This is a genomic window from Serinicoccus chungangensis, from assembly GCF_001483745.1.
GTDB lineage: Bacteria > Actinomycetota > Actinomycetes > Actinomycetales > Dermatophilaceae > Ornithinicoccus > Ornithinicoccus chungangensis_A.
In genome coordinates this window covers 57,672-169,925 of the sequence record NZ_LQBL01000027.1, presented here as the reverse complement: position 1 = coordinate 169,925, position 112,254 = coordinate 57,672, and the positions used below count along the sequence as shown (strand labels likewise).

General features: G+C 72.9%; 107 protein-coding genes and 2 tRNA genes (3 of these 109 only partly in view). 30 read left to right on the top strand and 79 right to left on the bottom strand.

Annotation, left to right across the window (positions count from 1 at the left end; translation table 11 throughout):
- Positions 1-36: the final stretch of an HAD family hydrolase gene (locus AVL62_RS07885; protein WP_058891235.1), read on the top strand. The gene continues 705 nt to the left of window position 1, outside the view; the window shows 36 of its 741 coding nt (coding positions 706-741); its start codon lies beyond the left edge, outside the window; the stop codon is at positions 34-36.
- On the opposite strand, the gene mshC is transcribed toward AVL62_RS07885, so the two are convergent.
- From mshC to AVL62_RS17045, 6 genes are all read right to left on the bottom strand, one after another.
- Positions 1-1,263, bottom strand: the 5' portion of a protein-coding gene (gene mshC / locus AVL62_RS07880) for a cysteine--1-D-myo-inosityl 2-amino-2-deoxy-alpha-D-glucopyranoside ligase (RefSeq protein ID WP_058891089.1). Its footprint begins 15 nt before the window's first position; 1,263 of the gene's 1,278 nt are visible here — the first part of the coding sequence; it begins with the start codon at positions 1,261-1,263; its stop codon lies off the left edge, out of view. The two genes, AVL62_RS07885 and mshC, sit on opposite strands and share 51 nt — an antisense overlap.
- A gap of 62 nt (positions 1,264-1,325) precedes the next feature.
- The gene (locus AVL62_RS07875) at positions 1,326-2,150 is read right to left on the bottom strand and encodes an SCO1664 family protein (RefSeq protein WP_058891088.1); all 825 of its coding nucleotides are present in this window, start codon (positions 2,148-2,150) and stop codon (positions 1,326-1,328) included.
- Position 2,151: 1 nt separating this feature from the next.
- On the bottom strand, positions 2,152-2,712 hold the full coding sequence (locus AVL62_RS07870) for a DUF3090 family protein (RefSeq protein WP_058891087.1): 561 nt from the start codon (positions 2,710-2,712) through the stop codon (positions 2,152-2,154).
- Positions 2,713-2,717: 5 nt separating this feature from the next.
- Positions 2,718-3,455 carry an MSMEG_4193 family putative phosphomutase gene (locus AVL62_RS07865; protein ID WP_058891086.1) on the bottom strand — a complete coding sequence of 246 codons (738 nt, stop codon included), beginning with the start codon at positions 3,453-3,455 and terminating at the stop codon, positions 2,718-2,720.
- Positions 3,455-4,504 carry an LLM class F420-dependent oxidoreductase gene (locus AVL62_RS07860; RefSeq protein ID WP_058891085.1) on the bottom strand — a complete coding sequence of 350 codons (1,050 nt, stop codon included), beginning with the start codon at positions 4,502-4,504 and terminating at the stop codon, positions 3,455-3,457. The genes AVL62_RS07865 and AVL62_RS07860 overlap by 1 nt, the downstream gene beginning before the upstream one ends.
- A gap of 3 nt (positions 4,505-4,507) precedes the next feature.
- Entirely contained in the window at positions 4,508-4,882 is a 375-nt protein-coding gene (locus AVL62_RS17045) for a hypothetical protein (protein WP_058891084.1), read from the bottom strand.
- 80 nt (positions 4,883-4,962) lie between these two features.
- Between AVL62_RS17045 and AVL62_RS07850 the strand changes: the two genes are divergently transcribed.
- A complete protein-coding gene (locus tag AVL62_RS07850; RefSeq protein ID WP_058891083.1) occupies positions 4,963-5,148 on the top strand; it encodes a DUF5703 family protein in 186 nt (61 codons plus the stop codon).
- A gap of 25 nt (positions 5,149-5,173) precedes the next feature.
- On the opposite strand, the gene AVL62_RS07845 is transcribed toward AVL62_RS07850, so the two are convergent.
- The 10 genes from AVL62_RS07845 to AVL62_RS07800 form a co-directional block, all read right to left on the bottom strand.
- The gene (locus AVL62_RS07845; RefSeq protein ID WP_058891082.1) at positions 5,174-6,526 is read right to left on the bottom strand and encodes a M20/M25/M40 family metallo-hydrolase; all 1,353 of its coding nucleotides are present in this window, start codon (positions 6,524-6,526) and stop codon (positions 5,174-5,176) included.
- Positions 6,523-6,756, bottom strand: coding sequence for a hypothetical protein (locus tag AVL62_RS07840; RefSeq protein ID WP_058891081.1), 234 nt, complete (start codon positions 6,754-6,756; stop codon positions 6,523-6,525). Before AVL62_RS07840 ends, AVL62_RS07845 begins: the two co-directional genes overlap by 4 nt.
- The gene (locus AVL62_RS07835) at positions 6,753-7,064 is read right to left on the bottom strand and encodes a hypothetical protein (protein ID WP_201023231.1); all 312 of its coding nucleotides are present in this window, start codon (positions 7,062-7,064) and stop codon (positions 6,753-6,755) included. Before AVL62_RS07835 ends, AVL62_RS07840 begins: the two co-directional genes overlap by 4 nt.
- 18 nt (positions 7,065-7,082) lie before the next feature.
- On the bottom strand, positions 7,083-7,532 hold the full coding sequence (locus AVL62_RS07830) for an SRPBCC family protein (RefSeq protein ID WP_058891080.1): 450 nt from the start codon (positions 7,530-7,532) through the stop codon (positions 7,083-7,085).
- Positions 7,533-7,536: 4 nt separating this feature from the next.
- Positions 7,537-8,391 (bottom strand): FAD binding domain-containing protein, encoded by an 855-nt coding sequence (locus AVL62_RS07825; RefSeq protein WP_058891079.1) that lies wholly within the window; start codon positions 8,389-8,391, stop codon positions 7,537-7,539.
- A complete protein-coding gene (locus AVL62_RS07820; RefSeq protein ID WP_058891078.1) occupies positions 8,388-10,904 on the bottom strand; it encodes a xanthine dehydrogenase family protein molybdopterin-binding subunit in 2,517 nt (838 codons plus the stop codon). The genes AVL62_RS07825 and AVL62_RS07820 overlap by 4 nt, the downstream gene beginning before the upstream one ends.
- The gene (locus AVL62_RS07815; RefSeq protein ID WP_058891077.1) at positions 10,901-11,383 is read right to left on the bottom strand and encodes a (2Fe-2S)-binding protein; all 483 of its coding nucleotides are present in this window, start codon (positions 11,381-11,383) and stop codon (positions 10,901-10,903) included. The genes AVL62_RS07820 and AVL62_RS07815 overlap by 4 nt, the downstream gene beginning before the upstream one ends.
- A gap of 116 nt (positions 11,384-11,499) precedes the next feature.
- On the bottom strand, positions 11,500-12,636 hold the full coding sequence (locus AVL62_RS07810) for an XdhC family protein (protein ID WP_058891076.1): 1,137 nt from the start codon (positions 12,634-12,636) through the stop codon (positions 11,500-11,502).
- 129 nt (positions 12,637-12,765) lie between these two features.
- On the bottom strand, positions 12,766-13,908 hold the full coding sequence (locus AVL62_RS07805; RefSeq protein WP_327281854.1) for a vWA domain-containing protein: 1,143 nt from the start codon (positions 13,906-13,908) through the stop codon (positions 12,766-12,768).
- A gap of 8 nt (positions 13,909-13,916) precedes the next feature.
- On the bottom strand, positions 13,917-14,813 hold the full coding sequence (locus AVL62_RS07800; RefSeq protein WP_058891075.1) for an AAA family ATPase: 897 nt from the start codon (positions 14,811-14,813) through the stop codon (positions 13,917-13,919).
- Between the two features lie 68 nt (positions 14,814-14,881).
- Between AVL62_RS07800 and AVL62_RS07795 the strand changes: the two genes are divergently transcribed.
- Complete coding sequence (locus tag AVL62_RS07795; protein ID WP_058891074.1) at positions 14,882-15,235, top strand: GntR family transcriptional regulator; 354 nt, start codon at positions 14,882-14,884, stop codon at positions 15,233-15,235.
- A gap of 64 nt (positions 15,236-15,299) precedes the next feature.
- Here AVL62_RS07795 and AVL62_RS07790 read toward each other — a convergent pair whose 3' ends face one another.
- Positions 15,300-15,908 (bottom strand): nucleotidyltransferase family protein, encoded by a 609-nt coding sequence (locus AVL62_RS07790; RefSeq protein ID WP_058891073.1) that lies wholly within the window; start codon positions 15,906-15,908, stop codon positions 15,300-15,302.
- Positions 15,909-15,947: 39 nt separating this feature from the next.
- Between AVL62_RS07790 and AVL62_RS07785 the strand changes: the two genes are divergently transcribed.
- The 3 genes from AVL62_RS07785 (at position 15,948) to AVL62_RS07775 (ending at position 17,774) form a co-directional block, all read left to right on the top strand.
- Complete coding sequence (locus AVL62_RS07785) at positions 15,948-16,316, top strand: hypothetical protein (protein WP_058891072.1); 369 nt, start codon at positions 15,948-15,950, stop codon at positions 16,314-16,316.
- A complete protein-coding gene (locus AVL62_RS07780; RefSeq protein WP_083518795.1) occupies positions 16,313-16,918 on the top strand; it encodes a pentapeptide repeat-containing protein in 606 nt (201 codons plus the stop codon). Before AVL62_RS07785 ends, AVL62_RS07780 begins: the two co-directional genes overlap by 4 nt.
- Positions 16,919-16,991: 73 nt before the next feature.
- Complete coding sequence (locus AVL62_RS07775; RefSeq protein ID WP_058891071.1) at positions 16,992-17,774, top strand: alpha/beta hydrolase; 783 nt, start codon at positions 16,992-16,994, stop codon at positions 17,772-17,774.
- Positions 17,775-17,847: 73 nt separating this feature from the next.
- Here AVL62_RS07775 and AVL62_RS07770 read toward each other — a convergent pair whose 3' ends face one another.
- From AVL62_RS07770 to AVL62_RS07760, 3 genes are all read right to left on the bottom strand, one after another.
- A complete protein-coding gene (locus tag AVL62_RS07770) occupies positions 17,848-19,542 on the bottom strand; it encodes an ABC1 kinase family protein (RefSeq protein ID WP_058891070.1) in 1,695 nt (564 codons plus the stop codon).
- Positions 19,543-19,716: 174 nt separating this feature from the next.
- Positions 19,717-19,803, bottom strand: a tRNA-Leu gene (locus AVL62_RS07765).
- Positions 19,804-19,942: 139 nt separating this feature from the next.
- Complete coding sequence (locus tag AVL62_RS07760; protein ID WP_058891069.1) at positions 19,943-21,397, bottom strand: DNA polymerase IV; 1,455 nt, start codon at positions 21,395-21,397, stop codon at positions 19,943-19,945.
- A gap of 78 nt (positions 21,398-21,475) precedes the next feature.
- On the opposite strand from AVL62_RS07760, the gene AVL62_RS07755 reads away from it, so the two are divergent.
- Genes AVL62_RS07755 through AVL62_RS07745 form a run of 3 tightly spaced genes read left to right on the top strand, consistent with a single transcriptional unit; the run spans position 21,476 to position 23,524 of the window.
- The gene (locus AVL62_RS07755; RefSeq protein ID WP_058891068.1) at positions 21,476-22,006 is read left to right on the top strand and encodes a YbhB/YbcL family Raf kinase inhibitor-like protein; all 531 of its coding nucleotides are present in this window, start codon (positions 21,476-21,478) and stop codon (positions 22,004-22,006) included.
- Positions 22,003-22,551, top strand: a complete 549-nt coding sequence (locus AVL62_RS07750; RefSeq protein WP_058891067.1) for a YbaK/EbsC family protein — start codon at positions 22,003-22,005, stop codon at positions 22,549-22,551. Before AVL62_RS07755 ends, AVL62_RS07750 begins: the two co-directional genes overlap by 4 nt.
- 4 nt (positions 22,552-22,555) lie before the next feature.
- Positions 22,556-23,524 carry a bile acid:sodium symporter family protein gene (locus tag AVL62_RS07745; RefSeq protein WP_153011715.1) on the top strand — a complete coding sequence of 323 codons (969 nt, stop codon included), beginning with the start codon at positions 22,556-22,558 and terminating at the stop codon, positions 23,522-23,524.
- A gap of 239 nt (positions 23,525-23,763) precedes the next feature.
- Here the strand turns inward: AVL62_RS07745 and AVL62_RS07740 are convergent, their stop codons facing one another.
- Genes AVL62_RS07740 through AVL62_RS07730 form a run of 3 tightly spaced genes read right to left on the bottom strand, consistent with a single transcriptional unit; the run spans position 23,764 to position 26,191 of the window.
- A complete protein-coding gene (locus AVL62_RS07740; protein WP_058891066.1) occupies positions 23,764-24,603 on the bottom strand; it encodes a TrmH family RNA methyltransferase in 840 nt (279 codons plus the stop codon).
- The gene (locus AVL62_RS07735; RefSeq protein WP_058891065.1) at positions 24,600-25,364 is read right to left on the bottom strand and encodes a sulfite exporter TauE/SafE family protein; all 765 of its coding nucleotides are present in this window, start codon (positions 25,362-25,364) and stop codon (positions 24,600-24,602) included. The genes AVL62_RS07740 and AVL62_RS07735 overlap by 4 nt, the downstream gene beginning before the upstream one ends.
- Positions 25,361-26,191: an ABC transporter ATP-binding protein gene (locus AVL62_RS07730; RefSeq protein ID WP_058891064.1), complete on the bottom strand. Its 831-nt coding sequence runs from the start codon at positions 26,189-26,191 to the stop codon at positions 25,361-25,363. Before AVL62_RS07730 ends, AVL62_RS07735 begins: the two co-directional genes overlap by 4 nt.
- 44 nt (positions 26,192-26,235) lie before the next feature.
- On the opposite strand from AVL62_RS07730, the gene AVL62_RS07725 reads away from it, so the two are divergent.
- Positions 26,236-27,000 carry a hypothetical protein gene (locus tag AVL62_RS07725; RefSeq protein ID WP_083518794.1) on the top strand — a complete coding sequence of 255 codons (765 nt, stop codon included), beginning with the start codon at positions 26,236-26,238 and terminating at the stop codon, positions 26,998-27,000.
- A 22-nt stretch (positions 27,001-27,022) separates the two neighbouring features.
- On the opposite strand, the gene AVL62_RS07720 is transcribed toward AVL62_RS07725, so the two are convergent.
- Together AVL62_RS07720 and glgA are read right to left on the bottom strand one after the other, a co-directional pair.
- Positions 27,023-27,409, bottom strand: a complete 387-nt coding sequence (locus tag AVL62_RS07720; protein WP_235585591.1) for a four-helix bundle copper-binding protein — start codon at positions 27,407-27,409, stop codon at positions 27,023-27,025.
- 51 nt (positions 27,410-27,460) lie between these two features.
- Positions 27,461-28,708 carry a glycogen synthase gene (gene glgA, locus AVL62_RS07715; protein ID WP_058891062.1) on the bottom strand — a complete coding sequence of 416 codons (1,248 nt, stop codon included), beginning with the start codon at positions 28,706-28,708 and terminating at the stop codon, positions 27,461-27,463.
- 64 nt (positions 28,709-28,772) lie between these two features.
- Between glgA and glgC the strand changes: the two genes are divergently transcribed.
- A complete protein-coding gene (glgC, locus tag AVL62_RS07710) occupies positions 28,773-30,029 on the top strand; it encodes a glucose-1-phosphate adenylyltransferase (RefSeq protein WP_083518793.1) in 1,257 nt (418 codons plus the stop codon).
- 36 nt (positions 30,030-30,065) lie between these two features.
- Here the strand turns inward: glgC and fabI are convergent, their stop codons facing one another.
- Both fabI and fabG read right to left on the bottom strand, forming a co-directional pair.
- Entirely contained in the window at positions 30,066-30,821 is a 756-nt protein-coding gene (gene fabI, locus AVL62_RS07705; protein WP_058891061.1) for an enoyl-ACP reductase FabI, read from the bottom strand.
- Positions 30,822-30,887: 66 nt separating this feature from the next.
- Entirely contained in the window at positions 30,888-31,619 is a 732-nt protein-coding gene (gene fabG / locus AVL62_RS07700; RefSeq protein ID WP_058891060.1) for a beta-ketoacyl-ACP reductase, read from the bottom strand.
- A gap of 29 nt (positions 31,620-31,648) precedes the next feature.
- On the opposite strand from fabG, the gene AVL62_RS07695 reads away from it, so the two are divergent.
- The 3 genes from AVL62_RS07695 to AVL62_RS07685 all read left to right on the top strand — a co-directional run bounded on the left by AVL62_RS07695 (position 31,649) and on the right by AVL62_RS07685 (position 33,148).
- Positions 31,649-32,062 (top strand): DUF3099 domain-containing protein, encoded by a 414-nt coding sequence (locus AVL62_RS07695; protein ID WP_153011714.1) that lies wholly within the window; start codon positions 31,649-31,651, stop codon positions 32,060-32,062.
- A gap of 65 nt (positions 32,063-32,127) precedes the next feature.
- Entirely contained in the window at positions 32,128-32,280 is a 153-nt protein-coding gene (locus tag AVL62_RS07690; RefSeq protein WP_327281843.1) for a hypothetical protein, read from the top strand.
- Position 32,281: 1 nt separating this feature from the next.
- The gene (locus tag AVL62_RS07685) at positions 32,282-33,148 is read left to right on the top strand and encodes an SURF1 family protein (protein WP_058891057.1); all 867 of its coding nucleotides are present in this window, start codon (positions 32,282-32,284) and stop codon (positions 33,146-33,148) included.
- Positions 33,149-33,164: 16 nt separating this feature from the next.
- Here AVL62_RS07685 and AVL62_RS07680 read toward each other — a convergent pair whose 3' ends face one another.
- Positions 33,165-35,012: an ABC transporter ATP-binding protein gene (locus AVL62_RS07680; RefSeq protein WP_058891228.1), complete on the bottom strand. Its 1,848-nt coding sequence runs from the start codon at positions 35,010-35,012 to the stop codon at positions 33,165-33,167.
- 33 nt (positions 35,013-35,045) lie between these two features.
- A complete protein-coding gene (gene abc-f, locus AVL62_RS07675; protein WP_058891056.1) occupies positions 35,046-36,644 on the bottom strand; it encodes a ribosomal protection-like ABC-F family protein in 1,599 nt (532 codons plus the stop codon).
- 164 nt (positions 36,645-36,808) lie between these two features.
- Between abc-f and AVL62_RS07670 the strand changes: the two genes are divergently transcribed.
- Both AVL62_RS07670 and AVL62_RS07665 read left to right on the top strand, forming a co-directional pair.
- On the top strand, positions 36,809-37,687 hold the full coding sequence (locus tag AVL62_RS07670; protein WP_058891055.1) for a neutral zinc metallopeptidase: 879 nt from the start codon (positions 36,809-36,811) through the stop codon (positions 37,685-37,687).
- Positions 37,688-37,781: 94 nt separating this feature from the next.
- Positions 37,782-39,137, top strand: coding sequence for a dicarboxylate/amino acid:cation symporter (locus AVL62_RS07665; protein WP_058891054.1), 1,356 nt, complete (start codon positions 37,782-37,784; stop codon positions 39,135-39,137).
- A 183-nt stretch (positions 39,138-39,320) separates the two neighbouring features.
- Here the strand turns inward: AVL62_RS07665 and AVL62_RS07660 are convergent, their stop codons facing one another.
- The 13 genes from AVL62_RS07660 to AVL62_RS07600 form a co-directional block, all read right to left on the bottom strand.
- Positions 39,321-39,977: an acVLRF1 family peptidyl-tRNA hydrolase gene (locus AVL62_RS07660; protein WP_058891053.1), complete on the bottom strand. Its 657-nt coding sequence runs from the start codon at positions 39,975-39,977 to the stop codon at positions 39,321-39,323.
- 16 nt (positions 39,978-39,993) lie between these two features.
- Positions 39,994-40,317 carry a metal-sulfur cluster assembly factor gene (locus AVL62_RS07655; protein ID WP_058891052.1) on the bottom strand — a complete coding sequence of 108 codons (324 nt, stop codon included), beginning with the start codon at positions 40,315-40,317 and terminating at the stop codon, positions 39,994-39,996.
- A gap of 38 nt (positions 40,318-40,355) precedes the next feature.
- Positions 40,356-40,844 carry a Fe-S cluster assembly sulfur transfer protein SufU gene (gene sufU, locus AVL62_RS07650; RefSeq protein WP_058891051.1) on the bottom strand — a complete coding sequence of 163 codons (489 nt, stop codon included), beginning with the start codon at positions 40,842-40,844 and terminating at the stop codon, positions 40,356-40,358.
- A 16-nt stretch (positions 40,845-40,860) separates the two neighbouring features.
- On the bottom strand, positions 40,861-42,198 hold the full coding sequence (locus tag AVL62_RS07645; protein WP_058891050.1) for a SufS family cysteine desulfurase: 1,338 nt from the start codon (positions 42,196-42,198) through the stop codon (positions 40,861-40,863).
- Positions 42,199-42,217: 19 nt separating this feature from the next.
- Complete coding sequence (sufC, locus tag AVL62_RS07640; RefSeq protein WP_058891049.1) at positions 42,218-42,976, bottom strand: Fe-S cluster assembly ATPase SufC; 759 nt, start codon at positions 42,974-42,976, stop codon at positions 42,218-42,220.
- A 49-nt stretch (positions 42,977-43,025) separates the two neighbouring features.
- On the bottom strand, positions 43,026-43,364 hold the full coding sequence (locus tag AVL62_RS07635; RefSeq protein WP_058891048.1) for a non-heme iron oxygenase ferredoxin subunit: 339 nt from the start codon (positions 43,362-43,364) through the stop codon (positions 43,026-43,028).
- Positions 43,361-44,581: a Fe-S cluster assembly protein SufD gene (gene sufD / locus AVL62_RS07630; protein ID WP_058891047.1), complete on the bottom strand. Its 1,221-nt coding sequence runs from the start codon at positions 44,579-44,581 to the stop codon at positions 43,361-43,363. Before sufD ends, AVL62_RS07635 begins: the two co-directional genes overlap by 4 nt.
- The gene (sufB, locus tag AVL62_RS07625) at positions 44,581-46,002 is read right to left on the bottom strand and encodes a Fe-S cluster assembly protein SufB (protein WP_058891046.1); all 1,422 of its coding nucleotides are present in this window, start codon (positions 46,000-46,002) and stop codon (positions 44,581-44,583) included. The genes sufD and sufB overlap by 1 nt, the downstream gene beginning before the upstream one ends.
- A gap of 1 nt (position 46,003) precedes the next feature.
- A complete protein-coding gene (locus tag AVL62_RS07620; RefSeq protein ID WP_235585590.1) occupies positions 46,004-46,825 on the bottom strand; it encodes a helix-turn-helix transcriptional regulator in 822 nt (273 codons plus the stop codon).
- 68 nt (positions 46,826-46,893) lie between these two features.
- Positions 46,894-47,673, bottom strand: a complete 780-nt coding sequence (locus tag AVL62_RS07615; protein WP_058891044.1) for an ABC transporter permease — start codon at positions 47,671-47,673, stop codon at positions 46,894-46,896.
- The gene (locus AVL62_RS07610) at positions 47,670-48,407 is read right to left on the bottom strand and encodes an ABC transporter ATP-binding protein (RefSeq protein WP_058891043.1); all 738 of its coding nucleotides are present in this window, start codon (positions 48,405-48,407) and stop codon (positions 47,670-47,672) included. Before AVL62_RS07610 ends, AVL62_RS07615 begins: the two co-directional genes overlap by 4 nt.
- A complete protein-coding gene (locus AVL62_RS07605) occupies positions 48,404-49,447 on the bottom strand; it encodes a COX15/CtaA family protein (protein WP_083518791.1) in 1,044 nt (347 codons plus the stop codon). Before AVL62_RS07605 ends, AVL62_RS07610 begins: the two co-directional genes overlap by 4 nt.
- Entirely contained in the window at positions 49,444-50,418 is a 975-nt protein-coding gene (locus AVL62_RS07600; RefSeq protein WP_083518790.1) for a heme o synthase, read from the bottom strand. The genes AVL62_RS07605 and AVL62_RS07600 overlap by 4 nt, the downstream gene beginning before the upstream one ends.
- A gap of 220 nt (positions 50,419-50,638) precedes the next feature.
- On the opposite strand from AVL62_RS07600, the gene tkt reads away from it, so the two are divergent.
- From tkt to AVL62_RS07575, 5 genes are read left to right on the top strand one after another with little or no spacing between them, the layout of a single operon-like run.
- Positions 50,639-52,840: a transketolase gene (gene tkt, locus AVL62_RS07595; protein WP_058891042.1), complete on the top strand. Its 2,202-nt coding sequence runs from the start codon at positions 50,639-50,641 to the stop codon at positions 52,838-52,840.
- Between the two features lie 38 nt (positions 52,841-52,878).
- Entirely contained in the window at positions 52,879-54,030 is a 1,152-nt protein-coding gene (gene tal / locus AVL62_RS07590) for a transaldolase (RefSeq protein WP_058891041.1), read from the top strand.
- Positions 54,027-55,661, top strand: a complete 1,635-nt coding sequence (locus AVL62_RS07585; protein ID WP_058891040.1) for a glucose-6-phosphate isomerase — start codon at positions 54,027-54,029, stop codon at positions 55,659-55,661. The genes tal and AVL62_RS07585 overlap by 4 nt, the downstream gene beginning before the upstream one ends.
- Positions 55,658-57,211 carry a glucose-6-phosphate dehydrogenase gene (zwf, locus tag AVL62_RS07580; RefSeq protein ID WP_058891039.1) on the top strand — a complete coding sequence of 518 codons (1,554 nt, stop codon included), beginning with the start codon at positions 55,658-55,660 and terminating at the stop codon, positions 57,209-57,211. The genes AVL62_RS07585 and zwf overlap by 4 nt, the downstream gene beginning before the upstream one ends.
- Positions 57,208-58,338: a glucose-6-phosphate dehydrogenase assembly protein OpcA gene (locus tag AVL62_RS07575; RefSeq protein ID WP_058891038.1), complete on the top strand. Its 1,131-nt coding sequence runs from the start codon at positions 57,208-57,210 to the stop codon at positions 58,336-58,338. Before zwf ends, AVL62_RS07575 begins: the two co-directional genes overlap by 4 nt.
- Positions 58,339-58,366: 28 nt before the next feature.
- On the opposite strand, the gene AVL62_RS07570 is transcribed toward AVL62_RS07575, so the two are convergent.
- The 11 genes from AVL62_RS07570 to uvrA all read right to left on the bottom strand — a co-directional run bounded on the left by AVL62_RS07570 (position 58,367) and on the right by uvrA (position 70,644).
- Positions 58,367-58,729 (bottom strand): RNA polymerase-binding protein RbpA, encoded by a 363-nt coding sequence (locus tag AVL62_RS07570; RefSeq protein WP_058891037.1) that lies wholly within the window; start codon positions 58,727-58,729, stop codon positions 58,367-58,369.
- Positions 58,730-58,778: 49 nt separating this feature from the next.
- On the bottom strand, positions 58,779-59,021 hold the full coding sequence (gene secG / locus AVL62_RS07565) for a preprotein translocase subunit SecG (protein ID WP_058891036.1): 243 nt from the start codon (positions 59,019-59,021) through the stop codon (positions 58,779-58,781).
- 113 nt (positions 59,022-59,134) lie between these two features.
- Positions 59,135-59,947 carry a triose-phosphate isomerase gene (tpiA, locus tag AVL62_RS07560; RefSeq protein ID WP_058891035.1) on the bottom strand — a complete coding sequence of 271 codons (813 nt, stop codon included), beginning with the start codon at positions 59,945-59,947 and terminating at the stop codon, positions 59,135-59,137.
- On the bottom strand, positions 59,947-61,170 hold the full coding sequence (locus tag AVL62_RS07555; protein ID WP_058891034.1) for a phosphoglycerate kinase: 1,224 nt from the start codon (positions 61,168-61,170) through the stop codon (positions 59,947-59,949). Before AVL62_RS07555 ends, tpiA begins: the two co-directional genes overlap by 1 nt.
- A complete protein-coding gene (gene gap / locus AVL62_RS07550) occupies positions 61,170-62,174 on the bottom strand; it encodes a type I glyceraldehyde-3-phosphate dehydrogenase (protein WP_058891033.1) in 1,005 nt (334 codons plus the stop codon). The genes AVL62_RS07555 and gap overlap by 1 nt, the downstream gene beginning before the upstream one ends.
- Positions 62,175-62,302: 128 nt before the next feature.
- Complete coding sequence (gene whiA, locus AVL62_RS07545; protein ID WP_058891032.1) at positions 62,303-63,283, bottom strand: DNA-binding protein WhiA; 981 nt, start codon at positions 63,281-63,283, stop codon at positions 62,303-62,305.
- Positions 63,284-63,375: 92 nt separating this feature from the next.
- Positions 63,376-64,338, bottom strand: coding sequence for a gluconeogenesis factor YvcK family protein (locus AVL62_RS07540; protein WP_058891031.1), 963 nt, complete (start codon positions 64,336-64,338; stop codon positions 63,376-63,378).
- The gene (rapZ, locus tag AVL62_RS07535) at positions 64,335-65,258 is read right to left on the bottom strand and encodes an RNase adapter RapZ (protein WP_083518789.1); all 924 of its coding nucleotides are present in this window, start codon (positions 65,256-65,258) and stop codon (positions 64,335-64,337) included. The genes AVL62_RS07540 and rapZ overlap by 4 nt, the downstream gene beginning before the upstream one ends.
- A 52-nt stretch (positions 65,259-65,310) precedes the next feature.
- Positions 65,311-67,224: an excinuclease ABC subunit UvrC gene (gene uvrC, locus AVL62_RS07530; protein WP_058891030.1), complete on the bottom strand. Its 1,914-nt coding sequence runs from the start codon at positions 67,222-67,224 to the stop codon at positions 65,311-65,313.
- On the bottom strand, positions 67,217-67,696 hold the full coding sequence (locus tag AVL62_RS07525; RefSeq protein ID WP_083518788.1) for a Rieske (2Fe-2S) protein: 480 nt from the start codon (positions 67,694-67,696) through the stop codon (positions 67,217-67,219). The genes uvrC and AVL62_RS07525 overlap by 8 nt, the downstream gene beginning before the upstream one ends.
- On the bottom strand, positions 67,693-70,644 hold the full coding sequence (gene uvrA, locus AVL62_RS07520; RefSeq protein ID WP_058891029.1) for an excinuclease ABC subunit UvrA: 2,952 nt from the start codon (positions 70,642-70,644) through the stop codon (positions 67,693-67,695). Before uvrA ends, AVL62_RS07525 begins: the two co-directional genes overlap by 4 nt.
- 207 nt (positions 70,645-70,851) lie before the next feature.
- Here uvrA and gltB point away from each other — a divergent pair, with 207 nt between their 5' ends.
- The 4 genes from gltB to AVL62_RS07500 are packed head-to-tail and all read left to right on the top strand — an operon-like array spanning position 70,852 to position 78,494.
- Entirely contained in the window at positions 70,852-75,438 is a 4,587-nt protein-coding gene (gltB, locus tag AVL62_RS07515) for a glutamate synthase large subunit (protein ID WP_201023228.1), read from the top strand.
- Positions 75,431-76,891 carry a glutamate synthase subunit beta gene (locus AVL62_RS07510; protein WP_058891028.1) on the top strand — a complete coding sequence of 487 codons (1,461 nt, stop codon included), beginning with the start codon at positions 75,431-75,433 and terminating at the stop codon, positions 76,889-76,891. The genes gltB and AVL62_RS07510 overlap by 8 nt, the downstream gene beginning before the upstream one ends.
- A gap of 23 nt (positions 76,892-76,914) precedes the next feature.
- Positions 76,915-77,601 (top strand): MBL fold metallo-hydrolase, encoded by a 687-nt coding sequence (locus tag AVL62_RS07505; protein ID WP_058891027.1) that lies wholly within the window; start codon positions 76,915-76,917, stop codon positions 77,599-77,601.
- The gene (locus AVL62_RS07500; protein WP_235585589.1) at positions 77,595-78,494 is read left to right on the top strand and encodes an EamA family transporter; all 900 of its coding nucleotides are present in this window, start codon (positions 77,595-77,597) and stop codon (positions 78,492-78,494) included. Before AVL62_RS07505 ends, AVL62_RS07500 begins: the two co-directional genes overlap by 7 nt.
- 31 nt (positions 78,495-78,525) lie before the next feature.
- Here the strand turns inward: AVL62_RS07500 and AVL62_RS07495 are convergent, their stop codons facing one another.
- The 4 genes from AVL62_RS07495 to rpsA form a co-directional block, all read right to left on the bottom strand.
- A complete protein-coding gene (locus tag AVL62_RS07495; protein WP_058891025.1) occupies positions 78,526-79,515 on the bottom strand; it encodes a TerC family protein in 990 nt (329 codons plus the stop codon).
- 159 nt (positions 79,516-79,674) lie between these two features.
- Positions 79,675-81,786 carry an excinuclease ABC subunit UvrB gene (gene uvrB / locus AVL62_RS07490; RefSeq protein ID WP_058891024.1) on the bottom strand — a complete coding sequence of 704 codons (2,112 nt, stop codon included), beginning with the start codon at positions 81,784-81,786 and terminating at the stop codon, positions 79,675-79,677.
- A 92-nt stretch (positions 81,787-81,878) separates the two neighbouring features.
- The gene (locus AVL62_RS07485; protein ID WP_058891023.1) at positions 81,879-83,669 is read right to left on the bottom strand and encodes a BCCT family transporter; all 1,791 of its coding nucleotides are present in this window, start codon (positions 83,667-83,669) and stop codon (positions 81,879-81,881) included.
- Between the two features lie 153 nt (positions 83,670-83,822).
- A complete protein-coding gene (gene rpsA, locus AVL62_RS07480; protein WP_058891022.1) occupies positions 83,823-85,286 on the bottom strand; it encodes a 30S ribosomal protein S1 in 1,464 nt (487 codons plus the stop codon).
- A gap of 170 nt (positions 85,287-85,456) precedes the next feature.
- Between rpsA and AVL62_RS07475 the strand changes: the two genes are divergently transcribed.
- Positions 85,457-86,281, top strand: a complete 825-nt coding sequence (locus AVL62_RS07475; protein WP_058891021.1) for a class I SAM-dependent methyltransferase — start codon at positions 85,457-85,459, stop codon at positions 86,279-86,281.
- A gap of 106 nt (positions 86,282-86,387) precedes the next feature.
- Positions 86,388-87,740, top strand: coding sequence for an ABC transporter substrate-binding protein (locus tag AVL62_RS07470; protein ID WP_058891020.1), 1,353 nt, complete (start codon positions 86,388-86,390; stop codon positions 87,738-87,740).
- A gap of 76 nt (positions 87,741-87,816) precedes the next feature.
- Here AVL62_RS07470 and AVL62_RS07465 read toward each other — a convergent pair whose 3' ends face one another.
- The 5 genes from AVL62_RS07465 to polA form a co-directional block, all read right to left on the bottom strand.
- Positions 87,817-88,533 (bottom strand): ABC transporter ATP-binding protein, encoded by a 717-nt coding sequence (locus AVL62_RS07465; RefSeq protein ID WP_083518808.1) that lies wholly within the window; start codon positions 88,531-88,533, stop codon positions 87,817-87,819.
- Between the two features lie 86 nt (positions 88,534-88,619).
- Positions 88,620-89,549: an ABC transporter ATP-binding protein gene (locus AVL62_RS07460; protein ID WP_153011713.1), complete on the bottom strand. Its 930-nt coding sequence runs from the start codon at positions 89,547-89,549 to the stop codon at positions 88,620-88,622.
- Positions 89,539-90,528 (bottom strand): branched-chain amino acid ABC transporter permease, encoded by a 990-nt coding sequence (locus tag AVL62_RS07455; protein ID WP_058891019.1) that lies wholly within the window; start codon positions 90,526-90,528, stop codon positions 89,539-89,541. Before AVL62_RS07455 ends, AVL62_RS07460 begins: the two co-directional genes overlap by 11 nt.
- An 11-nt stretch (positions 90,529-90,539) precedes the next feature.
- Entirely contained in the window at positions 90,540-91,859 is a 1,320-nt protein-coding gene (locus AVL62_RS07450) for a branched-chain amino acid ABC transporter permease (RefSeq protein ID WP_083518787.1), read from the bottom strand.
- 109 nt (positions 91,860-91,968) lie between these two features.
- Positions 91,969-94,689, bottom strand: coding sequence for a DNA polymerase I (polA, locus tag AVL62_RS07445; protein WP_058891018.1), 2,721 nt, complete (start codon positions 94,687-94,689; stop codon positions 91,969-91,971).
- A gap of 18 nt (positions 94,690-94,707) precedes the next feature.
- Between polA and AVL62_RS07440 the strand changes: the two genes are divergently transcribed.
- Complete coding sequence (locus tag AVL62_RS07440; RefSeq protein WP_058891017.1) at positions 94,708-95,139, top strand: PaaI family thioesterase; 432 nt, start codon at positions 94,708-94,710, stop codon at positions 95,137-95,139.
- 6 nt (positions 95,140-95,145) lie between these two features.
- Here the strand turns inward: AVL62_RS07440 and AVL62_RS07435 are convergent, their stop codons facing one another.
- The 12 genes from AVL62_RS07435 to AVL62_RS07380 form a co-directional block, all read right to left on the bottom strand.
- Positions 95,146-95,751, bottom strand: a complete 606-nt coding sequence (locus AVL62_RS07435) for an ANTAR domain-containing response regulator (protein WP_058891220.1) — start codon at positions 95,749-95,751, stop codon at positions 95,146-95,148.
- 164 nt (positions 95,752-95,915) lie between these two features.
- Positions 95,916-96,001, bottom strand: a tRNA-Leu gene (locus AVL62_RS07430).
- A 67-nt stretch (positions 96,002-96,068) separates the two neighbouring features.
- Complete coding sequence (gene pyk / locus AVL62_RS07425) at positions 96,069-97,529, bottom strand: pyruvate kinase (RefSeq protein ID WP_058891219.1); 1,461 nt, start codon at positions 97,527-97,529, stop codon at positions 96,069-96,071.
- Positions 97,530-97,582: 53 nt separating this feature from the next.
- Complete coding sequence (locus AVL62_RS07420; RefSeq protein WP_083518785.1) at positions 97,583-98,311, bottom strand: DsbA family protein; 729 nt, start codon at positions 98,309-98,311, stop codon at positions 97,583-97,585.
- Position 98,312: 1 nt separating this feature from the next.
- Positions 98,313-98,819 carry a MauE/DoxX family redox-associated membrane protein gene (locus AVL62_RS07415; RefSeq protein ID WP_083518784.1) on the bottom strand — a complete coding sequence of 169 codons (507 nt, stop codon included), beginning with the start codon at positions 98,817-98,819 and terminating at the stop codon, positions 98,313-98,315.
- Positions 98,816-99,601 (bottom strand): tryptophan synthase subunit alpha, encoded by a 786-nt coding sequence (gene trpA, locus AVL62_RS07410; protein WP_058891015.1) that lies wholly within the window; start codon positions 99,599-99,601, stop codon positions 98,816-98,818. The genes AVL62_RS07415 and trpA overlap by 4 nt, the downstream gene beginning before the upstream one ends.
- Positions 99,598-100,854: a tryptophan synthase subunit beta gene (trpB, locus tag AVL62_RS07405; RefSeq protein ID WP_058891014.1), complete on the bottom strand. Its 1,257-nt coding sequence runs from the start codon at positions 100,852-100,854 to the stop codon at positions 99,598-99,600. The genes trpA and trpB overlap by 4 nt, the downstream gene beginning before the upstream one ends.
- Entirely contained in the window at positions 100,851-101,684 is an 834-nt protein-coding gene (trpC, locus tag AVL62_RS07400) for an indole-3-glycerol phosphate synthase TrpC (RefSeq protein WP_201023227.1), read from the bottom strand. The genes trpB and trpC overlap by 4 nt, the downstream gene beginning before the upstream one ends.
- Before the next feature lie 77 nt (positions 101,685-101,761).
- Positions 101,762-101,974: an HGxxPAAW family protein gene (locus AVL62_RS07395; protein WP_058891013.1), complete on the bottom strand. Its 213-nt coding sequence runs from the start codon at positions 101,972-101,974 to the stop codon at positions 101,762-101,764.
- Positions 101,975-101,992: 18 nt separating this feature from the next.
- Complete coding sequence (locus AVL62_RS07390) at positions 101,993-102,649, bottom strand: hypothetical protein (protein WP_058891012.1); 657 nt, start codon at positions 102,647-102,649, stop codon at positions 101,993-101,995.
- Complete coding sequence (locus AVL62_RS07385; RefSeq protein WP_058891011.1) at positions 102,646-104,451, bottom strand: ABC transporter ATP-binding protein; 1,806 nt, start codon at positions 104,449-104,451, stop codon at positions 102,646-102,648. The genes AVL62_RS07390 and AVL62_RS07385 overlap by 4 nt, the downstream gene beginning before the upstream one ends.
- A complete protein-coding gene (locus tag AVL62_RS07380; RefSeq protein ID WP_058891010.1) occupies positions 104,448-106,283 on the bottom strand; it encodes an ABC transporter ATP-binding protein in 1,836 nt (611 codons plus the stop codon). The genes AVL62_RS07385 and AVL62_RS07380 overlap by 4 nt, the downstream gene beginning before the upstream one ends.
- Positions 106,284-106,377: 94 nt before the next feature.
- On the opposite strand from AVL62_RS07380, the gene AVL62_RS07375 reads away from it, so the two are divergent.
- Complete coding sequence (locus AVL62_RS07375; protein ID WP_058891009.1) at positions 106,378-107,025, top strand: TIGR03085 family metal-binding protein; 648 nt, start codon at positions 106,378-106,380, stop codon at positions 107,023-107,025.
- Between the two features lie 54 nt (positions 107,026-107,079).
- Positions 107,080-108,237 (top strand): FUSC family protein, encoded by a 1,158-nt coding sequence (locus tag AVL62_RS07370; protein WP_058891008.1) that lies wholly within the window; start codon positions 107,080-107,082, stop codon positions 108,235-108,237.
- Between the two features lie 59 nt (positions 108,238-108,296).
- Here AVL62_RS07370 and AVL62_RS07365 read toward each other — a convergent pair whose 3' ends face one another.
- The 5 genes in view from AVL62_RS07365 to fmt are tightly spaced (at most 15 nt apart) and all read right to left on the bottom strand, a layout consistent with a single transcriptional unit that may run on beyond the window.
- Complete coding sequence (locus AVL62_RS07365; protein ID WP_058891007.1) at positions 108,297-108,746, bottom strand: PH domain-containing protein; 450 nt, start codon at positions 108,744-108,746, stop codon at positions 108,297-108,299.
- Positions 108,743-109,504 carry a nicotinamide riboside transporter PnuC gene (pnuC, locus tag AVL62_RS07360; protein WP_083518782.1) on the bottom strand — a complete coding sequence of 254 codons (762 nt, stop codon included), beginning with the start codon at positions 109,502-109,504 and terminating at the stop codon, positions 108,743-108,745. Before pnuC ends, AVL62_RS07365 begins: the two co-directional genes overlap by 4 nt.
- Before the next feature lie 15 nt (positions 109,505-109,519).
- Entirely contained in the window at positions 109,520-110,215 is a 696-nt protein-coding gene (gene rpe, locus AVL62_RS07355) for a ribulose-phosphate 3-epimerase (protein ID WP_235585587.1), read from the bottom strand.
- Between the two features lie 4 nt (positions 110,216-110,219).
- Positions 110,220-111,725 (bottom strand): RsmB/NOP family class I SAM-dependent RNA methyltransferase, encoded by a 1,506-nt coding sequence (locus AVL62_RS07350; protein WP_058891006.1) that lies wholly within the window; start codon positions 111,723-111,725, stop codon positions 110,220-110,222.
- On the bottom strand, positions 111,718-112,254 hold the 3' portion of the coding sequence (gene fmt, locus AVL62_RS07345; protein WP_058891005.1) for a methionyl-tRNA formyltransferase. Its footprint extends 405 nt past the window's final position; 537 of the gene's 942 nt are visible here — the last part of the coding sequence; its start codon lies beyond the right edge, outside the window; its stop codon occupies positions 111,718-111,720. Before fmt ends, AVL62_RS07350 begins: the two co-directional genes overlap by 8 nt.

Here is a 112,254-nt window from a genome sequence, read left to right as displayed (position 1 = left end):
GAGCAGCGCGTCGACCGCGTCCACGACCAGGCGTGAGACGGGCTCTCCGGCGACCACGGTCGTGGCCCAGTCGTCGACGGCGTCCAGGGCTCCGGGCGTGTCGAGATCGTCGGCCAGCCGCTCGCGCAGGCGGCGCACGGTCGTGACCCCCAGCTCGGTGACCGACTCGTGGGCGGCCATGTCGCCGGCCCGGCGCCACAGGTCGAGGCGCTCGCCCGCCTCCCGCAGGATCTGGTCGGTCCACCCCCACTCCGTGCGGTAGTGCTGGCCCAGCAGCGCCAGCCGGATCGCCATCGGGTCGACCCCGGAGGCGCGCAGCGCCGAGACCAGGACGAGGTTGCCCCGGCTCTTGCTCATCTTCTCCCCGTCCAGGCCGACCATGGCCTGGTGCACGTAGGCGCGGGCGAAGCAGTCGTCGCCGCACAGGGCCGCCGCCTGCACGGCGCTCATCTCGTGGTGCGGGAAGACGAGGTCGGTGCCACCGCCCTGGACGTCGAAGCCCGGACCGAGGTAGCGCTGGGCGATGGTGGAGCACTCGATGTGCCAGCCCGGGCGCCCCCGCCCGAGCGAGGCGCCGTCCCAGTGCGGCTCGCCCTGCCGGCCCGAGCGCCACAGCAGGGGGTCGAGCGGGTCGCGCTTGCCCACCCGGTCCGGGTCACCCCCGCGGTCGGCGAAGACCTCCATCATCTGCTCCCGGGACCACCCGGAGACGGCGCCGAAGCTGGGCTGGGTGGACAGGTCGAGGTAGACGTCGGCCCCGCGGGCCCCCTCGGCCAGCGCCTGGTCCTGCGGCACCGGCACCTCGTAGGCGGTGCCCTCGCCGAGCAGCCGCTCGACGGCGCGCACGTCGTCCGGGATCCCCTCGACGGCCCCGACGTAGTGGTCCGGGGGCAGCACCCGCAGCGCCTCCATGTCGGTGAAGAAGAGGTCGATCTCGCGGCGCGCCAGCTCCTGCCACTCCACCCCGTCGCGCTCGGCCCGCTCCAGCAGCGGCTCGTCGACGTCGGTGACGTTCTGGACGTAGGTCACCTCCAGCCCGGCGTCCCGCCAGGCACGCTGCAGGACGTCGAAGGTCACGTAGGTCGCGGCGTGGCCGAGGTGGGTGGCGTCGTAGGGGGTGATGCCGCACACGTAGAGCCGCGCCCGCCCGTCGGAGCCGGCGACCTCGACGCGTCGGTCGCCCGCGGTGTCGTGCACGCGCACGGGGGTCCCGTCGTGCTCGATCGGCAGCCGGGGCAGGGCGGTGGTCGACCAGGTCTTCACCTGCGGGAGCCTAACCGTCGGCACCGACGTCGCCGCCACCGGCCGGGGTCGTGCGCGGTGGGCTACCAGAGGGGCCAGGGGAGCGGGTAGCGGTCGGTGGGTGCCGGGGGGAAGGTGGCCTCCTCGCGCACCCGGCTGACCCGGGCGGCCAGCGCCTCCCGCTCGACCTCGGACAGCAGGGTGGTGAGCCGGGTGGCGAGGGTGCCGTCCGCGTCGGCCAGCGCGTGGCTCAGCACGTCGAGCCGCTCGAGGTCCGGCGCCGGGAGCGGTTCCTCGGCGAAACCCCAGAGGACGGTGCGCAGCTTGTCCTCCTCGTGCAGGCTGACCCCGTGGTCGAAGCCGCGCAGCCGGCCCTGGGTGTCCCGCGTGAGGTGGGCGGCCTTGCGGTCGGCGTTGTTGAGCACGAGGTCCAGCACCGCCATCGACCGCAGCCCCGGGTCGTCGGCGTGCGCGACGACGAGGGCCCGTCCGTGCTCGTCCTCGGCCTGGACGACCGGGCACCATCCCTCCGGGAGGTCCTCGGGGACGACGACGTCGACGAGACCGGCCGCCGGGTCGGCGAGCCGCTGCGGGTCCTGCTCGACCCACCACTGCACCGAGCCCGGACCCAGCGGACCCTCCCGCAGCACGGTCGGCGGGACCAGGTCGAAGCCCCCCGCCCGGGAGATGAGGTAGGCCGCCACCTCGCGCCGCCCCAGCGACGCGGGCGGGAAGTCGTGCAGGGGCCGCTCACCCTTGACCGGCTTGTAGACGGCCCGGTGGCCGCTGGGCTCCCCTTGGGCGTCGGTGAGGTCGACCAGCAGGGTGAGGTTCGACGCCTGGGTGAGCACCCCGACCGGCTCGACGGTCAAGGTATGCAGCAGCTCCAGGGCCGCGTCGTCGTCCACGTCAGCGGCGGTAGCCGTTGGCGCGGGGGCAGATGTGGCCGGTGGGGTCCAGGGGCTGGCCGCAGAACGGGCAGGAGGGTCGCCCACCCTCGATGGAGGCCGTGCAGCGCATCGCGAAGGCCCGGGCGCGGCCGGGCTCGAGCACGACCTTGATGGACTGCGGGGGCAGCCCGGCCCAGGGCAGGTCCGCACCCTCCTCGTCGTCCTCGAGCTCGGCGACGTCCTCGGCGCTGGGCCGGTCGTAGGCCTCGAGGACCACCCTGCGCTGCCCCGCCTCCCAGGCGACCGAGAGCCGCTGGACGCGGAAGTCGTCCTCGATGGGGGTGTCCAGGGGGGCGTTGTCGACGAACGCCCGCCCGGCCTCCTCGGTGCCCTCCGGCCCGGCCACGTCGTCGAGCATCTCCGCCAGCGACTCCCCCAGCAGCCGGACCTGCTCCTTCTCGAGGGAGACGGTCATGACCCGCTGGGAGTCGCTGGCCTGCAGGAAGAAGGTGCGCCCTCCGGGCGGTCCGACGCTGCCGGCGACGCAGCGCTCAGGCGGGTCGAAGACGTGCTCAGCCATGGGGGTCAGCCTACGTCCTTGCTCCCGGCGCCCCCACCCACCTCGGCGTCACCGGTCGCGCCGTCCGTGGCCAGGCGTGCCACCAGACCGGACAGGTCCACCGGGTCGCTGCCGGTGTCGTTGGTGCGCAGGACGAACGGGCGTCCCGGCGTGCGGTGCACGAGGCTCAGCGAGGCCGGGTCGACGACGATGCGCTGGAAGTCGTCCAGCGCGGTCGCCAGCGCGTCGGCGAGGATCGCCTTGATGACGTCGCCGTGGCTCACGGCCACCCACACCGCGCCAGGGCCGTGGTCGGCCTCGACCCGGGCGTCCCACTCGGTGACGGCCTCGACGGCGCGCGCCGCCATCTGCGCCATGGACTCGTGGGCGAACGCCTCGTCTGCGGGGAAGGTCACGGTGGAGGGCTGGTCCTGCACCTTCCGCCACAGCGGCTCCTCGGCCAGCTCCGTCAACGGTCGGCCGGTCCACGCGCCGTACCGCGCCTCGCCCAGCCGGTCCTCGGTGTGCCGCTGCACCGGGCGGTCCGCGGGTTGCGCGGCCAGCACGGCCGCTGCCGTCTCCTGGCAGCGTTGCAGGGGGCTGGCGACGACCGCCGCCAGCGGGGTGGCGGCCAGCCGTGAACCGGCGCCCCGGGCCTGGCCGGCCCCGGTCTCGTCCAGCCCGAGGCCCGGCGTCCAGCCGGCGAGGATGCCGTCGGCGTTGGCCTGGGTGCGGCCGTGCCGGAGCAGGATGCAGATAGCCATCAGAGCTCGGCCTCCAGACGGGCGTGGGCCTCCACCGCAGCCTCGAGGCCGTCCATCCTGGCCCGCAGGTCGGCGCCCCAGGGGGCGACGGTCAGCGTCGTGATCCCGGCGCGCTGGTAGCGGCGCATGCGCTCGGTGATCCGGTCGACGTCCCCGAGCAGGCTGGTGTCGTCGACGAACCGGGCCGGCAGGGCTCGGGCGGCCTCGCCGTAGCGGCGCGCGAGGTAGAGCTCCTGCACCCGGTCGGCCTCGGCTTCGTAGCCCATACGGCAGGCGAGCTGGTGGTAGAAGTTCTGCTCCCGGCTGCCCATCCCCCCGACGTAGAGCGCCGGGTAGGGGCTGACGGTGCGGGCGCAGGCCTCGAGGTCGTCGCCGACGGCCAGCGCGACCGTGGCGTCGGTCTGGAAGGGGTGCTCGGGCGGGGTGTTCCGTCGGTCGAGGCCGGCCTGCAGCTGGGCCCGCTGCTCGGGGAAGAACTCCGGGGCGACGAACACGCCGAGCCATCCGTCGGCGATCTCGCCCGCCAGCTCGAGGTTCTTCGGCCCGACGGCCGCGAGGTAGAGGGGGATGCTCGGCCGGTGCAGGTGCGTCAGCCGCAGCGCCTTGCCCGGACCGTCCGGCAGCGGCAGGGTGAAGAACTCGCCGTCGTGGGTCACCGTGCGGTGCGCCAGCGCAGTCCGGACGATCTCGACGTACTCCCGCGTCCGAGCGAGCGGCTTGGCGAAGCGGACGCCGTGCCAGCCCTCCGAGACCTGCGGCCCGCTGACCCCCAGCCCGAGGCGGAAGCGCCCCCCGGAGAGGCTGTCCAGGCTCACCGCCGCCATGGCGGTGGCCGCAGGGGTGCGGGCAGGGATCTGCATCACCCCGGCGCCCAGCCCGATCCGTGAGGTGCGGGCGGCCAGGAAGGACAGGATGCTCACGGCGTCCGGTCCGTAGACCTCCGCCACCCAGGCGACGTCCACCCCCAGCTCGTCGGCCCGCTGCACCAGCGCGAGGTGGTCCTCGTCGCGACCCTGCCCCCAGAACCCGCAGCTCAGCCCGAGACGCACCCGTCAGCCCCGCGACGTCTCGTCGTCGTCCTCGTCGACGAGCCCGACGTACTCCTCGTCGTCGTCGTCCCCGGGCTCCTCGAGCTCGTCATCCTCGTCGTCATCATCCTCCTCGTCGTCGTCGAAGTCGCCGTCGTCTTCCTCGTCGTCGTCCTCGTCGTCGTCGCCGGCGAGGTCGTCGTCGTAGACCTCGAGCGGCGTGACCTCGCCGTAGGCGTCCATCAGGGCGTCGTCGTAGGCGGTGAACGCCTCGGCCACCCGCTCGTAGGCCTCGACCACCGCCGGGTCGTCGTCACCGCGGCTGACGGCCGCGGTCTCCAGGTGCGTCTCGAGGGCGGCGACGAGGGCGGTCAGGGCGGCGCGCGGGTCAGCGGTCATGGGGTGACCGTAGCGCGAAATGACCGGTGACGGGCGGGTATGCGGTCCGCCCCGGCCCGGGGTGCCTATGCTGGGGGGCGATGGTCGAGTACGAGTACCGAGAGCTCACCTTCCACCGTGACCAGGGCCGCGGTGAGGTGCGGCAGACGCTGACCGAGCACGCGGAGTACGGCGCGTGGGAGCTGGCGCGGGTACGCGTCTACCTCGGGGGTGCGCGGCGCGTGCTGCTGCGGCGCAAGATCATCCGCGTGCGCCGCACCGCCTGAACCCCAGCCGGTGCCTCCCGGCGGCTCAGCAGTCGGCGACGAGCTGGCCCAGCACCCGGGTGCCGAAGCGGAGCGCGTCCACGGGCACCCGCTCGTCGACACCGTGGAACATGCCGACGAAGTCCAGCTCCTCCGGCAGCCGCAGCGGCGCGAAGCCGTAGCCGGTGATCCCCAGGCGGGACAGGTGCTTGTTGTCGGTGCCTCCGGACAGGCAGTAGGGCAGGACGTGGGCCCCGGGGTCCTCCTTGAGCAGGGCCCGCTTCATCGAGTCGACGAGCTCACCGCTGCTGGGCGCCTCGAGGGCGACGTCCTTGTGCTCGATCTCCACCTCGACGTGCTCGCCCGCGAGCTCCCGGATGGTGTCGAGCAGCTCGTCCTCGTGCCCCGGCAGGAAGCGGCAGTCCAGCGAGGCCGAGGCGCTCTGGGGGATGACGTTCATCTTGTAGCCCGAGGCGAGCATGGAGAAGTTCGAGGTGTCCTGCAGGGTGCCCTCCACGAAGCGCCGCGCCCCGCCGAGCCGGGCCAGCATGTCCTCGACGCCCTCCTCGTCCCAGGACTCCCCCGTGACCCGGGAGACCCCGTCGAAGAGCTCGCGGACCGAGGCGATGTAGGTCCGCGGCCAGGGGTGGGCGTCGATCCGGGCGATGGCCTCGGCGAGCCGGACGATCGCGTTCTCCTCGTTCGGCACCGAGCCGTGCCCGGCCCGGCCACGGGCGTGCAGGCGCAGCCAGGCGATGCCCTTCTCCGCGGTCTGCAGCAGGTAGGCACGGGTGGGCGCCCCGGTCGCCTTGTCGGGGAGGGTGATGGAGAACCCGCCGACCTCGCTGATCGCCTCCGTGCAGCCCTCGAACCACTCGGGGTGCTCGGCCACGACGTGCCCGGCGCCCTGGGTGCCCCCGGCCTCCTCGTCGGCGAAGAACGCCCAGACGATGTCGCGCGGCGGCTTCTCGCCGGAGCGGGCGAGCTGGCGCAGCGTCGCCAGGAGCATGGCGTCCATGTCCTTCATGTCGACCGCACCGCGGCCCCAGATCATGCCGTCCTTCTCCTCGGCGGCGAACGGGTCGACGCTCCAGTCCGCGGCCTCGGCGGGGACGACGTCGAGGTGGCCGTGCAGCACCAGCCCCGGGCGCGAGCTGTCCCGGCCCGGGGTGCGGACCACCACGCTCGTCCGCTCCGGCTGGTCCGCCGGAGCCGTGACCTGCGGGTCGAGCCCGACCTCCCGGAGCAGCTCCACGACATACTCCGCGGCGGCCCGCTCCCCCGGCCCGCTGCCGTCACCGTAGTTGCTGGTGTCGATCCGGATGAGCTCCTTGCAGATCCGGACCGCCTCCTCCTCGGCGGTGCTGGACGGGGTCAGGTGGTCAGCGGTGGACGTCATACCGCCACCCTAGCCACGGGCCCGGCGTAGACGAACGCGTCCTCCGGCACGGGGGCGCGGTTCAGCCCGAGGTTGACCTCGACGCCGTCCATCGTGCCACCGACCCGCCGCGTGCCCTCCGCGTCGGCCTGCTCGGCCAGCGCGGCAGGCAGGCGGACGACGGTGTAGGTGGTGCCGCCCCACACGAGCTCCTCGGCCGCAGCCGTGAAGCGGTGCGGGGAGGAGGTCACTCGTGCTCCTCCGCGAAGAGCTCGAGGTGGCGGCACTCGCGGCACCGGAACGCGCGCACGAGGTAGCGGTCGGCGCCCCACGAGCTCAGACCGCCGAAGAGGCTGGTGTCGCGAGTCCCCATCACCCAGCGCACGAACCCCTTGGCGCCCTCCCCCGTGTCGGTCAGCCAGCCCTCGTCCAGCAGGCCCCGGCCGCCGCACGCGGTGCAGGTCGACCGGGCCTGGTGCCACCGGTCGCCGGGGGTGGACCCGCCGAGCCGGTGCATGCCGTCGGCACGCACCGGCTCCGACCCTGGCTCCGTGCTCACCGACAGCTCACCGACGGGTCACGAGGTGAGCTTGCCCTCGATGCACTCGACGAACTGGCCGAGCAGCTTGTCCGACACCGTCTGCATGACGCCGCGACCGAACTGCGCCGGCTTGCCGGTGATGTTGAGCGACGTCGCCACGTCCGCCTTGGTGCCGTCGCCGTCCGGCTCGAGCTGCAGGACGACCTTGGCCGAGGCGTTGCCGAGCCCGCGCAGGCCCTTGCCGAGCCCCTCGATGACGGCGCGGTGGGCCTCGTCGTCGCGCTCGACGAACCTGCCCTCGCCCTGGTAGGTCACCCCGATCGGGCCGAGCTTGACCTTGACGTTGCCGGTGAACTCCGCGTCGGTGGCCGAGGTGACGGTGGCGCCCGGGAAGCAGCCGCCGACCTGCTCGAGGTCGGTGAGCAGCGCCCACGTGGCCTCCGGCGGGGCGTCGACGGTGAAGGTGTGGTGCAGCTCCATCGCCATCGGGTCAGGCTCCCACCGCCGCGAGCACGGCGCGACGGGTGAGGACCCCGGCCACGTGCTTGCGGTAGTCCGCCTGCCCGTTGAGGTCCGAGGGCGGGTCGGTGCCCTCGGCGACCTGGGCGCACGCCTGCGCGACGGCCTCCTCGGTGGCCTCCTGGCCCACCAGCGCCTCCTCGACGGCACGCGCCCGCAGCGGGGTCGAGCCCATGTTGGTCAGGCCCACCCGGGCCTCGGCGATGGTGCCGCCCTCCGTACGCACCGCGGCAGCGATGCCGATGATCGCCCACTGGTGGGACACCCGCACGAACTTCTCGTAGTGCGCGCCCCAGCCGGTGTGCTTGGGGATCTCCACGGCGGTGAGCAGCTCGCCCTCGCCGACGGCGGTCTCGAAGAGGTCGACGAAGAAGTCCGCGCCGTCCACCGTCCGCTCGCCGTCCGGGCCCTGGATGACCATGCGGCCCTCCAGCGCCAGCACCGGGGCGCCCACGTCGCCGGCAGGGTCGGCGTGCGCCAGGGCCCCGCAGACGGTGCCCCGGTGCCGGATCTGCTCGTCGGCGACCTCCTTGAGCGCGGTGTGCAGCAGCGCCAGGTGCTCCCGGACGAGCGCCGAGTCGAGGACGTCCTGGTAGGTGGCGCCCGCGCCGATGCGGATCGCGTCACCGACCTCGGTGATGCCCTTGAGCTCCTCGATGCGGGAGATGTCGACGATGATGCCGGGCGCGTTGAGCCGCATCCGCAGGACCGGCAGCAGCGACTGCCCACCGGAGAGGACCTTGGCCTCGTCGCCGTGCTCGGCGAGCAGCTCCAGCGCCTCGGCCACCGTGGCCGGCGCGGCGTAGTCGAACTCCGGGGGGATCATGCCTGGCCGCCTTCCTGGGTCGTGCCGGCGGCGGGTGCCGACCCGGCTCCGGGTGGGTCCTGGTTGGGCTCACCCTCGGCGAAGTGGCCAGCGGCCGCCCCCGCCGTCTCGCTCATGGCTCCGGCCGTGCCGTCCTGGATGGCCCGCCACACCCGTTCCGGGGTGCAGGGCATGACGATGTCCTTGACGCCGAACTGCCGGATGGCGTCGAGGACCGCGTTGACGACGGCCGGGGTGGACGCGATGCAGCCGGCCTCACCGACCCCCTTGACCCCGAGATCGTTGGAGGTGGCCGGCGAGGTGGTCCGGTCGGTGACGAAGGTGATGGTGTCCGCGGTGGTCGGGAGCGTGTAGTCCACGAACGAGCCGGAGACCAGCGTGCCCTGGTCGTCGTAGACCGCCTCCTCCCACAGCGCCTGGGCGATGCCCTGGACCAGCCCGCCGTGCACCTGTCCCTCGACGATGAGCGGGTTGACGACGTTGCCGATGTCGTCGACGCAGACGTAGGAGCGCATCGTCGTGGCGCCCGTCTCGGTGTCGACCTCCATCGCGCACAGGTGGGTGCCGTGCGGGAAGGAGAAGTTCACCGGGTCGAAGGTCGCGTCGGCGTCCAGGCTCGGCTCCATCCCCTCCGGCAGGTCGTGGGCGGCGAAGACCGCGAGCGCCAGACCGGCGAGCCCGACACCCTCCTGGTCGGCACCGGCGCCCTTGACGGTGAACTTCCCGTCGCGGAACTCCAGGTCGTCCGGGTTGGCCTCGAGCTGGTAGGCCGCGAGCGGCCTGGCCTTCTCGATGACCTTCTTGGCGGCGTTGATGACCGCCTGGCCGCCGACGACCAGCGAGCGCGAGCCGTAGGTGTCCAGGCCCTTGTGGCTGATCTGGGTGTCGCCGTGGAGCACCTCGACGTCCTCGAAGGGCACGCCCAGCTGGTCGGCCACGATCTGGCTCCAGGCCGTCTCGTGGCCCTGGCCGTGCGCCGAGGAGCCGGTGATGACCTCGACCTTGCCGGTGGGCAGCATCCGGACCGAGGCGTGCTCCCAGCCGCCCGCGCCGTAGTTGAGCGAGCCCAGCACCCGCGAGGGCGCGAGCCCGCACATCTCGGTGAACGTGGAGATGCCCAGCCCCAGCTGCACCCGGTCGCCGCTCTCCCGGCGCCGTCGCTGCTCGGCCCGCAGCTCGTCATACCCGAAGAGCTCCTTGGCCCGCTCGGTGGCGGCCTCGTAGTTGCCCGAGTCGTACTCCAGCCCGCACACCGTGGTGAAGGGGAACTCCTCGTGGGTGATCCAGTTCTGCTCACGCACCTCCATCGGGTCGCGTCCCAGCTCGAGGGCGAGCTCGTCCATGATCCGCTCGATCGCGAAGGTCGCCTCGGGTCGTCCGGCGCCGCGGTAGGCGTCGGTCCACGTCTTGTTGGTGAAGACGTTGGTGCACGAGAAGTGGTAGGCCGGGAACTTGTAGATGGAGTTGAACATGAAGGCGCCCAGGATCGGCACGCCCGGCGTGACCAGCCCGAGATAGGCGCCCATGTCGGCGAGCAGCTCGACCTTGAGGCCGGTGACGGTGCCGTCGGCCTTGGCCGCCAGCGTGAGCTTCTGCCACTGGTCGCGGCCGTGGTGCGCCGAGAGCAGGGACTCGCTGCGGGTCTCGGTCCACTTGCACGGCTTGCCGGTGTGCCGCGCCACCAGGAAGGTGATGATCTCCTCGGGGGTGACCTGCAGCTTGCCGCCGAAGCCACCACCGACGTCCGGCGCGATGACGCGCACCTTGCCCTCGTCGACGCCCAGGGTCATGGCGAGCATCAGCCGCAGGATGTGCGGCACCTGGGTGGCCGACCACATGACGAACTGCTCGCCGGTCGGGTCCACCACGGTGGAGCGCGGCTCCATGAACGCCGGGATGAGGCGCTGCTGGCGGAACTCCCGCTCGACGACCACGTCGGCCTCGGCGATCGCGTCCTCGACGCTGGACCCGGTGCCCGCCTCGGCGGAGTCGAAGACCCACGTGGCCGAGCGGTTGGTGCCGAGGTCGGGGTGGGCGAGGGTGTCGTCCTGCGCGGCGGACCGCAGGTCGAGGGCGGCGGGCAGGTCCTCGTAGTCGACGTCGACCAGCTCGGCGGCGTCCCGGGCCGCGGCGGAGGAGCGCGCGGCGACGACCGCGACGACCTCGCCGGAGAAGGCGACGCGGTCGACGGCGATGGCCGGGTGCGGCGGCGCCTTCTGGTCCTCGGTGATGGGCCAGGCGCAGGGCAGCGAGCCCTGCAGGTCCTTGACGTCCTCGCCGGTGAGGACCGCGATGACCCCGGGCGCCTGCCGGGCGGCGGTGGTGTCGATGCCCGTGATGCGGGCGTGCGCCAGCGGGCTGCGCACCATGGCCAGGTGCAGCATGCCCGGCAGCACGAGGTTGTCGGTCCACCTGGTGCGGCCCGTGATGAGGCGCTGGTCCTCCTTGCGCCGCCGGTCACGGCCGACCTCGTGCGTGGACGCTGCCTGTGGCCGGTCGTCGACGGCGGTCACGCCTGCTCACCTCCGCTCGTGGCGGACTGGCCCGAGGCCTGCAGGACCGCCTTGACGATGTTGTGGTAGCCCGTGCACCGGCAGAGGTTGCCCTCCATGCCGTGGCGGACCTCGTCCTCGGTGGGACTCGGGTTGCTGCTGAGCAGGTCGGTGGCCTGCATGATCATGCCCGGGGTGCAGAAGCCGCACTGCAGGGCGTGGCAGTCGCGGAAGGCCTCCTGCACCGGGGTGAGGGTCTCGCCGTCGGCGAGGCCCTCGATGGTGGTCACCTCGTGACCGTCGGCCTGGACGGCCAGCACGTTGCAGGACTTCACGCTGCGCCCGTCCAGGAGCACCGTGCAGGCGCCGCAGTTGCTGGTGTCGCAGCCGACGACGGTGCCGGTCTTCCCGAGCGTCTCGCGCAGGTGGTAGACGAGCAGGGTGCGGGGCTCGACCTCGTCGGTGTACGTGGTGCCGTCCACGGTCACGGTGATCTTCATACGGCTCTCCCGTCCGGAGGATGAGGGGACATCGTTGTCCCTGCTGATCCTGCCCCTCCGGGGGGTGCCGCGCAACCGATACGGCGAGGTCAGACGGTCTGCCGTCGCCTCGCGCCTCAGCCCTGGTGCCGGTGGATCGCGCCCTCGGTCTCGCGCAACGGCTCGCCGCCGCCGCCCCAGCGCAGGGCGATGATCTCGCTGGCGATGCTCACCGCCGTCTCCTCCGGGGTGCGAGCGCCCAGGTCCAGGCCGATCGGGCTGCGCAGGCGGGCGAGCTGGTCCTCCCCGAGCCCGGCCTCCCGCAGCCGGGCCAGCCGGTCCTCGTGGGTGCGGCGCGACCCCATGGCACCGATGTAGGCGAGGTCCGGCGCGTCCTCGCCCAGCAGGACCTCGAGCAGGGGCACGTCGAACTTCGGGTCGTGGGTGAGGACGCAGGCGACCGTGCGCGCGTCGAGCGCGTCCTGCGCGACCTGTGCCTCGACATACCGGTGCGGCCACGACACGACCACCTCGTCGGCGTCCGGGAAGCGGCTGCGGGTCGCGAAGACCGGCCGGGCGTCGCAGACCGTCACCCGGTAGCCGAGGAAGCTGCCCATCCGGGCCACCGCGGAGGCGAAGTCGATGGCGCCGAAGACGAGCATCCGGGGCCGTGGGGCGTAGGAGGCGACGAAGACCCGCATGCCCTCGCCCCGGCGTTCCCCGTCGGGGCCGTACTCCAAGGTCGCCGTCCGGCCCTGCGCGAGCATGCCGCGGGCGTCGTCGACGACGGCGGCGTCGGCCCGCGGGCTGCCCAGGCTGCCCACGGCCGGCTGCGGCTCGGGGCGCACCACGATCCGCCGGCCGAGGTGCGCCGCGTCGGGGTGGGCGACGACGGTGGCCACCGCCACCGGACGGCCGGCCGTGATGTCGGCCGCGATGTCGCCCAGCTCGGGGAAGTCGACGCGGGAGACCCGCTCGACGTAGATGTCGAGGATCCCGCCGCAGGTGAGCCCGACCCCCATCGCCTCGTCGTCGGAGACGCCGTAGCGTTGCAGCACGGGCGCCCCGGTGGCGATGACCTCCTGGCCCAGCTCGTAGACCGCACCCTCGACGCACCCGCCGGACACGGAGCCGACGGCCTCCCCGTCCACCCCGACGAGCATGGCCGCACCCGGCTGGCGGGGCGCCGACTTCCAGGTGCCCACCACGGTCGCGAGCGCGACCTGGTGGTCGCCCTCCCACCACGGGAGCAGCCGGTCCAGGACGTCACGCATGTGCTGATCGTGCCACGAACCGGGCCACCGGAGGCGTGATAGAGCCGCGCGGGCCGTCCCGGTCCCGTGGGAGTCGGCACCCTTCCCGACTCCCACGGGACGTCGTCGCGGGCGCCGACTCGGTGGCCGTCAGGCCCTCGCCAGCAGGTCCAGCAGCTCCTGGAAGGTCGCGAGCGAGTGGCCGGCGACCAGGTCGTCGACGTGCGGCAGGGCGGCGACGATGCCCGCCTGCACCGGGGCATACCCCTCCTTGCCGCGGTGCGGGTTGACCCAGACCACCCGGTGCGCCAGGGAGCGCAGCCGGCGCAGCTGCTCGCCGAGGAGCTCGGGCGACTGCCGCTCCCACCCGTCGCTCAGGACGACGACGACGGCACCCCGGGCCATCCCGCGACGGCCCCACCGGCGCAGGAAGACGTCGACCGCCTCGCCGAGGCGGGTGCCACCCGACCAGTCCGGCACCGCCTCCCCCGCGGCGAGCAGGGCCCGGTCGGGGTCCCGCTCGCGCAGCGCCCGCGTCACGTGGGTGAGGCGCGTCCCGACGGTGAACACCTCGGTGGTGTGCGGGGAGGCCTGGACCACCCGGTGGGCGAGCCGCAGCAGGCTGTCGGCGTAGGAGGTCATCGACCCCGACACGTCGACGAGCAGGATGACCCGACGACGACGGATCGTCCTGTCGCGCAGGCGGATCCGGGTCGGCTCGCCGAGGTTGCGCAGGTGCGCCCGCACGGTCGCCCGCCCGTCGACCTCCCCCCGGCTCGACCGGGTGTGCCGCCGCGCCGGCCGGGTGGGCGGGCGCACCGTCAGCGTCGCGAACTGCCGGCGCACGGCGGCCCGGTCCGCCGGTGACAGCCCGGCGACGTCCCGGTGGCGCAGGACCTCCTGGGCCGAGGCGGTGACCCGCACGACGTCGTCCTGCGTCTCCCCCTCACCCTCGGCCGCCGGCTCCTCGAGCGAGGCCTGCACCGTGGTGGGTGCGGGCGGCTCGTCGCGGCTGACCGCGTGCATGGGCCGACCGCCGAACCAGCCGGTGAAGACCCGGTCGTAGGGCTCGAGGTCGGCCGGGGACGCGGTGAGGGTCGCCCGCCCGGCCCAGTAGACCCCCGCGCGGTCCCGCAGGCCGGTCGCGGCGCAGGCGCGCAGGAAGGTCCGCTCCCGGTCGGCGGTGACCGGGAGGCCGGCCGCCCGGCAGGCCCGGGCGAACCCGCCCAACGTCTGCCCGGCTCCCCACCCCTCGACCCGCGGCCCCGCGCCCCGACCCTCCACGTGCGTCACGGCATACCTCAGCGGGTGAGCATGCGGTCCAGGGCGACGCGGACCCGTTCGGCGTCCTCGCGGTACTTCACCGCGGCCCCCATCGTCGCGGCGGCCACCTCGGGGTCCAGTCGGCTCTGGCCGAGCGCGGTCAGGGCCCTCGCCCAGTCCAGCGTCTCGGCGACGCCGGGCGGCTTGACCATGGTGTCGTCGGCGCGCAGCTGCTGGACCAGCGTCACCACCTCGCGCGCCAGCGTCTGCTCCACCTCCGGGAGGCGGGCCCGGACGATCTCCAGCTCACGGTCCAGCCCGGGGTGCTCGATCCAGTGGTAGAGGCAGCGACGCTTGAGCGCGTCGTGCAGCTCGCGGGTGCGGTTGGACGTGAGGACGACGAAGGGCGGGGTGTCCGCCGCCACCACCCCCAGCTCGGGGATGCTCACCGACCAGGTCGAGAGCACCTCGAGCAGGAACGCCTCGAACTCGTCGTCCGCCCGGTCGATCTCGTCGACGAGGAGCACGCACGGGGCCGCCCGCAGCGCCTGCAGGACGGGCCGGGCCTGCAGGAAGCGCTCGTCGAACAGCTCGGCCTCCAGCTCGCCCACCCCGGACCCGTCCGAGGCGTCCCGCGCCAGGGCCTCGACCGCGCGCAGGTGCAGGATCTGCCGCGGGAAGTCCCAGTCGTAGAGCGCCTGGCTGGCCTCGATCCCCTCGTAGCACTGCAGCCGGATCAGGGGCACGCCCTGCAGCTGCGCCACCGCCTCGGCCAGTGCCGTCTTCCCGGTCCCGGGCTCCCCCTCGAGGAGCAGCGGCCGCTGCAGGGTGTGCGCGAGCCAGGTCACCGTCGCCAGCCCGTCGTCGGCGAGGTATGCCGTCTCCGCCAGGGCGGCGCGCAGGGTGTCCGGGCTGGCCAGGGCGGGGTTCGGCATACCGGCAGCATCGCCGACGGGCTCCGGGTTGTCCACGGCGGGGCCTCGCCGCGGCGTACCCTGCAGGCGTGAGCCTCAGCATCGCGGTCGACCCCGGCTCCCCCACCCCGGTCTTCGAGCAGGTCGTGGAGCGGGTCGTGGAGGCGGTCCGGGAGGGGGCCCTGGTGCCCGGGGACCGGCTGCCCCCGGTGCGGCGGCTGGCCGCCGATCTGGGCATCGCGACCAACACGGTGGCCAAGGCCTACCGGCAGCTCGAGGAGGAGGGGCACGTCGAGACCCGGGGACGCGGCGGCACCGTCGTGCGGGACGACCTGGCGCCCGTCCAGCCCGCCCGCGTGGCCGCCGAGGAGCTCGTCCGCGCCGCCCGCGCCTCCGGCCTCGACCTGTCCCAGACGGTCGGTCTGCTGCGCCGCAGCTGGTAGCGCCCTCAGCGGTCGGGCAGGTCCACCCTCGCGCGGTGGCGGAGGTCCGTCGGCAGCCACCCCTTCACGCCCGCTCCTCCTGCCGGTCCACGTCGCCGCCGCGGGCGAGGTCGCCGCACTCGACCAGCTCGGGCCGCGCGCGGCGCAGGTAGGCCCGGGCACCCTGGTCGCCGCGGGCCCCGGAGAGCACCCCCTGCCAGTGGTCCTGCCCGAGCAGCACCGGGTGACCGGCCACCCCGCGGTACGCCGCCCGGGCCAGGCCCGCGGGCCCCGCTGCCGACCGGTCCAGGAGGCGGGCGACGACGTCCGCCCCGACGTCCGGCAGGTCGACGAGGTGGGCGACCGCGACCAGCGGCACCGTGCGGCCCCGGGCCACCAGCGACATGAGGCCGGCGCGCAGCGACTCCCCCATGCCCTCCTCCCAGGTGCCGCAGAAGGTGGTCCCCACCCTCGGGTCCCCCGGGAACGCCTCCGCGAGCCGGTCCTCGACCTGCGGCGCCTGCGCGCCCGTCACCACGAGGACGTCGCCGCACCCGCCGTCGAGCAGCACGCGCGCCGAGCTCACCACCCACGGCACCCCCTCGGTGGTGGCCAGCGCCTTGGGGCCGCCGAACCTGCGCCCGGCGCCCGCCGCGAGCAGCAGACCGGTGATGCGGGCCGACGTCGTGCTCATGGGCCACAGTGTGTCAGGGGAGGCGGGCATGATGGGTCCATGAGCATCGTGGTCGACCTGGCCGAGCTGGAGCAGGCCCTGACGCGGCACCCGACGGCCTACCTGCTGCTGCCCGGCGACGAGCGGCCCCACGTCGGCGAGGTGGAGCTGTTCATGCGCGGAGGCGTGCTGGTCCTCGCCGCCCCGGGGCGCACGGCGCGGCGCGTGGTCCCCGAGCGCCCCGCCGTCACGCTGCTCCTGCCCCCCGCCGAGCCGGGAGGCTACGCGCTGGTCGTGGACGGCGAGGCCACGCTCGTCGGCGAGGAGCTGCACGTCGAGCCCGGCCACGCGGTGCTGCACCGGCGCCCGCGCGCAGACTCCCCGCCCTCGGCGACGGGGTGCGACAACGACTGCCAGCCGCTGTCGTGAGCACCGGGACCCCGGAGGTCGTGGGCGAGACCGTCCTCGACGAGGACTGGTATGCCGTCGAGCTCACCGGGCGGGCGTGGACGGACTGCCTCCTGCGCGAGGTCGACCTGACCGAGGCGGTGACCTCCGGCTGCCGCTTCGTCGGCTGCACCTTCGACCGGTGCCGGCTCAACGCCTCGGTCCATCGACGGACGGCGTTCACCGCCTGCACCTTCACCGACACCTCTTTCTTCGACGCCACGCTGGAGGGCTGCCGGTTCGACGGCAGCACCTTCTCCGGCTGCGACCTGCGTCCGATCACCGTCACCGGCGGGTCGTGGTGGGGCGTGTCCCTGCGGGGGGCCGACCTGCGTGACCAGGACCTCTCGGGACTGCGCCTGACCGAGGCCGACCTGGCCGGCGCCGACCTGCGCAAGGCCTCGCTGGAGGGCGCCGACCTCTCCGGCGCGGTCCTGCGGGGCGTGCGGGCCGAGGGTGCCGACCTGAGGGGCGCGAGCCTGGTCGGCGCCGACCTGGGGGACGCGGCCCTGCGCGGCACCCGCCTCGACCTGGCCGGCGCGCTCGCCGTGGCCGAGTCCCTCGGTGCCCTCGTCGAGAGCTGACCCGCGCCTCCCCTCGGACCTATCCCCTCGGCATACCTCAGACCCAGACCCCGACCCCGACCCTGGAGAGACCATGGCCCTCATCCGCTGCGACTTCTTCTCCGACGCCCTCGAGCTGTCGACCTCCATGACGGTGGTCCTGCCGCAGCGGGTGCAGACCCGGATCGGCACCGACGAGCCACCACCCTCGGACGACTCGCCGCCGGTGCTCTACCTCCTGCACGGGTTGAGCGACGACGACACGATCTGGTCGCGGCGGACCTCCATCGAGCGGTATGCCGAGGCGCTCGGCCTCGCGGTCGTCATGCCGGCGGTGCACCGCAGCTTCTACACCGACATGCGTCACGGCGGACGCTACTGGACCTTCGTCTCCGAGGAGCTGCCGACGGTCGCCTCCCAGCTGTTCCGGGTGTCGACCGAGCGGGAGCGGACCTTCGTGGCGGGGCTGTCCATGGGCGGCTACGGTGCGCTGCAGCTGGCGCTGCGCCAGCCGGAGCGGTTCGCCGCGGCGGCCTCCCTGTCGGGTGCGCTCGACCTGGGGGACCTCGTGCGGCGGGGAGACCGCGACGAGACCCTGCGCCTGGTCCTGGGCGACGACCCGGTCCAGGGCACCCCGGGCGACCTCCTCCACCTGCTCGACGAGGCCGACCCGCAGGCGCTGCCTCGGCTGTTCGTGGCCTGCGGCACCCAGGACGTCCTGCTGGGGCACTCCGAGCGGTTCGTCGCGCGGGCCCGTGACCGCGGCGTCGACGTCACCGAGAGCTACGCGCCCGCCGACCACACCTGGGACTACTGGGACGCGGTCGTCCAGGAGGTGCTCGCCTGGCTGCCGCTCGACAGCCGCGCCGGCGGCTGAGCCACCTCCGGAGCAGGGAGGGGGCCGGGCCCGGACGTCGTCGAGCGACGCATCGGGCCCGGGGAGCGCCGGGTCACGACAGCCCCTGACGTATGCCGCTGACGAACGACCAGGCGAGGGGCACGAGGGAGGCCGCCATGAGGAGCCGGCCGAGCACCTCGTCCGAGGAGTGCAGGACGGCCCCGGCGAGTAGCAGTGCGGTGAAGACCAGCACCATCGTCAGCCGCGACACCGACCGTTCCACGCGGGCCACCTGCGCGGTCAGGGCCGGGGTCCGGACCGCCAGCTCCCCGCGCTCGGCCTGGGTCAGGACCCGGTCCGCCCGGCCCGGGAGCACCAGCGCGAGCCGGCCCAGGGCCAGGGCCTCCTCGACCACGGTCCGGGGCAGCCCCTGCCGTTCCTCCTCCAGCAGCTGACGCGCGTAGGGGGTGATGGTGCCCCAGGCGTCGAACTCGGGGTCCAGGGCGGTGCAGATGCCGGACAGGATGCCCATCGACCTGCCCAGCAGCAGCAGGTTCTCCGGGACCTGGAACGGCAGCTCGCGCAGCAGCTCCCGGAACTGCAGGCCGAAGCGCACCAGGTCCTCGGGCGGGATCTGCTGGAGCTCGTCGATCCGGAGGCCGCCGAAGCGCTCGAACACCTGCTCGGCGGCGGACTCGACGAGGGAGAGGTCGGCCCCGGGGAGCAGCAGGTCCAGCCGGGTCAGCCCCCCGACGAAGCGGGTCGCGTCCCGCAGGCCCACCGCGACGAGGAGCTCGCGCAGTCCCGCGCGCAGCTCGTCGGGGATGTGACCGACCATGCCGAAGTCGATGAACGTCAGGGTCCAGTCGGGGGTGTCCGGCGCGCCGGGCGCGGTGCCGCGACGTGGCGTGACGAAGAGGTTGCCGGGGTGGGGGTCGGCATGGAAGAAGGCGTCGGTGAAGATCTGCTGCAGGAAGGTCTGCGCCAGCACCTGGGCCACCTCGCCACCGTCGATCCCCGCGGCGGAGATCGCGGCGGTGTCCGCCAGCTTGATGGCCGAGACGTCCTCCAGGGTGAGCACCCGGCGGCTGCTGAGCTCCCACACCACGACGGGCACGCCCACCCTCGGGTCGGAGGCGAAGTTGTCGGCGAAGGTCTCCGCGTTGACCGCCTCGGCGACGTAGTCGACCTCCTGCAGGGTGGTGGTGGCGAACTCCTCGACCAACGCCCGCACGTCGGCCCGCTGCCGGATGGGCCGGTAGCGCTCCATCCAGCCACCGACGCGGCGCAGCGCCGCCAGGTCGACCTCGATGACCTGCTGGATGTGCGGGCGCTGCACCTTCACCACGACGTCCTCGAAACCCAGCTCCTGTGCCTCGGCCGCCCGCAGCCGGGCGCGGTGCACCTGCCCCAGCGAGGCCGCAGCCAGCGGTGTCTCCTCGAACCACGCGAAGCGCTCGTCCACCGGACGGTTGAGCTCGGCCGCGGCCGCGGCCCGGATGACGGCCACGTCCTCGGCAGGGACCTCGTCCTGCAGCCCCGCCAGCTCCTGGGTCACCTCGGGGGGAAGCACGTCCAGCCTCGCCGAGAGGAACTGGCCGACCTTGATCATCAGGCCACCCATGGACACGGCCAGGGCCCGGAACCGCGCAGCCGTGCGTCGTGCCCGCTCGGTCCGGGTGCGATCGGTGAGCCGGCCCAGACCTGCACGACGCAGCACGATCTCCCACCAGATGACGCCCAGCGTCACCCGCCCGAAGAAGAGGACGATGCGCCAGTAGCGGGCACGTAGGTCTGCTGTCCTCATCGGGCCTCCGGGCGGGTCGGGGGACGGTGTGCGCCGGCGGCGACCGTCTCAGCCTGCCCCACCGCCGCGGCCCCCGCGCGCCGGGGTCCGCCGGCGGACGGGCAGCCCACCCTCGGACGCCGACAGCCCCGGGCCGAGGGCCCGGGGCTGCCTGCAGGTCCTGGTCCAGGACCATGGTGTCCGGAGGGGGACTTGAACCCCCACGCCCGTTAAGGGCACTAGCACCTCAAGCTAGCGCGTCTGCCATTCCGCCACCCGGACACGAGTGTCGTCGCGGCACCTGTGGGAAGTGCGCAACGACCGTCAAGGCTAGCACGCTCCGAGGGTGCCTCTCGCCAGTCCGGCGCGACGGCGCCGGCCTGGCCCCCACCACGGGTCATCCCCCCACGGCAGGTCGCCGTCAGACCTCCCCGGACGGGCCGTCCCGCCACTCCGGGGGGTCCGCCTGGTGCAGTGCCGGGTCGTCCTCGGCGAAGGTCCGGACCGGCCCCGGGGCGGTGCGGGGGCCCTCGAAACGCACCGTCACCACACCCCGCCCGCTCCCCCACACCCAGCCGGCGCCGTGTTCGTCGTGGCGCACGTCCTGCCCGGTGCGCCACCCCGGCGGAGGACGACCGGCGAGCGGTCGGTCCTGCGCCGCCGTCGTCGGCCCCGTCTCCTCCCCCGGGTCGTCGGGCCGTAGGTCCTCGCCGTCCGCACCGGCCACCTCGTCGAGGCCCGCACCCCCGACGGCATCGGGCAGCTCCACCCGTCCCGCCGCGGGATAGGCGGTCTCGAGCAGCAGCTCCTCCTGCGCGTGCGCGGTGAGGCCGGCCACGCCGAGCCCGAGCAGTCGCAGCCCGCTCGTGACGTCGACCGACCCGAGGAGCCGGCGCCCCTCGCGCAGGATGATCCCCGCGTCGCCGGTGGCGAAGGGCAGCGTCCCCGACCGCGTCTGGGTGGTGAAGTCGTGCTGGCGCGCCTTGACGGTGATCGTCCGCGCGAAGACGCCGGCGCTCTCCAGCCTGCGGGCGAGCCCCTGCGCCATGCGCCCCAGCTCGGACTCCAGGTGGCCCCGGTCCACCACGTCGGTCTCGAAGGTCTCCTCGTGGGAGATCGACTTCGCCTCCCGCTCGACGACGACCGGGCGGTCGTCCTCGGCCCGGGAGAGCCGGTGCAGGGCCCCGCCCTGGGCGGTGCCGAAGATCGAGACCAGGTCCGGCTCGGACATCCGCGCGAGGTCGGCGACGGTGTCGACGCCGAAGCCGTGCAACCGTGCCCCGGTCGCGGGACCGATGCCCGGGATCGCGCGCACCGACAGGGCGTGCAGCACCTCGAGCTCCTCCCCCGGCCGCACCACGGTCACCCCGGCCGGCTTGTCCATCTCGCTGGCCAGCTTGGCCATCATCTTGCTCGGCGCCAGCCCGACCGACGCGGTCAGGCCACCCGTCGCCTCGGTGATCTCGGCGAGCAGGTCCCGGCACCACCGCTCGAGGTCGGCGTCGTCCCAGCCGAGCGGGCCCTCGGGCGGCGTGAGGTCGACATACGCCTCGTCCACCGACACCTGCTCGACGAGGGTCGAGCGCTCGCGCAGGATGCCCATGACGACCGCCGACGACGCGCGGTACGCCGCGAAGCGCCCGGAGAGGAAGGCCGTCCCGGGCGGGCAGCGGCGCCGGGCCTCGATGGTGGGCATCGCGGAGCGCGCACCGAACCGGCGCGCCTCGTAGGACGCCGTGGACACCACGCCCCGGCCGCCGAGACCTCCGACGATGACCGGGCGGCCCCGCAGCGAGGGCTTGTCGCGCTGCTCGACCGCGGCGAAGAAGGCGTCGAGGTCGAGGTGCATGATGCACCGACGTCCCTCGCTCGCCATGGCGCCCACTGTGCCACGCACCCCCGACACCCCGACCACCACGTGCGACCCCACGGTGAGCGCGTTAGGTTCGGGGGCATGAGTCTGGAGCGCACCCTTGCCCCCCACCCCGTCGACACCCTCCCGGCCGCGCCGGCCAAGCTGCAGGTGACCAGCACGGACTTCACCGACGGGTCCCCGTTGCCGGAGTCCGCGGGCTACGCCCAGGGCAACACCTCGCCGCAGCTGTCCTGGTCCGGGGCGCCGGAGGGCACCCGGTCCTATCTGCTCGTCTGCCACGACCCGGACGCCCCGGTCGTGGGCGGCTTCTCGCACTGGGCCGTCTTGGGGATCCCCGCCGACGTCACCTCGCTGGACACCGGTGCCGGGCAGGAGGGCCACGACCTCGGGGAGGGGGTCATGACCCTCGCCAACGACTTCGGCACCCACGACTGGGCCGGCTGCGCCCCGCCCGAGGGTGACGTGCCGCACCGCTACGTCTTCACCGTCTGGGCGCTGGACACCGACGACACCGGTCTCGACGCCTCCAGCTCGCTGGCCAAGGCCCAGTTCATGACGCTGGGCAACGTGCTGGCCCGGGGCTCGATCACCGGCACCTACCAGCTGTGAGCCTGACCTGGGCCCCGGCCCTGGAGCGTCCCGACCTGCTCGCCGAGCCGGTCCGGCACGCCCTCGAGGCGATGGCGTCGGACGGTGCGGACGTGGCCGCCGTCGAGGTCACCGAGATCGACCCGGACCACGCCGACACGGCCGTCCTGGTGGAGGCCACGGGATGGGACCTGCGGGACATGGCCAACTGCATCGTCATCTCCGGGGCGCGCGCCGGCGAGGAGCGCGTGTGCGCCGCGCTGGTGCTCGGGCATACCCGGGCCGACGTCAACAAGGCCGTCCGCAAGCGCCTCGACGTGCGCAAGTGCTCGTTCATGCCGATGGACGAGGCGGTCGGGCGCAGCGGGATGGAGTACGGCGGCATCACCCCCGTGGGGGTGCCGTCCGGCTGGCCGGTGCTCGTCGACGCCCGGGTCGTGCAGCGCGAGCACATCGTCATCGGTTCGGGTCTGCGGCGCAGCAAGCTGCGCCTGCCCGGCGCGCTGGCCGCCCGGCTGCCGGGTGCCGAGGTCGTCGAGGACCTGGCCCTGGAACCCCCGACGTGACCTGATGAGCATCGTCGCCGGCGACCCGCCGGACAGCCGGGCCGAGGACCGCAGCGCCTACCGTGCGGTCACCCTCTTCCCCCTCCTCGTCCTCCTCGCCGGAGGGATCGGGTATGCCTTAGCCGGCCCGGTCTCCGGCGGCGCTGGGCTCATCACGCCGCTGCTCGGGGTCATCATGTTCGGGATGGGGCTGACCCTGACGCTCCCGGACTTCGCCCTGGTGGTCCGCCGGCCGCTGCCCGTCCTGCTCGGTGTGGCGGCGCAGTACGCCGTCATGCCCCTCGTGGGGCTGCTCGTCGTCACCCTGCTGAGGCTCCCGGACGAGATCGCCGCGGGGGTCATCCTCGTCGGCTGCGTCCCCGGAGGCACCGCCAGCAACGTCGTGGCCTACCTCGCCCGCGCCGACACGGCCCTGTCGGTCACCATGACCTCGGTGTCGACCCTGCTGTCCCCGCTGCTCACGCCCCTGCTGACGCTCTGGCTGGTCGGCGAGCGGCTGCCCGTGGACGGCTGGGGCATGGCCCGCACCATCGTCGTCATCGTGCTCGTGCCGGTCGTGCTGGGCCTGCTCGTCCGCCTCCTCCTGCCTGCCGTGGTGCGGCGGGTGCTGCCGCTGATGCCGTGGTTCTCCGTCCTCGTCATCTGTGTCGTCGTGGCCCTCGTGGTGTCGCTCTCGGCCGACCAGCTGCTCGAGGCCGGCCTGCTCGTCGCCGCGGCCGTGGTCCTGCACAACCTGCTCGGCCTGAGCATCGGGTATGCCGTCGGCCGCGTCACCGGGGTCGGCGAGCGGTCGGCCCGCACGATGGCGATCGAGGTGGGGATGCAGAACTCCGGGCTGGCCTCGGGCCTCGCCGCCACCTTCTTCACGCCGGTGGCGGCGCTGCCGGGCGCGGTGTTCTCGGTCTGGCACAACCTCTCCGGCGCCGTCCTGGCCGGGCTGTTCCGTCGCCGCGACGCGCGGCAGGACGGCTGACCGGTCGCGGCTCTGCCACAGCCCGTTGCCGCTGTGCGTGGTCGTGGCCCCTGGAGGGCCACTTCTGCGCACGACCTGGCAGTCATGCCCAGCACCCGGCCCTCGTCGGCAGGGCGACTCGCGGCTGTGCGTGGTTGTGGCCCCTGGAGGGCCACGACTGCACACGACCCAGCTCCAGGCGTGGCTCCGGGCGCGGCTCAGGGCCGGCCCCCACCACGGCCGGACCACGAGGGCCGGCCTCAGCGCGGCCGGACCGCCCAGAACGCCACCGCCGAGGCGGCCGCGACGTTGAGGCTGTCCACGCCGCCGCCCATGGGGATCCGCACGACGAGGTCCGCCGCCTCGACGGTACGGCGCGAGAGCCCGTCGCCCTCGGTGCCCAGCACCAGCGCCAGGCGCTCCGGCGGCCGGGCCTCCAGCTCGTCGAGGTCGACGGCGTCCTCGGCGAGGGCCAGCGCGGCCACGGTGAAGCCCTCCTCGCGGAGCACGTCGACCCCGCCGGGCCACGGGTCGATCCGCGTCCAGGGCACCTGGAAGACGGTGCCCATGGAGACGCGCACCGCCCTGCGGTAGAGCGGGTCCGCGCAGCGCGGGGTCACCAGCACGGCGTCCACGCCCAGGGCCGCGGCCGAGCGGAAGGCGGCCCCCACGTTGGTGTGGTCCACCACGTCCTCCAGGACGGCGACCCTGCGGGCCCCGGCCACGACCTCTGCCACGCCCGGCAGCGCGGGACGGTGCATGGCCGCGATGGCCCCGCGGTGCAGGTGGAAGCCGGTCATCTCCTCGATGACGCCCGGGCTCCCGACATACACCGGTATGCCGTCCGCCAGCGCCGGACGGACGAGCTCGGTGAGCTCGGTGGCCCAGCGCGGCGTGAGGAGCAGCGAGCGCATCCGGTGGCCGGAGGCCAGCGCGCGCCGGATGACCTTGTCGGACTCGGCGAGGTAGAGCCCCTCCTGCGGCTCCAGCACCCGGCGCAGCGCCACGTCGGTGAGCTGGAAGTAGTCGCGCACCCGGGGATCGCGCGGGTCCTCGACCCACACGGCGCCGGACGGGAGGTCTGCGGGAGCCTCGCTCATGTCAGCAGCAGGTTGACGATCGCCACCGTGCCGATGACGACGATGACGCCGCGCAGCACGGCCGGCGGCAGCCGTCGGCCCACCCGGGCCCCGAGGAGCCCCCCAAGGATGGACCCGATCCCGATGAGCAGGACCACCGTCCAGTCCACGAGGTCCGGCGCGACCACCAGGAAGACCAGCGCCGCCACGAGGTTGGCGATGGTCGCCAGCACGTTCTTGATGCCGTTGATCTGCTGCAGGCCCAGCGGCAGCAGGATGCTCATGATCCCCAGCAGCAGCACCCCCTGCGCCGCGCCGAAGTAGCCGCCGTAGACCCCGGACAGCAGGATGCCGACCACGAGCGCGACCCACCGGCCCGGGGTGATGCGGTCGGCGTGCCGGTGGGCGGCCCAGCGCTGCAGCCGCGGCCCGAGCACGACGAGCAGCAGGGCCACGAGGATGAGGACGGGCACGATCGTCTCGAACGCCGCCGCCGGCAGCACCAGGAGGAGCAGGGCGCCGATGACCGAGCCCACCAGGCTCGCCGGCCCCAGGCGCCAGAGCATCGGGCCCAGCGAGCGCAGCTCGTGACGGTAGCCCCACGTCCCCGCGACGCCTCCGGGCACCAGACCCAGGGAGTTGGAGATGTTGGCCGAGACCGGGGCATACCCGAAGAGCAGCAGCACCGGGAAGGTCACCAGCGTGCCGGACCCGACGATCGTGTTGATGGTGCCCGCCGCCAGCCCGGCCAGGACGATAGCGAGGACCTCGAGGACGCTCACGCGGTGGTGCCGGGCACCGACCCCGACCCCGACGCCGGCACCGGGGTCGCGGCGCGGGCCGACCAGCGGTCCCCGTGGCGGTCGACGACGAGCGGTATGCCGAAGGTCGCCGAGAGGTTCTCGGCCGTCAGCGTGAGCTCGATCGGGCCGGCGGCGACCACCGTGCCCTCGCGCAGCATGAGGATGTCGGTGAAGCCGGGCGGGATCTCCTCGACGTGGTGCGTGACCAGCACCAGCGCCGGGGCGTCCAGGTCCTCCGCGAGCAGGCTGAGCCGCCCGACCAGGTCCTCCCGGCCCCGCAGGTCGAGGCCTGCGGCCGGCTCGTCGAGCAGCATGAGCTCGGGGTCGGTCATGAGGGCCCGGGCGATCTGCACCCGCTTGCGCTCGCCCTCGGAGAGGGTGCCGAACCGGCGGGTCGCCAGGTGCGCCACCCCGAGCGCCTCGAGGAGCTCGGCGGCGCGCTGGTCGTCGGTCTCGTCGTACTGCTCGCGCCAGCGGCCGACCACCCCGTAGGCGGCGGTGACCACGACGTCGCTGACCCGCTCCTCGTCGGGGATGCGGTCGGCGACGGCGGCGCTGGAGACCCCGATCCGGGGGCGGAGCTCGAAGACGTCGACGGCCCCCAGCACCTCACCCAGGACCCCGGCGACACCGGTGGTGGGGTGCATGCGGCCGGAGGCGAGCTGGAGCAGCGTGGTCTTGCCGGCCCCGTTGGGCCCGATGACGACCCACCGCTCCCCCTCCTCGACCGACCAGTCCACCCCGCTGAGCAGGTCGGTCGTGCCACGCCGGACCCCGACACCGGCGAATTCCAGGACATCGCTCATGGCGGGCCACTCTAGTCGGGGCCGAGGTGTCTACCATCGCCCCCATGCCTGATCACGAGCTGCCGGCGAGCGTGCGGGTGGCCCTGTGGGCCACCGCGGCCTTCGCCGGGCGCGCCGACGTGTCCACGGTCGCCGCCCGGGCCCTGCCCGACGTCGACCACGTGGAGGGCCTGACCGAGCCGTTGGGCATGTGGCAGAGCCTCGGCGAGCGGGCCGTGCTCGTGGCTCTGCCCCGTCCGGGCGACCTCACCGGTATGCCGCGGGGCTCGGCGGACCTGCACGCCGCCGCCAGCGCGGCGGCCGAGTGCGTCTTCATCCCGGGCCTGGGCGGGGCGCTGGTGCCCGAGCTGGAGCTGTTCGGGCCGGAGGGCGACCAGGGCTGGTCCGCGCGCTGGACGCTGCACGACGCCGAGCCCTTCCCCACGCACCGGGTGGAGGCGCTCGACCTCGGTCAGGTCGAGCTGGGCCTGCGGACCGAGCTGGCCGCGCACACCGACGCCCTCCTCGAGGCGGGTGGCGCGCCCTTCGGCGCCGCGGCCCAGGAGCGCCTGGCGGGCCTGCGCCGCACGTCGCAGGCCGAGCCCTGGGGGCTGCCCACCGGCCTCCCGGGCCGGGCCCAGCGGCTCATCGCCCTCGCCGCCGGGGTCCTGACGCTCACCGACGCCGGGCTGGACCCCGCGCTGGAGTCGGTCGACCTGGCGACCACGAGCTCGCGCGGACAGACGCTGCGGCGCCTGCAGGCCGTGGCCGCCACGGCGCTGACCGACGCGACGAACACCGCCGTCCTGCACCTCGCCGGCTGGCGCTAGCGAGGACCGGGGCGCCCCGCCCTCAGTCCGCGACGGCGAGCAGCGTCTCGCAGGCCTCCGCGCACTCGCGGCAGGCCTGCGCGCAGGCGCGGCAGTGGTCCATCTCGTGGCTGCCGCACTCGTCGGCGCACTCGCGGCAGACCGCGATGCACGCCCGCACGACCTCCTCCCAGCTGTCCCCGTTGGGCCCCGGGCGGGAGAGGATGTCGGCGGTGGTGCGGCAGATGGCGGCGCACTGGTTGCACAGGTCGATGCACCGGACCATGTCGCCGGCGTGGCCTCCGCGCAGGCAGGCGTCCGCGCAGGACGCGCAGGTGCTCGCGCAGGCCGACGCCGCCTCGATGGCGGCCCGCAGCTGGGGAAGGTCGAAGGTGTCGCGGTCCGGGTGCATGCTGAGGATGTCGCTCATGGTGCGACCGTAGGACCGTCCGCCGCGGTCTGCGACCGGAGGCGCCCGGCCTCAGCCGAGCTCGGGCAGGTCCGGGGCACGGCCCTCCAGGACGGCGCGGTAGACCTCGACGGTGCGCTCGGCCACCGTGGTCCAGCTGAACTGCTCGACCGCCCGTGCCCGACCGGCCTCGCCCCGCCGGCGCGCCTCCTCGGCGTCCGAGCAGGCCTCCACCAGGGCCCGGCCCAGGTCGGCGACGAAGGCGTCCTCGTCGACCGGCGTGCCGGTGCCGTCCTGGACCTGCTCGATGGGCACCAGCCAGCCGGTCTCGCCGTCGACGACAACCTCGGGGATGCCGCCCGTCGCGGTCGCGACCACCGCGGCGCCGCAGGCCATCGCCTCGAGGTTGACGATGCCGAGCGGCTCGTAGACGGAGGGGCACACGAAGACGGTGGCGTGGGAGAGCACGGCGACGACCTGGTGGCGCGGCAGCATGTCGTCGATCCACACCACGGGCGCCGCCTGCTCGCCCCGCTCGGTGCGCAGCTGGTCCACGAGGGCGATGACCTCGGCCTTGATCTCCTCGGTGTCCGGCGCACCCGCGAGGAGCACGACCTGCACGTCGTCGTCCAGCGCGCGCAGCGCCTTGAGCAGGAAGGGCAGGCCCTTCTGCCGGGTGATCCGCCCCAGGAAGACGACGCTGCGCGCGTGCGGGTCGATCCCCTTCGACCGCACGAACTCGGCGGCGTCGTCGGAGGTGTCCCGCTGCCACAGGTCGGCGTCGATGCCGTTGTGCACGACGTGGACCGAGCCCGGGTCGACGCCGGGGTAGGCCGCCAGGATGTCGCGGCGCATGCCTGCGGAGACGGCGATGACGCCGGCCGCGCCCTCGTAGGCGACCTTCTCGACCATGGAGGAGACGGCATACCCGCCGCCGAGCTGCTCGGCCTTCCAGGGCCGCAGCGGCTCCAGGCTGTGCGCGCTGACCACGTGCGGGATCTGCGCCAGCGCACCCCCCAGGTGACCGCCCATGTTGGCGTACCAGGTGTGGCTGTGCACGAGGTCCGCGCCCCCGGTGGCGACATCGCGCGCCATGAGGAGGTCCACGCCCAGGGTCCGCAGCGCACCGTTGGCGTCCGCGAGGTCCTCGGGCACGGCATACCCGGTCGTGCCCGGCTCGTCGGCGGGCTCGTCGAAGGCTCTGACCTGCACCTGCGTCCCGTCGACGGCTCGCAGGGCACGGGTCAGCTCGGCGACGTGGACGCCGGCTCCGCCGTAGACGTTGGGGGGGTACTCGCGGGTGAGGATGTCGATGCGCACGCCCTCAACGTAGCCCCTGGCCCCTCCCCTCGCCAGGGGTTGACGCGGCGTCTAGGTTGGTCCCATGGCAGCGCAACGAGGCAGTCGGCTCAAGGTCCTGGCGATCGTCCTGGCGGGTGGGGAGGGCAAGCGGCTGATGCCGCTGACCGCGGACCGGGCCAAGCCCGCCGTCCCGTTCGGGGGGATCTACCGCCTCATCGACTTCGCCCTGTCCAACATCGTCAACTCCGGCTACCTCAAGATCGTCGTGCTCACGCAGTACAAGTCGCACAGCCTGGACGCGCACATCACCAAGACGTGGCGTATGTCGACCCTCCTGGGCAACTACGTCGCGCCGGTCCCCGCCCAGCAGCGGCTCGGCAAGAGCTGGTTCTCCGGGTCGGCGGACGCGATCTACCAGAGCCTCAACCTCGTGCACGACGAGCGGCCGGACATCGTGGTCGTCGTCGGCGCCGACCACGTCTACCGCATGGACTTCGCCCAGATGGTCGAGCAGCACGTCGAGACCGGCGCCGGTTGCACGGTCGCGGCGATCCGGCAGCCGATCAGCCTGGCCGACCAGTTCGGGGTCATCGACGTCAACCAGGAGGACCCGCGGCAGATCCGCGAGTTCCTGGAGAAGCCGGCCGACCCGCGGGGGCTGCCCGACGCCCCGGACGAGGTGCTGGCCTCGATGGGGAACTACGTTTTCACCACCGAGGCGCTCGAGGCCGCGGTGCGGATGGACGCCCTCAACGAGGGGTCCAAGCACGACATGGGCGGCGACATCGTGCCCGCGTTCGTCGACAAGGGCGACGCCTGGGTCTACGACTTCAAGGACAACGAGATCGCCGGCGCGACCGACCGCGACCGCGGCTACTGGCGCGACGTCGGCACCATCGACTCCTACTACGACGCGCACCTGGACCTGGTGTCGGTGCACCCGGTGTTCAACCTCTACAACGAGGAGTGGCCGATCTACACCAACTACGGCCCGCACCCGCCGGCGAAGTTCGTGCACGGGTCCGGGGACCGGGTCGGCCACGCCGTCAACTCGGCGGTGTCCCCGGGGTGCGTCATCTCCGGGGCGACGGTGACCGACAGCGTCCTGTCACCGCGGGTCACGGTGCACAGCTTCAGCCACGTCACCGGCTCGGTGCTCATGGACCGGGTCGAGGTCGGGCGGTCCTGCCAGATCCACCGCGCCATCATCGACAAGGACGTCCGGGTGCCGGCCGGCGTGCACATCGGCGTCGACCACGAGCATGACCGGCGGCGGGGCTTCACGGTCACCGACTCGGGCATCGTCGTCGTCGGCAAGGGCACCGTGATCTCCGAGTAGGACCTCGGGCCGGAGGAGGTGGGGGGAGGACCCGGCTCAGAAGCCGGTGGCGTGGAAGCCGCCGTCCACGTGGACGATCTCGCCGGTCGTCGCCGGGAACCAGTCCGAGAGCAGGGCCACGCAGGCCTGGGCCGCCGGCACCGGGTCCCTGACGTCCCACCCGAGCGGGGAGTGCTCGCCCCAGCGGGCGAACTGGTCGAACTCGGGGATCGACTTGGCCGCGGTCGTCGAGATGGGCCCTGCCGAGACGAGGTTGGAACGGATGCCCCGAGGCCCCAGGTCGCGGGCGAGGTAGCGGCTGGTCGCCTCGAAGGCCGCCTTGGAGACCCCCATCCAGTCGTAGACCGGCCAGGCGTACTGCGCGTCGAAGGTGAGGCCGACGACCGCCCCGCCCTCGCGCATGCGCGGCAGCGCCGCCACCGCCAGCGCCTTGAGGGAGTAGGCGCTGACCTGCATGGCCGTCGCGACGTCCTCCCAGGACGCGCCGAGGAAGTCGAAGGCTCCCCGGGGGGCGAAGCCGATCGAGTGCAGCACCCCGTCGAGGTGGTCGGTGTGCTCACCCACCCGGTCGGCGAGGGTGTCCAGGTGCTCGGTGTTCTGCACGTCCAGCTCGATGACCGGCGCGGGCTGCGGTAGGCGGCGGCTGATGGCCTGGGTGATCTTCAGCGTCCGGCCGAACGAGGTGAGCACCACCTCGGCTCCCTGCTCCTGGGCGAGCCGGGCCACGTGGAAGGCGATGGAGGTGTCCATGAGGACACCGGTGATCAGGAGCTTCTTTCCCTCGAGGAGCATGGGGGGAACTCTAGTGCGTCGCCCGGCGTGATCCGGCGCCTCGCGGCCCGTGTCGCCCGGTCCGGGTCAGTGACCCATCCCCAGCCCGCCGTCGACGGGGACCACCGCGCCGCTGATGTAGGCCGCGTCCGGGCCGGCGAGGAAGCGCACGACCCCGGCCACCTCCTCGGGCCGGGCGAACCTCCCGGCGGGGATGCCGGCCAGGTAGGTCGCCCGCCGGTCCTCGGTCAGCTGCCCGGTCATCTCGGTCTCGATGAAGCCGGGGGCGACGACGTTGGCGGTGATCCCCCGGCCCCCCAGCTCGCGGGTGATCGAGCGGGCGAGCCCGACCAGCCCGGCCTTGGACGCGGCGTAGTTGGTCTGGCCCGGGGAGCCGTAGAGCCCCACCACGGAGGAGATCAGGATGATCCGCCCGGCCCGTGCCTTGATCATGCCCTTCGAGGCCCGGCGCGCGCACCGGAAGGCGCCGGCGAGGTTGGTGTCCAGGACCGCGTCGAAGTCCTCGTCGCTCATCCTCATGAGCAGGGTGTCCTTGGTGATCCCGGCATTGGCGACGAGCACCTCCACCGGTCGTCCGAGCAGCTCCTCGGCCGCGGTGAAGGCGGCGTCCACGCTCGCCGCGTCCGTCACGTCGCAGCGCACGCCGCGCAGCCCCTCGGGGGGCTCGCCGCTGCGGTGGGTGATGACGACGTCGTCGCCGGCCTCGGCGAACGCGCGGGCGATGGCCAGGCCGATGCCGCGGTTGCCACCGGTCACGAGGACGGCCGAGGGGGTCGAGGGGGCGCTGGGATTCGTCACGGGGCCACCGTAGTCCGTATCGTGGAGATGTGCCCACCTCCTCCGCCCCGCGCGCCGGGGCACGACGTCCGGCACAGGGGGTGACCAGCGCCCGGCGCTCGGTCGAGGAGGACCGCAGGCGCCGGATGTGGCAGTACCTCACCGCGATGGGCATCCGGACGGTCTCCTTCCCGGTCGCGGTCTGGGCGTTCACCACCCAGCGGTATGCCCTCGCCTGGGTCGCCGTCTTCCTCGCCGTGGTCATCCCGGCGTTCGCGGTCATGGTCGCCAACGCGGTCGACCAGAGACGCGGCCCGGCGTCGACGCCGCAGGCGCCGACCCGCGGCCTGGGCACCGGACCCGCGCCCGAGCCGGGCGCGGCCGACGGCGCCCGCAGCGGGGCCGTCATCACCGGCACGGTCGTGAGCGACCGGCATCCCCCCCGCGGCCCCGACGCGTCGTGACGCCGGCGGGACCGGGGCTCGTCTGCAGCGCGAAGGGCTGCCGTCAGCAGGCCGAGCGAGCCGTCGTGTGGCGCAACCCCCGGCTGCACACCGCCGGGCGTCGCAAGGTGTGGCTGGCCTGCCCGGCGCACGAGGGGCACCTGCGCGACTTCCTGCAGCTGCGCGGCTTCCTCCTCGAGGTCGTCGGCGTGGACGAGCTGACCGAGGCGGACGGCTGAGGTGTGGCAGGTCCTGCGCCGGCCCCGCTGGCTCGGCTACCTCGCGCTCGCCGTCCTTTTCGCCGTCATCACCGCCGGCCTGGGCACCTGGCAGTGGAGCCGGCACGAGGGCAGGGTCGAGAACCGCGCGGTGGTCGAGGCCAACTACGGCCAGACCCCGGTGCCCCTCGACGAGGCCCTGGGGCCCGGGGACGACCTCGCGGGCGCCCAGCGGTGGACCCGCGTCGAGGCGACCGGTCGGTACCTCACCGACCAGCAGCACCTCGTGCGCAACCGTCCCTACGAGGGCGTGTTCGGCTACGAGGTGCTGGTGCCGCTGGCCCTGCCGGACGGCTCCGCGATCGCGGTCGACCGCGGGTGGGTGCCCAACGCACCGACCGCGCAGCAGCTGCCGGACGTGCCGGAGGCTCCCACCGGCCAGGTCACGGTGACCGGGTGGTTGCTGCCCTCCGAGCGTGACCTGGGCCGGCCGCCGGTCCAGGGTCAGCTCGCGTCGATCGACCTGGGCGCTCTGGAGGACGCGACCGCTCTGAACCTGCGCCCGGCCTACCTCGTCCTCGACGAGGAGGATCCGGCCCCGGCGACCCGACCCGAGCCGCTGGGGGCGCCGGACACCGGCCTGGGGTCTCACCTGGCCTACGCCCTGCAGTGGTGGCTCACCGTGCCGGTGGGGCTGCTGCTCGTGCTCGTCATGGCCCGCCGGGAGGCGCAGGACGAGCGCGAGGGCTCTCTGGAGCAGGTCCCCGGCGAGCAGACCCCCGGCGAGCCGCCGGTCCCGGTCGGGTCACGGCCCGGGTCACCCTCCCCCGCACGCCGCCGCTCGCCCCGTCGGCGCAAGGTACGGATCTGGGACGAGGAGGACGCCTGACCCGTCCGGCGCGGGGTCAGTCGCGGAACTGGGTGCGGTAGAGCGCCGCGTAGAGGCCCCCCTCGGCGAGCAGCTGCTCGTGGGTGCCGCGCTGCACGACGCGCCCGTGCTCGAGCACGAGGATCTGGTCGGCGTCGCGCACCGTGGACAGGCGGTGGGCGATGACCAGCGAGGTGCGCCCCTGCAGCGCCTCGTCGAGCGCGCGCTGGACGGCCGCCTCGGACTCGCTGTCCAGGTGCGCGGTCGCCTCGTCCAGCACGACCACGGCGGGTGACTTGAGCAGCAGCCGGGCGATGGCCAGGCGCTGCTTCTCCCCGCCCGAGAGCCGGTGCCCCCGGTCGCCGACCACGGTGTCGAGTCCGTCCGGGAGCCGGCGCACGAGGTCGGCGATCCTGGCTCCCTCCAGCGCGTGCCAGACCTGGGTCTCGCTCGCCTCCGGCCGGGCGTAGAGCAGGTTGGCGCGCACCGTGTCGTTGAACATGTGCGCCTCTTGGGTCACCACGCCGACGGTCTCGCGCAGCGCGTCGAAGGACGCCTCCCGCAGGTCCACCCCCCCGATCCGCACCCGGCCGGCGGTGGGGTCGTAGAGGCGCGCCACGAGCGTGGTGAGCGTGGTCTTGCCGGCACCGGAGGGCCCGACGAGCGCCACCATGGACCCGGCCGGCACCGTCGCGGTGACGTCCTCGAGCACGCGGTGGCCGTCCTGGGTCTCGGCCTCGGGCCGCTGCTCCAGCGAGGCGATCGACACCTCGTCCGCGGAGGGGTAGCTGAAGCTCACCCCCTCGAGGTCCACCGAGACCGGACCGGAGGGTATGCCGCGGGGCCGGTCGACCTCCGCCACCAGTGGGCGCAGGTCGAGCACCTCGAAGATCCGCTCGAAGCTCACGAGGGCGGTCATGATGTCCACCCGGACGTTCGACAGCGACGTGAGGGGGCCGTACATCCGGGTGAGCAGGGTGGACATGGCCACCAGCGTGCCGGTCGTCAGGGACCCGGCGACGACCATGAGGCCGCCCATGCCGTAGACGAGCGCGGTGGCCAGCGCGGCCACCAGGCCCAGGGCCGCCATGAAGAACACCCGGTTGACGGCGATGGCGATCCCGGAGTCGCGCACCCCGGCCGCGCGCTCGGCATACTCCTCGTCCTCGGTCGCCGGCCGCCCGAAGAGGCGCACGAGCAGGGCTCCGCCCACGTTGAAGCGCTCGGTCATCCGTGCCTGCATGTCGGCGTTGAGCCCCATCTGGCGGCGGGTCAGCGCGGAGAGCCGGGCGCCCACGAAGCGGGCCGGGACGATGAAGACCGGCACGAGGAGCAGGGCCAGCAGGGTGATCTGCCAGCTCATGGAGAACAGCGCGACGAGGATGAGGACGAGCTGGACCAGGCTGCTGACGAAGCCGGACAGGATGGAGGTGAACGCGGTCTGGGCCCCGATGACGTCGGTGTTGAGCCGCGAGACGAGGGCGCCGGTCTGGGCCCGGGTGAAGAAGGCGATCGGCTGCCGCAGGACGTGCGCGAAGACCTGCCGGCGCAGGTGGTAGATGAGGCCCTCGCCGATCCGTGAGCCGAACCAGCGCGTCACGACGGTCACCACGGCCTCGAGCACCGCCAGGCCCGCGACCAGGAGGGACAGCCGCACGACGACACCGCGGTCGCCCACCTCGACGCCGTCGTCGATGATCCGCCCCAGCAGCAGCGGGACCGCCGTCACGAGGGCGCCGGCGAGGATCGTCAGCGCGAGGTAGACGCCGATCTTGCCGAGGAACGGGCGGCCGTAGGACGCGACCCGGCGCGCGGTGTCCCGCCCGATCCGACGGTCCTGGACGCTGCGGTCCTTGGCGAAGCTGCGGAACGTGCCGCCGCGCATACCGACCGTCACTGGGCCACCTTCCTGACGCCCTCAGGCCAGGGCGATGAGATCTTCGTAGTCACGTCCCCACAGGTCCTCGACCCCGTCGGGGAGCAGGAGGACCCGCTCGGGCTCGAGCGCCTGCACCGCCCCCTCGTCGTGGCTGACCAGGACGACGGCACCCTCATAGGAACGCAGCGCGGACAGCACCTCTTCCCGGGAGGCCGGGTCGAGGTTGTTGGTCGGCTCGTCCAGGAGGAGCACGTTGGCGGCGGACACCACGAGGGTCGCCAGGGCGAGCCTGGTCTTCTCCCCTCCGGACAGCACGCCGGCCGGCTTGTCGACGTCGTCGCCGGAGAAGAGGAAGGAGCCGAGCACCTTGCGGGTCTCGGTCTCGTCGAGGTCCGGGGCGGCCGACTTCATGTTGTCCAGCACGCTGCGGTGCACGTCCAGCGTCTCGTGCTCCTGGGCGTAGTAGCCGAGCTTGAGCCCGTGCCCGGGCTGGACCTCCCCGGTGTCCGGGTCGTCGATGCCGGCGAGCAGGCGCAGCAGCGTCGTCTTGCCGGCGCCGTTGAGCCCCAGCACCACGACCTTGGACCCCCGGTCGATCGCCAGGTCGACGTCGGTGAAGATCTCCAGGCTGCCGTAGGACCTCGACAGCCCCTCCGCGGTGAGGGGGGTGCGTCCGCACGACGCGGGGGTGGGGAAGCGCAGCTTGGCCACCTTGTCGCCCTGCCGCTCCCCCTCGAGCCCGGCCATCATCCGCTCGGCCCGGCGGGCCATGTTCTGGGCGGCGACCGCCTTGGTGGCCTTGGCCCGCATCTTGTCGGCCTGCGCCAGCAGCGCGGACGCCTTCTTCTCGGTGTTGGCCCGCTCCCGGTGGCGTCGCCGCTCGTCGGCCTCGCGCTGGGCGAGGTAGGCCTTCCACCCCATGTTGTAGACGTCGAGGACCTGCCGGTTGGCGTCGAGGTAGAACACCTTGGTGACGACGGTCTCGATGAGGTCGACGTCGTGCGAGATCACCATGAGCCCGCCGGTGTGGCTCTTGAGGTGCTCGCGCAGCCAGACGACCGAGTCGGCGTCCAGGTGGTTGGTCGGCTCGTCGAGCAGCAGGGTGTCGGCGCCGGAGAAGAGGATGCGGGCCAGCTCAATGCGTCGCCGCTGCCCCCCGGAGAGGGTGCGCAGGGGCTGCTCCAGGACGCGGTCCGGCAGGCCCAGGCTGCTGGCGATCGAGGCGGCCTCGGACTCGGCGGCGTACCCGCCCCGGCTGCCGAACTCCGCGTCCAGCCGGGTGTAGCGCGCCATCGCCCGCTCCCGCTCCTCGCCGTCGGCGCTGGCCATGGTCTCCTCGGCCCGGCGCAGGCCGCGGATGATCTCGTCGAGACCGCGCGCGGAGAGGATGCGGTCGCGCCCGAGCACCTCCAGGTCCCCGGTGCGCGGGTCCTGGGGGAGGTAGCCGATCTGGCCGGTGCGGGTGATGGTGCCGCCCGCCGGCTGCCCCTCCCCGGAGAGCATCCGGGTGAGGGTCGTCTTGCCCGCCCCGTTGCGACCCACGAGGCCGACCCGGTCACCCGGGCCGACGCGGAAGGTGACGTCCTCCATGAGCAGGCGGGAGCCCACGCGGATCTCGACACCGGCTGCGCTGATCACGGACGGGCTCCTTCACGGGCGGTGGGCAGCACGGGAACGGCGCTGCAGGGAGGGGTATGACGCGTCCCGGACGGCATCGGGTGCGTCGCGGGGGGCTGGTGGCTAGTCTACGCGCTGAGGCTCCGGTCCCCCGACCGGCGCGGACGGAGCGGGACGGAGCACCCATGACCTTCAGGGAGAACGCCAACATCGGCAGCGGGCGGGCCCGCCGCGCCGGCGGTGGCGGCAAGGTCGCGGCCGGGGGCGGGCTCGGCGCGCTCCTCGTGGCGCTGGTGGTCATGCTGCTGGGCGGGGACCCGGGCCAGGTGCTCGGCTCCCAGGAGGAGGCGGCCCCCCAGGCGCAGAATGTCGACCTGGCGGAGTGCCGGACCGGGGCCGACGCCAACGCCGACGTCGACTGCCGGATGAAGGCCACGATGGTCTCCCTCGAGGACTACTGGACGGCGGTGCTGCCGGACGCCGACCCCACCACGGCCATCCTCTTCTCCGGCTCGGTCCAGACCCAGTGCGGGTCCGCCTCCAGCGCGGTCGGCCCGTTCTACTGCCCGCTGGACCGGCGGATCTACCTCGACACCGGCTTCTTCGACCAGCTGGAGGGGCAGCTGGGTGCCGACGGCGGCAGCTTCAGCCAGATGTACGTCCTGGCCCACGAGTACGGCCACCACGTCCAGAACTGGACCGGGGCGCTGCAGTACTCCCAGCAGGACCCGCGCGGCCCGGAGTCCGGGGCGGTGCGGGTCGAGCTGCAGGCCGACTGCTTCGCGGGCGCCTGGGCGGGCAACGCCACCCGCACCGAGGACGACGAGGGCAACCCCCTGCTGCAGGAGCTGACCCGCGAGGACGTCGAGTCCGCGATGTCGGCCGCCTCGGCCGTCGGTGACGACTCCATCCAGGAGCGGGTGCAGGGTCAGGTCACCCCGCACACCTGGAGCCACGGCAGCTCCGAGCAGCGCATGGGCTGGTTCATGCGGGGCTACGAGTCGGGTGATGCCAACCGGTGCGACACCCTCAACGCCGCCAGCGTGGACGACTACGAGGGGTGAGCGAGGTCACAGCCGGACGGGCGGAATAGCGGCGACATAACGCCCTGTTGGGACGGAGGTTGCACCACCTCATCCCCCACCGGAAGGTTCCGCCGTGCTGTCCCGTCTTCGCCGGGTGTCCTTCGGCACCCAGGTGCTCATCGGTCTCGTGCTGGGTGTCGTGCTGGGCCTGGTGGCCCGGTCCACCGGCGCCAGCGCCGACAACCCCACCTGGCTGTCCGAGACGCTGTCCATCATCGGCTCCTCGTTCGTCACCCTGCTGCGCACCATCGTGCCGCCGCTGGTCTTCCTCGCGATCGTCTCCTCGATCGCCAACCTGCGCCAGGTGACCAACGCGGCCCGTCTGGCCTGGCAGACGCTGCTGTGGTTCGCCATCACCGCCCTGGCCTCGGTGTCCATCGGCATGGTCGTCGGCTGGCTCGTCGACCCCGCCCGGGGTGCCGGGGTCACCGCCGCGGACGCGGCCGCCCCGTCCAGCACCGGCGGCTGGCTCGACTTCCTCACCGGCCTCATCCCGGCCAACAGCCTGGGGATCTACGCCCAGGAGGGGGACGACGGCATCAGCCTGTCCTTCAACGTCCTGCAGATCCTCATCCTGGCCATCGCCGTCGGGGTCGCGGTGGTCAAGGTCGGCAAGGAGGCGGACCCGTTCCTGGCCTTCACCCGCTCGGCCCTGACCGTCGTGCAGAAGGTCCTGTGGTGGGTCATCCTGCTCGCCCCCCTCGCGACCGTCGGCCTGCTGGGCAACGCCATCGTGTCCTACGGCTGGGAGACCATCGGCTCCCTGGGCCGTTTCACCCTCGCGATCTACGCCGGTCTGCTGCTCGTCGTGGGCGTCCTCTACCCCGTCCTGCTGCGTCTGCACGGCCTGTCGGTCAAGCAGTTCTTCACCGGCGTGTGGCCGGCCATGCAGCTGGGCTTCGTGTCGCGCTCCTCGATCGGCACCCTGCCGGTCACCCAGTCCGTCACCGAGCGCAACCTCGGGGTGCCCCGGGCCTACGCCGCCTTCGCCGTGCCGCTGGGTGCGACGACCAAGATGGACGGCTGCGCCGCGGTCTACCCCGCCGTCGCCGCGATCTTCGTCGCCCAGTTCTTCGGCGTCGACCTCGGCGTGACGGAGTACCTCCTCATCGCCTTCGTCTCGGTGCTCGGCTCGGCCGCCACCGCGGGCGTCACCGGCGCGACCGTCATGCTCACGCTGACGCTGTCCACGCTGGGGCTGCCGCTCGAGGGCGTCGGTCTGCTCCTCGCGGTCGACCCCATCCTGGACATGGGGCGCACCGCCACCAACGTCACCGGGCAGGCCCTCGTCCCCACGATCGTGGCCAAGCGCGAGGGCATCCTCGACCAGGACGTCTACGACGGCGACCGCCGCGGACTGCCCTGGGCGCAGGAGCAGCCGGAGGAGCCGGCCCCCGCCGGGCCGGCACCCAGCGGCTCCCCCGCCTGACGGCGACCGCCTGACCGCGGCACGCCCGCGACACCCTCCGAGCGCCGCTCGTGGTTGGTCCACACCACCACGGGCGGGGCTCGGTGGCGCATGGGGCAACCATGGGCGGCGCTCGGTGGCGCGTGGGGCAACCATCCTCGACGCTCGGTGGCGCGTGGGGCAACCATCCGCGACGTTCGGTGCTCAGGCGTTGTGCACCTGCACGCGCACCGCGCGCCCGCGCCGTACCGCGTCGTCGAGCACGGAGCGGCGCGGGTCCGGGAGGTCCCACAGCGTGCGGCGCGGCAGTCCGCGGACGGCGGCCGCCGCCGCAGGGAGCGCCTGCAGGACGGCGTCGGCCAGGCTCCGGTCACCGCCGAGGACCACTCCTTCTGGCACGGTCCCGCGCTCCGCCGGCTCCTCCCCCAGCAGCCGTGCGGCATGGCCCGCCACCGCCTCGACGAGCACGTCCGCCTGGTGGCCCCGGCGCCGGGCGAAGCGCTGCTGGCTCCAGCCCCCGGCCGCGGTGCGCGACTGCACGTGCCGGGTGCCGACCTTGTGCCGCACCAGGGCCCCGTCCTCCCCCACGACCGCCACGGCATACCCTCCGCGTCGGACCAGGAGCACGAGCAGCGGCGGCGGCCGCTCCCACCCCGGTGCCGGCCCCGCGGTGTCGTCCGGCTGCGGGGCGCGCCAGGACCGCAGCCGGGCCCACGACCCGTCCTGGGCCCGGGCCTGCCACGCCTGCCCCTCGTCGTCGCTGACGACCGACCAGGTCAGCGGCCCGTGGGAGGCCGTGAACCGGTCGACCCACCCCGTGAGCCGCTCGGGAGCGACGTCGACGAGGTGGGTCGAGGCCATCGGCGCGGCTCGCGCCTCAGACGTTGAAGCCGAGGGCGCGCAGCTGCTCGCGCCCGTCCTCGGTGATCTTGTCCGGGCCCCACGGCGGCATCCAGACCCAGTTGATCCGGTGGCTGCTGACCAGGCCCTCCAGGCTCTGGGCGACCTGGTCCTCGATGACGTCGGTCAACGGGCAGGCCGCGGAGGTGAGGGTCATGTCGATGACGGCGTGGCTCGCCGCGTCCACGGTGACGCCGTAGACGAGGCCGAGGTCGACGACGTTGATCCCGAGCTCGGGGTCCACGACGTCGCGCAGGGCCTCCTCGACGTCGGCGACGTTGGGTGGGGTGGTGGTGGTCATGCGTTCCTCCAGAGGTGGTCGGCGGGTCGGTGGGTCGGTCAGACGCCCTCGGGTCGCTCGCTGGCGGCGGAGATGTCCGCACCGGCGCGCGCGAGGGCGTCGAGGTAGGCGGTCCAGGGCAGCAGGGCGCACTTGACGCGAGCAGGGTACTTCGCCACGCCCGCGAACGCGACGGCGTCGCCGATCTGTTCGGCGTCGCCGGGGTCCGCCCCGCGGCTGGTCAGCATGGCGTGCAGGTGCCGGTAGGTCTGCAGCGTCTGCGCGACCGGTCGGCCGAGGGTCTCCTCGGCCAGCACCGAGGCGGACGCCACGGAGATCGAGCAGCCGAGGGCGTCGTAGGAGACGTCACGCAGCACCAGGGCGCCGTCCTGGGCGCCCCCGGCCACGGTCTCGAGGTGCACCCGCAGGCTGATCTCGTCGCCGCAGGTGGGGTTCACGTGGTTGACCTCGACGTCGTAGGGCTCCCGCAGACCGGCGTGCTGCGGCCGCTTCGCGTGGTCGAGGATGAGCTCGCCGTACAGGTCCATCAGCGCCGCACTCCTCTCATCCGGCCAGTCCGAAGATGTCGGGCACCCGGTCGAGCGCCTCGGCGAGGGCGTCGACCTCCTCCAGGCTGGTGTAGATCCCGAAGCTCGCGCGGGTGGAGGCCGGCACCCGCAGCCGACGGTGCAGCGGCCACGCGCAGTGGTGGCCCGTGCGGACCGCGACGCCGGAGTCGTCCAGCACCTGGCCCACGTCGTGCGGGTGCACCCCGTCGGCCACGAACGCGACCGCACCGATCCGCCGCTGCGGGTCCGGCGGGCCCAGTACCCGGAGCCAGGGCCGCTCGGCCAGCAGGTCGAGGGTATGCCGCATGAGCTGCTGGTCGTGGGCGTGCACCCGGTCCAGCCCCACCTCGGTGAGGTAGTCGAGCCCGGTGGCCAGACCGACGGCCTGCGCGGCCATGGGGACCCCGGCCTCGAACTTCGCCGGCGGCGGGGCGTAAGTGGACCCCTCCATCCGGACGACCTCGATCATCGATCCGCCGGTGAGGAAGGGAGGCATGGCCTCCAGCAGCCCGCGCCGTGCCCACAGCACCCCGACCCCGCTGGGGCCCAGCGTCTTGTGGCCGGTGAAGACCAGGGCGTCCACCCCGGAGTCGGCGGAGGTGAGCGGGCGGATGTCCAGGTGCGGCGCGGACTGGCAGGCGTCCACCACGACGAGCGCGCCGACCGCGCGGGCCGCCGCCACCACCGGCGACCCGGGACCCAGGTCGTTGACGGTGCCGAGCACGTTGGAGACGTGGGTGAGCGCGACCACCCGGGTCCGCTCCCCCACGACCTCGCCGAGCCGCTCGACGTCGAGCTCGCCGTCCTCGTCCACCCCGATCCAGCGCAGGGTGGCCCCGGTGCGCCGGCACAGCTCCTGCCACGGCACGAGGTTGGCGTGGTGCTCCATCTCGGTCACCACGACCTCGTCGCCGGGGCCGAGCCGCAGCCGCCGCGCCCAGGAGTCGTCCACGCCGTCGAGGGCACCGGGCGCGCCCGCGTTGGAGAAGGCGTAGGCCAGCAGGTTGAGCCCCTCGGTGCCGTTCTTGGTGAAGACGACCTCGCCGGGGCCGGCCCCGAGGAAGCGCGCGACGGTCGCGCGCGCCGCCTCGAAGGCGTCCGTGGCCTCCTCGGCCAGCTGGTGGGCACCCCGGTGGACGGCCGCGTTGTGCCGCTCGTAGAACTCGCGCTCGGCGTCGAGCACGACCCGGGGCTTCTGCGAGGTGGCCCCGCTGTCGAGGTAGACGAGGGGACGGCCGCCGCGCACGGTGCGCTGCAGCAGGGGGAAGTCGGCGCGGATCCGCCCGATCTCCACCTCGCTCAGCGGCCGCGCCGCCTGCTGTCCCGTCGTCATACCTCGGTGTCCTCCGTCCTCAGACGCCGGCGGTGAGGAAGCGGTCGTAGCCCTCCTCCTCGAGCCGGTCGGCCAGGTCGCGACCACCGGACTCGGCCACCCGGCCGTTGACGAAGACGTGCACGTAGTCGGGCTGGATGTAGCGCAGGATGCGCGTGTAGTGGGTGATGAGCATGACGCCCAGCCCGGTCTTGTCCTTGACCCGGTTGACACCCTCGGAGACCACCTTGAGCGCGTCGACGTCCAGTCCGGAGTCAGTCTCGTCGAGGATGGCGATCTTGGGCTCGATGAGCTCCATCTGGAGGATCTCGTGGCGCTTCTTCTCGCCGCCGGAGAAGCCCTCGTTGACGTTGCGCTCGGCGAACGCCGGGTCCATGCGCAGGGCCTCCATGGCGCCCTTGACGTCCTTGACCCAGTGGCGCAGCTTGGGGGCCTCGCCGTCGATCGAGGTCTTGGCGGTGCGCAGGAAGTTGGACACGGTGACGCCCGGCACCTCGACGGGGTACTGCATCGCGAGGAAGAGCCCCGCCTGCGCCCGCTCGTCGACGCCCATGGCGAGGACGTCCTCGCCGTCCAGCAGCACCTGGCCGCCGGTCACGGTGTACTTCGGGTGCCCGGCGACCGCGTAGGCCAGGGTCGACTTGCCCGAGCCGTTGGGGCCCATGATGGCGTGCGTCTCGCCGGAGTTGATGGTGAGGTCGACACCCTTGAGGATCTCCTTGGCGGAGTCCTCGGTCTCGACGCTGACCTGCAGGTTCTTGATCTCCAGGGTGGTCATGCTTCTCCTTGGTGCAACAGGTGGGTATGTCGTGGGGCCGGGGTCGGGCTCAGACGCCGGCCGTGGTGGTGCGCAGGGTGACCAGGACGCTGCCGTCCTCGTCCACCCGCAGCTCGTGCACGGCGATGGGGATGGTCGCGGGCAGCTGCTCCGGGGCCCCGGTGGTCATGTTGAACTGCGAGCCGTGCAGCCAGCACTCGATGTGCTGGCCCTCGATCTCTCCCTCGGCCAGGCTGACGTTGGCGTGGCTGCAGGTGTCGTCGAAGGCGTGCAGCTCGCCCGCGCTGTCCCGGGCGATGGCCACGCGGCGGCCCTCGATCTCGGCGACGACCGCCCCCACCTCGGAGGGCAGCTCGTCGACCGAGCAGACGCGGACGGGCTCGCTCATGCGGCGGGGGTCCTGCCCATCGTGAGCGAGAGCTCCTCCTCGATCGCCGTCATGAGCGTCTCCACGACCTCGGGGACACCGATCTTGGCGATGATGTCGGCGAAGAAGCCTCGCACGACCAAGCGCCGGGCCTCGTCCTCGGTGATGCCGCGCGACATGAGGTAGAAGAGCTGCTCGTCGTCGAACCGGCCGGTCGAGCTCGCGTGCCCGGCCCCGGCGATGTCGCCGGTCTCGATCTCCAGGTTGGGGACCGAGTCGGCGCGGGCACCGTCGGTGAGCACCAGGTTGCGGTTGAGCTCGTAGGTGTCGATGCCCTCGGCCTCGGCGCGGATGAGCACGTCGCCCACCCAGACGGTCCGGGCGGTGTCGCCCTGCAGCGCACCCTTGTAGGTCACCAGCGAGGTGCACCGGGGGGCGTTGTGGTCGACGAAGGACCGGTGCTCCAGGTGCTGGCCGGAGTCGGCGAAGTAGACGCCGAGCAGGGTGGCGTCGCCGCCGGGACCGGCATACCGGACGTTGGAGTTCATCCGCACGATGCCGCCACCGATGGAGACCGCGATGTGCTTGTAGGTCGCGTCCCGGCCGACGAGCGCCTCGTGCTGGGCGAGGTGCAGCGCCTCGTCGTCCCAGCGCTGCAGGGACACGACGGTGACGTCGGCCCCGTCACCCACGAGCACCTCGAGGTTGCCCGTGTGGTCCGCGGCACCGGTGTGGTCGAGGATGACCAGCGCCTTGCTGTGCGCGCCCGCCTCCAGCACCACGTGGGCGTTGGAGCGGCGCCCCGCCCCGCGGCCGGCGACGTCGACCCGCACCGGCTGGGCGAGCTGCGCCTCGGCGGCGATCGCGAGGTGCAGCGCCTCCGCCGTGTTGGCCGAGGCGACGGCCGCGCCGCGGTCCTCGGGCACGAGCACGGTGCCACGGGGGGCCTGGCCCGGGGCCAGGGTGGCGACGCTCACCTCGTCGGACGCGCGGACATCGAACTCGGCCGCGGCGTCACCCTCGCGGTCGTCGGTGGCGGCGTCGGCGAAGAGGCCGGCCAGCCGGTCCACCGGGGTGAACCTCCACTCCTCCTCGCGACCGGTGGGGACGCCGAAGGCGTCCACGTCGAAGGACCGGGTGCGCGCCGCGCGGGACTGGTCGGGGATGCGGTGGTCCCCGCCGATCTGGGCCTGCGGGTCCTGGTGGTCCTGGGTCGTCTCGTCGACAAGAAGCGACATCAGCCGACGGCTCCTTCCATCTGCAGCTCGATGAGGCGGTTGAGCTCGAGGGCGTACTCCATGGGCAGCTCGCGGGCGATCGGCTCCACGAAGCCGCGCACGATCATGGCCATGGCCTCGGTCTCGGACATGCCTCGGGACATGAGGTAGAACATCTGGTCCTCGGACACCTTGGACACCGTGGCCTCGTGGCCCATCTGCACGTCGTCCTCGCGGACGTCGACGTAGGGGTAGGTGTCGGACCGGGAGATCTGGTCGACCAGCAGCGCGTCGCAGACCACCGAGGACCTGCTGTGGTGGGCGCCCTCGTTGATCTGGACCAGGCCGCGGTAGGAGGACCGGCCGCCACCACGGGCCACCGACTTGCTCACGATGGTCGAGGAGGTGTGCGGGGCGGCGTGCACCATCTTGGAGCCGGCGTCCTGGTGCTGGCCCTCGCCGGCGAAGGCGACGGACAGGGTCTCGCCCTTGGAGTGCTCGCCGAGGAGGAAGACGGCCGGGTACTTCATCGTCACCTTCGAGCCGATGTTGCCGTCGATCCACTCCATGGTCGCGCCCTCGTCGCAGGTCGCCCGCTTGGTGACGAGGTTGTAGACGTTGTTCGACCAGTTCTGGATGGTGGTGTAGCGCACCTTGGCGTTCTTCTTCACCACGATCTCGACGACCGCGCTGTGCAGGCTGTCGGTCTTGTAGATCGGGGCGGTGCAGCCCTCGACGTAGTGCACCGAGGAGCCCTCGTCGGCGATGATGAGGGTCCGCTCGAACTGGCCCATGTTCTCGGTGTTGATCCGGAAGTAGGCCTGCAGCGGGATGTCCACGTGGACACCCTTGGGGACGTAGATGAACGAGCCACCGGACCAGACGGCGGTGTTGAGCGCGGAGAACTTGTTGTCCCCCGAGGGGATGACCGACCCGAAGTACTCCCGGAACAGGTCGCCGTGCTCGCGCAGGGCGGTGTCGGTGTCCAGGAAGAGGACACCCTTCTCCTCCAGGTCCTCGCGGATCTGGTGGTAGACGACCTCGGACTCGTACTGCGCGGCGACGCCGGCGACGAGCCGCTGCTTCTCGGCCTCGGGGATGCCGAGCCGGTCGTAGGTGTTGCGGATGTCCTCGGGCAGGTCCTCCCAGCTGGTGGCCTGCTTCTCCGTGGACTTCACGAAGTACTTGATGTTGTCGAAGTCGATGTCCGAGAGGTCGGCGCCCCAGTGGGGCATCGGCTTCTTCCCGAACAGTCGCAGCGCCTTGAGGCGCTGGTCGAGCATCCACTGGGGCTCGCCCTTGCGGTCCGAGATGTCGCGCACGACGGCCTCGGACAGGCCACGCCGCGCCGAGGCTCCGGCCTCGTCCCGGTCGGCCCAGCCGTACTCGTACTTGCCCAGGTCCTTCAGGCCCGGGTTGAGCTCCTCGATGTTGGTGCTCATGTCACGTCCTCTCGTCGGCGGTGCGGTCGATGTGGTCTGTGCGGTCAGGGGTCCTCGGTATGACGAACGGCGGGGCACTCGCTCTTTCTTCCGCACTCGGCGGTGCGGTCCCGAGAGCGCCGATCGGTACGAAGGTCGTGCAGACGTGCTCGCCCCCGGCCAGGGTCGCCAGCCGCTGGACGTGCACGTCGAGGATGCGGGCGATGGCCTTGGTCTCGGCCTCGCAGAACTGCGGGAACTCGGTCGCCACCTCGCGGACGGGGCAGTGGCCCTGGCACAGCTGCAGGCCGGCGAGCCCGGTCCCCTCCCCCACCGGCCGCGCGGAGGCGGCATACCCCTCGTGGGAGAGCGCCTTGGCCAGGGCGGCGGTGCGCGTCTGCAGGTCGTCGCGGCCGGCCTCGGCGACGGCGCGGTCGACGGACGCCCGCAGGCGCTGTTCGAGCTGGTCGATCTGGGCCTCGGCGAACGACTCCACCGCGGCGACCCCGACCCGGTCGGCGAGGTAGTGCAGGGCGGCGTTGGCCACCCCGTCGTAGCTGGTGCGGAACTGCTCCTGCCCCAGCGAGGTGAGGACGTAGGCACGCGCGGGACGGCCGCGTCCCCGACGACCGGGCAGCGGGCCGTCGTGCTCGGCGATGAGCCCGGCCTCGTCCAGCGCGTCCAGGTGGCGGCGCACCGCGGCGGGGGTCAGCCCCAGCTCCTTGGCCAGCGCGCTCGCGGTCACCGGCGCCCGCTCCCCCACGGCGCGACGCACGCGGTCCCGGGTCCGGGACTCGTCGTGCACCTCCGCCATGGCGTCAGGCACCTGCGTGATATTCACCATGACAGTGTGACGTATTCGCGCGGCGGGTGCCAAGGTAGGGCACCCTCACCCTGGACCGGCGCTCCCGGTCAGTCCGACCAGCGCAGGAGCCGGCGCGCGAGCACCCCGGCCAGCAGCCCCCAGACGGCCAGGACCAGGAGCGCGCGGCCGTTCCAGGCGCCCAGCACGAAGGCGTCGCGCAGGGCGTCCCCGAGGGCCGCGGTCGGCAGCAGGGAGAGCACCGACCCGCCCGGGAGCGCGGCCGCCGGGAGGACGGTCCCGCCGAGGCCGGCCAGCAGCACCCAGACGAGGTTGGCCAGCGCGAGGACGGCCTCGGCACGCAGCGCGCCGCCCAGGCACGCGGCGAGCGACACCAGCGCCAGCGCCCCCAGGACGACCGCCACGACCGCCGGGAGCAGGCCGGCCACGTCCGGGCGCCAGCCGAGGGCGCCGGCGACGGCACCGAGGAGCAGCAGCTGCAGCGTCAGGACCGCCAGGACGGCCGTCGTCTTCGCGAGGAGCAGGCCCCCGCGGCCGAGCGGGGTGGTGCCCAGCAGGCGGAGCACGCCCCAGCGACGCTCGAACCCGAGCAGGATGGCCTGGCCGGTGAAGGCGGTGGAGAGGACGGTGAGCGCGAGGACGCCCGGCGCGAGGACGTCGATCCGAGCGGCGTCGGACCACCGCCCGACCGCCAGCTGCGGGGAGCTCAGGAGGCTCAGCCCCACGAGCGCGAGCACGGGGAGCACCACCGAGACCAGCAGCTGCTCGCCGTGGCGCAGGAGACCGAGCGCCTCGAACCTCGCCTGGGCCAGGACGCGCCGCGCGGCCGGCGCCTCCTGCCGCGCAGGCGTCGTCCCCGCGGCGGTCACAGCGGCACCCCGTCGGTCAGCGCGAAGTAGGCCTCCTCGAGACCCGTGGCCCCGGCACCCGAGCACACCTCCTGGACGGTGCCGGCCGCCGCCACCCGGCCGTCCACCACGACGGCCACACGGTCCGCCAGGCGCTCGGCCTCCTCGAAGGAGTGGGTGGTGACGACCGTGGCGGTCCCGCCCGCGGCCACCTCGCGCAGCAGCACGTGCACCTCGCGCCGTGCGTGCGGGTCCAGGCCGGCGGTGGGCTCGTCGAGGAACACCACCTCCGGCGACCCCACGAGCGCCGCGGCCAGCGCGACCCGCTGCCGCTGCCCCCCGGAGAGCCGGCGGACCGTCGTGCGCTCGAAGGCGGGGATGCCGAGGCGGCCGGCCAGCTCGGCGACGTCGACCGGCGTGGAGTACAACCGGGCCAGGTGCGGCAGCAGCGCCCGCGGGGTGACCGCCTGCGGCAGCCCGCCGTCCTGCAGCATGACCCCCACGCGGTCCCGGTGGGCCGCCCCCGCTCCGTAGGGGTGGCGGCCCAGGACCCGCACCTGCCCGCCGTCCGGCCGCTGCAGGCCCACGGCGATCTCCACGGCGGTCGTCTTGCCCGCGCCGTTGGGCCCCAGCACGCAGGTGACCTCGCCGTGGCGCGCCGAGAGGGTCAGACCCCGCAGCGCGGCCCTCGCCCCGAAGCTGCGGGTCAGGTCGAGCAGCTCCACGGCGTCCGGGCGGGGGTCGCCCTCGTTCACCGCTGCCGCTCGCGTTCCGTCGCCGACGCACCGCCCGGTGCCGTGACGTCGGCGACCGCGTCCGGGTCGGGGGCGCTGACGGCATACATGACGTGGACCGTCATCGCGGTGACCGAGACGAGGGTCGCCGCCCCGACGAGGTGCAGGGCCACGGCAGCCACCGGCAGCCCGGTGAAGAACTGGTAGTAGCCGACCGCCGCCTGGGCCAGCAGCACCGCCGCCAGCACGAGGAGCATCCGGCGCACGACGCGCGGCCAGCCCAGGGTGAAGGCCCCCAGCACGGCCGCGCCGGTGGTCAGCACCAGGACGTAGACCGGGACGACGTGGGCTCGGGTGACGAGGTAGGCGTCGAAGGTGTGCCGCGCCACCTCGCCGGAGTCGCCCGAGTGGGGGCCGGTGCCGGTGACGAGGGTGCCGAGATAGACCGCCAGGGCCGCGCTCAGCGCGATGACGGCGCCGAGCGCCCGGATCGCCCGGCGACCGGTGCGCACCTGGCCGGGGCGCTGCGCGTGCGCCGCCCGCGGCAGGCTCGCCCGGCGTGACCGCACGACGAGCAGGGACCCCAGGGCGATGAGCACGCCCGACACCAGGAAGTGGACCCCGACCACCCACGGGTTGAGGCCGGTGAGGACGGTGATCCCGCCGAGGACCGCCTGCAGCGGGATGCCCACTCCCATGACGAGGGCGAGGACGAAGAGGTCGCGGTGCTCGCGACGCAGCCGCCAGACGGCCAGGAAGGTGAGGATCGCGATGGCGGCCAGCAGGAAGGTGAGCACCCGGTTGCCGAACTCGATGACGCCGTGGACCCCCATCTCCGGTGTGTTGGTCCACGACGCGTCCGTGCACCGGGGCCACGTCGGGCACCCCAGACCGCTGCCGGTCAGGCGCACCAGACCTCCGGTCAGGACCAGCAACGAGTTGGCGAGCAGCGAGGCCAGCGCCATGACGCGCAGCCACCGGCCGGGCGTGCGCGGCAGCAGACGGCCGAGCGGCGACGCGGGAGGCACCGGCTCCGGCCTGCGGTCGAGGGCGGTCGTCATGACAGCGGGAGGTGCAGCAGCGGGTCGACCGCCACCGCGAGGAAGAGGAGGGTGAGGTAGCTGATGGAGAAGTGGAACAGCCGCATCGCGCCCAGCGGGGGCCCGGTGACGCCGGCCCGGGCACGGGCGAGCAGCCGGTGCGACTCGACGACGAAGACGGCGCCGGCGACGACGGCCACCACCGTGTAGATCCACCCCATCGGGGCGACGGGGACGAGGACCAGCGAGGTGAGGACGGTGACCCAGGCGTAGACCACGACCTGCCGGCCCACGGCGATGTCCTCGGCGACCACGGGCAGCATCGGCACCCCGGCGGCGGCGTAGTCCTCCTTGAAGCGCATCGACAGCGGCCAGTAGTGCGGCGGGGTCCAGAAGAAGACCACGAGGAAGAGCACGAGGGCTGCCCACGAGAGGCTGCCGGTCACCGCGGACCAGCCGATGAGCACCGGCATGCACCCGGCGACACCGCCCCAGACGATGTTCTGGCTGGTGCGCCGTTTGAGCACGATCGTGTAGAACACGACGTAGAGCAGGATCGCCCCCAGGGCCAGCGCCGCCGACAGCGCGTTGACGACCAGACCCAGCCACCCGACCGAGGCGACCCCGAGGACGCCGCCGAAGACCAGTGCCGCGCGCGGCGAGACGGCCCCGGTGACCAGCGGGCGCGTGGAGGTCCGGTGCATCCGGGCGTCGATGTCGCGGTCGAGGAAGCAGTTGAGGACGTTGGCGGAGGCGGCCGCGAGGGTGCCCCCGACGAGGGTCGCCACGATGAGCCACACGGGGGGGACCCCCCGCTCGGCCAGGAACATGACCGGGAAGGTCGTGACCAGCAGGAGCTCGATGATGCGCGGCTTGGTCAGCGCGACGTAGTCACCGACCACCTGCCGCCAGCCCCGGCCACCCCGGTCCTTGCCCGTGGTCCCGGGCCGGGTCCGTCCGGGACGGCCAGGACGGGGGTCGAGCGTGGTCACGGCATCCTTCGGGGGGTCGCGGTGCAGGTCGGGCGCGGAGCCGGTGGGGCTCTCGACGCGTGCTCCATCGTAGCCGCCCGCCCGAGCGCCTCGCGGCCCGGGATCGACGGTGGCCCACCCGGCTCGCGTGCCGACGCACAGGGACTAAGGTCGGTGTGTACCGGGGCGTCATCGCGCCGCTCCGACGCCACGTGCCCACGCACCGTCAGGAGATGAACCAGTGACCACCTCCACCGAGAACTACACCGCCGGCCGGGACGACTCCCTGGCCCGACCCGTCTGCTCCCAGGTCGGGTGGACCGATGCGGACGTGCGTGCGGTGGACACCGCCCGCGTCCTCGCCGCCGATGCCGTGGAGAAGTGCGGCAGCGGGCACCCCGGCACCGCGATGAGCCTCGCGCCGCTGGCCTACCTGCTCTACCAGAACGTCATGGTGCACGACCCCTCCGACCCGCACTGGCTGGGTCGGGACCGGTTCGTGCTCTCGGCCGGGCACTCCTGCCTGACCCAGTACATCCAGCTCTACCTGTCGGGGTACGGCCTGCAGCTGGAGGACCTGCAGCAGCTGCGCACGTGGGGGTCCGCCACGCCCGGGCACCCCGAGGTGCACCACACCACCGGCGTCGAGATGACCACCGGGCCGCTGGGCTCCGGGCTCGCCTCGGCCGTGGGCCTGGCCATGGCGCAGCGCCGGCAGCGGGGGATGCTCGACCCGGACGCCGCCCCCGGGGAGTCCCCCTTCGACCACCAGATCTGGGTCATCGCCTCCGACGGCGACATCATGGAGGGCGTCACCTCCGAGGCGAGCTCGCTGGCCGGGCACCAGGAGCTGTCCAACCTCACGGTCATCTACGACCAGAACTTCATCTCCATCGAGGACGACACCGACATCTCGTTCAGCGAGGACGTGGCCCGACGCTACGAGGCGTACGGGTGGGCCACCGAGGTGGTCGACTGGCGCGACCAGGCCCCCTACACCGAGAACATCGACGAGCTGTATGCCGCACTGCAGGCCGCGCGGGCCCGGACGGACCGCCCGACCCTGGTCCTGCTGCGCACCATCATCGCCTGGCCGGCCCCTGAGGCGCGGGACACCGGCGCCGCCCACGGGTCCGCGCTGGGGGCCGAGGAGGTCTCGGCGACCAAGCAACTGCTGGGCTTCGACGCGCGTCGCACCTTCGCCGTCGAGGACGGGGTGCTGGAGCACGCCCGGCAGGTGGGCGAGCGCGGGGCGCAGGCCCACGCCGCGTGGGAGGAGCGCTACCAGGCGTGGCGCACGGCGCACCCGCAGAACGCCGCCCTGCTCGACCGCCTGCAGCGCCGCGAGCTCCCCGACGGCCTCGACGAGGCCATCCCCTCCTTCCCGGCGGACGAGAAGGGCATGGCGACGAGGAAGGCGTCCGGAGAGGTCCTCAGCGCCCTCGCCGACGTGATGCCGGAGCTGTGGGGAGGCTCGGCCGACCTCGCCGGCTCCAACAACACGACGATGTCCGGGGTTCCCTCCTTCGTGCCCAGCGGCAAGGCCACGGAGATGTTCCCCGGTGACGAGTACGGCCGGACGCTGCACTTCGGCATCCGCGAGAACGCCATGGGGATGATCCTCAACGGCATCTGCCTCGAGGGCCTCACCCGGCCCTACGGCGGCACCTTCCTCACCTTCTCGGACTACATGCGCCCGTCGCTGCGCCTGGCCGCCATCCAGCAGGCCAACCCGGTCTACGTGTGGACCCACGACAGCATCGGACTCGGCGAGGACGGACCGACGCACCAGCCGGTGGAGCACCTCGCCGCCCTGCGGGCCATCCCCGGGCTGGACGTCGTCCGTCCCGCGGACGCCAACGAGACGGCGGTGGCGTGGCGCACCGTCCTCGGCATCCAGGACCACCCCGCGGCGCTGGTCCTGAGCCGGCAGAACCTGCCGACCTTCGACCGGGACGTCATGGAGTCGGCCGAGGGGACGGCGCGCGGTGCCTACGTGCTCCAGGAGGCCGGCTCCGGCGAGCCCGAGGTGATCCTCGTGGCCACCGGGTCCGAGGTGCAGCTCGCCGTGCAGGCGCGGGAGCGCCTCGAGGCCGACGGCGTGGCGACCCGCGTCGTGTCCATGCCCTGCCGCGAGTGGTTCGCCCAGCAGGACCGCGCCTACCGCGAGCAGGTGCTGCCCCCGCGGGTGCGGGCCCGGGTCAGCGTCGAGGCGGCCGTGGCTCAGGGCTGGCGCGAGGTCGTCGGCGACGCCGGCCGGCTCGTGAGCCTGGAGCACTACGGTGCCTCGGCCGACTACCAGCGGCTCTTCGACGAGTTCGGCATCACCACCGACGCCGTGGTGGCCGCCGCCCGTGACTCCCTCACCGACACCACGCGTGACCCGGTGCCCGGCGGGGTGGAGGTCCCCGACGACGGCGGCACCGAGACCGTCGGGGCCTGAGCCCCCTACCGCCTTCCCACCACCACCTGAGGAGCGAGATGACTGACCACGCCCGCACCACCCTCCACGACCTGGCCGACGCCGGGGTGTCCGTCTGGCTGGACGACCTGAACCGTCCGATGATCTCCTCCGGGGAGCTGCAGTCCTACGTGGACCGCGGCGTCCTGGGGGTCACCACCAACCCGACCATCTTCGCCTCGGCCCTGGCCGAGGGCGACGCCTACTCCGACCAGGTGCGCGACCTCGCCGCCGACGGCGCGGACGTGGACGACGCGGTCTTCGCGCTCACCACCGAGGACGTCCGCAACGCCTGCGACGTGCTGCTGCCGGTCTACGAGAGCACCGGCGGGGTCGACGGACGGGTGTCCATCGAGGTGGACCCGGGGGCCGCCAAGGACGACGACCGGACCGTGCAGATCGCCCAGCAGCTGTGGGAGACCATCGACCGGCCCAACCTGTTCATCAAGATCCCCGCCACCGTCGAGGGTCTGTCGGCGATCACCCAGACCCTGGCCAGCGGCATCAGCGTCAACGTCACCCTCATCTTCTCGCTGGACCGCTACCGCGGGGTGATGAACGCCTACCTCACCGGTCTGGAGCAGGCCCGCGAGCAGGGGCGCGACCTGTCCTCCATCCACTCGGTGGCGAGCTTCTTCGTCTCCCGCGTGGACGGCGAGATCGACTCCCGGCTCGAGGAGATCGGCACCGACGAGGCCCTCGCCCTGCGCGGGCGGGCCGGCCTGGCCAACGCCCGCCTGGCCTACCAGGCCTTCGAGGAGGTCTTCGCCACCCCGCGCTGGCAGAACCTCGCCGACGACGGCGCCCACCTGCAGCGCCCGTTGTGGGCCTCGACCGGGGTGAAGAACCCCGACTACGAGGACACGATGTACGTCACCGGCCTCGTCGCCCCGCACACCGTCAACACCATGCCGGGCAAGACGCTGGAGGCCACCGTCGACCACGCCGAGCTGCGCGGCGACACCATCACCGGGACCTACGAGGAGGCGCAGCAGGTGCTCGACGACCTCGAGCGCCTCGGCGTGTCCTACGCCGAGGTCGTCGAGCAGCTCGAGGTCGAGGGCGTGGACAAGTTCGAGAAGTCCTGGTCCGAGCTGCTCGGTACGGTGCAGGAGGAGCTGGACAAGGCCGAGCAGGGCGGGAGCGGCACGGACGGCGAGGAGGCTCGGTGAGCGCCCTGGCGGTCCAGGCCCTGGGCGCCGCCGCCGAGGCGGTCGAGCGCCACCTGCCCGACCTGGTCCAGGACGCGGTGGCGTCGCGGCTGTTCGCCCGCGACGCGACGCTGTGGGGTCCCGACGCCGAGTCCGAGGCGTCCGTCCGGCTGTCCTGGGTCGGGCTGCACCGCAGCTCCCGACCGCTCGTGGGCGAGGTCGAGGCCCTGCGCGAGGAGCTGCGCGAGCGAGGGGTGCGCCGCGTCGTGCTGTGCGGCATGGGCGGCTCCTCCCTGGCGCCGGAGGTCATCACGGGTACCGCGGGCGTCGACCTGGTCGTGCTCGACAGCTCGGACCCCGACATGGTGCGGTCGGCCCTCGAGGAGGACCTCGCCGGGAGCGCCGTCGTGGTCTCCTCCAAGTCCGGGTCGACGCTGGAGACCGACAGTCAGCGTCGCGCGTTCGTGCACGCCTTCACCGAGGCCGGCATCGACCCGACCGAGCGCGTCGTGGTCGTGACCGACCCCGGCAGCCCGCTCGACGAGCAGTCGCGGGCCGACGGCTACCGCGTGGTCAACGCCGACCCCGAGGTCGGTGGCCGCTACTCGGCGCTGACCGCCTTCGGTCTGGTCCCCTCCGGATTGGCCGGTGCCGACATCGGGGCCCTCCTGGACGAGGCCGAGGAGGTCGCCGACCTCCTCGGCGCGGACGACGAGGCCAACCCCGGTCTGCGGCTGGGAGCAGCCCTGGCCGGCACCCGACCACTGCGCGACAAGCTGCTCTTCACCGACGCCGGGTCGGGCATCGCCGGGCTCGCCGACTGGGCCGAGCAGCTCATCGCCGAGTCCACCGGCAAGCAGGGCACGGGGGTCCTCCCCGTCGTCGCCCCCGCGGACGGCTCCCCGACCGCCGGGCTGGCCTCGACCGACGACTGCACCGTCGTGGTCCTGGCTCCCGAGGACGGGGACGACGAGGCCGCCGACGTCGAGGGCGCCGGGTCGCTGGTCGCGGTGTCCGGGTCGCTGGGGGCGCAGCTGCTGCTGTGGGAGGTCGCCACCGCGGTCGCCGGGCGGCTGCTGGGGATCAACCCCTTCGACCAGCCGGACGTCGAGAGCGCCAAGCAGGCGGCCCGGGAGATCATGGAGGACGGCGCCGACGGCGCCGGCTCGCCCGACCTCGTGGACGACGCCGTGGAGATCCGCGCCGCCGGCGGTGCTTGGTGGCCTGAGGGCGTCAGCACGCTCGAGGGCGCGGTCGACGCCCTGCTGGGTGAGCTGGACCCCGACACCGGTTACCTGTCCCTCATGGTCTACCTCGACCGCGTGGAGCACGCCGGCCTCGCCGGGGTGCAGGGCGACCTGGTGCGGCGGACGGGACGGCCCGTCACCTTCGGCTGGGGCCCCCGGTTCCTGCACTCCACCGGGCAGTACCACAAGGGCGGCCCGGCCCAGGGGGTCTACCTGCAGGTGACCGGTGCGCCCGGTCAGGACCTGGCGGTACCGGGCAAGGACTTCACCTTCGGGGAGTTCATCGCGGCCCAGGCGGCCGGGGACGCGGGCGTCCTCGCCGACCACGGGCGCCCTGTCCTGCGGGTGCACCTCACCGACCAGGACCGGGGACTGGCCCAGCTGCGCGCCGTGCTCGCGCGGTGAGCAGCTCCGGACCCGCCCCCGTCACCGCCGACTCCAACCCGCTGCGCGACCCCGACGACAAGCGCCTGCCGCGCATCGCCGGGCCCTGCAGCATGGTGATGTTCGGCGTGACGGGTGACCTCGCCCGCAAGAAGCTCATGCCGGCCATCTACGACCTCGCCAACCGGGGTCTGCTCCCGCCCGGTTTCTCCCTGGTGGGCTTCGCCCGCCGGGACTGGGCGGACCAGGACTTCGCCAAGGTGGTGCACGACTCGGTGCGTCGGCACGCCCGCACCGAGTTCCGGGAGGAGGTGTGGCGCTCCCTGGCCGAGGGCTTCCGGTTCGTCCCCGGCGCCTTCGACGACCCCGACGCCTTCGAGCTGCTCGCCCGCACGGTGCGCGCGCTCGACGAGGAGCGCGGTACCGGCGGCAACCACGCGTTCTACCTCTCGATCCCTCCCTCGTGGTTCGCCGCGGTGTGCACCCGGCTGCAGGAGTCGGGTCTGTCCGACCCGAGCCCCGGCACCTGGCGCCGGGTGGTCATCGAGAAGCCGTTCGGCCACGACCTGGAGAGCGCGCAGGAGCTCAACGAGATCGTCGAGGGGGTCTTCCCCCCGGACTCCGTCTTCCGCATCGACCACTACCTCGGCAAGGAGACCGTCCAGAACATCCTGGCGCTGCGCTTCGCCAACCAGCTCTTCGAGCCGGTCTGGAACGCCAACTACGTCGACCACGTGCAGATCACCATGGCCGAGGACATCGGCATCGGGGGCCGCGCGGGCTACTACGACGAGGTGGGTGCGGCCCGGGACGTCATCCAGAACCACCTCCTCCAGCTGCTCGCCCTCACGGCGATGGAGGAGCCGGTGTCCTTCACCGCGGACGCCGTGCGGGCCGAGAAGGAGAAGGTGCTCGCAGCGGTCCGGCTCCCGGACGACCTCGACGCGGCGACCGCCCGAGGACGGTATGCCGAGGGCTGGCAGGGCACCGAGAAGGTGCCCGGCTACCTCGACGAGGACGGGGTCGACGAGGGCCACCACACCGAGACCTACGCCGCCCTGAAGGTCGACGTGCGCACGCGCCGCTGGGCCGGTGTGCCGTTCTACCTGCGCACGGGCAAGCGCCTGGGCAAGCGGGTGACCGAGATCGCGGTCGTCTTCCGGAAGGCGCCGCACCTGCCCTTCAGCTCCACGGCGACGGAGGAGCTCGGCGCCAACGCGATCGTCATCCGGGTGCAGCCCGACGAGGGCATGACCATGCGCTTCGGCTCGAAGGTGCCCGGGAGCCAGATGGAGGTGCGGGACGTGTCGATGGACTTCGGCTACGGCTCCTCCTTCACCGAGTCCAGCCCGGAGGCCTACGAGCGCCTCATCCTGGACGTGCTGCTGGGCGAGCCGCCGCTCTTCCCCCGGCACGCCGAGGTGGAGCAGTCCTGGCGGATCCTCGACCCGGTCATCGACCACTGGCACCGGCAGGGCACCTCCCCCCAGGACTACGCCGCAGGGACGTGGGGGCCTGCCGACGCCGACGACCTCATGCGGCGTGACGGACGCGAGTGGAGGCTGCCATGATCGTCGACCTTCCCAGCTGCACCGCCGCCGACGTCGCCAAGAACCTCGTCCGGCTGCGCAACGACGTCGGCGCGATGGCCATGGGCCGGGTGCTGACGCTCATCGTCGTGGTCGACGAGGAGCACGCCGACGAGGCGGTGGACGTCGCCACCCGCGCGACCCGCCAGCACCCGGCGCGCATCCTCGTGGTCGTCTCCGCCAACGCGCGCGGACGCGGGCGGCTGGACGCCCAGATCCGGGTCGGCGGCGACGCCGGCGCCTCGGAGATCGTCGTGCTGCGCCTCTACGGCGAGCTGACCCGCCACGGCAGCTCGGTGGTGACCCCGCTGCTGCTGCCCGACTCCCCCGTCGTCGCGTGGTGGCCGGGCCGGGTCGAGGCGGACGTCGCCGGATCGGCCCTGGGCCGGATGGCGCACCGCCGCATCACCGATGCGGCCGCCTCCCCCGACGTGGAGGCCGGCACCCAGCTGCGCCGCCGGGGCAAGCACTACCGGCCCGGCGACACCGACCTGGCCTGGACCCGCGTGACGCGGTGGCGGGCGCTGCTGGCCGCCGCGCTGGAGAGCGAGCCGTTCGAGCCGGTCCAATCCGTCACGGTGGCCGCGGAGGCACACCACCCGAGCTGCGACCTGCTGGCCGGGTGGCTGGCTGCCTCCCTGCGCTGCCCGGTCGAGGTGGTGCGGACCCCGGCGGGGTCGGGGCTGCAGAGCGTGCGACTGAGCCGGGCCTCCGGGCCGATCGACCTCGTCCGCACCGACGACGGCAAGGACACCGCGACGTTGTCGGTCCCGGGGAGCCAACCCCGGCTGGTCGCCCTGCACTCCCCGTCCACCTTCGAGGCGCTCACCGCCGAGCTGCGTCGGCTGGACGCCGACGAGGTCTACTCCCGGGCCCTCTGCACGGGTCTCCCGGCGGTCCGCCGGGGCGGTACCCGTTCCGCGGCCGCACGGGCCGGGACCTCTCCGGCCGGCCCGGCCACGGTGGAGGGGTCCGAGCGGGCGGCCGTGGGCAGCCGCGCCCTGGAGCGTGCCGACGAGCCCGAGGAGTCCCCCGGGACGGACGCGGTCGAGGACGCGGTGCAGGAGGGGCTGGCGCAGACGGAGGGTACCGCCGGAGGCGACGGCTGAGCGAGGCGCGACGGCCGGGCGGCGCCTGCTAGGTCCGGGCGCCGCCGCCGACGCCGCGCTCGCGCATCCTGGTGAGGGCCTCGTCCAGCAGGGCTGCCCCGTCGGAGTCGCTGCGGCGCTCCTTCACGTAGGCCAGGTGGGTCTTGTAGGGCTCGGTCCGCGGAGCCTCGGGCGGGGTGCCCCGGTCCCGGCCGGCGGGCAGCCCGCACCGCGGGCAGTCCCACGTGTCCGGGATGTCGACCTCGCCGTGGTCGGCGAAGCTCGGGCGCGTCTCGTGCCCGTGCGCGCACCAGTAGCTGATGCGCACGCGAGGTGCGGTGTCACCCCGCTCGCTCTCCCCCATCGGACCCGAACCCACCCGCGAGCCGCGGATGGCGTTGGTGTTGACCATGGTGCCTCGTTTCGCCGGACGCTATGTCAGGGTCACCCTACGCCGATCGTCAGCTGAAGCGCACCAGCACGCCGAGGCCGACGATGACCGCGACCCAGACGAGCGCCATGGCGACGGTGATCCGGTTGAGGTTGCGCTCGGCGACCGAGCTGCCCCCGAGGCTGCTGCTCATGCCCCCGCCGAACATGTCCGACATACCCCCGCCGCGACCCTTGTGCATGAGGATGAGCAGCACCAGGAAGCAGCTGGTGATCACCAGCAGGGCGTCCAGGAACCATCGGACGAACTCCACGTGGGCACAACCTTGTCGTCGAGAGGGGCAGCGGTCCGGGACTCCGGGGCGCGAAGGCCCGGAGCCCCGGACAGCCTAACCGACGAGCCGTCGGCAGGACGAACCGCCGCGCGTCAGCCGGCGGAGCCCGCGTGGGCGCGGTAGCGGCAGATCGAGGCGAAGTCCTCCACCGAGAGCGAGGCACCACCCACGAGCGCTCCGTCGACGTCCGGGCGCTGCATGAGCTCGGCGACGTTGCCCGGCTTGACCGACCCGCCGTAGAGCACCCGCACGGCTGCTGCCGTGGCGTCGTCGGCCAGCTCCGCGACGGCGGCCCGGATCGCCGCGCACACCTCCTGGGCGTCGTCGGGGGTGGCCACCTCACCGGTGCCGATCGCCCATACCGGCTCGTAGGCGACGACGACGCGCGAGACCTGCCCGGCGTCCAGACCGTCGAGGGCGGCCCGCAGCTGGGTGACCACGTGCTCGACGTGGTCACCGGACCGGCGGACCTCCAACGGCTCCCCGACGCACAGGATCGGCACCAGGTCGTGCCGCAGGGCGGCCCGCACCTTGGCGCCGACGAGCTCGTCGGACTCCTGGTGACCCTCGCGCCGCTCGCTGTGCCCCACAGCCACGTAGGTGCAGCCGAGCTTGGCGAGGAAGGCACCGGAGATGTCGCCGGTGTAGGCGCCCTCGTCATGCGGGCTCAGGTCCTGCCCGCCGTACCGCAGGAACAGCTGGTCACCCTGGACGAGGGTCTGCACGGAGCGCAGGTCGGTGAACGGCGGGAGCACCACGACCTCGACGTCGGCGGGGTCGTGCCGGGCGTCGCGCAGGGTCCAGTCCAGCTTCTGCACGAGATGGGTGGCCTGCAGGTGGTCGAGGTTCATCTTCCAGTTGCCCGCCATCAACGGCGTGCGGGTGGTGGCTCGTGCGTCGCTCATCAGTCCTCCAGCACCGATAGTCCGGGCAGGTCCTTGCCCTCGAGATACTCCAGGCTGGCCCCGCCCCCGGTCGAGATGTGGGTGAAGTCGTCGTCGGCGTGGCCGAACTCACGGACGGCGGCGGCGGAGTCACCCCCGCCCACGACCGTCATGGCCCCGGCCCGGGTGCGCTCCACGAGCGCTGCCGCCACCGCGCGGGTGCCCGCGGCGAAGGGCTCCATCTCGAAGGCCCCCATGGGGCCGTTCCAGAAGATGGTGCGCGCGTCCGCGAGACGCTCGGCGAAGTGGCGCTGCGCCTCCGGCCCGATGTCGAGGCCCATGCGGTCGGCGGGCATCGAGTCCGCCGGCACCACGTCGTGGGCCGCGTCGGCGGAGAAGTCGTCGGCCACGACGACGTCGGCGGGCAGGACGATCTCCACCCCTCGCTCGGCCGCCGTGTCGAGGTAGCCCTTCACCGTGTCCACCTGGTCCTCCTCCAGCAGGCTCGTGCCGACCTCGTGGCCCTGGGCCTTGAGGAAGGTGAAGACCATCCCACCGCCGATGAGCAGCCGGTCGGCGACCGAGATCAGCGACTCGATGACGCCCAGCTTGTCGCTCACCTTGGCCCCGCCGAGGACGACGGCGTACGGACGCTGCGGGTCCTCCCGGAGGGCGCGCATGACCTCGACCTCGGACCGGACCAGGCCCCCGGCGGCGTGCGGGAGCAGGCGCGCGACGTCGTAGACCGACGCCTGGGCGCGATGGACCACACCGAACCCGTCCGAGACGAAGGCGTCCGCCAGGTCGGCGAGCTGCCGGGCGAAGTCGGCCCGGTCCTCGTCGCTCTTCGCGGTCTCGCCCGGGTGGAAGCGCAGGTTCTCGAGGACGAGGACGTCGCCGTCCCCGAGCCCGGCCACCGCGGTCGCGGCTCGCTCGCCCACCGTCTCCTCGACGAAGGACACGCTCCCCTCCCCGTCGCCGTCCACCAGCTCGCGCAGCCGAGCGGCCACCGGGGCGAGGGAGTACTGCGGGTCGGGCGAGCCCTTTGGGCGACCCAGGTGGGCGCACACCACGACCCGGGCGCCCTGCTCGCGCAGCCGGTTGATCGTCGGGACCGAGGCCCGCACCCGGCCGTCGTCGGTGATGGTCGACCCGTCCAGGGGGACGTTGAGGTCGCTGCGGACCAGCACCGTCCTGCCGCGCAGGCCTCCGAGCTCCTCGCTGAGCTGCTCGATGGTCCGCATCAGAGCGAGCTGCCCACCAGTGCGACGAGGTCGACGAGGCGGTTGGAGTAGCCCCACTCGTTGTCGTACCAGCCGACCACCTTGACCTGGTCACCGATGACCTTGGTGAGACCGGAGTCGAAGATGCAGGACGCCGGGTCGGTCTCGATGTCCTTCGACACGATCGGGTCCTCGGTGTAGGTGAGGATGCCCTTGAGCTCACCCTCGGCGGCCTTCTTCACGGCGGCGTTGACCTCCTCCACGGTGACCTCCCGGGAGGCCTGGAAGGTGAGGTCGGTGGCCGACCCGGTCGGGGTGGGGACGCGCAGCGCGTAGCCGTCGAACTTGCCCTTGAGCTCGGGGAGCACGAGGGCGACGGCCTGGGCGGCGCCGGTCTTGGTCGGCACGATGTTGAGCGCTGCGGCGCGGGCGCGGCGCAGGTCGCTGTGCGGGCCGTCCTGGAGGTTCTGGTCGGCGGTGTAGGCGTGGATGGTGGTCATCAGACCCTTGACGATGCCGAACTCGTCGTTGAGGACCTTGGCCATCGGGGCCAGGCAGTTCGTCGTGCAGGACGCGTTCGAGATGATCGTGTGGGCGGCCGGGTCGTAGTCCTTCTCGTTGACGCCCATGACGACCGTGATGTCCTCGTTCTTGGCCGGGGCGGAGATGATGACCTTCTTCGCCCCGGCGTCGAGGTGCGCCTTCGCCTTGGTCGCGTCGGTGAAGATGCCGGTCGACTCGACCACGACGTCCGCTCCCAGGTCGCCCCAGGGCAGCGCGGTCGGGTCCTTCTCGGCGAACGCCTTGAACGCCTTGCCGTCGACGCTGATCTCGTCCTCGGTGCTGGTGACCTCACCGTCCAGGCGGCCCAGGATGGAGTCGTACTTGAGCAGGTGGGCCAGGGTCGCGTTGTCGGTGAGGTCGTTGACAGCGACGATCTCGATGTCGGCCCCCGAGGCCAGCACGGCCCGCATGAAGTTGCGGCCGATGCGACCGAAGCCGTTGATTCCTACGCGGACGGTCATGGAGGACACCCTTCTTCGTTGGTTGGTCGGCGGCAGATGGTGGCGTGCCGCTCGTCGGTCAGACGCCGTCGTCCACCTCCCAACCTATCGGCCCCGACCGTGGCGCACCACATCGGCCGGGCCCGGCGTCAGTCCTCCAGCATGTCCGGCGTGATGTTGGCCTCGGTGCCGTCCACCCCGAGCTCCTCGGCCCGCTTGTCGGCCAGCGCGAGCAACCGGCGGATGCGCCCGGCCACCGCGTCCTTGGTCATCGGCGGGTCCGCCAGCTGACCGAGCTCCTCCAGGCTGGCCTGCTTGTGCTCCAGGCGGAGCTCACCGGCCACCCGGAGGTGGTCGGGGACACCGTCCCCCAGGATCTCCATCGCCCGCTCGACCCGGGCCCCGGCCGCGACGGCCGCCCGTGCCGACCGCCGCAGGTTGGCGTCGTCGAAGTTGGCGAGCCGGTTGGCGGTCGCCCGGACCTCGCGCCGCATCCGGCGCTCCTCCCACGCGAGGACCGCGTCGTGGGCCCCCAAGCGGGTCAGCATGGCGCCGATGGCGTCCCCGTCGCGGATGACGACGCGGTCCACCCCCCGCACCTCGCGCGCCTTGGCCTGGACCCGCAGGCGCCGTGCCGCACCGACCAGCGCCAGCGCGGCCTCGGGCCCGGGGCAGGTGACCTCCAGCGCCGAGGACCGCCCGGGCTCGGTGATGGAGCCGTGGGCGATGAAGGCACCCCGCCAGGCGGCCTCGGCGTCGCACGCGGCCGCGCCCACCACCCGGGGCGGCAGCCCGCGCACCGGGCGTCCGCGATGGTCGATGAGCCCGGTCTGCCGGGCCAGCGCCTCGCCGTCGGAGGTGGCGCGCACGACATACCTCGTCTGCTTGCGCAGCCCACCGGGGCTCATGACGACCAGCTCGCTGCTGGAGCCGTAGACCTCGGCCATGAAGGTCCGCAGCCGGCGGGCGCTCTGCGCGGTGTCCAGCTCCGCCTCGATGACGATGCGTCCCCCGACGATGTGCAGCCCCCCGGCGAAGCGGAGCATGGTCGACACCTCCGCCTTGCGGCAGCAGGTCTTGGTGACGGGCAGCCGGCTGAGCTCGTCCTTGACCTTCGCGGTCATCGCCACAGCACTCATCCTCCTCGCTCGGCCGGTCGCGGGCGCCGGGTCGGTGCTCCCGGACAACCCCGGCAGGCTATCTGCTGGGGGCGGTGCGGCGCTCACAGACCCTGCTCCGAGATCACGTCGCGGTAGGCCGCGGCGAGCCGCAGGGTGTCGTGGACACCCGGGCGGCCGGGGTTGCCGACCGACGTCAGCACGAGGCTGGCACCGACCCGCTCGACCGCGGCGTCCAGGGCCGTCCGCTCCGCGGACGACCGCACCACCTGGGGGTCGGCGATCACGTGGTCGAAGGTCAGCTCCGGGGCGTGGGCGGCGATCGCCACGACGTGCTCGGCGAGGCTGTAGCCGTTGGCCTCGTCGTCGCTGAGGCTCACGTTGAGGGTGAGGATCCGTCGTGCGGGGGTGTCGCAGAGCGCTTGTCGCAGCTCGGGCACGAGCAGGTGCGGCATCACCGAGGTGAACCACGACCCCGGCCCGAGCACCACCAGGTCGGCGAGCTTGATGGACTCGAGAGCCTGCGGGCAGGCCTGCGGCGCCTCCGGGATGAGCCGCACCGAGCGCACCACACCCGGCTGGCGGGCCACCGTCGACTGGCCCCGGACCGTGCTCCGGGCCACGGTGCCCGCCGGCGTCTCCGCCTCGATGACCGCCTCGATGTCCAACGGCTCCAGGGCCATCGGCAGGACCCGGCCGCGCGTGTTGAGCAGCCGCCCGACGAGGTCCAGCCCCCGGACCTGCTCCTCGGGCCGGAGCTCCCACAGCGCCATGATGAGCAGGTTGCCGAGCGCGTGCCCGGACAGCTCCCCCTCCCCTCCGAAGCGGTGCTGCAGGACCGCCGACCACTGGTGCCCCCACGTCGTGTCCTCGCAGAGGGCCGCCAACGCCATCCGCAGGTCCCCGGGGGGCAGGATGTCGAACTCCTGCCGGAGCCGCCCGCTCGACCCGCCGTCGTCGGCGACCGTCACGACGGCGGTGATGGCCTCGGTGAGGTGGCGCAGCGCCCGCAGGGACGCCGCCAGGCCGTGGCCGCCCCCCAGGGCCACGACGCGCGGGCCGCTCACTCGCGCCCCAGGTCCCGGTGGAAGGTCGACAGCTGGACGCCGGACTCCTCCAGGTGGGCCAGCCGCCGCGCGAGCTCCTCTGCCGTCGCCACGGACCGGTGCTTGCCGCCGGTGCAGCCGACCGCGACGGTGACGTAGCGCCGTCCCTCGGCGAGGTAGCCCTGCATGGCCGTCCGCAGCATCTGGGCCGCGTGCTCGACGAAGCTCTGCGCCAGGTCGCTCCCGAGCACGAAGTCGCGCACGGCGGCCTCCTTGCCGGTGTGCGGCCGCAGCTCGGGCACCCAGTAGGGGTTGGGCAGGAAGCGCAGGTCGAGGACCACGTCGGCGTCCAGCGGTATGCCGTACTTGAAGCCGAAGGCCATGACCGCGAGACGCAGTCGCACGTCGGCGTCGACGTTGAGCAGCGCGTCGATCTTGGCGGACAGCTCGTGCACGTTGTAGCTCGAGGTGTCCAGGACGAGGTCGGCGTCCGAGCGCAGGTCGCCGAGCATCCGCCGCTCCCGGCGGATGCCGTCCAGGAGCAGTCCCTCCCCCTGCAGGGGGTGGGGCCGACGGACCGCCTCGAAGCGGCGCACCAGGGTCTCGTCGGAGGAGTCGACGAAGACGACCCGGGGGCGCCACCCGCGCTCGCCCAGGGTCTCCAGCGCCACCGAGAGCTCGCTGGTGAAGTCGCGGCTGCGGACGTCGACGACCACCGCGACCCGCTGGCGCTGCGGGTCGTCGGCCGTGGCGTCCATGAGGTGGACCATCATCGAGGGCGGCAGGTTGTCCACGACGTACCAGCCGCGGTCCTCCAGGACGTCCCCCGCCGTCGTGCGCCCGGCGCCGGACATCCCGGTGAGGATGACGACGTCGGAGCGGCCGGTCGCCTCCGGAGGGAGGGGCGGCTGCTCCCCCAGGTCGGATCGGCGTGAGGTCACGATCTCTCTTCCCGTCGGTCGTGCGGGGAGAGCCGTCCGGCACGGCACCGGGTCACTCGAGCACCTCTCCCGTGCTCAGGTTAACCGCAGGCGCGGGCTGCTCGCCGGACAGCCGCTCGTGCACCACGGCGGCCAGGGCCGGGCCGACCCCCGGGACCTCCTGGAGCTGCTCCACGCTGGCGGTACGGACCGCCTTGACGGAGCCGAGGTGGCGCAGCAGGGCCTGCTGGCGCGCAGGACCGAGCCCGGGGATGCCGTCCAGGGCGCTCGTCGTCATGCTGCGGGAGCGTCGCTGCCGGTGGAAGGTGTTGGCGAAGCGGTGCGCCTCGTCCCGCACGCGCTGCAGGAGGTAGAGCGCCTCGCTCGTCCGCGGGAGCACCACCGGGTAGTCCTGGTCGGCGTTCCACACCTCCTCCAGGCGCTTGGCGAGGCCGATGACGGTGACGTCGGCGACCCCCACCTCGGCCAGGGCGCTCTGCGCGGCCCGGACCTGCGGGCGCCCGCCGTCCACGACCACGAGGTTGGGAGGGTAGGCGAACTTCGTCGGCCTGCCCTCCTCGTCGGCACCGGGGGTGGGCGCGGCGGCGAGGTGCCGGAAGCGACGGGTGAGCACCTCGTGCATGGCGGCCGTGTCGTCGCCGGTGCCCGACCGGACGATGAAGCGGCGGTACTCACCCTTGCGGGCCAGCCCGTCCTCGAAGACGACCATGGACCCGACCACGTCGCTGCCCTGGACGTGGCTGATGTCGAAGGACTCGATCCGCAGGGGCGCGTCGTCCAGCTCGAGGACCTCCTGCAGCTCCTGGAGCGCCTGCGAGCGCAGCGTGAGGTCCCCGGAGCGGGCCACCTTGTGCCGCGCCAGCGCCTGCTCGGCGTTGCGCGCGACGGTCTGCATGAGGGTGCGCTTGTCCCCCCTCTGGGGCACCCGCACGCCCACCCGGGCGCCGCGCAGCCCGGTGAGCCACTCCTGCACCTCCTCGTGCCCGTCCGGCAGCATCGGGACCAGGACCTCCCGGGGCACGTCCTCGCCGCGCTCGGCGCCGTAGACCTGCTGGAGCAGGTGCTCGACCACCTCGGGGGTGGACTCGGCCCCCTTCTCGCTCACCCAGCCCCGCTGGCCCCTGATCCGGCCGCCGCGGACGTGGAAGACCTGGACCGCCACCTCCAGCTCGTCCTCGGCCAGGGCGTAGACGTCCGCATCGGTCGCGTCCGACAGCACGACCGCCGAGCGCTCGAGGGCCTTGCGCAGGGCGCCCAGGTCGTCCCGCAACCGGGCGGCCGTCTCGAAGTCCAGGTCGGCCGACGCCTGCCGCATGCGCTCCTCGAGGTCCCGCACGAAGCGGGCGCTGTCACCGGCCATGAAGGCGCAGAAGTCCTCGGCGATGGCGCGGTGCTCCTCCGGGTCGACCCGACCGACGCAGGGCGCGGAGCACTTGTCGATGTAGCCCAGGAGGCAGGGGCGCCCGACCTGCTCGGCCCGCCGGAAGACCCCGGCCGAGCAGGTGCGGACCGGGAACACGCGCAGCAGGGTGTCCATCGTCTCCCGGATCGCCCAGGCGTGGGTGTAGGGACCGAAGTAGCGGGTACCCGGGCGCTTCCGGCCGCGCATGACCTGGGCCCGGGGGAACTCCTCGCCCATGGTGACGGCGAGGTAGGGGTAGGACTTGTCGTCGCGGTACTTGACGTTGAACCGGGGGTCGAACTCCTTGATCCAGGAGTACTCCAGCTGCAGGGCCTCGACCTCGTTGCGGACGACCGTCCACTCCACGCTCGCGCCGGTGGTGACCATCTGCGCGGTCCGCGGGTGCAGCGCGCGGAGGTCCTGGAAGTAGGACGAGAGGCGCGGTCGCAGCGACCGTGCCTTGCCGACGTAGATGACCCGGCCGTGCTGGTCGCGGAACCGGTAGACCCCGGGGTCCGTGGGGATCTCCCCCGGCCGGGGCCGGTAGCTGCGCGGGTCAGCCACTGATGACGACGTCGGCGCCGTCCACCGTGGACGTCAGGGTGGTCAGCCCCTCGGTCGCCGGCCCCTGCACGACGGCACCGTCGGCCAGGGCGAAGGCGCTCCCGTGGCAGGGACAGACGAGCGTGCCGTCCGCACCCGTGGTGGAGACCATGCACCCCTGGTGCGGGCAGGTCGCGTCGTAGGCCACGACCTCACCCTCCGTGGGCTGGGCGACCACGACCTCGGCGTCCTCGACGTAGCGGCTGCCGCCGACCGGGACGTCCGCCAGGGGCACCCTGGTCCCCCCACCGGCCGGCTCCGCCTCGCCCGCGCCGGACGGGTCCGCCTCCTGCCGGCCGCCTCCGCAGGCGGCCAGCGAGCCGGCGACCGCGAGCCCGCCGCCGGCGGCGAGCAGCCGACGCCGGGCGGGCCCGCGCCCGCAGGCCGACGAGCAGGTCGCGTCCGGGTGGCGCTCCTGAGGTGTCCGGGTCATGCGCTGGACCTCCGATCCAGGCCGAGGACGGGTGCGAGGAAACGACCAGTATGGCTCGCGGCGACCCCGGCGACCTGCTCGGGTGTGCCCTCGGCCACCACCTTCCCGCCCCCTCGGCCACCCTCGGGTCCGAGGTCGACGACCCAGTCGGCGGACTTGATGACGTCGAGGTTGTGCTCGATGACCAGGACGGTGTTGCCCTTGTCCACCAGACCCTGCAGCACCCCGAGCAGGCGCCGGATGTCCTCGAAGTGCAGGCCGGTGGTCGGCTCGTCCAGGACGTAGATGGTGCGACCCGTGGACCGCTTCTGCAGCTCGGCGGCGAGCTTGACCCGCTGCGCCTCTCCCCCGGACAACGTCGTGGCGGGCTGCCCCAGACGCACGTAGCCCAGCCCCACCTGCACCAGCGTGGTGAGGTGGCGCGCCAGCACCGGCACCGCGGAGAAGAACTCCGCGGCCTCCTCGATGGGCATCTCCAGCACGTCGGAGATGGTGCGCCCCTTGAAGTGCACCTCCAGCGTCTCCCGGTTGTAGCGCTTGCCCTGGCACACCTCGCAGGGCACGTAGACGTCGGGCAGGAAGTTCATCTCGATCTTCAGCGTGCCGTCACCGGAGCACGCCTCGCAGCGCCCGCCCTTGACGTTGAAGGAGAAGCGCCCGGGCTGGTAGCCGCGCACCTTGGCCTCGGTGGTCGTCGCGAAGAGCTTGCGGATGTGGTCGAACAGCCCGGTGTAGGTGGCCGGGTTGCTGCGGGGCGTCCGCCCGATCGGGCTCTGGTCGACGTGCACGACCTTGTCGAGGTGGTCCAGGCCCTCCACCTTGCGGTGGCGGCCGGGGACGTGACGCGCGCCGTTGAGCTGGTTGGCGAGCACGCGGTAGAGGATGTCGTTGACGAGGGTCGACTTGCCCGACCCGCTGACCCCGGTCACGGCGACCAGGTTGCCCAGCGGGAAGCCCACGTCGACCTGCTGCAGGTTGTGCTCGCGGGCACCCCGCACCACCACGCGTCGTCCGTCCTGCGGACGGCGGTCGGAGGGCGTCTCGATGGCCTGGCGACCGGAGAGGTACTGGCCGGTCAACGAGGTCGGGTGCTGGAGCAGCCCGTCCACGGAGCCGCTGTGCACGACGTGGCCGCCGTGCTCGCCCGCCCCCGGACCGATGTCGACCACCCAGTCCGCCGTGGCGATGGTGTCCTCGTCGTGCTCGACCACGATGAGGGTGTTGCCGAGGTCGCGCAGCCGCGTCAGCGTCTCGATGAGCCGGTGGTTGTCCCGCTGGTGCAACCCGATGCTGGGCTCGTCCAGGACGTAGAGCACCCCGACCAGGCCGGAGCCGATCTGCGTCGCCAGCCGGATCCGCTGCGCCTCCCCGCCGGAGAGCGTCCCCGCCGGTCGGTCGAGGGAGAGGTAGTCCAGACCCACGTCCAGCAGGAAGCCGAGCCGGGCGTCGATCTCCCGGCTGACCTGGCCGGCGATGGCCGCCTCCCGGGCGGTGTAGTCCACCGTGGAGAGGAAGTCCGCGCACTGGTCGAGGGGCATGGCACAGACCTCGGCGATGCTCCGACCCCCCACGAGGATGGCGAGGATCTCCGGCTTGAGGCGGGCCCCCCGGCAGGTCGGGCACGGGACCTCGCGCATGTAGCCCTCGTAGCGCTCCCGGCTGCTCTCCGACTCGGTCTCGGCGTGCTTGCGCTTGACGTAGGGCAGCACCCCCTCGAAGCCGGTGGAGTAGCTGCGCTCCCGGCCGAACCGGTTGCGGTAGCGCACGTGCACCTTGTGCTGGTAGCCCTCGAGGATGGCGTCCCGGGCCCGGCCCGGCAGCTCCTTCCAGGGCACGTCCAGGCGGAAGCCCAGGTCGTCGGACAGCCCCCCGAGCACCCGGAGGAAGTAGTCGCTCAGCCCGGAGGCCGTCGACCACGGCACCAGCGCGCCACCGAGGATGCTGAGGTCCTCGCGCACGACCAGCTCGGGGTCCACCTCCAGCTCGACGCCGATGCCGGTGCAGTCCGGGCAGGCGCCGAACGGGCTGTTGAAGGAGAAGGAGCGCGGCTCCACCTCGTCGATGGACAGCGGGTGGTCGTTGGGGCAGGCCATGCGCTCGGAGAACCGGCGTTCGCGCGGCAGGGCCTCGCCGTCCTGGTCCACGGGTGCCGGGCGGCTCCCGGCGTCGGCATCGTCGGCCGCGACGTCGACGAACTCCGCGACCATGATGCCGCCGGCCAACGACAGGGCGGTCTCCACCGAGTCGGTGAGCCGGCGGGCGTAGGCCCGGTCGGGGGTGCCGGGGTCCGGTCCGTCACCGGCCTTGCTGACGAGGCGGTCGACGACGACGTCGATGCTGTGCTTCTTCTGCTTCTCCAGCGTCGGCGGGTCGGTCAGGGTCACGAGCTCCCCGTCGACCCGGGCACGGGCGAAGCCCTTGGACTGCAGCTCGGCGAACAGGTCGACGAACTCGCCCTTGCGCCCCCGGACCACCGGGGCGAGGAGCTGGTAGCGGACCCCCGTCGGCAGCTGCAGCAGACGGTCCACCACCTGCTGCGGGGTCTGCCGCTCCACCGGCTCCCCGCAGACCGGGCAGTGCGGCCGGCCCACCCGCGCGAAGAGGAGGCGGAGGTAGTCGTAGACCTCGGTGATGGTGCCGACGGTGGACCGCGGGTTGCGGTTGGTCGACTTCTGGTCGATGGAGACCGCCGGTGAGAGACCCTCGATGAAGTCCACGTCGGGCTTGTCCATCTGGCCCAGGAACATCCGGGCGTAGGCGGACAGGGACTCGACGTAGCGGCGCTGCCCCTCGGCGAAGATGGTGTCGAAGGCGAGCGAGGACTTGCCCGACCCCGACAGCCCGGTGAACACCACGAGGGAGTCGCGCGGGATCTCGACCGACACGTCGCGCAGGTTGTGCTCGCGCGCGCCCTGGACGACCAGACGGTCGTGACGAGCGCGTGACACGGCGGGAGCGGGAGAGGAAGATGGCACCCCACCACTGTAGGTCCCGGCACCGACACACCTCTCCTCCGACGGCTTTTCCGCCAGGGCAACTGCATAGGTATGCTGAACCCTGCATGAAACCTTCGCCGGGTCGTCGTCGCCCCGATCGTGTTCTTCCGGCCTGCCGCTCCCGTGGTGGCGCGCCCCGTCCTGAAATCCGGTGATCCCATGACAGAGTCGATCGACCAGACCTCCTCTGCCCTGCGTCCCGTCCCGGGGGCGGCGCCCCAGGGTCTGTACGACGGTGCCCACGAGCACGACAGCTGCGGTGTCGCCTTCGTGGCCACCCTGGACGGGGTCCCCCGCCACGACATCGTCGCCCAGGCGCTCACCGCGCTGCACAACCTGGACCACCGTGGTGCCGTCGGCAGCGAGGAGAACACCGGTGACGGGGCCGGCATCCTCACGCAGCTGCCCGACGCCTTCCTGCGCGAGGTGCTGCCCTTCGAGCTGCCGGAGCCCGGCCGGTACGCCGCGGGCATCGTGTTCCTGCCGGGGCAGGGGCAGACCGACGAGGTCGCGGCGCAGGTGGAGGAGATCGTCGAGGGATCGGGACTGCGGGTGCTCGGCTGGCGCGACGTCCCGGTCGACCCCGGCCTGGTCGGCCCGACCGCGCTCTCGGTCATGCCGGTCATGCGTCAGCTCGTGGTCGCCGCGGGCGAGGCGACCCCGCAGGAGTCCGGTCTGGAGCTGGAGCGCCGCGTCTGGCTGGCCCGCAAGCGGGTCGAGCGGCGCACGCCCGCCTACCCCGTGTCCCTCTCGACGCGGACCATGACCTACAAGGGCATGCTCACCACCGACCAGCTCCCCGCCTACTTCCCGGACCTCACCGACGAGCGCTTCACGAGCGCCCTCGCGGTCGTCCACTCCCGCTTCTCGACCAACACCTTCCCGTCCTGGCCCCTGGCGCACCCCTACCGGGTCATCGCGCACAACGGCGAGATCAACACGGTCAAGGGCAACCGCAACTGGATGAGGGCCCGCCAGTCCGAGCTGCGCAGCGAGCTGTTCCCCGGGGACCTCGCGGACGCGTTGCCGATCTGCACCCCCGACGCCAGCGACTCCGCGACCTTCGACGAGGTGCTGGAGCTGCTGAGCCTCGGCGGGCGCTCCCTCCCCCACGCCGTCCTCATGATGATCCCGGAGTCCTGGGAGAACGACGAGACGATGGACCCCGACGTCCGCGCCTTCTACGAGTTCCACTCCATGCTCATGGAGCCGTGGGACGGGCCGGCCAACCTGGTGTTCACCGACGGCACCCAGGTCGGGGCCGTGCTCGACCGGAACGGGCTGCGCCCCTCCCGGTACTGGGTCACCGACGACGGGCTGGTCGTGCTCGGTTCGGAGTCGGGCCTGCTGCCGATCCCGCCCGAGCGCGTGGTGCGCAAGGGCCGGGTCGCCCCGGGCCGGATGTTCCTGGTCGACCTCGACCGCGGGGAGATCCTGGACGACACCGAGGTGAAGCGGGACTTGGCCGCACGCCAGCCCTACCGCGAGTGGCTCGATGCGGAGCTGGTGCACATGGACTCCCTGCCCACGCAGGTCCACGTGCGGCACACCCATGCGTCCGTGACCCGGCGCCAGCAGATCTTCGGCTACACCGAGGAGGAGCTGCGGATCATCCTGGCCCCGATGGCCCAGGCCGGGGCCGAGCCGCTGGGCGCCATGGGCACCGACACCCCGATCGCCGTGCTGTCCGACCGACCGCGGCTGCTCTTCGACTACTTCGTCGAGGCCTTCGCACAGGTGACCAACCCGCCCCTGGACGCGATCCGGGAGGAGATCGTCACCTCGCTGGAGGCCTCGAGCGGTCCCGAGCCCAACCTGCTCGACGAGACGCCCGCGCACGCGCGGCAGGTCGTCCTGCCCTTCCCCGTCATCGACAACGACCAGCTCGCCAAGCTGCGCCGGATCAACGCCGACGGCGAGCACCCCGGGCTGGACGCCGTGGTCGTCCGCGGGCTCTACCGCGTCGACGGCGGTGCTGCGGCCCTGGAGCAGCGGCTCGAGGAGATCTGCGCCGAGGTCGACGAGGCCATCGCCGGCGGGGCCTTTTTCGTGGTGCTCTCCGACCGGCACGCCGACCGCGAGCGGGCGCCCATACCCTCGCTGCTGCTCACCAGCGCGGTGCACCACCACCTCGTGCGCAACAACACCCGGACGCGGGTCGGGCTCCTCGTCGAGGCCGGCGACGTGCGTGAGACCCACCACGTCGCGCTGCTCGTCGCCTACGGCGCGGCCGCGGTCAACCCCTACCTGGCCATGGAGACCGTCGAGAACCTCTGCTCGGCCGGCCAGCTGCTGGACGGCCTCGACCCGGACGTCGCCATCAGGAACCTCATCAAGGCGCTGGGCAAGGGTGTCCTCAAGGTCATGTCCAAGATGGGCATCTCCACGATCGCCTCCTACCGCGGCGCCCAGACCTTCGAGGCCGTCGGCCTGTCGCAGGACGTCGTCACCCGGTGGTTCACCGGCACGACCAGCCAGATCGACGGGGTGGGTCTGGGGGTCATCGCCGAGGAGGTGGCGCGCCGGCACGCCGTGGCCTACCCGCTGTCCGGCATCCCGCCCTACCACCGCGCGCTCGACATCGGCGGGGAGTACCAGTGGCGTCGCGAGGGCCCCCCGCACCTCTTCAGCCCGGAGGCGGTCTTCCGGCTGCAGCACGCCACCCGGGAGGGTCGCTACGACGTCTTCACCCGCTACACCGACCTCGTCGACGAGCAGTCCGCGAGCCTCATGACCCTGCGGGGGCTGTTCCGGCTGCAGCCGGACCGGGAGCCGATCGACGTCGAGGAGGTCGAGCCGGTCAGCGCGATCGTCAAGCGGTTCGCCACGGGGGCCATGAGCTACGGCTCGATCTCCCAGGAGGCGCACGAGACGCTGGCCGTCGCGATGAACCGGCTGGGCGGCAAGTCCAACACCGGCGAGGGCGGCGAGGACGTGGAGCGGTTGCTGGACCCCGAGCGGCGCTCGGCCATCAAGCAGGTGGCCTCGGGACGCTTCGGCGTCACCTCGCCCTACCTCGTGCACGCCGACGACATCCAGATCAAGATGGCGCAGGGTGCCAAGCCGGGTGAGGGCGGACAGCTGCCGCCGGGCAAGGTCTACCCCTGGGTGGCGAGCACCCGGCACTCCACCCCCGGCGTGGGCCTCATCTCCCCGCCGCCGCACCACGACATCTACTCCATCGAGGACATCAAGCAACTCATCCACGACCTCAAGAACGCCAACCCCCGCGCGCGCATCCACGTCAAGCTGGTGAGCCAGATCGGCGTCGGGACGGTGGCCGCCGGCGTGTCGAAGGCGAAGTCCGACGTCGTGCTCATCTCGGGGCACGACGGGGGCACCGGCGCCAGCCCGCTCACCTCGCTCAAGCACGCGGGCACGCCCTGGGAGCTCGGCCTCGCGGAGACCCAGCAGACGCTGCTGCTCAACGGGCTGCGAGACCGCATCGTGGTCCAGTGCGACGGGCAGCTCAAGACGGGGCGGGACGTCCTCGTCGCGGCCCTCCTGGGCGCAGAGGAGTACGGCTTCGCCACCGCGCCCCTCGTGGTCTCCGGGTGCATCATGATGCGGGTCTGCCACCTCGACACCTGCCCCGTGGGCATCGCCACGCAGAACCCCGAGCTGCGCGAGCGCTACACCGGCAAGGCCGAGTTCGTGGTCACCTTCTTCGAGTTCATCGCCCAGCAGGTGCGGGAGCTGCTCGCGAGCCTGGGGTACCGCTCGATGGACGAGGTCATCGGGCGCAGCGACCTCCTGGACACCTCCCGTGCCGTCGAGCACTGGAAGGCCGACGGGCTGGACCTCTCCCCCGTGCTGCACCTCACCGACCTGCCCGAGGGCGCCTCCCGCCACTGCACCACCACGCAGGAGCACGGCCTGGAGGCGGCGCTGGACAACCAGCTCGTGGAGCTGGCCGGCCCGGCGCTCGCCGACGGCACCCCGGTGGTGGGCTCGTTCCCGATCACCAACGTCAACCGCACGGTGGGCACCCTCCTGGGCCACCACGTCACGGTCTCCGCAGGACCGGAGGGGCTGCCGGACGGCACCATCGACCTCACGCTGACCGGCTCGGCCGGGCAGTCCCTCGGGGCGTTCCTGCCCCGCGGGATCACCCTGCGCCTCGTCGGCGACGCCAACGACTTCGTCGGCAAGGGCCTCTCCGGGGGGCGTATCGTGGTCCGGCCCGAGGAGGGGTCGGCCTTCGTCGCCACCGACCAGGTCGTCGCGGGCAACGTCATCTGCTACGGAGCGACGTCCGGGCAGGTCAACCTGCGCGGTGTCGTGGGTGAGCGGTTCTGCGTCCGCAACTCCGGAGCCACCGCGGTCGTCGAGGGCGTGGGCGACCACGCCCTGGAGTACATGACCGGTGGGCTGGCCCTCATCCTGGGCCGGACCGGCCGCAACCTCGGCGCGGGGATGTCGGGTGGCACCGGCGTCGTCCTGGACCTGGACCGCGGCACGCTCAACCCGCTCGCCGTGGCGGGCGGCGACCTGCTCCTCGCCCCCCTGGCGGAGACCGGGCACGTCGACCACGTGCGAGCGCTGCTCGAGGAGCACGCCGAGCTCACCGGCAGCACGGTCGCCAGCGAGCTGCTGGACGACCCCGACTGGGCTCTCCGGCTCACCGTCGTCACCCCGCGCCAGTACGCCAGCGTGCTGCGCATCCGCCGGGAGGCGGAGGAACGCGGCGACGACCCCAACGGCCCCCACGCTTGGCAGCTCATCCTGGAGGACTCCCATGGCTGACCCCAAAGGCTTCCTGACCCACCGCGAGCGGGAGAACCGGCCCTCACGGCCGGTCCCCGTGCGCATCATGGACTGGGAGGAGGTGCACGGCGAGCAGGAGACCTCGGTCCTGCAGCGGCAGGCCAGCCGGTGCATGGACTGCGGCATCCCCTTCTGCCACACCGGGTGCCCGCTCGGCAACCTCATCCCGGAGTGGAACGACCAGACCCGGCGGGCCAACTTCGCCGAGGCCATCGAGCGCCTGCACGCGACCAACAACTTCCCGGAGTTCACCGGTCGGCTGTGCCCCGCGCCGTGCGAGACCGCCTGCGTGCTCGGCATCAACCAGCCGCCGGTGACGATCAAGCAGATCGAGGTCTCGATCATCGACCGGGCGTTCTCCAACGGCCGCGTCACGCCCCAGGAGCCGGAGTGGCTCAGCGGGAAGACGGTCGCCGTGGTCGGGTCGGGGCCGGCCGGGCTGGCCGCCGCGCAGCAGCTGGGCCGGGCCGGCCACACGGTCGTCGTCTACGAGCGCTCCGACGCGGTCGGCGGGCTGCTGCGCTACGGCATACCGGAGTTCAAGATGGAGAAGTCGGTCCTGGACCGGCGCCTCGTCCAGCTGCGCGCCGAGGGCATCCGGTTCGTCACCGGCGTGACGATCGGGGGTGACGGCCCCGACGACGAGTCCCTGGACCAGCTCCGGGAGCGCTTCGACGCCGTCGTCCTCGCGACCGGGTCGACCGTGCCCCGGATGCTGCAGGTGCCGGGAGCCGAGCTGGACGGCGTCCACCCGGCGATGGACTTCCTCGTGCCCGCCAACAAGGAGGCGCTGGGCGGGCCGCGCGGGATCGACGCCGGCGGCAAGCATGTGGTCATCATCGGCGGCGGCGACACCGGCGCCGACTGCCTCGGGACCGCGCACCGGCACGGGGCGGCCTCGGTCCTGCAGCTGGAGATCATGCCGACCCCGCCGCAGGAGCGGCCCAAGAACCAGCCCTGGCCCACCTACCCCATGCTCTACAAGGTGAGCGAGGCCCACGAGGAGGGTGGGGACCGCACCTACGGCGCGTCCACCGTCGAGGTACTCGGTGACGACGAGGGCCGGGTGCGCGGTCTGGTCATGGTGGACGGCAGGTTCACCGACGGCCGGTTCGTGCCGACCGAGGGCAGCGAGCGGGAGATCCCGGCCGAGCTGGTGCTCCTCGCGATGGGCTTCGTCGGGCCGGACGACCAGGCGGCACCGGAGGAGGTGCTGCCCCGGTCCGCGCGCAACACCTACGAGCGCAACGACGCCTTCGCGACCCCGCTGCCCGGGGTCTTCGCCGCCGGTGACTGCGGCCGCGGGCAGTCCCTCATCGTCTGGGCGATCGCCGAGGGCCGCGCGTGTGCGGCCACGGTCGACCGGTACCTCTCCGGGACCACCACGCTGCCCTCACCGATCAAGGCCACGGACCGGCCGCTGGCCGTGTGAGCCGGCCCGCCTAGACTCGCCGCGTGAAGCCCGAAGACCTGCACGGACACGTCACCCCCGGCGGCGCGAGCTGGACCTACGACCTCGGATCGGTCGTCGTGCGCAAGTGCAGCGTGAGCGAGATGGACAACAACGTCTACCTCATCACCTGCACCGCGACCGGCGAGCGCCTGCTGGTGGACGCCGCGGACGACGTCGAGCGGATCGTCCGCCTGCTCGAGGAGGACGGCCGACGGGGCGGCCACGAGCTCGGGCAGGTCCTCACCACGCACCGGCACTGGGACCACCACCGGGCCCTCCCCGAGCTCGTCCGGCGCACGGGGGCGGCGACCCTGGCCGGGGCGGTCGACGCCGACGACCTGCCGGTGCCGGTCGACCACCGTCTCCGGGACGGGGACACGCTGCGCGTCGGGAACCTGGTCCTGGACGTCGTGCACCTGCGGGGTCACACCCCCGGCTCGGTCGCGCTCGCGCTCAGCACCGCGGCGGACCGCACCACGACCCTGCTCTTCACCGGGGACAGCCTCTTCCCCGGCGGGCCGGGCAGGACCACCTCGGCGCACGACTTCACCGTCCTCATGGACGACCTGGAGGCCCGCGTCTTCGCGGTCTTCGACGACGACGCCCTCGTCCTCCCGGGCCACGGGGACAACACCACCCTGGGCGCCGAGCGCGGCTCGTTGCCGCAGTGGCGCGAACGCGGGTGGTGACGCTCCCCGGTCGTTCCCTGGCCGGGCGCCCGGTCGCCCTCGTCCTCCTCGCGGTCGTCTCCGTCCAGTTCGGCGGGGCCCTGGCGGCCACGCTGCTGCCGATCGTCGGGGTGGTCGGCTCGGTGACGCTGCGCCTGGTGCTGGCGACCGCGGTCCTGTGGCTGTTCGTGCGGCCCCGGCTCCGGGGCCGCAGCGCCGCCGACTGGTCGGTGGTCGGGCTGTTCGCCGTGGCCCTCACCACCATGAACCTCGCGTTCTACGGCTCGCTGGCCAGACTGCCGATCGGGGTGGCCGTGACCATCGAGTTCCTGGGCCCGCTGGCCCTCGCGGCCGTGCTCTCGCGACGCGTGCGCGACGGCGCGGCGGTGCTGGCGGCCCTGCTCGGCGTGACGCTCATCTCCGGGGCGCTGACCACCCCCTGGGCCGAGCTGGACCTCGTGGGCATCCTGCTGGCTGCCTCCGCCGGCGCCTGCTGGGCCGCCTATATCGTCCTGAGCCGCCGTACCGGCGCACGGTTCGCCGGGCTCGACGGCATCGCGATCTGCATGGCTCTCGGCGCGGTGGTCATGCTGCCGGTCGGTCTGCTCACGGCCGGGACGGACCTGTGGTCGGCCGACGTCCTCCTGCGCGGGCTCGGGATCGCCCTGCTCTCCTCGGCCGTGCCCTACAGCCTGGAGCTGCTGGCGCTGCGCCGTCTGCGCTCCGGGACCTTCGGCGTCCTGCTCAGCCTAGAGCCTGCGGCGGCCGCCCTGGCGGGCCTGCTCGTGCTCGGCCAGGTGCTCTCCGCGCCTCAGCTGGTCGGCATGGTGCTCGTGGTGACGGCGAGCATCGTCGTGCTCGGCCGTCCGCGCGCGGGTGAGCCGTTGCCGGACGCGTCGCCCAGCGGGAGGTGACCCATCCGGCCCTGGCGCTGGGTCGACGACATCACGCATCGATGGTGCGGCGGTCCGATCGGGACTTCACCAGGCTCGCGACCGTGGTCACGGCGAGGATGACGACGATGACGACGAGCGATGGCACCGGTGCGATCTCGGGAATCGCGTGGACCGGTTCCCCACCGTTGATGAAGGCCAGTTCGTTCTCGTGCAGGGCGTGGATGAGCAGCTTGGCGCTGATGAAGGCCAGGATCGCCGCCAGCCCGTAGTGCAGGTAGACCAGACGGTCGAGCAGTCCGCCCACGAGGAAGTAGAGCTGTCGCAGGCCGAGCAGCGAGAAGGCGTTGGCCGCGAAGACCAGGAAGACCTCTTGGGTGATGCCGAAGATCGCCGGGATCGAGTCGACCGCGAACAGGATGTCCGCGCTGCCGATCGCCACCATGACGATCAGCATGGGTGTGATCATCAGGCGCCCGTCCACACGCACCATCATCTTCCCCTCGACATAGGTCTCGGTGGTCGGCAGGACGCGCCGGGTGAGCCGAGTGATGCCGTTCTCGTGGTACTCCTCGTCCTCCGGCTTCGCGGCGGCGCGCAGCTGTGCGATCGCCGTCCACAGGAGGAAGAGGCCGAAGATGTAGAAGATCCAGGCGAAGGCACTGACGAACGCCGCACCGAGGAAGATGAAGACGGTGCGCAGGACCAGAGCGATGATGATCCCGATGAACAGGACCTTCTGCTGGTAGACCCGAGGAACCGCGAAGCTGTTCATGATGAGGACGAAGACGAACAGGTTGTCGACCGACAAGCTCTTCTCGGTGAGGAAGCCCGCGTAGTACTGGATCGCGAACTCGCCCCCGCCCTGCCAGAGCACCACCAGCCCGAAGAGCAGTCCGATGCCGACGTAGGCCACCGACCAGGCCGTTGCCTCGCGCAGGGTCGGTGCGTGCGGGGTGCGGACATGTCCGACGAGGTCGACGGTGAGCATGACGAGGACCAGCCCGACCGTGGCGATCCAGAGTCCGGCGGGTACATCCATCGCAACCTCCCGAGATGAGTGGTGTCTGGCGGAGCTTGCTCCGCCCCGACGGTCCAGACTAGTCAGCCGAGCGCGCGGCCGGTCCACGGCGTGACGATAGGTCGGCCAGCAGGAGTACGTCCGCCGTCACCGATCACCCTGGCGGCGCCAGGCGGACGGTCAGCCGGTGGCTTCGCGCATCTGACGCAGCTCCTTCTTGAGGTCACCGATCTCGTCCCGGAGGCGGGCCGCCAGCTCGAAGTGCAGGTCGGTGGCCGCCTGGTGCATCTGCTCGGTGAGCTCGTGGATGAGATCGGCCAGCTCGGTCGCCGGCAGCTGCTCCCCGGCCCGGCGCTCCACCGCACCGGTACCGACGACGGACGCGGCCGCTCGACCCCGGCCGCCGCTCTTGCCGCGGGACTGGCTGCGCCCGCTGCCCATGAGGGTCTCGGTGTCGGCGTCCTCGCGCTCGAGCATGTCGGTGATGTCGGCGATCCGCTTGCGCAGCGGGGTCGGGTCGATGCCCTGGGCGGCGTTGTAGGTCAGCTGCTTGTCCCGGCGCCGGTTGGTCTCCTCGATGGCCTGCTCCATCGACGGGGTGATGGTGTCGGCATACATGTGCACCTGACCCGAAACGTTGCGGGCGGCCCGGCCGATGGTCTGGATGAGCGACCGGGCGGAGCGCAGGAAGCCCTCCTTGTCGGCGTCCAGGATGCTCACCAAGGACACCTCCGGCAGGTCGAGACCCTCGCGCAGCAGGTTGATGCCCACCAGCACGTCGTACTCGCCGAGGCGCAGCTCGCGCAGCAGCTCGACCCGGCGCAGGGTGTCCACCTCGGAGTGCAGGTAGCGCACCCGGACCCCCTTGTCGAGCAGGTAGTCGGTGAGGTCCTCGGCCATCTTCTTGGTCAGCGTGGTCACCAGCACCCGCTCGTCGCGCGCCGTACGCTCCCCCACCTCGTGCAGCAGGTCGTCGATCTGGCCCTTGGTGGGCTTGAGGACGACCTGCGGGTCGACCAGCCCGGTCGGGCGGATGATCTGCTCGACGTAGCCCTCGCTCTTGGCCATCTCGTAGTCCCCGGGGGTGGCGGACAGGTAGACCGTCTGGCCGATCCGTTCCAGGAACTCCTCCCACTTCAGCGGGCGGTTGTCCATGGCGCTGGGCAGACGGAACCCGTGGTCGACGAGGGTGCGCTTGCGCGACATGTCCCCCTCGTACATCGCACCGATCTGCGGCACGGTGACGTGCGACTCGTCCAGGACGAGGAGGAAGTCCTCCGGGAAGTAGTCGAGCAGGCAGTTCGGGGCCGACCCCGAGGACCGCCCGTCGATGTGCCGGGAGTAGTTCTCGATGCCGGAGCAGGACCCGACCTGGCGCATCATCTCGATGTCGTAGGTGGTCCGCATCCGCAGCCGCTGCGCCTCCAGGAGCTTGCCCTGCTTCTCAAAGGTCTCCAGCTGGGTCGCGAGCTCGGCCTCGATGCTGCCGATCGCGCGCTCCATCCGCTCCGGCCCGGCGACGTAGTGGGAGGCCGGGAAGACATACATCTCCTGCTCCTCACGCACCACCTCCCCGGTCAGCGGGTTGAGGGTGTAGAGCCGGTCGATCTCGTCCCCGAAGAACTCGATCCGCACCGCGAGCTCCTCGTACTGCGGGATGATCTCGACGGTGTCCCCGCGCACCCGGAACGTCCCGCGGGAGAACGCCATGTCGTTGCGGGTGTACTGCATGGTGACGAACCGGCGCAGCAGCTCGTCGCGCTCCACCGTCTCCCCCACCCGGAGCCGTTCCATGCGGTCGACGTACTCCTGCGGGGTGCCGAGCCCGTAGATGCAGGACACCGACGCGACCACGACGACGTCCCGGCGGGTGAGCAGGGAGTTGGTGGCCGAGTGGCGAAGCCGCTCCACCTCGTCGTTGATGGAGGAGTCCTTCTCGATGTAGGTGTCCGTCTGCGGGACGTAGGCCTCGGGCTGGTAGTAGTCGTAGTAGCTCACGAAGTACTCCACCGCGTTGTGCGGCAGCAGCTCCTTGAACTCGTTGGCCAGCTGCGCGGCCAGCGTCTTGTTGGGCGCCATGACCAGCGTCGGGCGCTGCACCTGCTCGATCATCCACGCGGTCGTCGCCGACTTCCCGGTGCCGGTGGCGCCCAGCAGGACGATGTCCTCCTCCCCCGCCTGCACCCTGCTGGCCAGCTCCGCGATCGCCGTGGGCTGGTCCCCGCTGGGGCTGAACTCGGAGACGACGCGGAACGGGTTGACCGTGCGCTGGAGGTCGGTGGTCGGACGCATGCCTCTACGGTAGTCCTCGGGACTGACAAGAGTGGCCCGGCCGATCGGCCGGGCCACCCTTCGTCGTCGCCGACGTCGCTCAGGGAAGCGCGCTAGTCGCGCCTGCCGTCCGCCGCCGGCGCCTTCTTCTGCCGTCCGGACCGCCAGGACACGCCGTGGGTCCGCGACAGGGCGTAGTCGATGCGGTCGTCGACCTTGGGACCGAAGACGTCGTCGAAGTTCTCGTGAATCTCACCCGTCAGCTCGCGCCGCCGCATGCGCAGCTCCGCCTGGGTGATGGTGCGGTGCTCGGCGGACAGCGCCTTGTAGAGGGAGATGGCGATGAGCACCATGACGATCGCGAACGGGAAGCCGGTCGCGACGGACCCCGCCTGCAGGGCGCTCAGGCCGGCCGAGCCGCCGGCCAGCAGCAGGCCGATGGCCAGCAGGCCCTCCAGCCCGGCCCAGAGCACGCGGCTCCAGGTCGGGGGGTCCGGATGGCCACCGGAGGCGAGCATGTCCACGACCAGCGAGCCGGAGTCGGAGGAGGTCACGAAGAAGATGACGACCAGGATGATCGCGATCCCGGACAGGACCGTGCCCAACGGCAGGGTGTTCAGGGTGTCGAACAGTGCAGCCTCCGCCGTCACCCCGTCCTCGCCGACGAGGTCGCCGACCTCGATCTGCCGCATGATGGCGGTGCCGCCCATGACGGTGAACCACACGAAGCTGGCCAGCGTCGGCACGAGCAGGGCACCGGTGACGAACTCCCGAACCGTACGCCCACGGGAGATGCGGGCGATGAAGACACCGACGAAGGGCGCCCAGGAGATCCACCAGCCCCAGTAGAAGATGGTCCATCCGCTGGCCCAGCTGATCCCCTCCTCACCGCTGTAGGCGAAGCCCTCGAAGGTGAGCGGGATGATGCTGGCCGCGTACGCGCCCAACGACTGGACGAAGTCGCGGGCAAGGAAGAGCGTGGGTCCCAGGAGCAGGACCGCGAGGAGGAAGATGCCGGCCAGGACGAGGTTGCCGTTCGAGAGGTAGCGGATGCCCTTGCCGACCCCGCTCACCACGGAGACCACGGCGATCGCCGTGATGCCGACGATGAGGACGACCAGCAGCAGGTTGCTGCTCTCGTCCACGATCCCGAGCTCGCTCAGCCCGGTGGCCACCTGGGTCACCCCGAGCCCCAGCGAGGTCGCGACCCCGAACACGGTGCCGACGATCGCCAGGATATCCACGACGTCACCGAGGGTCCCCTTCACGCGGTCGCCGAAGAGCGGCTCGAGCGCCCAGCGGATGGAGACGGGACGTCCCTTGCGGTGGATGGCGTAGGCCAGGGACAGGCCGATGATGACGTAGACCGACCAGGGGTGGAACCCCCAGTGCATGAAGGTCTGGGCCATGGCGCGCTCGGCCAGCTCGGCGTTCGAGGCGTCAGGCGACACCCCGGGCGGCGGGGAGGTGAAGAACGTCAGGGGCTCGGCCACGCCGTAGAAGACCAGGCCGATGCCCATGCCGGCCGCGAAGAGCATGGCGAACCACGACATGAGCCCGAACTCGGCCTCCTCCCCGTCCCGGCCCAGCGTGATGTCACCGAACCGGCTGAAGGCCAGGAACAGGGCGAACACCACGAAGCCGGCGATGGCGAGGGTGTAGAACCAGCCGAAGTTCGTGACGATCCCGCTCTGGATGCTGTTCCAGAGGTCTCCGGCGGTGTCGGTGAAGACGGCGGAGAACACCGCGACGATCGCCACGAGCGCCAGCGCGGGCCAGAACACCCTGGGGGCCACCCCCCCGGGCCCCAGCTTCACGCCGTGGCGCAGCAGCTGCTGCTCCACGGACGAGGTCTCCGGACCGGGCGGCGGGGCCTGGTCCGTCTGTGCAGCGTTGTCGTCCATGATCTCCGGTTTCGTCGACGTCGTACAGGGGTCGTGTCAGTGCGCGATCTCGGCCGTGGCACCGTATCATCCGCTCGCCGACGGCCCGGGGGCAGACGACGACGGTCCGCCCTGCCGAGCGGCAGGGCGGACCGTCGTCTTGGGGACCGAGGGTCAGTTCCCGGTGAGCTTCTCCCGCAGCGCGGCCAGCGCCTCGTCCGAGGCGAGGGTGCCCGCGCCGTCGTCGGAGCCGGTGGTGTTGTCCGAGGAGTATGACGTGGACGCCGGGGCGACCTCGACGCCGGCCGAGGAGTCGGCCTCGGACGCGGCCTCGACCTGCGCCTTGTGCGCCTCCCAGCGGGCGTGGGCGTCGGCGTACTCCTTCTCCCACTTCTCCCGCTGCTCCTCGTGCCCCTCGAGCCACTCGTTGGTCTCGGGGTCGAAGCCCTCGGGGTACTTGTAGTTGCCCTGCTCGTCGTACTCGGCAGCCATGCCGTACAGCGTCGGGTCGAACTCGTTGGCGACCGCGTCGTTGGCCTGCTTGAGCGACAGCGAGATGCGGCGGCGCTCCAGGTCGATGTCGATGACCTTGACGAACACCTCGGCGCCGACGGTGACGATCTGCTCGGGCAGCTCCACGTGGCGCTCGGCCAGCTCGGAGATGTGCACGAGGCCCTCGATGCCGTCCTCGACGCGCACGAAGGCGCCGAAGGGGACCAGCTTGGTGACCTTGCCGGGCACGACCTGGCCGATCGCGTGCGTGCGGGCGAAGGTCTGCCACGGGTCCTCGAGGGTCGCCTTAAGCGAGAGCGAGACCCGCTCGCGGTCCATGTCGACGTCCAGGACCTCGACGGTGACCTCGTCTCCGACCTCGACGACCTCACCCGGGTGGTCGATGTGCTTCCAGGACAGCTCGGACACGTGCACGAGGCCGTCCACCCCGCCACCCAGGTCGACGAAGGCGCCGAAGTTCACGATGCTGCTGACCACCCCGGAGCGGACCTGGCCCTTGGCCAGCTCCTTGAGGAAGGTGGTGCGCACCTCGGACTGGGTCTGCTCCAGCCAGGCGCGGCGCGACAGGACCACGTTGTTGCGGTTCTTGTCCAGCTCGATGATCTTGGCCTCGATCTCCTTGCCGACGTAGGGCTGGAGGTCGCGGACGCGGCGCATCTCGACGAGCGAGGCGGGCAGGAAGCCGCGCAGACCGATGTCGAGGATGAGACCGCCCTTGACGACCTCGATGACGGTGCCGGTGACGACGCCGTCCTCCTCCTTGATCTGCTCGATCGAGCCCCAGGCGCGCTCGTACTGGGCGCGCTTCTTGGACAGGATCAGGCGGCCCTCCTTGTCCTCCTTCTGGAGGACCAGGGCCTCGACCTCGTCGCCGACGGTGACGACCTCGGAGGGGTCGACGTCGTGCTTGATGGCGAGCTCACGGGAGGGGATGACCCCCTCGGTCTTGTAGCCGATGTCGAGCAGGACCTCGTCGCGGTCGACCTTGACGATCACTCCCTCGACGATGTCGCCGTCGTTGAAGTTCTTGATCGTGGCGTCGATGGCCGCGAGCAGTTCCTCCTCAGAGCCGATGTCGTTGACGGCGATCTGGGAGGTGGCCTTCTCGGCCGTGGTGGCAGTCATGTAGTAGGGACTCCGATTGTGGACACGATGTATGGATGGATGTGCGTGTCCGCCGCGTCGTGACCGAGGACTCCGGGAGCTGGACGCTCCCGGGCACCACGAGGACGCATGACGAACCCTGACAGCCTATCGGTGCACCTCAGGCAGGTCAAAGCGCGCATCATGGGGTCATGGACCACCCGGGCCCCCCGACCTCCCCCGACCGCGCCGTGCGACGGCGGGCCACGCACGAGGAGTCCGCCCGCGCGGTCCGGACGTGGTGGGACGCCGAGGCCGACCGGTACTACGACGAGCACGGGGTGGACCTGGGCGACGCCGAGCTCACGTGGGGCCCCGAGGGCTGGACGGAACGGGAGCTGGGCCTCCTGGGCGGGCTGCGGGGGCAGGACGTCCTCGAGGTCGGGGCGGGTGCGGCGCAGGGAGGACGGTGGTGCGCCGCCCAGGGGGCCAGGGTGGTCAGCACCGACCTCAGCGCGGGGATGCTGCAGGTCGGGCGCGGGATCGACGCCCGGTCCGCCGGTCCGGCCCCGCAGGGGTATGCCCAGTGCGACGGGGCCAGGCTGCCCTTCGCGGACGCGTGCGTGGACCTGGTGGTCACAGCCCACGGGGTGCTGGCCTTCGTGCCGGACGCCGACGCGGTGCTGCGGGAGTGGGCCCGGGTCGTCCGCCCCGGAGGTCGGGTGGTCTTCTCGCTCCCGCACCCGTTCCGGTGGGTCTTCCCCGACCTCCCCGGCCCCGAGGGGCTCGTCGCGAGGTACCCGTACTCCACCGACGAGGCCTACGTCGAGGAGACCGAGGACGGGACGGCGACCTACACCGAGCACCACCGCACGGTGGGCGACCTCGTCCGCGCGGTCCACGGCGCCGGCCTCGTCCTCGTCGACCTCGTCGAGCCCGGATGGCCCCCGGGGCTGGAGCGGGAGTGGGGCGGGTGGGGGCCGGTCCGCGGTCGCCTCCTGCCCGGGACCGCCATCCTCGTGGCCCATCGGCCCTGATCAGGTCACAGTTTGGTGACGATGCGCACGACGGTGGGTGGCGCGTCCTAGGGTGAGATCCCGTGGACGGGGCAACGATGCCCCCCGAACACCAGAGAGGTGACACATGCGTGTGAAGACGCACCTGAGGAGCGTGGCCGCCCTGTCGGCCCTGGCCATGCTCGCAGCCTGCGGCGGCGACGCCGCCGACGAGACCGCGACCGAGGAGACCGCTGCGGAGGACACCGCCGCGGAGGAGGACGAGGGGGACGGCTCCTCCGACGAGTCGATGGAGACCGAGGAGGAGTCCGCCGGGGGTGACGGCAACACCTCGGACACCTTCACCTTCGGCTACGTGCTCCCCGAGACCGGCCAGCTGGCCTTCCTCGGCCCGCCCCAGATCGAGGCCCTGAGTCTGGCGATCGAGGACATCAACGCCGCCGGCGGCGTCCTCGGCCAGGAGGTACCGGCCCCCGTGGCCGGTGACGAGGCGGGGCAGGAGGCCGCCGCCCAGCAGGCTGCGGACCGCATCCTCGCCGAGCAGCCCAGCGCCATCGTCGGCGCTGCCGCGTCCGGGATGTCCCTCGCCATCATCGACCGGGTCACCGGGGCCAACGTCATGCAGTGCTCCGGCTCCAACACCGCCCCGACGTTCACCGACTACGAGGACGACGGGCTCTACATCCGGACCGCTCCCTCGGACGCGCTGCAGGGGCCGGTGCTCGCCAACACCATCGTCAACGACGGCTACAGCAACGTCGCGATCGTCGCCCGGGCGGACGACTACGGCTCGGGTCTGGCCGAGGCCACCGCCACCGCGCTGGAGAACGCCGGGGCGACCGTGGCGCTCAACGAGACCTACGACCCGCTGGCCCGTGAGTTCAACGCCGTCGTGTCCTCGGTGGAGGCGGCCCAGCCGGATGCCGTGGTCGTCATCGCCTTCGAGGAGGGAGGCCAGATCCTCCAGGGCATGTTCGAGGCCGGCCTGACGCCCGACACCGTCGGCGTCTACGGCGCCGACGGACTGCGCTCGGCCGACCTCGGCAGCATCGTCAACGAGTCGGACCCCAGCGTCATCGCCGGGATGAAGGGGACGGCGCCGGCCTCGGCCGACAACCCGGACTTCATCTCCCGGCTGCAGGAGTTCGCGCCCGACCTGGAGGAGACCCAGTTCGCCCCGCAGGTCTACGACTGCGCCGTCACCATGGCCCTGGCGGCCGTGGCGGCCGACTCCGTGAACGCCGCGGACTTCAAGGCCGAGGTCAACGGGGTGACGAGCGAGGGCACCGAGTGCACCTCCTACGAGGAGTGCCTGGGCCTGCTGGAGGACGGCGAGGACATCGACTACAACGGTGCGAGCGGCCCGCTGGACTTCACCGACGCCGGTGAGCCCGGGACCGCCACCATCGAGGTCTACGAGTTCGACGACGCGGGCGAGCTGCAGTCGCTCGAGACGGTCGAGGCCAACCCCGCCGAGTGAGCGCCGTGGTGGCCGGGTGCGCGCACCCGGCCACCACCGGTCGCCACCGGCGACCGCCGGGCCGCGTCGGCCGCTCTCAGCCGTCGACGCGCGCCAGGGTGCCGAGGTAGAGCTCGATGACCTTGGGGTCGCGGGCCAGCTCGGCACCCGTCCCCGTGTAGGCGTCCTGACCCTGGTCGAGCACGTAGGCGCGGTCGGAGATCTCCAGGCACTGGCGGGCGTTCTGCTCCACCATGAGCACCGACACCCCCGACTCGTTGATCCGCGCGACGGCCTCGAACACCGAGTCCTGCATGAGGGGCGACAGGCCGGCGGACGGCTCGTCGAGGAAGAGGACGTGCGGGCCGGTCATGAGGGCCCGTCCCATGGCGACCACCTGCCGCTCACCACCGGAGAGCGAACCGGCTCGCTGGGACCGGCGGTCGGCGAGCAAGGGGTAGAGGTCGCTCACCTCGCCGAAGCGCGCGGCATACTCCTTGGGCCGGAGGTAGAGGCCCATCTGGAGGTTCTCCTCCACGGTCAGCGAGGGGAAGACGTTGTTGTTCTGCGGCACGTAGCCCAGGCCGTCGGCCACGAGCTTGTGGGCCGGGCGACCGGTGATGTCCGTGCCCTGGAGCAGGACCTGGCCCGAGCGGATCGGGACCAGCCCGAACATCGCCTTGATGAGGGTGGACTTCCCGGCGCCGTTGGGACCGATGATGCCGACGAGCTCCCCGGTCCGGACCTCGACCGTGCACCCCCGCAGGATGTCGACGTCCGGGATGTACCCGGCGACGAGCTGCTCGGTCCACAGGACCCGCTCCGCACGCGGCGCGGGGGCGTCCGGCGGACGCTCCGCGTCGGCGTCCTCGCGCGGGTGCTCCGGTCGCACGTCCTCGCTCACGTCTGGTCCTCCTGGAGGGAGCGGTGGGTGCCGAGGTAGGCGTCGATGACCGCGGTGTCCCTGCGGATGTCGTCCGGGCGGCCCTCGGCGATGACCTTGCCCTGGGCGAAGCAGACCACCCAGTCGCTGATCGACATGATGACGTCCATGTCGTGCTCGACGAGGACGATGGTCATGCCCTCGTCCCGCAGGGCCTCGATGTGGCCCAGCAGCGACTGGGTGAGGGCGGGGTTGACCCCGGCCATGGGCTCGTCGAGCAGGATCATGTCCGGCTGCACCATGAGGGCCCGCGCCATCTCGAGCAGCTTGCGCTGCCCCCCGGACATGGTGCCGGCGAACTCGTCGCGCATGTGGCTGAGGTTGAACCGTGCCAGCAGCTCCTCGGCCCGCTCGCGGATCCCCGCCTCCTGCGCGGCCCAGGCCGGGCGCAGCAACGAGGTCAGCAGACGTTCGCCGCGCTGCCCCGTCGCCCCCAGCATGAGGTTCTCCAGGCTGGTGAGCCGGGTCAGGGCCTTGGTCAGCTGGAAGGTCCGGACCATGCCGTGCCGCGCGATGCGGAAGGACGGGGCGCCGCTGATGTCCCTGCCGTCGAAGGACCAGCGGCCCGAGTTGGGCCTGTCGAACCCGGTGATGAGGTTGAAGAAGGTGGACTTGCCGGCGCCGTTGGGACCGATGAGCGCGGTGATGGTGCCGCGCTGGATCTCCAGGTGCTCCACCTCGACCGCCCGGACACCGCCGAAGTGACGGGACATGTCGTCCGCCACCAGGATCGCGTCCGGCTTGGCGACACCGGGGACGTTGGCGACGCCCGCCAGCGCCGCGGCCGCGCGCCGGGCCCCCACCGAGGGGGCGTCCTCGCGCTCCTGCTCCTGCTCGTGGACGGACTCGCGCTGGGCGAGGAGGTCCTCGTGGCGGTCATCGGACATCGAGACGCAGCTCCTTCTGGTTGCCGATGAGCCCCGCGGGCCGGAACACCATGAGGAGCATGAGCCCCAGGCCGACGGCCGCGAAGCGCACGGCGCCGATGTCGCTCGGGGCCAGCAGGCTGCCGGGGATCCAGCCCGCCGACATGGCGCCGCGGAGGAAGGCGTCGAGGAAGGTGAGCAGAAACCAGAAGACGATGGAGCCCAGGATCGGCCCGAGGACCCGGCTCGCCCCGCCCAGGATCATGATCGTCCACAGGTAGAAGGTGATGATCGGGATGAAGGCGTCGGGGGTGATCGCCTGGCTGTTGATCGCCAGCAACGACCCTGCCAGCGCCCCGAGCACGCCGCCGAGGACGAGGGCCTGCATCTTGTAGGCGAAGACGTTCTTGCCCAGGCTGCGGGCCGCGTCCTCGTCCTCCCGGACCGCACGCAGCACGCGGCCCCACGGGCTGTGCACGAGCAGCCACACCAGCCCGGCGGCGAGGAAGGTGATGCCCCAGGCCACGGTCATCAGCCACAGGGCCCGCTCGTTGAAGCGCAGCGGTCCCAGCTCCAGCGGGGCGGTGTAGGGGTTGACGGCGTAGAACTCGCCGGCGAACTGCACGAGCCCGAAGACGCCGCCGGTCACGGGCTCGGCGAACGAGGAGCGGTAGAGGTAGCGCAGGACCTCGGCGGCGGCGATGGTGGCGATGGCGAGGTAGTCGCCCCGCAGCCGCAGCGTGGGGATCCCGAGGACGAGCGCCAGGACGACGGCGCAGGCCATCCCGACGAGCACGCCGGCCCACAGCGGCGCGTCGAAGGACAGCACCGAGATGGCCGTGCCGTAGGCGCCGACGAGCATGAAGCCCACCTGGCCGAAGTTGAGCAGCCCGGTGTAGCCGAAGTGGATGTTGAGCCCGATCGCGGCCAGGGCGTAGATCGCGGCCTCGGGGCCGAGCGCGCCGCGGACCGCGACCGAGAGCACTGCCAGGACGTCCATCGTTCCCCTCCTCAGCCGACCCGCTCGCGCCGGCCCAGGATGCCCTGGGGCCGGACGAGGAGAACGATGATCATGACGAGCAGTGCCCACATGTAGGCCAGCGAGGCCGGGAACCAGAGGGTGGACAGCTGCGACACCAGGCCGATGACCAGCGAGCCCAGCATGGCGCCGTAGGCGCTGCCCAGACCGCCCAGGATGACCCCGGCGAACATGAGCAGCAGCAGCTCGAAGCCCATCTCGCTGTAGATGGCCTGGGTGAGGCCGAAGAAGACTCCCCCGATGGCGGCCAGGGCGCCCCCGAGCACCCAGACCACGAGGATGACCCGCTGGACGTCGATGCCGGACGCCTCGGCCAGGTCCTTGTTGTCGTTGACGGCGCGCATCGCCGTCCCGATCCTGGTGCGCTGCAGCATGACCGCCACGCCGATCATGATGGCGAACGCCAGCAGGGTGATGATCAGGTCGCGGGGGGTGATGCGCACCGGGCCCAGGGTCCAGGCGGTCTGCAACGAGTACTCGTCGTACTGCTGGCGCCGGGAGCCGAAGACGATGAGGATGAGGTGGCGCAGCAGCAGCGAGAGCCCGATGGCCACGATGAACATCTGGATCAGCCCGGCTCCGCGCCTGCGCAGCGGCCGCCAGAGGCCGACCTCGACGCCGCCGGCGACGGCTCCACCGACCACCATGGCCAGCACCGCCGCCAGGACGATGGGCAGGTTGCCGGGCGCGGTGCTGAGGAAGTATGCCGTGACCGCGCCGATGGTGACGAACTCGCCGTGCGCGAAGTTGATGAGCTTGGTGGTGCCGAAGACCAGGGACAGCCCCACCGCGGTGATGGCGATGATCGCCCCGAACTTGATGCCGTCCACCACGAGCTGCAGCACGCGGCCCACCGGGATCCCTGCGCCACCCTCCTCGACCTCACCGGTCCCCAGCTGGAAGATGACCCCCTGGGAGGCTCCGGGGCGGACGGTCACGCCGTCCAGGACCTCGCCGCCCTCGGCTCGCGGCGCCACCCCCTCGGGCAGCCCGGCCACGTCCAGCGTCACGGTGTAGGAGCCGGGGCCGGGCAGCGGGACCTCCCAGGAGCCCTCGGTGTCGGTCACCGCCGAGCCGATCTCCTCACCGTCCTGGGTGACCGTGATGGTGATGCCCTCGAGGGGCTCACGGTCCGGGTCCCGCACCGTGCCCTGGACCGTCTCGGCGGCCTCGTCCGAGGCCCCCGCGGCGACCGGGGAGGACACGCTGGGCGTGGTGGCGCCGGCCGGGGCCACCAGCAGCAGCATCCCCAGCAGGACGGCAGCGATCGCTGCCCACAGGCGGGCGGTCACGGGATCTCCTTCGATGCGGACACCGGGAGTAAAGCACACGTCAGCCCCCCTGCCTAGCAGGGCCTGGTGCGGGTCGGCGGAGGTGGCGGCGGGCCCGCCGCAGGTCACCTCAGTGGGCTGCCTCGTGCCAGCTGTGCCCGAGGCCGACGCTGACGTCCAGGGGCACCGACAGCTCGGCGGCGGCGCCCATCTGCTCCCGCACGAGCGCCTCCACCTGCACCTCCTCGCCGGCCGCGACCTCGAGGACCAGCTCGTCGTGGACCTGCAGCAGCATCCGGGACTCCAGACCGGCGTCCCGCAGCGCGGCCTCGGTCCGCAGCATCGCGACCTTGATGATGTCCGCGGCCGACCCCTGGATCGGCGCGTTGAGGGCCATCCGCTCGGCCATCTCGCGCCGCTGCCGGTTGTCGCTGGTGAGGTCGTGCAGGTGTCGACGGCGGCCCAGGATGGTCTCGGTGAAGCCGGTGCGCCGCGCCTCGGAGACGACGTCGCGCAGGTAGTCGCGCACGCCCCCGAACCGCTCGAAGTACTCCTCCATGAGCTCCTTGGCCTCGGCGGTGGAGATGCCCAGCTGCTTGGACAACCCGAAGGCGGACAACCCGTAGGCGAGCCCATAGCTCATCGCCTTGACCTTGGAGCGCATCTCGGGCGTCACGTCGGCCTGGTCCACCCCGAAGACCCGGGAGCCCACGAACCGGTGCAGGTCCTCCCCCGCGCGGAAGGCCTCGATGAGCCCGTCGTCGCCGGACAGGTGCGCCATGATGCGCATCTCGATCTGGCTGTAGTCGGCGGACATGAGCGTGGCGTAGCGGGTCCCGGAGGAGCGCTCGGAACCGACCACGAAGATCTCCCGGATCCGCCGGCCGGCCGCCGTCCGGATGGGGATGTTCTGGAGGTTCGGCTCGGTCGAGCTCAGGCGTCCCGTGGCCGCGATGGTCTGCTGGAAGGTCGTGTGGATCCGCCCGTCGTCGGCCACCGCCTTGATGAGCCCCTCGGCGGTGACCCGGAGCCGGGTGACGTCCCGGTGCCGCAGCAAGGCCTCAAGGAAGGGGTGCTCGGTCTGCGCGTACAGCCCTGCCAGGGCGTCGGCGTCCGTCGTGTAGCCGGTCTTGGTCCGCCGGGTCTTGGGCAGCGCGAGCCGGTCGAAGAGCACGGTCTGCAGCTGCTTGGGCGAGCCCAGGTTGACGGTGTCGTCCTCGATGGCGGCCCAGGCGTCCTGCTGGGCCTGCGCCACGCCGTCGGCGAACTCCCGCTCCAGGGTCTCCAGCGCGTCGAGGTCGACCGCGATGCCGGCGCGCTCCATCCGCCGCAGCACCCCCACCAGCGGCAGCTCCACCTCGCGGAGCAGGTGCTGCTCCTCCTCGTCCGCGAGCTCGGCGTCCAGGGCCTCGGCGAGGTCGTGCACGGCGCGGGCGTGCACCATGGCCGAGCGCGCCGCGGCGGAGCGGGCGTCCTGCTCCCCCTCCGCGAACCCGAGGTCCAGCTCGCCCTGCGAGACCGCGTCCGCGGCGTCACCCCCCTCCAGCCGCAGCTCGCGCCTCAGGTAGCGCAGGGCGAGGTCGGCCAGGTCGTAGGAGCGCTGGTCCGGGCGGGCGAGGTAGGCCGCGAGGGCGGTGTCGCTGACGATCCCCTCGACCTGCAGGCCGACGGCCTCCAGCGAGGCGACCTGCTCCTTGGCCCCGTGCAGGGCCTTGGGTCGGGACGCGTCCGCCAGCCATGCCACCAGCGCGCCCTCGTCCTCGGGCTCCATGTCGGCGAGGGGGAGGTATGCCGCGTCCTCGGGTCCGGCGAGGGCCAGCCCGGTGGCCTCCCCGGGGCCGGCGGCGGTCCGTGGCTCGGCGTCCACGACCAGGGCCACCCGACCTCGGGTCGCGTGCTCCTCCAGCCAGGCGGCGACGGCACCGGGCTGCAGGAGCGTCCCCGCGACCTCGATGCCGTCCTCGGCCTCCGTCTCGGCCGACTCCAGCGTGCTGAAGAGCCGGTCCCGCAGGACGCGGAACTCGAGCCCGTCGAAGACGCGGTGCACCTCCTCGCGGTCCCACCCCCTGGCCTGGAGGTCCTCGATGCCGACCTCCAGCGGCACGTCACCCACGAGCTGGTTGAGCCGGCGGTTGCGCAGCACCTGGTCCAGGTGGTCGCGGAGCGCCTGACCGGCCTTGCCCGTGAGCTGGTCGGCGGCGCTGACGATGCCGGACAGGTCACCGTGCGCGGCCAGCCACTTCGCCGCGGTCTTGGGCCCGACCCCCGGGACGCCGGGCAGGTTGTCCGAGCTCTCCCCCACCATGGCGGCGAGGTCGCTGTAGCGCTCGGGGCGCACGCCGTACTTCTCCTCGACCTTCTCCGGGGTCATCCGCCAGGTCTCGGAGACGCCCCGGACCGGGTAGAGCAGCAGCGTCCTGTCGTCGACGAGCTGGAAGGCGTCGCGGTCCCCCGAGAGGATGAGCACCTCCATGTCCTGGGAGCGGGCCTGCCCGGTGAGGGTGGCGATGATGTCGTCGGCCTCGTAGCCGTCGACCTCGACGTGGGTGATGCGCAGAGCGTCCAGCACTTGCTTGATGAGGTCGACCTGCCCGACGAACTCGCCCGGGGTCGTCGCCCTCCCGGCCTTGTACTCCGCGTACTCCTGCGTCCGGAAGGTCTGCCGGGAGACGTCGAAGGCGACGGCCAGGTGCGTCGGCGCCTCGTCGCGCAGCACGTTGATGAGCATCGAGGTGAAGCCGTAGACCGCGTTGGTGCTCTGCCCCGTCGTGGTGGAGAAGTTCTCCACGGGCAGCGCGAAGAAGGCGCGGTAGGCCAGGGAATGTCCGTCCAGCAGCAGCAAACGACTCACGGTGGCAGCCTATGTCCCATGACCGACAACACCACCTCGAGCCCCCCGACCCCGACGACCGACGACGCCGCGCGGGGGGCCCTGGCCAGCCGCATGGGGATCCAGCTGCGGGAGCTGTCCGCGCAGCGGACCGTCGCGACCATGCCCGTGGAGGGCAACACCCAGCCCTACGGACTGCTGCACGGGGGTGCGTCGGCGGCGCTGGCCGAGACCGTCGGGTCGGTGGCCGCGGCGTTGCACGCGGGCGAGGGACGCATCGCCGTCGGGGTCGACCTCAGCGCCACGCACCACCGGCCCGTCCGGGAGGGCGAGGTGACCGCCGTCGCGACCCCGCTCTCCCTCGGCCGCACGGTCGCGAGCTACGACATCACCATCACCGACGACCGTGGGCGCCGGGTCTGCACCGCCCGGCTCACCTGCGCGCTGCGCGACCGGCCGGACGGACGGTGAGGGGGGTCAGCCCTTCTTGGCGGGCATGCCGGAGATGACCGCCTCCGCGACCTCCCGCATCGACAGCCGCCGGTCCATCGCGGCCTTCTGGATCCACCGGAAGGCGTCCGCCTCGCTCAGCTTGAGCTGGGCCATGAGCAGGCCCTTGGCCCGGTCCACCTGCTTGCGGGTCTCGAAGCGCTCGCCGAGGTCGGCGACCTCGGCCTCGAGCGCCTTGCGCTCGGCCCAGCGGGCCCGCGCGATGTCGATGGCCGGCAGGACGTCGGCGGCGCTGAAGGGCTTGACGACGTAGGACATCACCCCGGCGTCCCGGGCGCGCTCGACGAGGTTCTTGTCGCTGAAGGCGGTGAGCATGACCACGGGGGCCAGGCCCTCACGGCCGATCTGCTCGGCCGCGGTGATGCCGTCCATACCGGGCATCTTGATGTCCATGACGACGAGGTCCGGGGTGGTCTCCTGGGCCTGCGCCACCGCCTGCTCCCCGTCGGCGGCCTGCCCGACGATGGTGTGCCCGGCGTCGGTGAGCATCTCGGCGAGGTCCATCCTGATGAGGGCCTCGTCCTCGGCGAGCAGGATGCGCAGGCCGCTCTCCGGCCCGGTATCGGTCGGGATCCCCTCCGGACCCGGGTCGGTCGAGCTCGCGCCACGGTCCGGGGTCTCCGGCGCCGGCCCGGTCGTCGCGGAGGGGGTGGCCCCCGGCTCCTGCGGTGTCGTCTCGCTCACGCTCACTGCCTCTCGTCGCATCCACCCGCATCGGCACCTCACCGGCGCGGGACTGGTGCCGGGAGCGGGACTCGAACCCGCACGCCCTTGCGGGCAGAGCATTTTGAGTGCTCCGTGTCTGCCGTTCCACCACCCCGGCGGGCGTGCCGGTGCTGGTCGTGGCCGCACCGGGGACGTCGCAGGGAGTCTACCGGCTCCCGGTCACCTCACACCTCGGGGTCGCGGGTGTAGGCCGGGGCCTGACCCAGGATGGCGTCACCGACCCGGTGCATCCGCAGCGCGTTGGTGGTGCCGGACACGCCGGGGGGCGAGCCCGCCACGATGACGACCACGTCTCCCTCCTCGCACCGCTGCTCGCGCAGCAGGGTCTCCTCCACCTGCTTGACCATCTGGTCGGTGTGCCAGACGAAGGGCACGAGGAAGGTCTCGACGCCCCACGTGAGCGCCAGGCGGGAACGGGTCGCCTGCTCGGTCGTGAAGGCGAGCATCGGGGTCCCCGGGCGCACCCGGGCCATCCGCGTCGTGGTGTCGCCGCTCTGGGTGAAGGTCACCAGGAACTTGACCTGGTCACCCAGGGCGTCGGCCAGGGAGATCGCCGCCCTCGTGACGGCACCGCCCGGGGTCTTGGGCTTGCGCACGATCGGGGGGATGCGGTGCAGACCGTGCTCCTCGGTGCTGGAGATGATGCTGGCCATCGTCTCCACGGCGCGGACCGGCCAGGCGCCCACGGAGGTCTCGCCGGAGAGCATGATGGCGTCCGCCCCATCGAGCACGGCGTTGGCGCAGTCGCTCGCCTCCGCGCGGGTGGGTCGCGGGTTGTCGATCATCGACTCCAGGACCTGGGTCGCCACGATGACCGGCTTCGCCTTCTCCCGGCACAGCTGGATGGCGTCCTTCTGCACCAGCGGCACCTGCTCGAGGGGCAGCTCGACGCCCAGGTCGCCCCGGGCGACCATGATGCCGTCGAAGGCGTCGACGATGCCGGCCAGGTTGTCGACCGCCTGCGGCTTCTCGATCTTGGCGATGACCGGCAGCCGCCGGCCCTCCTCGTCCATGATGCGGTGCACGCCCTCCACGTCGCGGCCGGAGCGCACGAAGGACAGCGCGATGAAGTCCACCCCGCTGCGCAGGGCCCAGCGCAGGTCCTCCTCGTCCTTGTCGGACATCGCGGGGACGCTCACCGCCGTCCCCGGCAGGTTGATGCCCTTGTTGTTGGACACGACCCCGCCCACGACCACCTCGCAGACGACGTCGGTGTCGGACACCTCGGTGGCCTGCAGCAGCACCTTGCCGTCGTCGACCAGCAGGTCGTCGCCGGGGCGGACGTCACCGGCCAGCCCCGGGTAGGTCGTGCCCACGACGTCCCGGTCACCGGACACCGTCCTCGTGGTGATGGTGAAGGTGTCGCCGGTCGACAGGGACACCGGGCCGTCCGCGAAGGTGCCGGTGCGGATCTTGGGGCCCTGCAGGTCCGCGAGCACCGCCACTGCGTGACCGGTGGCGTCACTGGCCTCCCGGACCCGCAGGTAGCGCTCGTGGTGCTCCTCGTAGGAGCCGTGCGAGAGGTTGAGCCGGGCCACGTCCATACCGGCGGCGACGAGCGCTTCGATCTGCTCGTAGGAGTCGGTGGCGGGGCCGAGGGTGCAGACGATCTTGGCGCGACGCATGACCTCCACCCTAGTCCTCCCGGCCGGTGATCCCCGCATCGCCTGCCCCGGCGTCAGGGGGTCGAGCCGAGCACCTCGTCGAGCGTCTCGGGTCCGGCCATGAGGGCCCGCATCTGGTCGTCGCCGACCTGCTCGCCGTCGACGAGCAGGCGGGGCGTGCCCGTGACCCCGTCCCGGTTGGCGCGCTCCTGCATGGCCTCGACGTAGTCGCCGTAGGCGTCCCCCTGCGTGCACGCCGTGAAGGACTCGAGCGCGCTCCCGGTGAGCCCGGCCTCGGAGGCGAACCCGAGCAGCTCCTCGTCGGTCCAGCCGGCGCCCTCCTGCTCCGGCTGCCCGGCGAAGACCGCGGCGTGGTAGTCGAGGAAGGCTCCCTCGTCGTCGGCGCAGAGGGCGGCGTTGGCCGCGCGGTGCGAGGAGTCGTTGCCGAGGGAGCCGTCGAGGAAGGACATCATGGTCACCGTCAGACCGATCTCGCCGGCCTCCGCGCGCTCGGCCAGCTCCGCCCCGACTGACTCCTCCAGGACGCCGCAGAACGGGCACTGGAAGTCCTCGTAGACGTGCACCTGCGGGGCGTCCTGCGACGTCGCGCCGAGACGCACGCCCCCGCCCTCGGGCAGCGCGTTGGTGCTGCCCTCCGCCTCCAGCCCGCCACCACGGGACACGGCCCACAGCACGAGCCCCCCGACGAGCGCGACGACCAGCAGGACGACCCCGGCGACGAGCGGCACCGAGGGGCCCCGGGCGGTGACGGGCTTCACGGCGGGTGCGGGAGGGCGGGGCATGTCAGGTCCTTCCGAGCAGGTGGTGGTCGAGGGAGAACGGTGTGCGTGGCCGGACGACCAGCCAGGCCGCCATCGCGACGAAGCCCACGTCCCGCAGCATCTCGGCGAGGTACCTCGTCTCCTCGGGCGCGACGCGCCCTCCGGTGCCGAAGCAGCCGCAGTCGATGGACAGGCCGCGGGCCCAGGCCGACGCGATCCCCACGACGAACACCGTCATGAGCACCGCGGTCGCCGCGGCGGCGCCGCGGGTGAGCAGCCCCAGGAGGAGGAGAGCGGCCAGCGCGAGCTCCAGGACGGGCAGCAGGACCCCGACGGCCCGGGCGACCTCGTAGGAGAACAGCTCGTAGGCCAGCACGTTCTGGACCGACCCCGTGAGGTCGACGACCTTGGTCCACCCGGCGTAGCCGAGGACGCCGGCGAGCCCCAGACGGACGCCGAGGCCCACGACGTCCAGGACGTGTGGTCCGGACCGCACCCCGGGCGTCGGCTGACGCCGCACCGTGGTCATGCCCGGCGGACCCCGGCGGCCAGCTCCTCGGTGAGGTGGCGCAGGGCCCCGAGCCCGTCGGACCCGCCCAGGGCGCGGACGAGGGCCGACCCGACGATGACGCCGTCGGCGAAGGCGGCGACCTGGGCGGCCTGGTCGCCCGTGCTCACCCCCAGCCCCACGCACAACGGGAGGTCGGTCACGGCCCGGGTGCGCTGGACCAGCCGCTCGGCATCCGCGCCGACCGCGTCGCGCACCCCGGTGACCCCCATCGTGGAGGCGACGTAGACGAAGCCGCGGCAGGCCTGGGTCGTGGACCGCAGGCGGTCGTCGGTGGAGCTCGGCGCCACCAGGAAGACCGGAGCGAGGCCGCGCTCCTGTGCCGCCGCCCTCCAGGGACCCGCCTCGTCCGGGATGAGGTCGGGGGTGATGAGCCCGGCACCACCCGCGTCGGCGAGGTCCTGCGCGAAGCGGTCCACGCCGTACCGCAGCACGGGGTTCCAGTAGGTCATGACGACCGGCACCGCCCCGGCGTCCCGGGCGGCCGCCACCACGGTGAAGACGTCCTTGAGCCGGAAGCCGGCCCGGAGGGCGGTGCTGGCCGCCCGCTCGACGACCGGGCCGTCCATGAGCGGGTCGGTGTAGGGCACCCCCACCTCGATGACGTCCGCGCCTGCCTCCGCGAGCGTGCGGATCGCCTCGAGCGACGTCGGCAGGTCCGGGTAGCCGGCCGGCAGGTAGCCGACCAGGGCGGACCGCCCCTCCGCACGGCAGCCGGCGAAGAGGTCGTCCAGGGCGCTCATGCGTCCTCGCCCTGGTCGTCGCCCGGACCGGTCTCGCCGTCCACCTCGGCCTGGCCCTCGTCGTCGACCAGCCCGAACCAGCGGGCGGCGGTGTCGACGTCCTTGTCGCCGCGGCCGGACAGGTTGACGAGCACGACCGACCCCTCGCCCAGCTCGGGCCCGATCCGCAGGGCGCCCGCCAGCGCGTGGGCGCTCTCGATCGCCGGGATGATGCCCTCGGTGCGGCAGAGCAGGGAGAAGGCGTCCATCGCCTCGCGGTCCGTCACCGGTGCGTAGTGCGCGAGCCCGCTGTCGTGGAGGAACGCGTGCTCGGGACCGATCGAGGGGTAGTCCAGACCGGCCGAGACCGAGTGCGTCTCCAGGGTCTGCCCGTCGGCGTCCTGCAGGACGTAGGTCGAGGCGCCGTGCAGGACCCCCGGCTCGCCGCCGGAGAACCGGGCGGCGTGCCGACCGGTCTCGACGCCGTCCCCGCCGGCCTCGAAGCCCCACAGGGCCACCGACGGCTCGTCGCGGAAGGCGTGGAAGATCCCGATGGCGTTGGAGCCCCCGCCCACGCAGGCGCAGACGGCGTCCGGCAGCCCGCCCACCACGTCGTCGAGCTGCTTGCGGGCCTCCTGGCCGATGACCGCGTGGAAGTCGCGGACCATGGTCGGGAAGGGGTGCGGCCCGGTCACCGTGCCGAGCAGGTAGTGGGTGTGGCCGACGTGGGTGACCCAGTCGCGCATGGCCTCGTTGATGGCGTCCTTGAGGGTGGCGCTGCCCGTCGGGACGGCGACCACCTCCGCCCCCAGCAACCTCATGCGGGCGACGTTGAGCGCCTGGCGCTCGGTGTCCACCTGGCCCATGTAGACGGTGCACTCCAGCCCCATGAGCGCGGCCGCGGTGGCCGTCGCCACGCCGTGCTGGCCGGCGCCGGTCTCGGCGATGACCCGGCGCTTGCCCATCCGCACCGCCAGCAGCGCCTGGCCCAGCACGTTGTTGATCTTGTGCGAGCCCGTGTGGTTGAGGTCCTCGCGCTTGAGGAAGATGCGCGGGCCGCCGGCGTGCGCGGCGAAGCGCGGCACCTCCGTCAGCGGGCTGGGGCGCCCGGTGTAGTCGCGCTGCAACCGGTCCAGCTCGGCGAGGAAGTCGGGGTCGGCCATGGCCTCGGTCCGGGCGGCGTCGAGCTCGTCGAGCGCGGCCACCAGCGCCTCGGGCACGTAGCGGCCGCCGAAGTCGCCGAAGCGGTCGCCCACCTGCTGGGTCGTGGTCATCGCCGTCCTCCCGTCCGGGCCTCGGCTCCGGCGTGGACCGCCGGGTGGGACCCGGCGGCCACCATGCGCGCGACGGCCTCGCGCGGCATCCCGTGGGTCACCAGCGCCTCCCCCACGAGCACGGCCTGGGCGCCGGCCTCGGCGAGCTCCACGAGGTCGAGGGGTCCCCGCACCCCCGACTCGGCGACCGCCACCCGGTCGGGGGGTATGCCGGGCGCCAGCCGGGCGAAGGTGCCGCGGTCGACCTCGAGGGTCTTGAGGTTGCGGTTGTTGACGCCGATGACCCGGGCGCCCGCGGTGAGGGCGCGGTCCAGCTCGGTCTCGTCGTGCACCTCGACGAGCGCCTGCATGCCCAGGGCCTCGGTCCGCTCCAGCAGGCCGACGAGGACCTCCTGCGGCAGCGCGGCAACGATGAGCAGGACGAGGTCGGCGCCGTGCGCGCGGGCCTCCCAGACCTGGTAGGGGTCGATGACGAAGTCCTTGCGCAGCACGGGGATCTCGACGGCGGCGCGGACGGCGTCGAGGTCGGCGAGGGAGCCCCCGAAGCGTCGGCCCTCGGTGAGGACGCTGACCACCGTCGCGCCCCCGGCCTCGTAGTCGGCGGCCAGCGAGGCGGGCTCGGCGATGGCCGCCAGCGCACCCTTCGAGGGGCTGCTGCGCTTGACCTCCGCGATGACGTGGGTGCCCGGGGCGCTCAGCGCCCCCCAGGCGTCACGGCACGAGGGGGCGTGCCGGGCGCGCTCCTGGACCTCGTCCAGGGGCGTCGAGCGCCGGCGCTGGTCGAGGTCCTCGCGGACCCCGCTGACGATCTGCTCGAGCACGGTGGACACTCCCCCAGCCTAGTCGCCGCTCCCCGGGGGCGCGGTCGCGGGGCCGGTCCGGGCCGGGCCTCGACCCGGCCGGGCGGTCAGTGCTCGTCGGCGTGCTGGTGGGGGTCGCCCATCCCGGCCCTGTCGAGGAGGTACCAGGCGAGCGCCCCGACCACACCGAGGGCCAGACCGACGTAGAGCAGCCAGTCCGGGGAGAACACGACACCCCAGCTCCCGATGACGCTGGCGACGAGCATGATGCCGACGCCCACCCAGGCGGCGACGCTGTGACCGTGGCTGTCCTCGTGCATGTGGTTGTGCTCCTCGACTCAGCGGCTGGACGGGTCGACCCGACTCCCGTCGGCACCCTCGTCGGACATTGTGCCAGCCGCCCCCTCCTCGGACCGAGCAGGTGCGATGGTCGGGTCCTCCCCCTTCGACAGCGCCGCCCAGGACGCCTCGTCGGACCGGCGGGCCTGCTCGTGGGCCTCGACCTCGGGGCCGGTCGCCGGCCCAGGGTCCGTGGGCGGGGCCGCTCCCCCGGAGCGCCGCGCGCGAGGCGCCGGCGGGACCGCCATCAGGGTCCCGACGACCGCCGCCGCTGCACCGGCCAGACCCACCCACCACCAGGGGGTCGGGTCCGCCGGCCGGGCAGCCACGACCAGGCCCAGTGCCGCCACGGCCGCGACCAGGGCCAGCACCCGGGCGCCGAGACCGGGGCGACCACGCCACGCCAGCCCAGCGAGTCCGGCCGCGGCGACGACGAGGAGCACCGCCACCACGGGGGCTGCCAGCTCTCGCCCGGTCCAGGACTCCTGGGTGCTCACCCCTGCCGCGTCCACCCCCTGCCGGACGACCCACGGCTGGGTGGTGGACACCAGGGCGGTGCTCACCGCGAGCAGGGCGAGCACGCTGCCCCGCGCCCCGGAGCGCGCGTCCCGGGCGGGGCGACCTCGCCGCGGCGTGGCCATGGCGGCCCCGCTCACCCGCTGCTCTGCTGCGCCGCCCAGGAACGGTGCATGCCGGCATACACCCCGCCCTGGCCCACCAGCTCGCGGTGCGGGCCCAGCTCCACGATCCGCCCGGCATCCACGACCACGACGAGGTCGGCCGCCTCCGCGGTCGAGAGGCGGTGGGCGATGGCCACCGAGGTCCGGCCCGTGGTCAGCCCCTCCAGGGCTCGCTGCACCCGCACCTCGGTGGCGGGGTCGACGGCGCTGGTCGCCTCGTCGAGCACGAGCAGGTCGGGGTCGGCGAGGTAGGCCCGGGCGATGGCCACCAGCTGCCGCTCCCCCGCCGACAGCGACTCGCCGCGCTGACCCACCTGCGTGGCCAGGCCGTGCGGGAGGCCGTCGACCCAGGAGTCGAGCCCGAGCTCGGTGATGGCCAGGTGCAGCTCCTCGTCGCTCGCCTCCGGGCGGGCGAACCGGATGTTGTCGGCCAGGTCGGCGTCGAAGAGGAAGCCCTCCTGCGGGACGAGCACGACCCGCTGGCGCAGGCTCGCGAAGCTCACGTCGCGCAGGTCGGTACCGTCGAGCCGCACCACGCCGTCGCTGGGGTCCATGAGCCGGGTCAGCAGCTTGGCCAGGGTGGTCTTGCCGGACCCCGTCTGGCCCACGACGGCGACCCGGGTGTGCGGCTCGATGCGCAGGTCGACGTCCCGCAGGACCGGCTCGCCACCGGGGTAGGAGAACCAGACACCCTCGAAGTCGATGGTGATGGGCCCCCGGTCGAGGACGACGCCGTCGGCACCCGGGTCCGACACGTCGGCCGGGGTGTCGATGACCCCGATGACCCGCCGCCAGCCGGCCACGGCGTTCTGCATCTCGGTGAAGATCTCGGTGGCCATGAGCACCGGCTGGGTGAAAAGGTTGACGAGGAAGAGGAAGGCGAGCAGCTCGCCGAGCGTCATGTCGCCCCGGGCCGCCAGCACGGTCCCCACGACGAGCACGACCGCGGTCGTCACGCCGGCGAAGGTCTGCCCCGAGACGAAGGCCAGGACCGAGCGCACCTGCGCCCGGATCGCCGACCGGCGATGCGCCTCGATCGCCCCGTCGATGCGGGTCGCCGTGCGGTCCTCGACCCCGTAGGCCCGGATGGTCGTAGCGCCGACGATCGCCTCGCTGATGGCGCCCAGCAGGTCCCCGACCCGTTCCCGGACGGTGCCGTAGGCACGCCCCAGCACCGGTTGCAGCCAGCGGACCAGCAGCACGAGCGGGACCAGGCAGAGGTAGACGACCCCCGCCAGGACCGGGCTGTAGACGACCATGAGGATCGTGGCCAGCACGATCTGCGCCGAGCTGACGAGCAGCATGAGCCCGCCGAACTGCACGAACATCGAGATGGTGTCGACGTCGCTGGTGACGCGGGAGACCAGCGCGCCCCGACGCTCGGTGCTCTGGGTCAGCACCGACAGGTCGTGGATGTGGCGGAACGCCTTGAGCCGCAGCGTGGCCAGCCCCGACTCGGCCGACCGGAAGAGCCGGACGTTGACGGCGTACTGCGCCAGCGAGGTGACCAGCACGACGCCGGCGGCGATGGCGATCGCGGTGAGGACGAAGCCGACGTCCGGCCCGCCCTCGGCCTGGATGCCGTTGTCGGTGGCCTGCTGCACGACGAAGGGGATGACCACCCGCCCCACGGTCGCGACCAGGGCCAGTCCGACGGTGAGCCACAGGCCGACCCTGAGCTCCGGCGACAGCTGGAACCCTCGGCGCAGCGTCGCGCCGACGCCGAGCTCGGACTGCGCGTCGATCTGGCTGGACTCCCTCGCCGCCGCGGTGCTCATGACGGCTCCTCCTGCCGTGTCACGGCGGCCCGCTCGGCCGCCTCCCGCGAGTACGCCTGGACCAGGTCGACGTAGCCCCGGCACCGGCCCAGCAGCTGCTCGTGCGACCCCTGGTCCACGACGGCGCCGTGCTCGACGTAGACCACCTCGTCGGCCAGCAGGATGGTGGCCAGCCGGTAGGCGACGACCAGGACGGTCATGCCTCCCCGGGCCTCGCGCAGCCCGGCCAGGATCGCCTGCTCCACGGACGGGTCGACGGCGCTGGTGGCGTCGTCCAGCACCAGCAGCCGTGGCCGGCGCCAGATGGCCCGGGCGAGGGCGATGCGCTGCCGCTGCCCGCCGGACAGGCTGCCCCCACGCTCACCGATGACGGTGTCCAGGCCGGCGGGGAGGGCACGCACGAAGTCGTCGGCCTGGGCGATCCGCAAGGACTCCCACACCTCGGCGTCGTCGGAGTCCGCGCCCAGCGTGATGTTGCCGCGGACCGTGTCGTCGAACATGAAGGTCTGCTGGGCGACCAGCGCGGCGCTGGCCGGCAGCTGCCCCCGGGCCAGGTCCCGGGCCTCGACGCCGTCGAGGCGGACCGAGCCGGAGTCGGCGTCGACGAGCCGCAGGGTGAGGTTGGCGAGGGTGCTCTTGCCCGACCCGGTCGGCCCGACCAGGGCCACCGTGCCGCCCGAGGGGATGTCGAGGGTGACGCCGCGGATCGTCGGGCGCTCCTCGCCCGCGTGGGCGTAGGTGACCCCGGCGAGGCGGGAGGACGCGGGGCTGCGCCGGGGCAGCGCGGAGCTGCCGTACGCCATACCCCCCTGCGCCTGCAGCACGTGCTGCACCCGGTCGTGCCCCACGACCGAGCGGGGGATCTCCGCGAGGACCCAGCCCAGGGCACGCACGGGGAAGGCGAGGATGGAGAAGAGGTAGGCCATCTGCACGACCTCCGCCGCGTCCAGCTCGCCCCGGGAGACCTGCCAGGTGCCGACCCCCAGCACGGCGAGCGTGCCCAGCGTGGGGATCGCCTCGATGACCGGCTCGAACACCCCCCGGGTGCGGCCGACGAGGATGAGGGCGTCGCGCAGCTCGTGGGTCTTGGCGCGGAAGCGCTCGGTCTCCTGGTCCTCCCGGCCCATGGCCTTGACGACCAGTCCGGCCTCGAAGGACTCGTGGGCCACCTCGGCGACCTCGGCGCGCAGCTGCTGGGCCCGGGTGATCCGCGGCGACATGACCCGCTGGAAGACGAGGTTGGCGGCGAACAGGCCCGGGAAGACGAGCAGTCCCAGGATCGCCAGCAACGGGTCGACGAGCACCATCATCGTGCCCGCGATGACGAGCATGACGATGACGCCGATCGCCATCGGCAACGGGTTGAACACCTGCCAGGTGGCCTCCACGTCGGCGTGCGCGTTGGACAGCAGCTGCCCGGAGGGGTGGGCGTGGTGCCACGACAGCGGCAGCCGGAGGTACTGGCGGGTCACCCGCTGCCGGTAGTCGGCCTGCAGGTTGAACCCGGCGACGGTGGCGTAGACCCGGCGCAGGATGACCCCGGTGACGTTGACCAGGAGCACCGCCACGAGCACCCCGAAGATGGTCCACAGGCCGGCCGCCTCGATCTGCCGGGCGTCGACGGCCGGCTCGACCACCTCGGAGGTCAGCCAGCCGATCGCCCCGGCGGTGGCCACCGTGGCCCCGGCCCACAGCACGGAGCCCACCACCGCGACGACGACGGGCCGCTTCTGGGCGCGCATGCCGCCCCAGATCACCCGCAACCCCCGGCGCAGCACGGCTCGGTCGGCAACGGGACGCGGCACCGGCGCGCTCGAGGCAGTGGCGGACATGGAGAAGGGGCCTCCTGGAAGAGGTGGGTGGGTGGGGCCGGTGACCTATCCAACCACGCGTGCCTGACAGACCTTCCCGTGGTTCGATGACGGTATGCCGCACACCCCTGACCTGCTGCGCGAGCGCGTCGCGACCACCGCCCTCCGGCTCGGACCGGACGCCCCCACGCTGTGCGACCCGTGGACCGTCCGGGACCTGCTCGCCCACCTCGTGGTCCGCGAGTCCCGGGTCGACGCCCTCCCCGGCGTCGGACTGCCCGTCCCGGCGCTGCAGCGGCATACCGAGAAGGTGCAGGACCGGGCCGCGCGCCGACCGTTCGAGGAGCTCGTGGACACCGTGCGAGGCGGGCCGGCGCCGTGGTGGCCGACCCGCCTGCCCGTCCTGGACCGCGCGGTCAACGTGGCCGAGCTGTGCATCCACCTCGAGGACATGGCCCGCGCCCAGCCCGGCTGGGAGCCCACCGCGCTGCCGGAGGGGACGGCCGAGCAGCTGTGGGCCACCCTGCGCACGACCGGCCGGATGCTCTACCGCTCGGCGTCGTGCGGCGTCGTCGCCGTGGCGCCCGGTCATGGGCGGGTGGCCCTGCGCCGTCCCCCCGAGGGCAGCGGCACCGTCGTCCTCACCGGTGCGCCGCTGGAGCTGCTGCTGCACGCCTTCGGCCGCGAGCGGGTCGCCCGGGTGGGGACAGAGGGCGAGGACCGCGACGTGCAGGCGCTGGCCGCGCACCGGCGCAGCGCCTGACCGCGCCCTCCGGCCGGTCCGGCACGTGACCGGGCGTTCGGCCACACTGGACCCATGACCAGCGCCCGCGACCACGCCCGCGCGGCCGGCCACGTCGTGTGGGACCCGCTGCGGGAGGAGATCAGCACCAGCGCCACCCGGACCCGGCTGCTCCGGCTCCGCGCTCGCGCGTGGCTCATCCTGCAGGCGGCGACCGGCGCCGTCCTGGCGTGGTTCATCGCCCACGACCTCCTGGGCCACGCCCTGCCCTTCTTCGCCCCGATCACCGCCATGATCTGCCTGGGGCTGACCTACGGCGACCGGGTCCGGCGGATCGCCGAGCTCACGGTGGGGGTGGCCATCGGGGTGGCCATCGGCGACGTCTTCGTGCACGCCTTCGGCACCGGCCTGTGGCAGATCTTCGCGGTCTGCGTGGTGGCCATGGGCCTCGCGGTCCTCGCCGGGGCGGGACAGCTGCTCATGATGCAGGCCGGGATCCAGGGGGTCATCATCACCACCCTGGTGGCCAGCGACGGCGAGGCGTTCAGCCGGTGGCTGGACGCGGCGGTGGGCGGGTCGGTGGCCCTGGTCATCGCCATGCTGGCCCCCATGCGCTCGACGACCAAGCGGCCGCGGGAGCGCATCATCGCGCTCGTGGGCCACCTCGCCGAGGTGCTCACCGACACCGCCCAGGCCCTGCGCAACCGGGACGAGGGGCGGGCCACGCAGGCGCTGGCGACCGCCCGTGGGCTGTCCTCCGAGCTGGTGGCCCTGCAGGACGCGACCGCGGAGGCGGCCGCGGCGGCCCGGCTGGCCCCGCTGCTGTCGGGGGTGCACCGCGCCGAGGTGCTCGAGATCAAGGCCCTCCTGCAGCCGCTGGACCTCGCCATCCGCAACGTGCGGGTGCTCGCGCGGCGCGCGGAGTCCGCCGTCGGCAACCACGAGTTCGTCCCGGACTCCTACACCGACATGGTCGAGGGGCTGGCCGAGGCCGCTGCGGTGCTGCAGGAGCAGCTCACCCGGCGGGAGCCCCTCGGTGCCGCCCAGGAGGACCTGGTGCACCTGGCCCGCCAGTCCACCTGGGGACACTCGCGAGCGGGGCTGTCCGCCGAGGTCCTCCGGGCGCAGGTGCGCTCGACCGTCGTCGACCTGCTGGTCCTGTCCGGGATGACGTTGCAGGAGGCGCGACGCCGGGTGCCGCCCACCCGCGACGAGATGGACCCGGCCGGGTAGGCGGGGCCCGGTGGCCCTGGTGCCCGAGGGGGCGCTGCGGGGACTCGGCCGCGCAGGGCTCAGCGGTGGTGGTGCTCCACCAGGGCCGCGAGGCGCGCGGCCTCCCGCTGCGCCCGCCGGCCGTCCGCGCGCTGGATCGCCATGACGGCCACCTCCTCGGTGTCGTCCAGCTCCAGCACCACCCACGGCGAGCCGCCGGAGAACCCGACGTGGACGACCTGCGCCCACTCCAGCTCACGCCGCTGCACGAGGTTGACGACGAGCAGACCGGTGCGGCTCGGCACCGCGCGGATGCGGGCATACCTCCACAGGAACGCGGCCATGGCCAGCCCGAAGCCGGCGATGGAGACCCGGTTGAGCACCGACATCGCCGTGGCGGAGTCGGTGTAGGACGGCCCCAGCAGGGCGATCCCGCCGAAGACGAGCAGCGAGGCGAGCGCGGCCACCCGCGCCACCCGCGCACCGGTGACCGGACGGAAGGGGGCGTAGGGGTCCCCCTGCCCGCTCACGGCCGCACCTCGCGAGCGCTGCGGGGGTCCGACGCGTCCTGCGCGTCGTCCGCGCCCTGCGGAGGCGCACCACCGGTCACGGCCGCCTGCGGCGCCTCGTCCCGCGCCGCCGCCCGCCAGACCACGAAGCCCCAGAGGACGAGGCCGCCGTAGACGGCGTACATGACGGCGGAGGGGTAGTAGCCGGAGTGCCACAGCAGGGGCACGCCGACGAGGTCGACCGCGATCCACACCAGCCAGAAGTCGACCCAGCCGCGAGCCATGGCGTAGGTCGCCAGCATCGACCCGACGAAGATCCAGGCGTCGGTCCAGTAGTACCAGCGGGGCGCCGGCCAGCCCGCGCCCACCTGCGCGAAGACCCCCTGGGCCAGGACGACGAGCAGCGCCGCCCCCACGAGGTATGCCGTCCGCTCGCCCCGCGTGGCCCAGCGCGGGGTGATGGCCGGGGCACCCTTGGCGCGGCCCCGGCGGGAGCGCTGCCAGCGCCACCACCCGTAGACGCTGGTCGCGATGAAGAAGACCTGTCGCGCGGCCTGGCCGAACAGGCTGTGCTCCTGGGGGTTGGCGAACCAGACGCCCATGAAGACCGTGAAGAGCAGCAGGTTGCCCACGATGCCGACCGGCCAGGCCCACACGGTGCGGCGCATCCCGAGGACGGCCGAGGCGAAGCCGAAGCCGTTGCCGACCACCTCGCGCCAGGCGACGCTCTGGCCGAAGACCGTGAGCTCGGCGTAGAAGAGGTCGTTCCAGATGTCCACGGTCAGCGGCCCCCGTCAACCACAGAGGTGGCTCCGGGCGCGGTCCCGCAGGTCGGCGATCGCCGCAGGCACGTCGTCGGCGCCGTAGACGGCCGAGCCGGCCACGAAGACGTCGGCGCCCGCCTCGACGCAGCGCCCGATGGTGTCGGCGGACACGCCCCCGTCGACCTGCACCCAGATCTCGCTCCCCCGGCCCCGGACGGCCTCCCGCACGGCGCTGACCTTGGCGAGCTGGTCGTCCATGAAGGACTGCCCGCCGAAGCCGGGCTCCACGGTCATGACGAGCACCATGTCCACCTCGTCCAGCAGGTCCTCGTAGGGCGCGAACGGGGTGTCGGGCTTGATCGCGAGGGCAGCCCGGGCGCCGGCGGCCCGGATGGACCGCGCGGTCGCCACCGGGTCCTGGGCGGCCTCCACGTGGAAGGTGACCGACCCCGCGCCGGCCTCGGCGTAGCCCGCCGCCCAGCGGTCCGGGTCCTCGATCATGAGGTGGCAGTCCAGCGGGACCGGGCTCACCCGCGCGAGCGACTCCACCACCGGGAGGCCCAGGGTGAGGTTGGGCACGAAGTGGTTGTCCATGACGTCGACGTGCGCCCAGTCGGCGCTCTCGATCCGCTCCAGCTCGGTCGCGAGGTGGGCGAAGTCGGAGGCGAGGATCGAGGGGCTGATCCGGGGCGTGAGGGGCAAGCCGGGCGAGGAGGTCGAGGGCACGGGGTCAGCCTAACGAGCGCCCGGGCAGGGCCAGCAGGGCCACGAACATCCCGTCGGTGCCGTGCAGGTGCGGCCACAGCTGGGCCCACGGGCCCGGGCCCAGGTCGGTGAGCGGCGTGCCGGACCGGTCGCGCAGCAGGGGCCGCACGTCGAGCGGTTCCACCCCCGGGTGCCGCTTGAGGACGTCCCGCACGACGAGCTCGGTCTCGGCCAGGTGCGGCGAGCAGGTGGCGTAGGCCACCAGGCCGCCGGGGCGGGTGGCCCGCAGCGCGGAGTCCAGGAGCGCGCGCTGCAGCGGCCCCAGGGTGGTGAGGTCCTGGGGGCTGCGACGCCAGCGCGCCTCCGGGCGTCGGCGCAGCGCTCCCAGCCCGGTGCACGGGGCGTCGACGAGGACCCGGTCGTAGGTCTGCGGCTGTGCCGCCCCGACCTCCCGGCCGTCCCCGACGGTGACGTCCACCCGGGCTCCCCCGTGGACCGGTCCGACGAGGGTATGCCGCACCAGCTCGGCCCGGTGCTCGCTCACCTCGTTGGCCCGCAGCGACGCCCCCGCACCGGCGGCGAGGGCAGCGAGCAGCCCCGCCTTGCCACCAGGCCCGGCGCACAGGTCGAGCCACCGCTCGTCGGGGCCGTCCAGCGGCGCGGAGGCCAGGGCGAGCGTGAGGAGCTGGGAACCGGCGTCCTGCACCGCGGCCCGGCCCTCCCGGACCGCCGCGAGCGCGCCGGGGTCGCCCTGCGGCAGCACCCAGGCCGTCGGGGCGGCCGGGGACGGCGTGGCGCCTGCGTCCTCGAGCTCCTGCTCGGCACCGAGACCGGGGCGGGCCACCAGGGTGAGCGGACCGGGGGTGTTGTGGGCGGCCAGCAGCGATGCCAGCTCCTCCTGCGCCGGGTCCGGGCCGCGCGAGGAGACCAGTCCGGCCCGGAGGGCACGGACGACCCACTCGGGGTGCGAGTGCTCGAGGGCCAGCCGCGTCGTCGGGTCGCCCACCGGCGCGACGACCTGGGCCACCCAGGCCTCCCGGTCCTGCTCGCTCACCCGGCGCAGCACGGCGTTGACGAACCCGGCGGCGCCCTGGCCGACCTCCTGACGGGCCAGCGCCACGGTGGCGCTGACGGCTGCGTGGCCGGGCACCCGCATCCCCAGCAGCTGGTGCACGCCGAGCCGCAGGACGGTCCGCACGGGACTGTCGATCTCGGCGGCAGGCCGGCTCGCGGCGACCCCGACGACCGCGTCGTAGAGCCCCTGCAGCCGCAGGCTTCCGTAGGTCAGCTCGGTGGCGAAGGCCGCGTCGCGGCCCTTCAGCCCGGCCGACCGCAGGGCCCCGGGCAGGACGAGGTTGGCGAAGGCCTCCTCGGTGTCGACCTGGAGCAGCACGCGGTAGGCGACGGCGCGCGCGGGGTCCGCCTGCCGGGCGCGCTGCGCAGGGGTCTGCGCCGACCGGCGGCGTGGGCCCCGCCGCTGCCCGGTGCCACCCGGGCGGTCGCCGCCTGGTCGTCTGCGCGGCTCAGGCATCGAAGGTCGCTCCCGGCTGCAGCCGCGCGCCGCGCGCCCAGTCGGTGGCCGGCATGGCCCGCTTCCCCGGTGCCTGCACGTCGCCGAGGCGTACCGGGGAGCTCCCGGTGCCGACGAGCACGTCGCGACGCCGCACGTCGACCTGCCCCGGCCCCAGCACCGGCACGGACGGCTCGGCGTCGTCGACGGGGGTCACCGGGCCGAGCTTGACCCGGTCCGCACCCAGGACGGTCCAGGCCCCGGGCTCGGGGGTGCAGGAACGCACCAGACGGTCGACCGCGAACGCCGGCAGCCTCCAGGGCACCCGTGCGTCCTCCACCTCGACCTTGGGGGCGAGGCTCACGCCTTCGGCCGGCTGAGGGACCGGCTGGACGGCCCCCTCCTCCAGGGCGTCCAGGGTCGACACGAGCAGGTGCGCTCCCGCCTCGGCGAGCCGGCCGAGCAGGTCCCCCGCGGTGTCCCGCGGGCGCACCGTCTCGGTGAGCCGGCCGAGCACCGGCCCGGTGTCCAGACCCTCCTCCAGCCGGAA

Excerpts from the sequence above, each read along its gene's own strand:
- AVL62_RS07570 (WP_058891037.1), bottom strand. The coding sequence starts at position 58,729 with ATGGTCAACACCAACGCCATCCGCGGCTCGCGGGTGGGTTCGGGTCCG.
- AVL62_RS07825 (WP_058891079.1), bottom strand. The coding sequence starts at position 8,391 with ATGATCCCCCCGGAGTTCGACTACGCCGCGCCGGCCACGGTGGCCGAG.
- AVL62_RS07845 (WP_058891082.1), bottom strand. The coding sequence starts at position 6,526 with ATGACGTCCACCGCTGACCACCTGACCCCGTCCAGCACCGCCGAGGAG.
- AVL62_RS07375 (WP_058891009.1), top strand. The coding sequence starts at position 106,378 with ATGCCGCACACCCCTGACCTGCTGCGCGAGCGCGTCGCGACCACCGCC.
- AVL62_RS07470 (WP_058891020.1), top strand. The coding sequence starts at position 86,388 with ATGCGTGTGAAGACGCACCTGAGGAGCGTGGCCGCCCTGTCGGCCCTG.
- AVL62_RS07635 (WP_058891048.1), bottom strand. The coding sequence starts at position 43,364 with ATGAGCGAGCCCGTCCGCGTCTGCTCGGTCGACGAGCTGCCCTCCGAG.
- AVL62_RS07455 (WP_058891019.1), bottom strand. The coding sequence starts at position 90,528 with ATGGACGTCCTGGCAGTGCTCTCGGTCGCGGTCCGCGGCGCGCTCGGC.
- AVL62_RS07815 (WP_058891077.1), bottom strand. The coding sequence starts at position 11,383 with ATGAAGATCACCGTGACCGTGGACGGCACCACGTACACCGACGAGGTC.
- AVL62_RS07680 (WP_058891228.1), bottom strand. The coding sequence starts at position 35,012 with ATGCGCGGCGGCACGTTCCGCAGCTTCGCCAAGGACCGCAGCGTCCAG.
- gltB (WP_201023228.1), top strand. The coding sequence starts at position 70,852 with ATGACAGAGTCGATCGACCAGACCTCCTCTGCCCTGCGTCCCGTCCCG.
- trpB (WP_058891014.1), bottom strand. The coding sequence starts at position 100,854 with ATGACCACGACCCAGCAGGTGGGCGACCGCTTCGGCGACTTCGGCGGC.
- tpiA (WP_058891035.1), bottom strand. The coding sequence starts at position 59,947 with ATGAGCGACGCACGAGCCACCACCCGCACGCCGTTGATGGCGGGCAAC.
- AVL62_RS07420 (WP_083518785.1), bottom strand. The coding sequence starts at position 98,311 with ATGCCCCGCCCTCCCGCACCCGCCGTGAAGCCCGTCACCGCCCGGGGC.
- AVL62_RS07415 (WP_083518784.1), bottom strand. The coding sequence starts at position 98,819 with ATGACCACGGTGCGGCGTCAGCCGACGCCCGGGGTGCGGTCCGGACCA.
- rpsA (WP_058891022.1), bottom strand. The coding sequence starts at position 85,286 with ATGACTGCCACCACGGCCGAGAAGGCCACCTCCCAGATCGCCGTCAAC.
- AVL62_RS07775 (WP_058891071.1), top strand. The coding sequence starts at position 16,992 with ATGGCCCTCATCCGCTGCGACTTCTTCTCCGACGCCCTCGAGCTGTCG.
- AVL62_RS07475 (WP_058891021.1), top strand. The coding sequence starts at position 85,457 with ATGGACCACCCGGGCCCCCCGACCTCCCCCGACCGCGCCGTGCGACGG.
- AVL62_RS07380 (WP_058891010.1), bottom strand. The coding sequence starts at position 106,283 with ATGTCCGCCACTGCCTCGAGCGCGCCGGTGCCGCGTCCCGTTGCCGAC.
- AVL62_RS07350 (WP_058891006.1), bottom strand. The coding sequence starts at position 111,725 with ATGCCTGAGCCGCGCAGACGACCAGGCGGCGACCGCCCGGGTGGCACC.
- AVL62_RS07460 (WP_153011713.1), bottom strand. The coding sequence starts at position 89,549 with ATGTCCGATGACCGCCACGAGGACCTCCTCGCCCAGCGCGAGTCCGTC.
- AVL62_RS07370 (WP_058891008.1), top strand. The coding sequence starts at position 107,080 with ATGACCAGCGCCCGCGACCACGCCCGCGCGGCCGGCCACGTCGTGTGG.
- sufU (WP_058891051.1), bottom strand. The coding sequence starts at position 40,844 with ATGGACCTGTACGGCGAGCTCATCCTCGACCACGCGAAGCGGCCGCAG.
- gap (WP_058891033.1), bottom strand. The coding sequence starts at position 62,174 with ATGACCGTCCGCGTAGGAATCAACGGCTTCGGTCGCATCGGCCGCAAC.
- AVL62_RS07745 (WP_153011715.1), top strand. The coding sequence starts at position 22,556 with ATGAGCATCGTCGCCGGCGACCCGCCGGACAGCCGGGCCGAGGACCGC.
- pyk (WP_058891219.1), bottom strand. The coding sequence starts at position 97,529 with ATGCGTCGCGCCAAGATCGTCTGCACCCTCGGCCCCGCCACCGACTCC.
- tal (WP_058891041.1), top strand. The coding sequence starts at position 52,879 with ATGACTGACCACGCCCGCACCACCCTCCACGACCTGGCCGACGCCGGG.
- uvrB (WP_058891024.1), bottom strand. The coding sequence starts at position 81,786 with ATGCGTCCGACCACCGACCTCCAGCGCACGGTCAACCCGTTCCGCGTC.
- fabI (WP_058891061.1), bottom strand. The coding sequence starts at position 30,821 with ATGCTCCTCGAGGGAAAGAAGCTCCTGATCACCGGTGTCCTCATGGAC.
- AVL62_RS07850 (WP_058891083.1), top strand. The coding sequence starts at position 4,963 with ATGGTCGAGTACGAGTACCGAGAGCTCACCTTCCACCGTGACCAGGGC.
- AVL62_RS07485 (WP_058891023.1), bottom strand. The coding sequence starts at position 83,669 with ATGGACGACAACGCTGCACAGACGGACCAGGCCCCGCCGCCCGGTCCG.
- AVL62_RS07755 (WP_058891068.1), top strand. The coding sequence starts at position 21,476 with ATGAGTCTGGAGCGCACCCTTGCCCCCCACCCCGTCGACACCCTCCCG.
- AVL62_RS07670 (WP_058891055.1), top strand. The coding sequence starts at position 36,809 with ATGACCTTCAGGGAGAACGCCAACATCGGCAGCGGGCGGGCCCGCCGC.
- AVL62_RS07830 (WP_058891080.1), bottom strand. The coding sequence starts at position 7,532 with ATGGCGATGGAGCTGCACCACACCTTCACCGTCGACGCCCCGCCGGAG.
- AVL62_RS07385 (WP_058891011.1), bottom strand. The coding sequence starts at position 104,451 with ATGAGCACCGCGGCGGCGAGGGAGTCCAGCCAGATCGACGCGCAGTCC.
- AVL62_RS07720 (WP_235585591.1), bottom strand. The coding sequence starts at position 27,409 with ATGAGCGACATCCTCAGCATGCACCCGGACCGCGACACCTTCGACCTT.
- AVL62_RS07800 (WP_058891075.1), bottom strand. The coding sequence starts at position 14,813 with ATGCCGAACCCCGCCCTGGCCAGCCCGGACACCCTGCGCGCCGCCCTG.
- AVL62_RS07495 (WP_058891025.1), bottom strand. The coding sequence starts at position 79,515 with ATGGATGTACCCGCCGGACTCTGGATCGCCACGGTCGGGCTGGTCCTC.
- AVL62_RS07760 (WP_058891069.1), bottom strand. The coding sequence starts at position 21,397 with ATGGCGAGCGAGGGACGTCGGTGCATCATGCACCTCGACCTCGACGCC.
- sufD (WP_058891047.1), bottom strand. The coding sequence starts at position 44,581 with ATGTCGCTTCTTGTCGACGAGACGACCCAGGACCACCAGGACCCGCAG.
- AVL62_RS07395 (WP_058891013.1), bottom strand. The coding sequence starts at position 101,974 with ATGCACGAGGACAGCCACGGTCACAGCGTCGCCGCCTGGGTGGGCGTC.
- AVL62_RS07770 (WP_058891070.1), bottom strand. The coding sequence starts at position 19,542 with ATGAGGACAGCAGACCTACGTGCCCGCTACTGGCGCATCGTCCTCTTC.
- AVL62_RS07525 (WP_083518788.1), bottom strand. The coding sequence starts at position 67,696 with ATGACCCGGACACCTCAGGAGCGCCACCCGGACGCGACCTGCTCGTCG.
- sufB (WP_058891046.1), bottom strand. The coding sequence starts at position 46,002 with ATGAGCACCAACATCGAGGAGCTCAACCCGGGCCTGAAGGACCTGGGC.
- sufC (WP_058891049.1), bottom strand. The coding sequence starts at position 42,976 with ATGACCACCCTGGAGATCAAGAACCTGCAGGTCAGCGTCGAGACCGAG.
- AVL62_RS07730 (WP_058891064.1), bottom strand. The coding sequence starts at position 26,191 with ATGAGCGATGTCCTGGAATTCGCCGGTGTCGGGGTCCGGCGTGGCACG.
- AVL62_RS07790 (WP_058891073.1), bottom strand. The coding sequence starts at position 15,908 with ATGAGCACGACGTCGGCCCGCATCACCGGTCTGCTGCTCGCGGCGGGC.
- AVL62_RS07740 (WP_058891066.1), bottom strand. The coding sequence starts at position 24,603 with ATGAGCGAGGCTCCCGCAGACCTCCCGTCCGGCGCCGTGTGGGTCGAG.
- AVL62_RS07870 (WP_058891087.1), bottom strand. The coding sequence starts at position 2,712 with ATGGCTGAGCACGTCTTCGACCCGCCTGAGCGCTGCGTCGCCGGCAGC.
- AVL62_RS07785 (WP_058891072.1), top strand. The coding sequence starts at position 15,948 with ATGAGCATCGTGGTCGACCTGGCCGAGCTGGAGCAGGCCCTGACGCGG.
- AVL62_RS07605 (WP_083518791.1), bottom strand. The coding sequence starts at position 49,447 with ATGACGACCGCCCTCGACCGCAGGCCGGAGCCGGTGCCTCCCGCGTCG.
- AVL62_RS07555 (WP_058891034.1), bottom strand. The coding sequence starts at position 61,170 with ATGCGGACCATCGAGCAGCTCAGCGAGGAGCTCGGAGGCCTGCGCGGC.
- AVL62_RS07620 (WP_235585590.1), bottom strand. The coding sequence starts at position 46,825 with ATGGTGAATATCACGCAGGTGCCTGACGCCATGGCGGAGGTGCACGAC.
- AVL62_RS07810 (WP_058891076.1), bottom strand. The coding sequence starts at position 12,636 with ATGCGTGACGTCCTGGACCGGCTGCTCCCGTGGTGGGAGGGCGACCAC.
- AVL62_RS07865 (WP_058891086.1), bottom strand. The coding sequence starts at position 3,455 with ATGGCTATCTGCATCCTGCTCCGGCACGGCCGCACCCAGGCCAACGCC.
- AVL62_RS07725 (WP_083518794.1), top strand. The coding sequence starts at position 26,236 with ATGCCTGATCACGAGCTGCCGGCGAGCGTGCGGGTGGCCCTGTGGGCC.
- AVL62_RS07660 (WP_058891053.1), bottom strand. The coding sequence starts at position 39,977 with ATGGCCTCGACCCACCTCGTCGACGTCGCTCCCGAGCGGCTCACGGGG.
- AVL62_RS07655 (WP_058891052.1), bottom strand. The coding sequence starts at position 40,317 with ATGACCACCACCACCCCACCCAACGTCGCCGACGTCGAGGAGGCCCTG.
- AVL62_RS07575 (WP_058891038.1), top strand. The coding sequence starts at position 57,208 with ATGATCGTCGACCTTCCCAGCTGCACCGCCGCCGACGTCGCCAAGAAC.
- AVL62_RS07645 (WP_058891050.1), bottom strand. The coding sequence starts at position 42,198 with ATGACGACGGGACAGCAGGCGGCGCGGCCGCTGAGCGAGGTGGAGATC.
- AVL62_RS07510 (WP_058891028.1), top strand. The coding sequence starts at position 75,431 with ATGGCTGACCCCAAAGGCTTCCTGACCCACCGCGAGCGGGAGAACCGG.
- AVL62_RS17045 (WP_058891084.1), bottom strand. The coding sequence starts at position 4,882 with ATGACCGCTGACCCGCGCGCCGCCCTGACCGCCCTCGTCGCCGCCCTC.
- trpA (WP_058891015.1), bottom strand. The coding sequence starts at position 99,601 with ATGAGCGCCCTGGACGACCTCTTCGCCGGCTGCCGTGCGGAGGGGCGG.
- glgC (WP_083518793.1), top strand. The coding sequence starts at position 28,773 with ATGGCAGCGCAACGAGGCAGTCGGCTCAAGGTCCTGGCGATCGTCCTG.
- AVL62_RS07440 (WP_058891017.1), top strand. The coding sequence starts at position 94,708 with ATGACCGACAACACCACCTCGAGCCCCCCGACCCCGACGACCGACGAC.